Annotated in this window: 104 protein-coding genes, 1 tRNA gene and 1 rRNA gene (1 of these 106 cut by a window edge); 39 read left to right on the forward strand and 67 right to left on the reverse strand. The window is 68.6% G+C overall.

Features of this window, described 5'->3' with window-relative positions; genetic code table 11:
* Nucleotides 1-136 precede the first annotated feature (136 nt).
* Nucleotides 137-253 (forward strand): 5S ribosomal RNA (gene rrf, locus AB0J95_RS18940).
* Between the two features lie 170 nt (nucleotides 254-423).
* On the opposite strand, the gene AB0J95_RS18945 is transcribed toward rrf, so the two are convergent.
* The 5 genes from AB0J95_RS18945 to AB0J95_RS18965 all read right to left on the reverse strand — a co-directional run bounded on the left by AB0J95_RS18945 (nucleotide 424) and on the right by AB0J95_RS18965 (nucleotide 4496).
* The gene (locus AB0J95_RS18945) at nucleotides 424-1008 is read right to left on the reverse strand and encodes an N-acetylmuramoyl-L-alanine amidase (RefSeq protein WP_364758851.1); all 585 of its coding nucleotides are present in this window, start codon (nucleotides 1006-1008) and stop codon (nucleotides 424-426) included.
* Between the two features lie 83 nt (nucleotides 1009-1091).
* Nucleotides 1092-1922: an alpha/beta hydrolase gene (locus tag AB0J95_RS18950; protein ID WP_364758854.1), complete on the reverse strand. Its 831-nt coding sequence runs from the start codon at nucleotides 1920-1922 to the stop codon at nucleotides 1092-1094.
* 200 nt (nucleotides 1923-2122) lie between these two features.
* Nucleotides 2123-2470 (reverse strand): Lsr2 family protein, encoded by a 348-nt coding sequence (locus AB0J95_RS18955; protein WP_364758857.1) that lies wholly within the window; start codon nucleotides 2468-2470, stop codon nucleotides 2123-2125.
* Between the two features lie 293 nt (nucleotides 2471-2763).
* Nucleotides 2764-3219, reverse strand: a complete 456-nt coding sequence (locus AB0J95_RS18960; RefSeq protein ID WP_364758860.1) for a MarR family transcriptional regulator — start codon at nucleotides 3217-3219, stop codon at nucleotides 2764-2766.
* Nucleotides 3216-4496, reverse strand: a complete 1281-nt coding sequence (locus AB0J95_RS18965; RefSeq protein ID WP_364759947.1) for a hypothetical protein — start codon at nucleotides 4494-4496, stop codon at nucleotides 3216-3218. Before AB0J95_RS18965 ends, AB0J95_RS18960 begins: the two co-directional genes overlap by 4 nt.
* Before the next feature lie 332 nt (nucleotides 4497-4828).
* On the opposite strand from AB0J95_RS18965, the gene AB0J95_RS18970 reads away from it, so the two are divergent.
* A complete protein-coding gene (locus tag AB0J95_RS18970; RefSeq protein ID WP_364758862.1) occupies nucleotides 4829-5332 on the forward strand; it encodes a DUF3145 domain-containing protein in 504 nt (167 codons plus the stop codon).
* 102 nt (nucleotides 5333-5434) lie between these two features.
* On the forward strand, nucleotides 5435-6025 hold the full coding sequence (locus AB0J95_RS18975) for a hypothetical protein (protein WP_364758865.1): 591 nt from the start codon (nucleotides 5435-5437) through the stop codon (nucleotides 6023-6025).
* On the opposite strand, the gene AB0J95_RS18980 is transcribed toward AB0J95_RS18975, so the two are convergent.
* The 12 genes from AB0J95_RS18980 to AB0J95_RS19035 all read right to left on the reverse strand — a co-directional run bounded on the left by AB0J95_RS18980 (nucleotide 6013) and on the right by AB0J95_RS19035 (nucleotide 17571).
* Nucleotides 6013-6747, reverse strand: coding sequence for a hypothetical protein (locus AB0J95_RS18980; protein ID WP_364758867.1), 735 nt, complete (start codon nucleotides 6745-6747; stop codon nucleotides 6013-6015). The genes AB0J95_RS18975 and AB0J95_RS18980 overlap by 13 nt on opposite strands.
* On the reverse strand, nucleotides 6740-7609 hold the full coding sequence (locus AB0J95_RS18985; protein ID WP_364758870.1) for a carbohydrate kinase family protein: 870 nt from the start codon (nucleotides 7607-7609) through the stop codon (nucleotides 6740-6742). Before AB0J95_RS18985 ends, AB0J95_RS18980 begins: the two co-directional genes overlap by 8 nt.
* Nucleotides 7606-8178: an isochorismatase family cysteine hydrolase gene (locus tag AB0J95_RS18990; protein ID WP_364758873.1), complete on the reverse strand. Its 573-nt coding sequence runs from the start codon at nucleotides 8176-8178 to the stop codon at nucleotides 7606-7608. The genes AB0J95_RS18985 and AB0J95_RS18990 overlap by 4 nt, the downstream gene beginning before the upstream one ends.
* Before the next feature lie 6 nt (nucleotides 8179-8184).
* Nucleotides 8185-9033: an ABC transporter permease gene (locus AB0J95_RS18995; protein ID WP_364758876.1), complete on the reverse strand. Its 849-nt coding sequence runs from the start codon at nucleotides 9031-9033 to the stop codon at nucleotides 8185-8187.
* Nucleotides 9030-10037, reverse strand: coding sequence for an ABC transporter permease (locus tag AB0J95_RS19000; RefSeq protein ID WP_364758879.1), 1008 nt, complete (start codon nucleotides 10035-10037; stop codon nucleotides 9030-9032). The genes AB0J95_RS18995 and AB0J95_RS19000 overlap by 4 nt, the downstream gene beginning before the upstream one ends.
* Nucleotides 10034-11500, reverse strand: a complete 1467-nt coding sequence (locus AB0J95_RS19005; protein ID WP_364758882.1) for an ABC transporter ATP-binding protein — start codon at nucleotides 11498-11500, stop codon at nucleotides 10034-10036. The genes AB0J95_RS19000 and AB0J95_RS19005 overlap by 4 nt, the downstream gene beginning before the upstream one ends.
* Nucleotides 11497-12558, reverse strand: coding sequence for a BMP family ABC transporter substrate-binding protein (locus AB0J95_RS19010; RefSeq protein ID WP_364758885.1), 1062 nt, complete (start codon nucleotides 12556-12558; stop codon nucleotides 11497-11499). The genes AB0J95_RS19005 and AB0J95_RS19010 overlap by 4 nt, the downstream gene beginning before the upstream one ends.
* 128 nt (nucleotides 12559-12686) lie before the next feature.
* Complete coding sequence (locus tag AB0J95_RS19015) at nucleotides 12687-13916, reverse strand: beta-ketoacyl-[acyl-carrier-protein] synthase family protein (RefSeq protein ID WP_364758888.1); 1230 nt, start codon at nucleotides 13914-13916, stop codon at nucleotides 12687-12689.
* A gap of 78 nt (nucleotides 13917-13994) precedes the next feature.
* Nucleotides 13995-14237 carry an acyl carrier protein gene (locus AB0J95_RS19020; RefSeq protein ID WP_364758891.1) on the reverse strand — a complete coding sequence of 81 codons (243 nt, stop codon included), beginning with the start codon at nucleotides 14235-14237 and terminating at the stop codon, nucleotides 13995-13997.
* A 56-nt stretch (nucleotides 14238-14293) separates the two neighbouring features.
* Entirely contained in the window at nucleotides 14294-15271 is a 978-nt protein-coding gene (locus tag AB0J95_RS19025; protein ID WP_364758894.1) for a beta-ketoacyl-ACP synthase III, read from the reverse strand.
* Nucleotides 15272-16189 (reverse strand): ACP S-malonyltransferase, encoded by a 918-nt coding sequence (locus AB0J95_RS19030; protein WP_364758897.1) that lies wholly within the window; start codon nucleotides 16187-16189, stop codon nucleotides 15272-15274.
* Nucleotides 16190-16359: 170 nt separating this feature from the next.
* Nucleotides 16360-17571 (reverse strand): helix-turn-helix domain-containing protein, encoded by a 1212-nt coding sequence (locus AB0J95_RS19035; protein WP_364758900.1) that lies wholly within the window; start codon nucleotides 17569-17571, stop codon nucleotides 16360-16362.
* Between the two features lie 778 nt (nucleotides 17572-18349).
* Here AB0J95_RS19035 and AB0J95_RS19040 point away from each other — a divergent pair.
* The 4 genes from AB0J95_RS19040 to AB0J95_RS19055 are packed head-to-tail and all read left to right on the forward strand — an operon-like array spanning nucleotide 18350 to nucleotide 22748.
* The gene (locus tag AB0J95_RS19040; RefSeq protein ID WP_364758903.1) at nucleotides 18350-19669 is read left to right on the forward strand and encodes an NAD(P)/FAD-dependent oxidoreductase; all 1320 of its coding nucleotides are present in this window, start codon (nucleotides 18350-18352) and stop codon (nucleotides 19667-19669) included.
* Nucleotides 19670-19705: 36 nt separating this feature from the next.
* Nucleotides 19706-20335, forward strand: a complete 630-nt coding sequence (locus AB0J95_RS19045; RefSeq protein WP_364758906.1) for a nicotinamide mononucleotide transporter family protein — start codon at nucleotides 19706-19708, stop codon at nucleotides 20333-20335.
* Nucleotides 20336-20337: 2 nt separating this feature from the next.
* Complete coding sequence (locus AB0J95_RS19050) at nucleotides 20338-21489, forward strand: M14 family metallocarboxypeptidase (protein ID WP_364758909.1); 1152 nt, start codon at nucleotides 20338-20340, stop codon at nucleotides 21487-21489.
* Entirely contained in the window at nucleotides 21486-22748 is a 1263-nt protein-coding gene (locus tag AB0J95_RS19055) for an MFS transporter (protein ID WP_364758912.1), read from the forward strand. The genes AB0J95_RS19050 and AB0J95_RS19055 overlap by 4 nt, the downstream gene beginning before the upstream one ends.
* On the opposite strand, the gene aceE is transcribed toward AB0J95_RS19055, so the two are convergent.
* Entirely contained in the window at nucleotides 22691-25465 is a 2775-nt protein-coding gene (gene aceE, locus AB0J95_RS19060; RefSeq protein ID WP_364758915.1) for a pyruvate dehydrogenase (acetyl-transferring), homodimeric type, read from the reverse strand. The two genes, AB0J95_RS19055 and aceE, sit on opposite strands and share 58 nt — an antisense overlap.
* A 346-nt stretch (nucleotides 25466-25811) precedes the next feature.
* Here aceE and AB0J95_RS19065 point away from each other — a divergent pair, with 346 nt between their 5' ends.
* From AB0J95_RS19065 to AB0J95_RS19075, 3 genes are all read left to right on the forward strand, one after another.
* A complete protein-coding gene (locus AB0J95_RS19065) occupies nucleotides 25812-26243 on the forward strand; it encodes a DUF3052 domain-containing protein (RefSeq protein WP_364758918.1) in 432 nt (143 codons plus the stop codon).
* A gap of 90 nt (nucleotides 26244-26333) precedes the next feature.
* Nucleotides 26334-26795 carry a peroxiredoxin gene (locus AB0J95_RS19070; RefSeq protein ID WP_364758921.1) on the forward strand — a complete coding sequence of 154 codons (462 nt, stop codon included), beginning with the start codon at nucleotides 26334-26336 and terminating at the stop codon, nucleotides 26793-26795.
* A 46-nt stretch (nucleotides 26796-26841) separates the two neighbouring features.
* A tRNA-Val gene (locus tag AB0J95_RS19075) sits at nucleotides 26842-26913 on the forward strand.
* Between the two features lie 948 nt (nucleotides 26914-27861).
* Here AB0J95_RS19075 and AB0J95_RS19080 read toward each other — a convergent pair.
* Together AB0J95_RS19080 and AB0J95_RS19085 are read right to left on the reverse strand one after the other, a co-directional pair.
* Complete coding sequence (locus tag AB0J95_RS19080) at nucleotides 27862-28425, reverse strand: hypothetical protein (protein WP_364758924.1); 564 nt, start codon at nucleotides 28423-28425, stop codon at nucleotides 27862-27864.
* A 59-nt stretch (nucleotides 28426-28484) separates the two neighbouring features.
* A complete protein-coding gene (locus AB0J95_RS19085) occupies nucleotides 28485-29465 on the reverse strand; it encodes a hypothetical protein (protein ID WP_364758927.1) in 981 nt (326 codons plus the stop codon).
* A gap of 496 nt (nucleotides 29466-29961) precedes the next feature.
* Here AB0J95_RS19085 and AB0J95_RS19090 point away from each other — a divergent pair, with 496 nt between their 5' ends.
* Both AB0J95_RS19090 and AB0J95_RS19095 read left to right on the forward strand, forming a co-directional pair.
* On the forward strand, nucleotides 29962-30897 hold the full coding sequence (locus tag AB0J95_RS19090; RefSeq protein WP_364758930.1) for a hypothetical protein: 936 nt from the start codon (nucleotides 29962-29964) through the stop codon (nucleotides 30895-30897).
* Nucleotides 30885-31931 (forward strand): 3'-5' exonuclease, encoded by a 1047-nt coding sequence (locus tag AB0J95_RS19095; RefSeq protein ID WP_364758933.1) that lies wholly within the window; start codon nucleotides 30885-30887, stop codon nucleotides 31929-31931. Before AB0J95_RS19090 ends, AB0J95_RS19095 begins: the two co-directional genes overlap by 13 nt.
* A 58-nt stretch (nucleotides 31932-31989) precedes the next feature.
* Here AB0J95_RS19095 and AB0J95_RS19100 read toward each other — a convergent pair whose 3' ends face one another.
* Nucleotides 31990-33600 carry a glucosaminidase domain-containing protein gene (locus AB0J95_RS19100; RefSeq protein WP_364758936.1) on the reverse strand — a complete coding sequence of 537 codons (1611 nt, stop codon included), beginning with the start codon at nucleotides 33598-33600 and terminating at the stop codon, nucleotides 31990-31992.
* A gap of 295 nt (nucleotides 33601-33895) precedes the next feature.
* On the opposite strand from AB0J95_RS19100, the gene AB0J95_RS19105 reads away from it, so the two are divergent.
* The gene (locus tag AB0J95_RS19105; RefSeq protein ID WP_364758939.1) at nucleotides 33896-34393 is read left to right on the forward strand and encodes an adenylate kinase; all 498 of its coding nucleotides are present in this window, start codon (nucleotides 33896-33898) and stop codon (nucleotides 34391-34393) included.
* Here the strand turns inward: AB0J95_RS19105 and AB0J95_RS19110 are convergent.
* Both AB0J95_RS19110 and AB0J95_RS19115 read right to left on the reverse strand, forming a co-directional pair.
* The gene (locus AB0J95_RS19110; protein WP_364758942.1) at nucleotides 34347-36755 is read right to left on the reverse strand and encodes a helix-turn-helix transcriptional regulator; all 2409 of its coding nucleotides are present in this window, start codon (nucleotides 36753-36755) and stop codon (nucleotides 34347-34349) included. The genes AB0J95_RS19105 and AB0J95_RS19110 overlap by 47 nt on opposite strands.
* On the reverse strand, nucleotides 36752-38089 hold the full coding sequence (locus tag AB0J95_RS19115) for an Hsp70 family protein (RefSeq protein WP_364758945.1): 1338 nt from the start codon (nucleotides 38087-38089) through the stop codon (nucleotides 36752-36754). Before AB0J95_RS19115 ends, AB0J95_RS19110 begins: the two co-directional genes overlap by 4 nt.
* Before the next feature lie 269 nt (nucleotides 38090-38358).
* Between AB0J95_RS19115 and AB0J95_RS19120 the strand changes: the two genes are divergently transcribed.
* From AB0J95_RS19120 to AB0J95_RS19130, 3 genes are all read left to right on the forward strand, one after another.
* A complete protein-coding gene (locus tag AB0J95_RS19120; RefSeq protein WP_364758948.1) occupies nucleotides 38359-39951 on the forward strand; it encodes an IniB N-terminal domain-containing protein in 1593 nt (530 codons plus the stop codon).
* Nucleotides 39952-40260: 309 nt separating this feature from the next.
* A complete protein-coding gene (locus AB0J95_RS19125; protein WP_364758950.1) occupies nucleotides 40261-42063 on the forward strand; it encodes a dynamin family protein in 1803 nt (600 codons plus the stop codon).
* Nucleotides 42060-43466, forward strand: a complete 1407-nt coding sequence (locus AB0J95_RS19130) for a hypothetical protein (protein ID WP_364758952.1) — start codon at nucleotides 42060-42062, stop codon at nucleotides 43464-43466. The genes AB0J95_RS19125 and AB0J95_RS19130 overlap by 4 nt, the downstream gene beginning before the upstream one ends.
* Before the next feature lie 135 nt (nucleotides 43467-43601).
* Here AB0J95_RS19130 and AB0J95_RS19135 read toward each other — a convergent pair whose 3' ends face one another.
* Complete coding sequence (locus AB0J95_RS19135) at nucleotides 43602-47618, reverse strand: LamG-like jellyroll fold domain-containing protein (RefSeq protein WP_364758954.1); 4017 nt, start codon at nucleotides 47616-47618, stop codon at nucleotides 43602-43604.
* Nucleotides 47619-47784: 166 nt separating this feature from the next.
* Nucleotides 47785-48768 carry a LuxR C-terminal-related transcriptional regulator gene (locus AB0J95_RS19140; protein WP_364758956.1) on the reverse strand — a complete coding sequence of 328 codons (984 nt, stop codon included), beginning with the start codon at nucleotides 48766-48768 and terminating at the stop codon, nucleotides 47785-47787.
* A gap of 269 nt (nucleotides 48769-49037) precedes the next feature.
* Here AB0J95_RS19140 and AB0J95_RS19145 point away from each other — a divergent pair, with 269 nt between their 5' ends.
* Together AB0J95_RS19145 and AB0J95_RS19150 are read left to right on the forward strand one after the other, a co-directional pair.
* Nucleotides 49038-53465: a S8 family serine peptidase gene (locus AB0J95_RS19145; RefSeq protein ID WP_364758958.1), complete on the forward strand. Its 4428-nt coding sequence runs from the start codon at nucleotides 49038-49040 to the stop codon at nucleotides 53463-53465.
* Nucleotides 53466-53515: 50 nt separating this feature from the next.
* Nucleotides 53516-54544, forward strand: a complete 1029-nt coding sequence (locus tag AB0J95_RS19150) for a saccharopine dehydrogenase NADP-binding domain-containing protein (RefSeq protein ID WP_364759950.1) — start codon at nucleotides 53516-53518, stop codon at nucleotides 54542-54544.
* 751 nt (nucleotides 54545-55295) lie between these two features.
* Here the strand turns inward: AB0J95_RS19150 and AB0J95_RS19155 are convergent.
* From AB0J95_RS19155 to AB0J95_RS19165, 3 genes are read right to left on the reverse strand one after another with little or no spacing between them, the layout of a single operon-like run.
* Nucleotides 55296-55841, reverse strand: a complete 546-nt coding sequence (locus AB0J95_RS19155) for a DinB family protein (protein ID WP_364758960.1) — start codon at nucleotides 55839-55841, stop codon at nucleotides 55296-55298.
* Nucleotides 55838-58423, reverse strand: a complete 2586-nt coding sequence (locus AB0J95_RS19160) for an AAA family ATPase (protein ID WP_364758962.1) — start codon at nucleotides 58421-58423, stop codon at nucleotides 55838-55840. Before AB0J95_RS19160 ends, AB0J95_RS19155 begins: the two co-directional genes overlap by 4 nt.
* A 52-nt stretch (nucleotides 58424-58475) precedes the next feature.
* Nucleotides 58476-59264 carry an alpha/beta hydrolase gene (locus AB0J95_RS19165; protein WP_364758964.1) on the reverse strand — a complete coding sequence of 263 codons (789 nt, stop codon included), beginning with the start codon at nucleotides 59262-59264 and terminating at the stop codon, nucleotides 58476-58478.
* Between the two features lie 118 nt (nucleotides 59265-59382).
* Here AB0J95_RS19165 and AB0J95_RS19170 point away from each other — a divergent pair, with 118 nt between their 5' ends.
* Nucleotides 59383-60162: a prepilin peptidase gene (locus AB0J95_RS19170; protein ID WP_364758967.1), complete on the forward strand. Its 780-nt coding sequence runs from the start codon at nucleotides 59383-59385 to the stop codon at nucleotides 60160-60162.
* Here AB0J95_RS19170 and AB0J95_RS19175 read toward each other — a convergent pair.
* From AB0J95_RS19175 to AB0J95_RS19210, 8 genes are all read right to left on the reverse strand, one after another.
* On the reverse strand, nucleotides 60157-62202 hold the full coding sequence (locus tag AB0J95_RS19175; RefSeq protein ID WP_364758970.1) for a hypothetical protein: 2046 nt from the start codon (nucleotides 62200-62202) through the stop codon (nucleotides 60157-60159). The genes AB0J95_RS19170 and AB0J95_RS19175 overlap by 6 nt on opposite strands.
* Nucleotides 62199-62828 (reverse strand): prepilin-type N-terminal cleavage/methylation domain-containing protein, encoded by a 630-nt coding sequence (locus AB0J95_RS19180; RefSeq protein WP_364758973.1) that lies wholly within the window; start codon nucleotides 62826-62828, stop codon nucleotides 62199-62201. The genes AB0J95_RS19175 and AB0J95_RS19180 overlap by 4 nt, the downstream gene beginning before the upstream one ends.
* A complete protein-coding gene (locus AB0J95_RS19185) occupies nucleotides 62822-63265 on the reverse strand; it encodes a type II secretion system protein (protein WP_364758976.1) in 444 nt (147 codons plus the stop codon). Before AB0J95_RS19185 ends, AB0J95_RS19180 begins: the two co-directional genes overlap by 7 nt.
* Nucleotides 63262-64347 (reverse strand): type II secretion system F family protein, encoded by a 1086-nt coding sequence (locus AB0J95_RS19190; RefSeq protein WP_364758979.1) that lies wholly within the window; start codon nucleotides 64345-64347, stop codon nucleotides 63262-63264. The genes AB0J95_RS19185 and AB0J95_RS19190 overlap by 4 nt, the downstream gene beginning before the upstream one ends.
* Before the next feature lies 1 nt (nucleotide 64348).
* Nucleotides 64349-65929: a GspE/PulE family protein gene (locus AB0J95_RS19195; RefSeq protein WP_364758982.1), complete on the reverse strand. Its 1581-nt coding sequence runs from the start codon at nucleotides 65927-65929 to the stop codon at nucleotides 64349-64351.
* Nucleotides 65926-66993, reverse strand: coding sequence for a type IV pilus twitching motility protein PilT (locus tag AB0J95_RS19200; RefSeq protein ID WP_364758985.1), 1068 nt, complete (start codon nucleotides 66991-66993; stop codon nucleotides 65926-65928). Before AB0J95_RS19200 ends, AB0J95_RS19195 begins: the two co-directional genes overlap by 4 nt.
* Before the next feature lie 65 nt (nucleotides 66994-67058).
* Nucleotides 67059-67388: a prepilin-type N-terminal cleavage/methylation domain-containing protein gene (locus AB0J95_RS19205; protein ID WP_364758988.1), complete on the reverse strand. Its 330-nt coding sequence runs from the start codon at nucleotides 67386-67388 to the stop codon at nucleotides 67059-67061.
* Entirely contained in the window at nucleotides 67381-68148 is a 768-nt protein-coding gene (locus tag AB0J95_RS19210) for an AAA family ATPase (RefSeq protein ID WP_364758991.1), read from the reverse strand. Before AB0J95_RS19210 ends, AB0J95_RS19205 begins: the two co-directional genes overlap by 8 nt.
* A gap of 330 nt (nucleotides 68149-68478) precedes the next feature.
* Here AB0J95_RS19210 and AB0J95_RS19215 point away from each other — a divergent pair, with 330 nt between their 5' ends.
* Together AB0J95_RS19215 and AB0J95_RS19220 are read left to right on the forward strand one after the other, a co-directional pair.
* On the forward strand, nucleotides 68479-69126 hold the full coding sequence (locus tag AB0J95_RS19215) for a response regulator transcription factor (protein ID WP_364758994.1): 648 nt from the start codon (nucleotides 68479-68481) through the stop codon (nucleotides 69124-69126).
* Nucleotides 69127-69172: 46 nt separating this feature from the next.
* Nucleotides 69173-70660 carry a GAF domain-containing protein gene (locus AB0J95_RS19220; RefSeq protein WP_364758997.1) on the forward strand — a complete coding sequence of 496 codons (1488 nt, stop codon included), beginning with the start codon at nucleotides 69173-69175 and terminating at the stop codon, nucleotides 70658-70660.
* Nucleotides 70661-70670: 10 nt separating this feature from the next.
* Here AB0J95_RS19220 and AB0J95_RS19225 read toward each other — a convergent pair whose 3' ends face one another.
* The 4 genes from AB0J95_RS19225 to AB0J95_RS19240 form a co-directional block, all read right to left on the reverse strand.
* Complete coding sequence (locus AB0J95_RS19225; RefSeq protein WP_364759000.1) at nucleotides 70671-71327, reverse strand: response regulator transcription factor; 657 nt, start codon at nucleotides 71325-71327, stop codon at nucleotides 70671-70673.
* A gap of 61 nt (nucleotides 71328-71388) precedes the next feature.
* Nucleotides 71389-72426 (reverse strand): glycosyltransferase, encoded by a 1038-nt coding sequence (locus AB0J95_RS19230; RefSeq protein ID WP_364759003.1) that lies wholly within the window; start codon nucleotides 72424-72426, stop codon nucleotides 71389-71391.
* The gene (locus AB0J95_RS19235; RefSeq protein ID WP_364759006.1) at nucleotides 72423-72578 is read right to left on the reverse strand and encodes a hypothetical protein; all 156 of its coding nucleotides are present in this window, start codon (nucleotides 72576-72578) and stop codon (nucleotides 72423-72425) included. Before AB0J95_RS19235 ends, AB0J95_RS19230 begins: the two co-directional genes overlap by 4 nt.
* A 158-nt stretch (nucleotides 72579-72736) precedes the next feature.
* The gene (locus AB0J95_RS19240) at nucleotides 72737-74992 is read right to left on the reverse strand and encodes a hypothetical protein (protein ID WP_364759009.1); all 2256 of its coding nucleotides are present in this window, start codon (nucleotides 74990-74992) and stop codon (nucleotides 72737-72739) included.
* Between the two features lie 37 nt (nucleotides 74993-75029).
* Here AB0J95_RS19240 and AB0J95_RS19245 point away from each other — a divergent pair, with 37 nt between their 5' ends.
* Nucleotides 75030-75389: a hypothetical protein gene (locus AB0J95_RS19245; RefSeq protein ID WP_364759012.1), complete on the forward strand. Its 360-nt coding sequence runs from the start codon at nucleotides 75030-75032 to the stop codon at nucleotides 75387-75389.
* On the opposite strand, the gene AB0J95_RS19250 is transcribed toward AB0J95_RS19245, so the two are convergent.
* A complete protein-coding gene (locus AB0J95_RS19250; RefSeq protein WP_364759015.1) occupies nucleotides 75386-76039 on the reverse strand; it encodes a DedA family protein in 654 nt (217 codons plus the stop codon). The genes AB0J95_RS19245 and AB0J95_RS19250 overlap by 4 nt on opposite strands.
* Nucleotides 76040-76134: 95 nt before the next feature.
* Nucleotides 76135-77136 (reverse strand): lipoyl synthase, encoded by a 1002-nt coding sequence (lipA, locus tag AB0J95_RS19255; protein ID WP_364759018.1) that lies wholly within the window; start codon nucleotides 77134-77136, stop codon nucleotides 76135-76137.
* Between the two features lie 145 nt (nucleotides 77137-77281).
* On the opposite strand from lipA, the gene AB0J95_RS19260 reads away from it, so the two are divergent.
* Entirely contained in the window at nucleotides 77282-78778 is a 1497-nt protein-coding gene (locus AB0J95_RS19260) for an alpha/beta hydrolase (RefSeq protein WP_364759021.1), read from the forward strand.
* Between the two features lie 117 nt (nucleotides 78779-78895).
* Here the strand turns inward: AB0J95_RS19260 and AB0J95_RS19265 are convergent, their stop codons facing one another.
* Entirely contained in the window at nucleotides 78896-79813 is a 918-nt protein-coding gene (locus AB0J95_RS19265) for an oxidoreductase (RefSeq protein ID WP_364759024.1), read from the reverse strand.
* A 19-nt stretch (nucleotides 79814-79832) separates the two neighbouring features.
* Nucleotides 79833-80333 (reverse strand): hypothetical protein, encoded by a 501-nt coding sequence (locus tag AB0J95_RS19270; protein ID WP_364759027.1) that lies wholly within the window; start codon nucleotides 80331-80333, stop codon nucleotides 79833-79835.
* Between the two features lie 221 nt (nucleotides 80334-80554).
* Here AB0J95_RS19270 and AB0J95_RS19275 point away from each other — a divergent pair, with 221 nt between their 5' ends.
* Nucleotides 80555-81157, forward strand: coding sequence for a TetR/AcrR family transcriptional regulator (locus AB0J95_RS19275; protein WP_364759953.1), 603 nt, complete (start codon nucleotides 80555-80557; stop codon nucleotides 81155-81157).
* A 14-nt stretch (nucleotides 81158-81171) separates the two neighbouring features.
* Nucleotides 81172-82104: an LLM class F420-dependent oxidoreductase gene (locus AB0J95_RS19280; protein ID WP_364759030.1), complete on the forward strand. Its 933-nt coding sequence runs from the start codon at nucleotides 81172-81174 to the stop codon at nucleotides 82102-82104.
* Nucleotides 82105-82164: 60 nt separating this feature from the next.
* On the opposite strand, the gene AB0J95_RS19285 is transcribed toward AB0J95_RS19280, so the two are convergent.
* The 7 genes from AB0J95_RS19285 to lpdA form a co-directional block, all read right to left on the reverse strand.
* The gene (locus AB0J95_RS19285; RefSeq protein ID WP_364759033.1) at nucleotides 82165-83040 is read right to left on the reverse strand and encodes a hypothetical protein; all 876 of its coding nucleotides are present in this window, start codon (nucleotides 83038-83040) and stop codon (nucleotides 82165-82167) included.
* 238 nt (nucleotides 83041-83278) lie between these two features.
* Nucleotides 83279-84262 (reverse strand): hypothetical protein, encoded by a 984-nt coding sequence (locus tag AB0J95_RS19290; protein WP_364759036.1) that lies wholly within the window; start codon nucleotides 84260-84262, stop codon nucleotides 83279-83281.
* A gap of 151 nt (nucleotides 84263-84413) precedes the next feature.
* Nucleotides 84414-85160: a lipoyl(octanoyl) transferase LipB gene (gene lipB, locus AB0J95_RS19295; RefSeq protein WP_364759039.1), complete on the reverse strand. Its 747-nt coding sequence runs from the start codon at nucleotides 85158-85160 to the stop codon at nucleotides 84414-84416.
* On the reverse strand, nucleotides 85157-85771 hold the full coding sequence (locus AB0J95_RS19300; protein ID WP_364759042.1) for a phosphatase PAP2 family protein: 615 nt from the start codon (nucleotides 85769-85771) through the stop codon (nucleotides 85157-85159). The genes lipB and AB0J95_RS19300 overlap by 4 nt, the downstream gene beginning before the upstream one ends.
* Nucleotides 85768-86658 (reverse strand): TIGR01777 family oxidoreductase, encoded by an 891-nt coding sequence (locus AB0J95_RS19305; RefSeq protein WP_364759045.1) that lies wholly within the window; start codon nucleotides 86656-86658, stop codon nucleotides 85768-85770. The genes AB0J95_RS19300 and AB0J95_RS19305 overlap by 4 nt, the downstream gene beginning before the upstream one ends.
* A 93-nt stretch (nucleotides 86659-86751) precedes the next feature.
* Nucleotides 86752-88545: a 2-oxoglutarate dehydrogenase, E2 component, dihydrolipoamide succinyltransferase gene (gene sucB / locus AB0J95_RS19310; protein ID WP_364759048.1), complete on the reverse strand. Its 1794-nt coding sequence runs from the start codon at nucleotides 88543-88545 to the stop codon at nucleotides 86752-86754.
* 40 nt (nucleotides 88546-88585) lie between these two features.
* Nucleotides 88586-89956, reverse strand: a complete 1371-nt coding sequence (lpdA, locus tag AB0J95_RS19315; RefSeq protein ID WP_364759051.1) for a dihydrolipoyl dehydrogenase — start codon at nucleotides 89954-89956, stop codon at nucleotides 88586-88588.
* 184 nt (nucleotides 89957-90140) lie between these two features.
* On the opposite strand from lpdA, the gene AB0J95_RS19320 reads away from it, so the two are divergent.
* Nucleotides 90141-90476, forward strand: a complete 336-nt coding sequence (locus AB0J95_RS19320; protein ID WP_364759053.1) for an oxidoreductase — start codon at nucleotides 90141-90143, stop codon at nucleotides 90474-90476.
* 159 nt (nucleotides 90477-90635) lie between these two features.
* Here the strand turns inward: AB0J95_RS19320 and AB0J95_RS19325 are convergent, their stop codons facing one another.
* Nucleotides 90636-92108 (reverse strand): leucyl aminopeptidase, encoded by a 1473-nt coding sequence (locus tag AB0J95_RS19325; protein WP_364759056.1) that lies wholly within the window; start codon nucleotides 92106-92108, stop codon nucleotides 90636-90638.
* A gap of 213 nt (nucleotides 92109-92321) precedes the next feature.
* Between AB0J95_RS19325 and AB0J95_RS19330 the strand changes: the two genes are divergently transcribed.
* From AB0J95_RS19330 to gcvT, 3 genes are read left to right on the forward strand one after another with little or no spacing between them, the layout of a single operon-like run.
* Nucleotides 92322-93563 carry an amino acid permease gene (locus AB0J95_RS19330; protein WP_364759059.1) on the forward strand — a complete coding sequence of 414 codons (1242 nt, stop codon included), beginning with the start codon at nucleotides 92322-92324 and terminating at the stop codon, nucleotides 93561-93563.
* Between the two features lie 43 nt (nucleotides 93564-93606).
* Nucleotides 93607-94059, forward strand: a complete 453-nt coding sequence (locus AB0J95_RS19335) for a DUF2269 family protein (protein ID WP_364759062.1) — start codon at nucleotides 93607-93609, stop codon at nucleotides 94057-94059.
* A gap of 11 nt (nucleotides 94060-94070) precedes the next feature.
* The gene (gene gcvT, locus AB0J95_RS19340; protein ID WP_364759065.1) at nucleotides 94071-95156 is read left to right on the forward strand and encodes a glycine cleavage system aminomethyltransferase GcvT; all 1086 of its coding nucleotides are present in this window, start codon (nucleotides 94071-94073) and stop codon (nucleotides 95154-95156) included.
* A gap of 395 nt (nucleotides 95157-95551) precedes the next feature.
* Here gcvT and AB0J95_RS19345 read toward each other — a convergent pair whose 3' ends face one another.
* A complete protein-coding gene (locus tag AB0J95_RS19345; RefSeq protein ID WP_364759072.1) occupies nucleotides 95552-95839 on the reverse strand; it encodes a hypothetical protein in 288 nt (95 codons plus the stop codon).
* Nucleotides 95840-95913: 74 nt separating this feature from the next.
* Between AB0J95_RS19345 and AB0J95_RS19350 the strand changes: the two genes are divergently transcribed.
* Nucleotides 95914-97002: a branched-chain amino acid aminotransferase gene (locus AB0J95_RS19350; protein WP_364759075.1), complete on the forward strand. Its 1089-nt coding sequence runs from the start codon at nucleotides 95914-95916 to the stop codon at nucleotides 97000-97002.
* A 9-nt stretch (nucleotides 97003-97011) separates the two neighbouring features.
* Here the strand turns inward: AB0J95_RS19350 and AB0J95_RS19355 are convergent, their stop codons facing one another.
* From AB0J95_RS19355 to AB0J95_RS19365, 3 genes are all read right to left on the reverse strand, one after another.
* Nucleotides 97012-97716: an adenosylcobinamide-GDP ribazoletransferase gene (locus tag AB0J95_RS19355; RefSeq protein WP_364759078.1), complete on the reverse strand. Its 705-nt coding sequence runs from the start codon at nucleotides 97714-97716 to the stop codon at nucleotides 97012-97014.
* Between the two features lie 181 nt (nucleotides 97717-97897).
* Nucleotides 97898-98929, reverse strand: coding sequence for a nicotinate-nucleotide--dimethylbenzimidazole phosphoribosyltransferase (cobT, locus tag AB0J95_RS19360; RefSeq protein ID WP_364759081.1), 1032 nt, complete (start codon nucleotides 98927-98929; stop codon nucleotides 97898-97900).
* A 12-nt stretch (nucleotides 98930-98941) separates the two neighbouring features.
* A complete protein-coding gene (locus AB0J95_RS19365; protein ID WP_364759084.1) occupies nucleotides 98942-99469 on the reverse strand; it encodes a bifunctional adenosylcobinamide kinase/adenosylcobinamide-phosphate guanylyltransferase in 528 nt (175 codons plus the stop codon).
* A 62-nt stretch (nucleotides 99470-99531) separates the two neighbouring features.
* On the opposite strand from AB0J95_RS19365, the gene AB0J95_RS19370 reads away from it, so the two are divergent.
* Nucleotides 99532-99732: a hypothetical protein gene (locus AB0J95_RS19370; RefSeq protein WP_364759087.1), complete on the forward strand. Its 201-nt coding sequence runs from the start codon at nucleotides 99532-99534 to the stop codon at nucleotides 99730-99732.
* 45 nt (nucleotides 99733-99777) lie between these two features.
* On the opposite strand, the gene AB0J95_RS19375 is transcribed toward AB0J95_RS19370, so the two are convergent.
* The 5 genes from AB0J95_RS19375 to AB0J95_RS19395 form a co-directional block, all read right to left on the reverse strand.
* Nucleotides 99778-100764: an aldo/keto reductase family protein gene (locus tag AB0J95_RS19375; RefSeq protein WP_364759090.1), complete on the reverse strand. Its 987-nt coding sequence runs from the start codon at nucleotides 100762-100764 to the stop codon at nucleotides 99778-99780.
* 214 nt (nucleotides 100765-100978) lie between these two features.
* Nucleotides 100979-101743 (reverse strand): maleylpyruvate isomerase family mycothiol-dependent enzyme, encoded by a 765-nt coding sequence (locus AB0J95_RS19380; RefSeq protein WP_364759093.1) that lies wholly within the window; start codon nucleotides 101741-101743, stop codon nucleotides 100979-100981.
* On the reverse strand, nucleotides 101740-102060 hold the full coding sequence (locus AB0J95_RS19385) for a sigma-70 family RNA polymerase sigma factor (RefSeq protein WP_364759096.1): 321 nt from the start codon (nucleotides 102058-102060) through the stop codon (nucleotides 101740-101742). The genes AB0J95_RS19380 and AB0J95_RS19385 overlap by 4 nt, the downstream gene beginning before the upstream one ends.
* On the reverse strand, nucleotides 101967-102278 hold the full coding sequence (locus tag AB0J95_RS19390) for a sigma factor (protein WP_364759099.1): 312 nt from the start codon (nucleotides 102276-102278) through the stop codon (nucleotides 101967-101969). Before AB0J95_RS19390 ends, AB0J95_RS19385 begins: the two co-directional genes overlap by 94 nt.
* 52 nt (nucleotides 102279-102330) lie before the next feature.
* Entirely contained in the window at nucleotides 102331-102963 is a 633-nt protein-coding gene (locus AB0J95_RS19395; protein ID WP_364759102.1) for a DUF3043 domain-containing protein, read from the reverse strand.
* A 57-nt stretch (nucleotides 102964-103020) separates the two neighbouring features.
* On the opposite strand from AB0J95_RS19395, the gene AB0J95_RS19400 reads away from it, so the two are divergent.
* Together AB0J95_RS19400 and AB0J95_RS19405 are read left to right on the forward strand one after the other, a co-directional pair.
* A complete protein-coding gene (locus AB0J95_RS19400) occupies nucleotides 103021-104031 on the forward strand; it encodes a glycerate kinase (RefSeq protein ID WP_364759105.1) in 1011 nt (336 codons plus the stop codon).
* 90 nt (nucleotides 104032-104121) lie between these two features.
* Nucleotides 104122-104487, forward strand: coding sequence for an iron-sulfur cluster assembly accessory protein (locus AB0J95_RS19405; RefSeq protein ID WP_033390186.1), 366 nt, complete (start codon nucleotides 104122-104124; stop codon nucleotides 104485-104487).
* Nucleotides 104488-104535: 48 nt separating this feature from the next.
* Here AB0J95_RS19405 and AB0J95_RS19410 read toward each other — a convergent pair whose 3' ends face one another.
* Nucleotides 104536-104706: a hypothetical protein gene (locus AB0J95_RS19410; protein WP_364759108.1), complete on the reverse strand. Its 171-nt coding sequence runs from the start codon at nucleotides 104704-104706 to the stop codon at nucleotides 104536-104538.
* Nucleotides 104707-104886: 180 nt separating this feature from the next.
* Here AB0J95_RS19410 and AB0J95_RS19415 point away from each other — a divergent pair, with 180 nt between their 5' ends.
* Together AB0J95_RS19415 and AB0J95_RS19420 are read left to right on the forward strand one after the other, a co-directional pair.
* The gene (locus AB0J95_RS19415) at nucleotides 104887-105822 is read left to right on the forward strand and encodes a carbohydrate kinase family protein (RefSeq protein WP_364759956.1); all 936 of its coding nucleotides are present in this window, start codon (nucleotides 104887-104889) and stop codon (nucleotides 105820-105822) included.
* 10 nt (nucleotides 105823-105832) lie between these two features.
* Nucleotides 105833-106297, forward strand: coding sequence for an XdhC family protein (locus tag AB0J95_RS19420; protein ID WP_364759111.1), 465 nt, complete (start codon nucleotides 105833-105835; stop codon nucleotides 106295-106297).
* On the opposite strand, the gene AB0J95_RS19425 is transcribed toward AB0J95_RS19420, so the two are convergent.
* From AB0J95_RS19425 to asnB, 3 genes are all read right to left on the reverse strand, one after another.
* Nucleotides 106294-107379, reverse strand: coding sequence for an XRE family transcriptional regulator (locus AB0J95_RS19425; protein WP_364759114.1), 1086 nt, complete (start codon nucleotides 107377-107379; stop codon nucleotides 106294-106296). The genes AB0J95_RS19420 and AB0J95_RS19425 overlap by 4 nt on opposite strands.
* A 39-nt stretch (nucleotides 107380-107418) precedes the next feature.
* Nucleotides 107419-108099: a hypothetical protein gene (locus AB0J95_RS19430; RefSeq protein WP_364759117.1), complete on the reverse strand. Its 681-nt coding sequence runs from the start codon at nucleotides 108097-108099 to the stop codon at nucleotides 107419-107421.
* 95 nt (nucleotides 108100-108194) lie between these two features.
* Nucleotides 108195-110120 (reverse strand): asparagine synthase (glutamine-hydrolyzing), encoded by a 1926-nt coding sequence (gene asnB / locus AB0J95_RS19435; RefSeq protein WP_364759120.1) that lies wholly within the window; start codon nucleotides 110118-110120, stop codon nucleotides 108195-108197.
* Nucleotides 110121-110274: 154 nt separating this feature from the next.
* On the opposite strand from asnB, the gene AB0J95_RS19440 reads away from it, so the two are divergent.
* From AB0J95_RS19440 to AB0J95_RS19450, 3 genes are all read left to right on the forward strand, one after another.
* On the forward strand, nucleotides 110275-111213 hold the full coding sequence (locus AB0J95_RS19440; RefSeq protein WP_364759123.1) for a cytochrome c oxidase subunit II: 939 nt from the start codon (nucleotides 110275-110277) through the stop codon (nucleotides 111211-111213).
* A gap of 55 nt (nucleotides 111214-111268) precedes the next feature.
* Entirely contained in the window at nucleotides 111269-111667 is a 399-nt protein-coding gene (locus AB0J95_RS19445) for a cytochrome c oxidase subunit 4 (protein WP_364759126.1), read from the forward strand.
* 289 nt (nucleotides 111668-111956) lie between these two features.
* A complete protein-coding gene (locus AB0J95_RS19450; RefSeq protein ID WP_364759128.1) occupies nucleotides 111957-112481 on the forward strand; it encodes a hemerythrin domain-containing protein in 525 nt (174 codons plus the stop codon).
* Here the strand turns inward: AB0J95_RS19450 and trpD are convergent.
* Nucleotides 112451-113527 (reverse strand): anthranilate phosphoribosyltransferase, encoded by a 1077-nt coding sequence (gene trpD / locus AB0J95_RS19455; RefSeq protein WP_364759131.1) that lies wholly within the window; start codon nucleotides 113525-113527, stop codon nucleotides 112451-112453. The two genes, AB0J95_RS19450 and trpD, sit on opposite strands and share 31 nt — an antisense overlap.
* A complete protein-coding gene (locus AB0J95_RS19460) occupies nucleotides 113524-113934 on the reverse strand; it encodes a hypothetical protein (RefSeq protein WP_364759134.1) in 411 nt (136 codons plus the stop codon). The genes trpD and AB0J95_RS19460 overlap by 4 nt, the downstream gene beginning before the upstream one ends.
* Before the next feature lie 119 nt (nucleotides 113935-114053).
* Between AB0J95_RS19460 and AB0J95_RS19465 the strand changes: the two genes are divergently transcribed.
* Nucleotides 114054-114067, forward strand: the 5' end (the start) of a protein-coding gene (locus tag AB0J95_RS19465; RefSeq protein ID WP_364759137.1) for a heme-copper oxidase subunit III. 610 nt of this gene lie beyond the right edge of the window; the window shows 14 of its 624 coding nt (coding positions 1-14); it begins with the start codon at nucleotides 114054-114056; the stop codon falls past the right edge of the window.

Genomic DNA, 114067 nt, shown 5'->3' on the forward strand with positions numbered 1-114067 from the left:
GATGGAAGCGCAGTAATGTGTGGAGTTGACTGGTACTAATAGGCCGAGGACTTGTCTACAAAGGTGTTACGCATCCACTGTACGGTTCTGAAACACCAAACCGCTGGTCACAGCTGTTTGGAGTGTTTCATAGTGTTACGGTGGTTTTAGCGGAGAGGAAACGCCCGGTCCCATTCCGAACCCGGAAGCTAAGCTTTCCAGCGCCGATGGTACTGCACTCGGTAGGGTGTGGGAGAGTAGGACACCGCCGTAGCTTACGTTTGATGAGGGCCTCGCTGAGTTTTACGCGAGGCCCTCATTCATGTTTCCGGACCTTGTGGACAGACCACTGTGGCCGGTCCGCACTCCGTTGCGGCACAACGGCCTCACGCGCACGGTCCACTGTGTCCATCCATACAGGACTGTTCGGGCGGGACTGTCCGGCTAGTTGTTCACCAGGCGCATGTACTTCGTCCAGTCCCAGTACGGGCCCGGATCGGTGTGGGTCGAGCCGGGGACTTCGATGTGGCCGATGATGTGCGATCGGTCCTTGGGGATGCGGTAGCGGTTGCAGACCGCTTTGGTGAGAGCCGCGGAGGCGGCGTACAGCTGGTCGGTGAACCACTGGGGCTGGTCGATCCAGCCCTCGTGCTCGATTCCGATACTGCGGGTGTTGTAGTCCCAGTTGCCGGCGTGCCAGCCGATGTTCTTCTCGCGCACCAACTGGGCGATGTGGCCATCGCCCGAGCGCACCAGGTAGTGGGACGACACTTTCCGGTTCGGGTCCTGGAAGATCGCGATCGCGTCCCCGTAGAACTCCTGGGTCACGTGGATCACCACGACATTCACCGGATAACTCGAAGGCCGGTTCGACACCGTGAAGTTGGACGTGCTCGCGGGCACCCACTCGGCGCCCGGATAGTCCACCGCGGCGGCCGCGACCGTCGCTGATGCAGGGACGGCAAGCGGAACACCGGCGACCAACGCGCCGGCCCCCGCCACCATCAGATTCCGACGGGACAACCTCATACCCCGCACCTAAGCCCCCGCCCACCCCGCCGTCAACAATCCCCAACAAACCTCACCCAATGGTTGGTCATTAACGACCAGGGTCAGGGTGTGGTGGGGGAGTTGAAGCACAGTGTCTGCAGGAACCGGACCGCGGTGGCGGCCACGCAGTCGGGGCACTCCGCGTGCGGGTAGTGGCCCGCTCCGCGCACGATCAGCACTTCGGCCGGGCCGCCTATCCGTTCGGCCGCGTACCGCGCCTCGTTCTCCGGGTTCGAGAAGTCGGGGTCCGCGTCGCCCATCACCACCAGCGTCGGGCAGGTGACGTCTGGCAGGGCCTGATCGGCGGTGTGGTGCCCGCTGCGCAGCATCGCCCGCACCGCGTCGAAACGGCCCGGCTCGGCGAGGTTGGCGGCCAGCAAACGGCGTCTGCGCGCGAGGTCCGCGGGCTTCTGCGGGCCGAACAGCCGGGCCCAGTAGCCGTTCCACACCCGGCGGCCGATCCACCGGCGGGTGATCAGCCACCGGCCGAACGCGCTCACCAGGCTGGCGGGCTGGTCCCGGACGAACGGCCCAGTCAGCACCAGGCCGGCAACGAGGCTGGGTTCGTTGGCGGCCGCGATGACAGCCGCGGCGGCACTGTAGCTGTTACCGAGCAGCACTGCTGGGCCCGCGTCCAGGGTCTCGGCCAGGCCGAGCAGGTCGGACGCCACATCCGTCTCGGTGTAGGACGGCCAGTGCGCCGAGGACTCGCCGTGGCCCCTCAGATCGGTGATGGCGACGGTGAAACCGGCGGCGACGAGCGGCTCGACGAGGTCATCGAAGGTGCTGCGCAGGTCGCCCAGACCGGGGGAGCAGATGACGAGCGGCCCCTGACCTCGTACCTCGTAGGCCAGCCGGCCGCCCGGTCTTTCCAGGAACTGTGTGGCACCCACCCGGCCGCCTCCCCTCGGGACTTTTGCTCCCATAAACCAAAGGCATAGCGGTGGCCGATGTCAATAACCGAAATCACGGCACGCGACAACCCGGCCACCGCTTGCTACCGATGGCGACGAGGGTGGTGACAGAACGTTTTCAACTGATCGCCCGGCCGGTACGGCCGCCCCGTGCCGTACCGGACATGGCAGAACCATCGTCAGCCCCCGTGGGCGTCCTTGAACTCGACCACCAGCGCGTGCGGCAGCCGGCCGCGCTCGGCCACGGTCTTGCCCTGCGCCCTGGCCCACTCGCGGATCGCCTGGTTCTGCGCCTGCTCCTCGCTGGACTTCTTCGAGGTGTCCCCGCCGGGGGCGATCCGCGTCTTGCGGCCCCCGATTCGCCGGGCGTGCGCGACATAATCGGCGAGCGAGTCGCGCAGCCGGGCGGCGTTCTGCGCCGAGAGGTCGATCTGGAACTCCACGCCGTCCAGCGTGAAGGCGACGGTCTCGTCCGCGATTCCGCCATCCAGGTCGTCGACCAACTCGACGACGGTCTTCTGTGCCACGGTTCCTCCGTGTGGTGAGATTCGGTCTTGTGCCCCAGCCCTGGAGTAATGATAGCCACGAAGTACCCGGGGAAATAAACCGCATCCGAAATATTACCTGTCCGATTTCCGGGCCACCCGGCGTGACCTGCGGCATCGGTTTTCCTACGGCGGTGGTAGCACCGGGGCCGGCCCGCGCCGATTGCCCGAGCCATCTAGCACATTGGGTTACCGGATGGATCGACTGTTCGGGCGCAACCGTGACGCCGGAGGCATCTAATAGCAGGGCGAATGCGTCAACTCGTCGCGCTGAGCTACGTCGGGTTCGCTTGATGGTAGGTATGCACCCTGGCCAGCAGTTCGTGAAGTACCGACCGTTCCGCCGCGCTCAGCGGCGCCAGCAACGCCTCGTTCAATTCGCGCAGCTGCGCCAGCCGGACCTCGAGTGCTTTGCGTCCGGGCGGCCTGATCGTCACCACATACCGGCGCCGGTCGGTTTCGTCACGGACCCGGTTGATCATGCCCCGTTCCTGCAAGTCGTCCAGAACCGAGACCAGATCACTCGGGTCGATCCGGAGTCTGGAGCTGATCTCTTTCTGGGACGCGGGGCCGAACTCGGTCAGCCCGGCCAGCACGGTCAGGTGCGGTGCGCGCAATGTCGGTCCGTGCACCCCGATCCCGATCCGGCGGGCATCCCGGACCACCTGCAACAACAGAAAACTCGGCAAGTCGAGCAGTTCGGCCGGAAGCGACTCCGCTGGCGGCGTCATGACGCGGGCAGCTTCAGTGCCCGGTCGGCGGATGTGACCAAGAGCGGGTCTTGGGCCGCCGAGGGCTTGTCCATCCAGACCGCCTGCACAATCCGGACCCGCAAATCGGCTTGGCTGGTTTTGTAGGCCGCCGAGTCGAAGATTGGCTTGCGGCCATCCGGCCAAGGTGTGCCATCCGCTGACAGATCGTTGACACTGCCGACACCCGTGGTATCGGCCAGCTTCCGGAATTGCCCCGCGGTAACGGCGTCCGGGAAGGTGAGATCCGCTACCAGTACGGCAACCGGTGCTTTGGCCGCGGTCGTTTCGTATCGGGTCCGGACCAATTGGACGCACTTGTGCGCCTGCAGCCACGCCTGCATGTCGCCGACGGTCCGTTGGGCACACTCCGTGTCCTTCGCCGATCCCTTCGACATGTACTGGATGCCGTCCACGGCCGCCGAACTCTGCTGCACGACCGGCACCGGCGCGCCGCTGGGGGCAGAACTGGACGAACCGCCCGAGGCGAGCACGGCGGCCACGATCCCGGTCAGCAGCAGTGCGCCGACCAGCGCGGCGGCGCCGATCGGCAGCCAGCCGTACTTCTTGGGCGTGGTCCGTGGCGCCGCCGACGGTTCGCGGGCGGCGGGCACCCGGGGGATCAGCATCGTGCTGGCCGCCGCCAGGCCGGTGGTGGAGACGGCGTCGAAGCCCTCGGCCAGCAGTTCTTCGACGCGCAACGGCGGCAGGTCCGGCGCCAGCGCGGCGAGCACGTCGTTCGCGCGGTTGGCCGGGCACCGGCGCTCGTACACGGCGAGCTCACGGGTCGCCGTGAGCAAAGTGGACGGCTCGGGATGCAGGATGCGGATACCGCGGGCGAGGTCGTTGCTGGGCTGGCTGACGCGGGCGACATACGGCCCGACGGCGATCACCGTGCCGATCGGCATCGGCTCCACCCGCTTGGCCTGCAGCAGCCGCGCCACGGCACCAGCGGCCGCCAGGGCCTCGGTGGCCGGGTTGACCGCGCCGTCCTCACGCACCAGCGGCCAGCCGTCGATCTTCCACTGCCCGCCGACCGGGGCGTCCATCCGCATCGCCGGGTCCGGCAGGTCCACGCCGACGATCACGACCAGCCCGCGCGGCAGCACCAGGATCGCGTCCACGGCCTCCGGGCAGTCCGGCGGCGTGCAGCCGAGCAGGGCGATCCCGCCGGCCACCTGTTCGCCGCGGCCCCACGAGGCGAGCGCGGCGCGGACGTCGGCACCGACCGCGGACGTCTCGTCCCCGAGCCGCACCATGCGCACGGCCGCACCTCCCCTCGCCAGGACGCACCACGGTACTGCCGTCATAGCCGGTACTCGGCGACCGGGACGGCAGTAGTGGCCGCGAGCGCATCGTGGTAGTCCGCCCGTCGGCAAAATTGCCCGCACGGTAAGACACGCCAAGCGCGACACGCCGTGAATTCGGGCCTCGATCGAGTGACTGGTGTGTCTTCTGATCGTTCGTGTGGCGAAATTGCACGGTGAGGAGGCACAATAGGCGCCGGGTACGACTTGTACACACGGTGGACCACACGCTTTCGCGAGGTCGTAGGGGAAGACGTCTCCTCGTCGAGTAGCGGAGGTCAGCAGTGAGCACAAGTGGCAGCACCCGTGGCGTGGTGTACGTCCACTCGTCGCCGTCTGCGGTTTGTCCGCACGTCGAGTGGGCGATTTCGGGCACCCTCGGTGTCCGGGCCGAGCTGAAGTGGACCGCCCAGCCGGCGGCCACTGGTCAGCTGCGGTCCGAATGCTCGTGGACCGGTGAGGCCGGCACGGGCGGCAAGCTCGCGGCCGCGTTGCGCGCCTGGCCGATGCTCCGGTTCGAGGTCACCGAGGAACCAAGCCCGGGCGTCGACGGTGAGCGGTTCTGCTTCGCGCCCGGTCTGGGCCTCTGGCGTGCCCGCACGTCGGCCAACGGCGACATCGTGGTCTCCGAGGACCAGCTGCGCGCGGTCGCCGCGGCCAGCCGGGGCGGCGAGTCGTTCGTGCACAAGGTGGACGAGCTGCTGGGTTCGTCCTGGGACGAGGCGCTGGAGCCGTTCCGCCGGGCCGGCGACGGCGCTCCGGTGACCTGGCTGCACCGGGTGGGATGAACAACGCGCCGGCTGAGCGGGGTCGACTGAACAGCGTCGACGGATCCATGGCACTCTCGAATGGTGCAACCGATCTCCGCTTCGCGATCGCCGAGGTTATGGGTGGTCCTGCTGGGTGTCGCCGTGCTCACGGCGGCGGGCGCCTTCGCGGCCCGGGAGTTCTACCGGTCGCGCGCTGAGGCGCAGCCCAGCCAGCCGGTGATCCTCACGACCCCCACGACGACGCCGGGCGGCAGCACACCGCCCAGCACCAGCAAACCGAAACCGCCCGGGCCGCGGCAGGTCGCGGCGACCTCGGACGCGGGCAGCCACCCGCAGTACGCCGAGATCTCGCAGATGCTGCAGAACTACTTCGACGGCATCAACGACAAGAAGTACGCGGTGTGGCGCAGTGCCGTCACCCGCGCCCGGGCATCGGATCTGCCCGAGGAGAAGTGGAACTCGGACTACGCGTCCACCAAGGACGGCAACATCGTCGTGTACCGCATCACCGCGACGCAGCGGGGCCTGAGCGTGCTCGTGACCTTCACCAGCACGCAGAAGGTGACCGACGCGCCGCAGGAGCTGCCGTCCGACTGCATCGACTGGAGCATCGTGCTGCCGGTGGTCAAAGAGGACGGTAGCTGGCGGATCGACAGCGGCGCGGAGAGCCGCTCGCCCCGGCACGAGAAGTGCGGGACTCAGACCTCCTGAAGCGCGGTCAGACCCGTCTCCAGCAGCGCGAGCTCGGCCTCGGCGCGGCCTTCGCCGAGCTTCTGCTGGGTGAGACCGTCCACACTGGCCAGGCACAGCGACGCCGCCCGCGCCCCGACCGCCCGGGCCACCACGAGCACGGCGGACGTCTCCATGTCGACCGCACGCACCCCGTACCGGCCCAGTTCTTCCATCCGGGCCCGCGTCTCGTCGGCTCGCGCCGGTTCGGCGGCGAACATCTCGGTGTAGAAGCCGTCGTAGGAGGCGATCAGCCCGGCGGTCCATGATCGTGTCCCGCCGGCGAGCACCGACCGCAGCGCGGTGTTCAGCTCGTGGTCCGGGATCGCCGGGTAGGCCATTGGCAGATATGTGCCAGAGGTCGACTCGTGCCGCACACCGCCTTCCGCCAGCACGAAGTCACCCAATGGTGTGCCGCCGACGCCGAGCACCGTGCCCAGCCGCAGGAACGTCCGCACGCCGAGCATGGCCAGTTCGTGCAGGACGACCCCGGCGATCGGCGCACCCATCCCGAACGCCGCCACAGTCACCGGTTTACCGCCGTATGTGCCGGTGACCGCGGTGAGCCCACGGTCCTGGTTGAGCACGACGGGGTCTGTTAGCAGTGTGGCGGCCTTCTCGACCCGGCCACGGTCACCGACCAGCACGGCCCGGTCCGCGACCTCGTCCGCGGAACACCGCAGGAACCAGGCGCGGTCAGGCATTCGACGGCAGCCGCTCGAGCAGCAGCCCGGTCGCCGCGGCGACCCCGCGCTCCGCCGCCTGCCGGGTCTCGGTCGGGTGTTCCAGCAGGCTGGCCACCATGCCGGCGAAGAACATGTCACCCGCGCCGGTCGTGTCCACCGCGTCGATCTCCGTGCACGGCACCATGTCGTGTAGGTCGCCGCGCCAGATCCGGACCCCGGCGGGGCCGTGCGTCTCGGCCAGCAGCGCGTCCGGGCGGGTGCGTTCGAGCAGCGTGCGCGGGGCGACGATGCGGTCGAGGAACACCCGCTCGCGGGCGCTGAAGCTGACCACACTCGCTCGCGACAAAATCCGGTGCACGACGCCGGGGGAGTAGGCGTCCGGGTCGCCCTTCACCCCCCAGGCCAGCTGCTGGCCGTCGGTCAGCATGTCGAGAATCTCGACGTTGGCGGGGCGGGGGCCGACCATCAGGCAGACCCAGTCGCAGTCGGCCACGATCTCGCGCTGCAGCTCGGTGAGGTTGCCCGCGGCCCGGTCGCCCGGGTCATAGACGACCACTGTCTCGCCGTCAGGCCCGTAGAACAGAAAACACGACGGTGTGCGCACGCTGTCTGTGGAGACACCCGTGACGTCGACGCCGTACGAGCCGAGCCGTTCGATGTACTCCTTGCCTGGCTCGTCCGACCCGACCCACGTGATCGCGTGCACCTGGTGCCCGGCTGCGGCCAGGCCACGCGCGGTGTGCGCGATCCCGCCGATGCCCGGCCAGGGGTCGGACAGACGTCGTTTGATCAGTGTGGTGCCGGAGGCCGCACGGAACTCGTCACACTCCATCGAGTGATCCATGCTGGCGTATCCGACCACCGCGACCCGGCTGCTCACAGTCGCTCCCATGCCTGCTCGACCGAAACCACCGAACCGAAGTACCGGTCGATGTCCTCCAGCGAGGCCTCGGCGAGGTGCGGGCGGTTCGAGTTGGTGGCTTCCCTGGCCAAGAGGATCTCATAGCCCGCCGCGAAGGCGTCCTGGATCGTCGCCCGCACGCACACGTTCGTCTTCACCCCGGCGAAGACCAGGCTTCGCACGCCCTGTTCACGCAGCAGCAGGTCAAGGTCGGTGCCGTAGAACGCGGAGTACCGGCGCTTGGGCAGCTCGACCTCCCGCGGCGAGTCGATGGGCTCGAACCCGGCCACATACGGGGACTGGTCGTCGCCGATCTCACAGTGCACCGGGATCTTGCGGTGCTCGAAGTCGGCGAGGCCCGGCCGGTGCCGCTCGACCGCGTGCACGACCAGTCGTTCCTGGTCACGGGCCCGGGTCAGCAGCGACTTGATCGGGTCGAGGGCGTTGACCGAGTCCGGGTAGTAGGCCGGCCTGCCCGGCTCGAAGAACGCTTCGAGCACGTCGATCACGATTAACGCGGTGTCGTTGGCCGCGCTGTCATTGGCCATTGTTCGTCAGCCTGCCCTTCGAGCCTTTCCCCGAGAATCGCGAACGGCGGTAGCCGTCAAAACCACGACAACCACAACATACGGCAGCGTCTGGATGAGCTGGGCGGGCACTCCTTCGGTCTGCAGCCTGGCCTGGCCGGCGTCGAACACCGCGAACAGCAGGCAGGCCAGCGCGGTGGCCCAAGGCCGGGATCTGCCGAAATAGAACGCGGCCAGCGCGATGAATCCGCGCCCGGCCACCATGTCCTCGTTGAAAAGGCCGACCTGGCCCAGAACCAGGTGTGCCCCGGCCATTCCGGCCAGCACGCCGGCGAGAACCCCGGCGGTGTCCCGGATCCGGTTCACCGGCAGGCCGAGCGCGCCCGCCGCGTCGAACCCGTCGCCGGTCGCGCGCAGCCGCAGTCCCGCAGCGGTGTGCCGGAGTGCCCACGTGATCGCCGGGATCAGCACGATGGCCAGCCAGAACAACGGATCCATGCCGAGGATCTCCGGCAGCGGGTCCAGGCCGTTGACCCGCAGCGTTCCCGACACGTCGAAGACGCTGCGCAGCAGGTAGCCGATCAGGCCGCTGATGACGATGGTGAACCCGAGACCGGCGATGATCTCGTTGGCGCCCAGCCTCGTGATGCACAACGACATCAACAACCCCAACAGTCCGCCCGTCGCCCCGGCCGCGAGCGTGCCGAGGAACCAGCCCTGCTGCGACACGATCGCGCCGATCAGCGCGCCGCCGAGCATCTGTCCTTCCAGACCGATGTTCACCACGCCGCTGACGCGGTGCAGCAGGCCACCGAGCGCGGCCAGCACCAAGGGCGTCCACAGCAGCAACGAGGAATGCAGCAGGCCCTGGATCACCGCTGCCTCCACAACCGGATCACCGCGAAGATCATCACCGTGCCGGACAACACATCCACGATGTCCAGCGGGATGTCGCTGAACAGCTGGGCGGTGGTGCCCGCCGAGGCCAGCGCGCCGAACAGGATCGCGCCGACCACGACGCCGATCGCGCTGTTGCGCCCGATCAGCGCCACGGCGATGCCGGTAAAGCCGTAACCAGGCGAAAAGCCGTCGACGAACCGGTGCACGATGCCCAGGGCGTGGGTGGCGCCGCCGAGCCCGGCGATCGCGCCGGAAAGCAGCATCGACACGATGATCACACGACTGGTGTTGATTCCTTGTGCCGCGGCGAATCGCGCGTTGAGGCCGGTCTGGCGCAGCTCGTAGCCGAGCATCGACAACCGGATCCACGCGGCATACCCGCCGGTCAGGATCAGTCCAATGAGGACACCGGAGGTCAATGCGTAGGGCGGCAGCAGGTCGGGCAGCCAGTTCGGTTGCGGGATCAGCGGTGTCGCCGAGTTCGCGACGCCCCTGGCCTGCAGGAACGAGGTCACCAGCCAGCCGGTCAGCCCGGTGACCACGAAGTTGAACATCAACGTGGTCACCACCTCGTCGACGTTCCAGCGCGCCTTCAACCAGCCGGGAACCGCGCTGACCGCGACACCCGCGGCCGCTCCGGCCAGCATCGCCACCGGAATCGCCAGCGGGCCAGGCATTTTCGCGGCCACGGTCGCGGTGACCAGGCCGCCCATGATGAAGCCGCCCTCGACACCGACGTTGAACACGCCCGCGCGGAACGCGATCGCCGTGGCCAGGCCAGTGAACAGCAGGGGAGTCGCGGAGGACAGCGTGGATGCGATCCGGTCGGTGCCGCCGAACGCCTCCCGGACCAGCAGCTGGTAGAAGTCGAACGGGTTGTGCCCGGTCGCGAGCAGCACGAACCCGCCGAGCACCAACGCGATGACGAACGGCACCACCGCGCGCAGCACCGGCTTGACCTGCAGCCGGATCTCGGTCATGGACGCCGTCCGAGCATCAGGTCGCCGACCGCGGCGCGGCTTTCCGGGCCACCGGGCACCTCACCGGCGACCTCGCCGCGGTGCAGCACGATCACCCGGTCGCTCAACGACAACAGCTCATCGAGTTGTTCGGAGACCAGCAGGATGCCGGACCCGTGATCGCGAAGTTCCCTCAACCGGGTGTGGATGTACGACTCACCGAGGACATCCACCCCTCGGGTGGGACCGGCGGCTACCAGGAGTGGCGGCTTGCGGTCGAGTTCCCGGCCGATGATCAGGCGTTGCTGGTTGCCGCCGGACAATGTCCGCACCGGCGCCGAAGTCTTTCCGTGGCGCACCGAATAGCCGGTGAGGATCCGTTCGACCTGACTGCGAACGCGCGCCGGGGACAGCCAGCCGAAGTTCCCGAGCGTGCGATGGGTTCCGGCGATTGTGTTGTCGGTCAGCGAGGCATCGAGCGCCAGGCCTTCGGTGTGCCGGTCACCGGAAACGTAACCGAGCCCCGCGGCCCGGCGGCGAGCCACCGAGAAACCGGAGATGTCCTTGCCGGACAGGGAAATCCGGCCGGGCGCGGGGCGCAGGCCGACGATTCGCTCGACGAGTTCCTCCTGGCCGTTGCCGGCCACGCCGGCGATACCGACGATCTCCCCGGAATGAACGGTCAGCGAAATCCCGGCCAGGTCGTCGACGGCCAGCACCGGATCGCCGATCTCGGCGGAAGACGGGAACTCGCCGGACCCGACATGCTCACCGACCACCGAAGTCACCAGCTCGTCCCGGGAAAACCCGGTGGCGGGGCGGGTGTCGACGACTTCGCCGTGCCGCAGAACGGTGATGACGTCCGCCACGGCCAGAACTTCGTCGAGTTTGTGGCTGATGAAAACAACGGTCCGGCCCGCGTCCCGCAGGCCGCGCAACAACCGCAACAGCTCGGTCACCTGAGCGGGCGCGAGAGCGGCGGTCGGCTCGTCCAGAATAAGAACGTCGGCACCCCGCCGGAGCGCCCGCAAGATCTCCACCTGCTGGCGCACGCTCACCGAAACATCGGCCGCCAGACAATCCCACGGCACCTCGACACCGGCCGTGGAGGCCAGTTCGTCCGCGGATTTCCGGGCCTCGGTCCAGTCGATCCGCAGGCCCTTGCGCGGCTCCGAGCCGAGCACGAGGTTCTCCAGCAGGGAAAGCGACCGGATCATCGCCAGTTCCTGTTGCACCAGCCCGATTCCCCGGGCGATCCCGTCCGCCGGGCCGCGCAGCCGGACCGGGGTGGAATCGATCACCACGGTGCCGGAGTCGGGCTGATCCAGGCCGTAAAGAATCCGCATTAATGTGGTTTTGCCGGCGCCGTTCTCCCCGACGACGGCATGCACCGTTCCGGCCGCGACCGAAAGGGTGACGCGGGAGTTCGCCCGAACGGCACCGAATGCCCGCGAGACCTCCCGCGCCCCCAGCCGGATCGTCATCCCGTCAGCCAGGACGGATAACCCTGGTCGATCACGTTCCACACCTTCAGCTGACCCGAGATGATCTTCTGCTTCAGGTCGGCCACCTTGGCCTGGATCGCCTCGGGGATCTCCTTGCGGGTGAACTCGAAGTCGGTCAGGCCCACGCCGCCCTCGGCCAGGCCGAGCGTGATCGTCGTGCCGCCGGGGAACTTGCCGTCTGCGTACAGCTCGATCACCTTGCGCACGGCCAGATCGGTCCGCTTGAGCACGCTGGTCAGCACGAACCCGGGAGCCAGCTTGTCCTGGTTGTCGTCGACGCCGATGGCGTAGTGGTTGTTCTTCTTCGCCGACTGGATCACGCCCGCGCCGGTCCCGCCCGCCACCGAGTACACGATGTCCGCGCCCTGCTGGAACATGGTGTCGGCCAGCTGCTGGCCCTTGTTCGGGTCACCGAAGGAGTTGCTGTACGCGGTGAGCACCTCGACGCTGGGGTCGGCTTCGTGCGCGCCCTGGATGTAGCCGGACAGGAACTTGTCGATGCCGACCGACTTGGTGCCGCCGATCACGCCGATCTTCTTGTCCGCGTTGATCTTCGGGTTACCGGTCTGGGTGGTCATCAACGCCGCCAGCGCACCGGCGAGGTAGGACGAGTCGTGCTCGTTGAACAGCACCGACGCGATGTTCGAACCGTTGATCTTGTTGTTCAGGAACACCCAGCTGACCTGCGGGTAGGCCTGCGCGATGGCAGGCAGGATCTCGCCGTGCGAGAATTCCAGGTCGATCACCAGCCCGACGCCCGAGGTGCCGGCCCGGCGCAGCAGCGGTTCGCCCTGCGCGACCACGTCGGCCGACTCGATGGTCTGCCCCTCGAGCCCCTTCTCCTGGTTCGCCGCTTTGAATCCGGACATGGCGAGGTCGTTGTACGACTCGTCGCCGAGGCCGCCCTGCGCGATCACGATGGCGACCTTCTTGTTCGCCGCCGCGGCGGAGGGCGGGGCGGATGTCCCCGACGACCCACAGGCCGCCACGAGCGACAGCACCGACAGCAGGCTTAACGAGACCAGACGGGTTCGCATAGTCCCGGAACTTACACCGACGGTATTCACACCGAGACTCCCCTTGTTGGCAATGGCCAGCAAGGGGAGCGATGTTTTGTCGGAACTCTCGTGCGATTTCCGGGAAATCGCACATGCGTGCGAACTCGTCAGGCGGAGGTGAAGGCCAGTGCGACGTTGTGCCCGCCGAACCCGAACGAGTCGTTCACGGCGGCCTTCAGGTCCATCTTGCGGGGCTGCCCGGCCACGACCTCCTGGGAGACACCGGGGTCGACGGTTTCCAGGTTGAGCGTCGCGGGCACCACACTGTCCTGAATGGACAGAACGGTGACCAGCGCCTCGATCGCGCCCGCGGCGCCGAGCGTGTGACCGAGCGCGCCCTTGGGCGCGGTCAGCACCGGGTGCTCGCCGATCGCCTTGCGGATCGCGATGGTCTCGGTGACGTCACCGACCACAGTGGACGTCGCGTGGCAGTTGACGTGCCCGACGTCGGCGGGGTCGATGCCGCCGGTGCGCAGCGCGGTGCTGATCGCCCTGGCCTGGCCGGAACCCTCCGGGTCCGGCGCGGTGATGTGGTAGCCGTCGGAGCTGGTGCCCACGCCCGCGAGCCGCGCGTAGATCTTCGCGCCGCGCGCCCTGGCGTGCTCCTCCAGTTCCAGCACCAGGATCCCGGCGCCCTCGCCCAGCACGAAGCCGTCCCGGTGGATGTCGAACGGGCGGGAGGCCTTGTCCGGCTCGTCGTTGCGCGTGCTCATGGTGCGCGCCTGGCAGAACCCGGCCATGGTGATGCCGGCGATCGCGGCCTCCGCGCCACCGGCCACGACCACGTCCGCCTCGCCCGACTTGAGCATCCGGTACGCCCAGGCGATCGCCTCGGCGCCGGACGCGCAGGCGGACACCGGGGCGTGCACCCCGGCGCGGGCCTTCAGTTCGATGCCGACGTGCGCCGCCGGCCCGTTGGGCATCAGCATCGGGACGGTCAGCGGTGAGACCTTGCGCAGCCCGGGACCCTCCAGCAGGTCGTCCTGGTTGAGCAGGGTGGACGCGCCGCCGATGCCGGTGCCGATGATCACCGCGAGCCGCTCGGGGTCCACGGCGCCCTCGTCGAGCCCCGAGTCCTTCCACGCCTCCCGCGACGCGATGACCGCGACCTGCTCGCAGCGGTCCAGCCTGCGGGCCTCTACCCGGGGCAGCACCTCGGTCGGGTCGACGGCGAGGGTGGCGGCGATCCGGGTGGGCAGATCGAAGTCGGCCACCCACTGTGCGTCCAAAGTGGACACACCGCTGCGACCAGCCAGCATCGCGTCCCATGTGGACGCGACGTCGCCGCCGAGCGGTGTGGTCGCGCCCAGTCCGGTGATGACGATGTCGTTGCTCATTACTTCCTTCTCCGCCCTTGGTCCCGGTCCGACGCCGCCTCGCCTAGCTGGCTGGTCCGGCGGTCGCGTCGGCTCCTGTCACACGCTGTTCTTGCTGATGTAGTCGACCGCGTCGCCGACCGTCTTGAGGTTCGCCAGCTCGTCGTCCGGGATCTTGACCCCGAACTTGTCCTCGGCCTGCACGGCGATCTCCACCATGGACAGCGAGTCGATGTCCAGGTCGTCCACGAAGGACTTGTCGACGGTGACGTCATCCTTGGCCACGCCGGCGACCTCTTCCACGATGTCGGCCAGGCCGTCCAGGATTTCCTCGTTCGCCATCGAATTCCCTTTCTGTTGCGTCAAATCAACCATCCGGCACACTGCCGGAGGGGAGTCTACGGGCTGATCACGACCTGTCCCGCGTAGGACAGGCCCGCGCCGAACCCGACCATCAGCAGCACGTCACCGGTGCTGACCCGGCCGGCCTTGCGCATGTGGTCCAGCGCGATCGGGATGGAGGCCGACGAGGTGTTGCCGGTGTAGATGATGTCGTCGGCCACCTCCATCTTCTCCTTGGCGCCGGCCGCGCGCAGCTTCTTGGCGATCGCCTCGACGATGCGCAGGTTGGCCTGGTGCGGGATGAGAGCGTCCACATCGGACGGCTGCAACCCGGCCAGCTCCAGCGCGCGCAACGCGATCGGCGCGATCTGGGTGGTGGCCCAGCGGAAGACCGTCTGGCCCTCCTGGTAGATGTACCGGTTGTCCCGGTTGTAGATCATGTCGACCATGTCGCCCGCGCTGCCCCACGCCACCGGGCCGATGCCCGGCTCGTCGGACGGTCCCACGACCGCGGCGCCCGCGCCGTCGGCGAAGATGATCGCGTTCGCCCGGTCGGTCGCGTCGACCCAGTCGGTCAGCTTCTCCGCGCCGATCACCAGCACCCGCCCGGCCGAGCCGGAGCGGATCAGGTCGGACGCGGTGGCCAGGGCGTAGCAGAACCCGGCGCAGGCGGCGTTCAGGTCGAACGCGCCGGCGGCCTTCACCCCGATCCGGTCGGCCACCTGCGCGGCCGCGTTCGGGATCGGCGATGGCATCGTGCAGTTGGCCACGATCACGGTGTCCAGATCGGACGGCTGCAGCCCGGCGTCCTCGATCGCGCGGCCGCCCGCGGCCACCGCCATGTCCACAAGGGACAGATCGGGGCCGGCGAACCGGCGCTCGACGATGCCGACCCGGGTGCGGATCCACTCGTCGCTGGTGTCCATCCGCTGCGACAGGTCGTCGTTGGTGACGACCGTGTCCGGCCGGAAGCTGCCGACACCGAGGATCCGGCTGCCGGCCGGGCCGGTCGAGATGTTGAGCGTACTGCTCACTTACTTCGCCTCCACGAACTCCGCCAGGGAGTCCAAGTCCGCCGGGGTCTTGAGCCGCACGCGCGCGACCTCCGGGAGTTCTCGTTTGATCAGGCCGACCAGCGCACCGGCCGGGGGCAGCTCGACGACCGCCGTCACGCCACGCGCGCCCAGCGTGGCCATGCACGAGTCCCACCGCACCGGCCGGGTCACCTGGTTCACCAGGCGCTCCAGCGTCTCGGCACCGCTGCCCACCTCGCCACCGTCGGCGTTGGACAGCAGCGTCCTCACCGGGTCGGCGGTGCTGAGGTGGCTCGCGTACTCGCGGAGCTTCGCCTGCGCGGGCTCCATGTAGTGGGTGTGGAACGCGCCGGCCACCTTGAGGGTACGGAACTTCACGCCCTGCGGCAGATCGGTGACCACCTTCTCCAGCGCGGCGAGGTCGCCCGCGGCGACGATCTGGCCCGCGCCGTTCATGTTGGCCGGCTCCACCCCGTACTCGGTCAGCTTCGCGACCACCTCACCGGGGTCACCGCCGAGGATGGCCGTCATGCCGGTGGGGTGCAGCGCGCACGCCGCCGCCATCTCCCGGCCGCGGACCGCGGCCAGACCGACCGCGTCGTCGGCGGTCAGCACGCCCGCGACCGCGGCCGCGGCGAGCTCGCCGACCGAGTGACCCGCCACGATCGTCTCGGCGGGCAGCTCGAACCGCTTCTCCAGCTCGGCCTGCGCCAGCAGCGCGGCCGCGACGACCAGCGGCTGGGTGACCGAGGTGTCGACGATCTCCTCCGCCGTGGCGGTGGTGCCGAGCGTGCGCAGGTCCAGCTTCGCCTGCTCGGACCAGGCCGCGATGCGCTCCTCGGCGCCGTCGAGCTCAAGCCACGGGGACAACATGCCTGGTGTCTGGGAGCCCTGGCCGGGCGCGAGTATCGCGATCACACCACCAACTGAACACTCTGACGACCGAGCATCAGAATGCCGTGAGTTACCAAGTCCCGCCCCGAGATTTGTAGGGTGTCTACAAAGGTTAACGGCGGATGACCCGCTGAAACGCGAAAACGTTGTCGACGTGAACAGGGGTCACTTTTACCGGACAAGCGTTATCTGTGTCACCACAGGCCCCGTGCACGGGCGAGCCGGCCCACCGCGAGGGCGATCCGCAGGACCAGGGCGTCGCGCGGGTCGTTGGCGTTGCGGCCGGTGAGCTCGGCCACCCGCCGCAGCCGGTACCGGACGGTGTTCGGGTGCACGAACAGCTGCCGCGCGCACGTCTCCAGGACCCCGCCGACCTCCAGGTAGGTGGTGACGGTCTCGAGCAGGCTACCGCCCGCGTCCTCAAGCGGACGCGCGATCCGGTCGACCAGCTGCCACTCGGCCTCCGGGTCACCGGCGAGAGCCCGTTCCGGCAGCAGATCCTGCGACCGCACCGGCCTGGGCGCCGCCGGCCAGCCGACCACCGCCCGGAACCCCGACAGGGCGTCCGCCGCGCTTCGGTGTGCCTCGGCGAGGCTCGCGACCGTGGGGCCTGCGACCACCGGGCCTTCGCCGAACGCTGTCGTGATCCGGTCGAGGACGGGTTTGCTCGAGGTCCGGCCGCGGCGCTCCTCGGTGAGTTCGTCGGTCGGGCCTGCGAGGACGACGACGAGCCTGGTTCCCTGCACGCTCAACAGGACCGCTCGGCCCGCCCGTGCCGCTCGGCTGCGGACCTCGTAGACCACTGTCGGCGGGTCGTCACTGGGGCGGTTGCCGACCAGGACCGTCGCTTCGGCAGCCGGGTCCCACCCCAGCGCCGTCGCCCGCGAAAGCAGGGCCTCCTCGGTGTCGCCACGGACAATCCCGTCGACCACCAGGGCCTCGAGCCTCGCATCCCACGCACCCCGCGCCTCCGCCGCACTCGCATACGACATCGCCGACGCGAACGCGACCTCCCGGCTGTAGCGCAGCACCTTCTCGGACAACACCGAGCGCTCGTGAACGTCCGCGGCCAGATCGGGAACACTCGCCTCGAACACCTGCAACGCCACCCGCACCAGCTCGACCGTCTGCCGCAGACTGATCCACCGGCTGAGATCACGAGGAGCGGCCCGGAACGCATCGGTGGTCAGCCGCAGCGCCTCGTTCTCATCCTTGAGCCACGCGGTGAACCCGGCCACACCAGACTGCGCGATGAGCAGGACCGACGCCCGCTGATCGGCGGGCATCCGGCTGAACCACGCGAACTGCGCATCCATCGCAGCCAACGTGGCGGACGCGAGCTTCCCCGACGCCCGCTCCAACTCAGCGAGAGTCTTGGCAGAAATCCCAGCGCCCACCTTCTTCATCCCCACAGCTTCGCACGCCACCCCCAGCCCCGCGTGCAACCCCGCTGGCCTCCGGCCCCCGATTCCCACCCTACCGATCACCCCCGACACTCCGGGCTGTTCAAGATCATTCTGGTGGGAGTGGTCCACAGGGTGTGTGGTTGTCCCCAGCTTGGGCTAGGGCGGGGTTTGGTGCGGGTGAGTGGTCCTAGGCTGGATTCCGGGGGCCGGAGGCGGTGCCGTGGCCCTGCGCCGGCGAAGGCCCAAAGCGCAGCCCCACCCGAGGCGCCGTGTTGGCGCGCGGCGCGGGCCTGCCGGTGGCGGCGGGTCGGCGATGGCGCGAAGTGCGAGGTCGGTGCGGAGCGCCGGATCGGGATGTGGGGTCGGCGGTGGTGTTGCCTTAGCGCCGGCGATGGCGCGAAGCGCGAGCCCCCGCGCGAAGCGCGGCAAACCCGGCTGGGAGGCGGGGCCGCCGAAGGCGGCACGTGGGGGTCTGGAGGGCTCGGCCCCCAACATCATCCGGAGCGACCCGGCGAGGTGTGAGCCTGCGAGCACCGAGCAGGGTGCTGCCGAGCGAACTAGGCGGCCTGAGAGTCTTGGTGCGCTTGACTCTCAGGCCGCCTTCTCCCCGGTCCCCACCGGTAGATCCACTATGGACTGTTCTTGATCACACCGCCACTCCTGTCCCCCGATCGTGTTCGCGGGACTTAGGTCCTGGCCGGGAATCACGCTTGGGAGGGATGGCGGCCGGTCTGGGTGGGGAGGTGGGGGTGCCACCAGGACGGGCAGGGTTGGTGGCATGACACACATCTTGATCGTCGGTGGGGGCTACGTCGGGATGTACACGGCGCTGAGGTTGCAGCGGCGGCTTCGGGGCGCTGAGGCTGTGGTGACGGTGGTGGATCCGGAGCCGAACATGACGTATCAGCCGTTTCTGCCTGAGGCTGCTGCCGGGTCGGTGGAGCCACGGCATGTTGTTGTGCCGTTGCGGCGGGTTCTGCGTGGGTGCCGGGTGATCACGGGCAAGGTCACCGCTGTCGATCATGAGGGGAGGACGGCGACGGTCGTTCCCCGCGAGGGTGAGCCGGTGAAGATGGGGTATGACCAGCTTGTGCTCGCGGTGGGGTCGGTCACGCGTGTGCAGAACGTGCCGGGTCTGGCTGAGCACGGGATCGGGTTCTCGACCCTCGCTGAGGCCATCTACCTGCGCAATCACGTCTTGTCGCGGCTGGATGTCGCTTCCAGCGGCTGTGCTGCCAAGAAGGTGCTCACCTTTGTTGTCGTCGGGGGTGGGTATGCGGGGGTCGAGGTTTTCGGGGAACTGGAGGACATGGCGCGGTATGCGCTGAAAGTCCACACTGGACTGTCCAGGGCGGACATGAGGTGGGTGCTCGTCGAGGCGTCCGGCCGGATCCTGCCGGAGATCGGCAAGGCCATGTCCGAGTACACCATCCGCCGGCTGCGGGAGCGGGGGATGGAGGTCAAGCTCGGCACGACGGTGACCTCGATGAGGGACGGGCACGTCGTGCTGTCGACCGGTGAGGAGTTCGACGCGGACACCGTGGTCTGGACCGCGGGCGTGAAGGCCAACCCGTTGGCGATGCGCTCGGGGATGCCGATCGACTTCCGCGGCCGCCTCATCTGCACGGAGACCCTGCGGGCAAGGGGGCTGCAGGGCATCTGGAGCGCGGGCGACAGCGCGGCGGTCCCGGACCTGTCCGGAGTGGACTCGTTGTGCACGCCGAGCGCGCAGCACGCGGTCCGCCAGGCGGAAGTCCTGGCGGACAACATCATCGCCACCATCCGCGGCCAGGAACTGAAGCCGTACAAACACAAACACGTCGGTTCGGTCGCGAGTCTGGGCCTGCACAAGGGGGTCGCGCAGGTCTATGGCATCAAGCTCAAGGGTCTGCCCGCCTGGCTGATGCATCGCTTCTACCACTGGAGCCGCGTGCCGACCGCCGGGTGCAAGCTGCGCGTGCTGCTCGACTGGATGACGACCTTCCTGTCCGGCCGGGAGATCGTCTCGCTGGGCGCGATCCAGTCGCCGCGGCGGGACTGGCAGGCGCTGGTCCGAGAGAGTGGTCACACCGTGGCCGGGAATACCGCGGACCGATGACAGTGTTCACCCCGTATTGCGGGGTGAGGAGGCACTGTGGGGTTCCTGCTGGACCATGGCTTGACCGTCTTCGGCCAGTGGGCGTCGTTCGCCGAGCTGATCGGCCAAGTGTTCGCGCTCACCGTCGTGTTCCTCGCCAAGGTGCGCACGCTCTGGACGTGGCCGGTCCAAGTGGCCGCGACCGTGCTGCTGTTCAGCGTCTACATCTCGGCTCACCTCGGTGGCCTGGCCGCGCGCCAGATCATCATCCTGCTCATCTCGGTCTACGGCTGGTGGGCCTGGACCCGCCGCAAGGACGCGGTCTACGGCGTCGTCGTCCGGTACGGCTCGTGGACGGAACGCCTGGTCATCGTGGGCGTGCTCGCCGCCGGAACCGTCGGCGGTGCCCTGCTGCTCCAGGCGCTCAACGCGTCGTGGGCGCCATGGCCGGACGCCGGGATCTTCGCCGGGACCGCGGTCGCGTTCTGGCTGCAGGGCCGCGGGCTGGTCGAGTTCTGGCTCGTGTGGCTGCTGGTCGACGCGGTCGGCGTGCCGCTGCAGATCGACTCGGGCCTCTGGTTCAGCGCCGCCATCTACACCGTTTTCGCCGGTCTGGTCGTGTGGGGCTTCATCGATTGGCGCCGGTCGGCTATTGACACGCGGACGCCCGCTTTGTCACGTTCCTAGTCATGGTCCGAAAAATCCTGGCGCTGATCACAGCATTGTTGGTTGTCGGATTACCGGCGGTTGCGGAGGAGGTCCCACGCACCGGGTTCGAGCGAACCGGGCAGTGGACCACCTTCGACGAGGAACAGGCCTTCCTGACCCAGATCTCCCGCAAGGCGGCGGTCAGCCGGATCGGATCAACCGTGCAGGGCCGTCCGCTGAACCTGGTTCGGCTCGGGCACGGGCCGACGGTGCTGCTGTTCCTGTGTAGTCAGCACGGTGACGAACCAGCGGGCCGTGAAGCGTGCCTGATCAAACTGCGGGACCTGGCGTACTCCCGTGTGCCTGCCGGGGTGACGGTGTTGTTCGTGCCCACGGCGAACCCTGATGGTCGCGAGGCCGACACGCGCGGGAACGCCAACGGCGTCGACATCAACCGCGACCACATGGCCCTCGACACCCCGGAAGGCCGCGCGATCGCCGCGGTGATCCGGGACTACAAGCCGGATGTGGTGCACGACTTGCACGAGTTCGGGCCAACGCCGTTGTACTACGACAAGGACGTGCTGTGGCTGTGGCCGCGCAACCTCAACGCGACCCAACGCGTGCACGACGAGGCGGAAATCCTGTCACGGCAGTACATCAAGCCCGCGGTGGAGGTTGGCGGGCACACCTCCGGTGTCTACGGCATCTGGACCGACCCGGTGACCGGTGAGCCGATCAAGCAGATCGCGGGCGACGGTCAGGAACGCATCCTCCGCAACACGGCAGGCCTCAAGCACTCTCTGGGCCTGCTAGTGGAAACCAACATCTCCCGCACACCCCAGCAGCGCGTGCAGTCCCACCTCTCCGCTGTCGCGGCGACGTTCAAGCTCATCACCGAACGACGCGTCCAGGTCGAGACGGCGACGACTCTCAGCCGCGTAACCGTGCCGAAGCAGGTCTACTTCGACGGCGCGGACAACCAACCACCTACTCAGGTGGCCCCGGCACCACGGGCATACACGTTGACCGCGGAGCAGTACGCGCAAGTGAAGGACAAGCTGATACTGCATGGTGTGTGGTCAGTTCCATGGCACGACGGCAGGCTCGTCCCAGTGACGCAGGCCTTGGTGCCGTTGCTTCTTGATGGGCGAGCCCAGTTCCACCTGGTCGCCGGCACACCGACTTGGTGAGGGAGCGGCTGCCCCGCGAGGTCTGGATCCTGCTGGGCGCCATCTTCCTGATCGCCGTGGGCTACGGCGTCATCTCGCCCGTGCTGCCGTCCCTCGCGGCGAGCTTCAACGTCGGCGTGACCGCGGCGGCGTTCGTCGTCAGCGCGTTCTCGGTGGTACGGCTGGCTTTCGCGCCCGCGGGCGGATGGCTGGTCGCGAAACTCTCGGAACAGCCCGTGTACGTGACGGGGCTGATCCTTGCGGCTGCGGCCACTGCGGCGTGCGCGTGGGCGTCGTCGTACTGGCAGTTGCTGCTGTTCCGGTCGTTGGGCGGCATCGGCTCGGTCATGTTCACGGTGTCCGCACAGACCCTGGTGTTGCGTTTAACGCCAGTGGGACTGCGCGGACGCGTGTCGGGCATGTGGGCCACGAGCTTCCTGCTAGGCAACATCGCGGGGCCTTTGGTGGGTGGCGTGGTGGCCAACGTGTCGACGCGGTTCCCGTTCGTGGTCTACGGACTGGCCACGTTCGGCGCCGCCGTATTCTCGTGGTGGTTCCTGCGGAAGTCGCCGTTGGCCGCGCCCTCGGCGACGCGCGATCTGCCAGAGCTGACGGTTCGCGTGGCCTTGCGGAACAGGGCCTACATCGCGGCGCTGTTCTCGTCGTTCGCGTACGGGTGGTCGGTCATCGGCGTCCGCTTCGCTTTGGTGCCGTTGTTCGTAGTGCTGGAGTTACACGAGGGCGAGACCCTGGTGGGGCTGGCGTTGTCGGCGTTCGCTGTCGGGACCGCGTCGTTCCTGATGATCGCGGGACGGCTGGCCGACCGGCGAGGACGCAAACCCGTAGCCATCGCAGGACTTGCCGTCCTCACCGTGGGCTCGTTGGCCATGGGATTTGCGCCGTCAGTGCCGCTGTTCATGGTGGCTTCGTTGGTGACCGGCATAGGGTCTGGGTTGCTGAACCCCGGTCATAGCGCCGCTGTGGCCGACGTTATCGGCGTCGGTGTACGCGGAAGCGCTGTGCTGGCAGCGTTCCAGGCAACGGCGGACCTGGGGGCGATTGTGGGGCCCTTGGCAGCCGGTGCCATCGCCGACGCGTGGTCGTACCAAGGCGCGTTCGCTGTGACGGGTGTCGTCAGCTTGCTGTCACTGCTGGTGTGGCTGAAGGCCCCGGAAACGGGAAAGGCCCCCGCACGAAGCGAGGGCCAGTCCACTGCTCGGAATCAGGCCGAACCGGGGTCCGAGGTCTGCGGGCCGGCCGCGGACACGTCGTCCAGCTGATACTTCCGGGTCGCCTCGACCACGACCGACTTGTCCACCTCACCGCGCCGCGAGAGCGCCGCGAGCACGCCCACCACGGCCGATTCGGCGTCCACCAGGAAGTGGCGCCGGGCGGCCGGGCGGGTGTCGGAGAAGCCGAACCCGTCGGTGCCCAGGGTCACCATGTCGGTGGGCACCCACGGTCGGATCAGGTCCGGAACGGCGCGCATCCAGTCGGACACCGCCACGATCGGGCCGTTGACCTGCGAGAGCGCCTGCGTGACGTACGGCACGCGCGGTTCCGCCTCGGGGTGCAGCAGGTTGTGCCGGTCCACCTCGACCGCGTCCCGCCGCAGCTCCGAGTACGACGTCGCCGACCAGACGTCCGCCTGCACGCCCCACTCGTCGTTCAGCAGCTGCTGGGCCTTCAGCGCCCACGGCATGGCCACGCCAGAGCCGAGGATCTGCGCCTTGGGGCCGTCGCCCTGCGGTGCGTCCGCGTAGTGGTACAGGCCGCGCAGCAGCCCCTCCACGTCCAGGTTCTCCGGTTCCGCGGGCTGCACGTACGGCTCGTTGTAGACGGTGAGGTAGTAGAAGATGTCCTCCGCCTGGTCGCCGTACATCCGGCGCAGGCCGTCCTTCACGATGTGCGCCACCTCGAACGACCACGCCGGGTCGTACGCGACGACGGCCGGGTTCGTGGCTGCCAGCAGCAGCGAGTGGCCGTCATTGTGCTGCAGGCCCTCACCGGTCAGCGTGGTCCGCCCGGCGGTGGCGCCGAGGACGAACCCGCGGGCCATCTGGTCGGCCGCCGCCCACAGGCCGTCACCGGTCCGCTGGAACCCGAACATCGAGTAGAAGATGTAGATCGGGATCATCGGCTCGCCGTGCGTGGCGTACGAGGTGCCCACCGCGGTGAACGACGAGGTCGAGCCGGCCTCGTTGATGCCCTCGTGCAGGATCTGGCCGGTGTCGCTCTCCTTGTAGGCGAGCATCAGCTTCGCGTCCACCGACGTGTACAGCTGGCCGAGCCGGTTGTAGATCTTCTGCGTCGGGAACATCGAGTCCATGCCGAACGTGCGGGCCTCGTCCGGGATGATCGGCACGATCCGCGGCCCGATCTCGGGGTCCTTGGCCAGGTCGCGGACCAGCCGGACGAACGCCATCGTGGTGGCGACCTCCTGCTTGCCCGAGCCCTTGCGGATGACGTCGTAGACCTTGTCGCCCGGCAGCACCAGCGCCTTGGCCTTGGACCGCCGCTCCGGCACGTGCCCGCCCAGCTGGCGGCGCCGCTCCAGCATGTACTGGATGTCCGGGGACTCCAGGCCGGGGTGGTAGTACGGCGGCAGGTACGGGTCCTTCTCCAGGTCCGCGTCCGACAGCGGAATCCGCAGCGTGTCCCGGAACCCCTTCAGGTCGTCCAGGGTCATCTTCTTCATCTGGTGCGTGGCGTTGCGCGCGGCGAAGTGCGTGCCGAGGTTGTAGCCCTTGATCGTCTTGGCCAGGATCACCGTCGGCTGGCCGTGCGTCTCGGTGGCCGCCTTGTAGGCCGCGTAGACCTTGCGGTAGTCGTGGCCGCCGCGCTTGAGGTTCCAGATCTCCTGGTCGCTCATGGGCGTGACCAGTTCCTTGGTGCGCGGGTCACGGCCGAAGAAGTGCTCGCGGACGAAGGCGCCGTCGTTGGCCTTGTAGGTCTGGTAGTCGCCGTCGGGCGTGGTGTTCATCAGGTTGATCAGGGCGCCGTCGCGGTCGGCGTGCAGCAGCGAGTCCCACTCGCGGCCCCAGATCACCTTGATCACGTTCCAGCCGGCACCCCGGAAGAACGCCTCCAGCTCCTGGATGATCTTGCCGTTGCCGCGGACCGGGCCGTCCAGCCGCTGCAGGTTGCAGTTGATCACGAACGTGAGGTTGTCCAGGCCCTCGTTCGCGGCCACGTGGATCAGGCCGCGCGACTCCGGCTCGTCCATCTCGCCGTCACCCAGGAACGCCCACACCCGCTGGTCGGACGTGTCCTTGATGCCCCGGTCGTGCAGGTAGTGGTTGAACCGGGCCTGGTAGATGGCGTTCATCGGGCCAAGGCCCATGGACACCGTCGGGTACTCCCAGAAGTCCGGCATCAGCCGCGGGTGCGGGTACGACGGCAGGCCCGCGCCGGGACCGCCGTGCGAGTACTCCTGGCGGAACCCGTTGAGCTGGTCCTCCGACAGCCGGCCCTCCAGGTACGCGCGGGCGTACATGCCCGGCGACGCGTGCCCCTGGAAGAAGACCTGATCACCCCCGCCCGGGTGATCTTTTCCACGGAAGAACCAGTTGAAACCGACCTCGTAGAGGGTCGCGCTGGACGCGTACGTCGAGATGTGACCGCCGACGCCCACCCCGGGGCGCTGCGCGCGGTGCACGGTGATGGCGGCGTTCCAGCGGATCCACGCCCGGTAGCGGCGCTCCACCTCCTCGTCACCGGGGAACCACGGCTCCTGCTCGGTGGGGATGGTGTTGACGTAGTCGGTGCTGGTCAGCGACGGGATGCCCACGCGGTTCTCACGCGCGCGCTCCAGCAGCCGGAGCATCAGGTAGCGCGCTCGCTGCTGGCCGCCGTCCTTCAGCACGGCGTCGAACGACTCGAGCCACTCCGACGTCTCCTCCGGGTCGATGTCCGGCAGGTGGGCGGCGAGGCCGTCGCGGATGACGTGCACCCTGCTCGGGGTGCCCGTGCTGCTGTTGTTCGATTGCGGGGCCAAGGGATCTCCTCGCCTGGTATGTCATGGTGTTTCAAGCCGGCCGGACGAACAATTCAACCCGGTAGGCGTGCCTCAGTGCCAATGTTCGTCCCGATCCAGGCGCACGTCATCACTACTGGTGAGTAACCCGATGGCGGTGTGGACCACACTCGCCAAGGTGGTAGGGCGTCTACCCGGCACGGACACATGGCAACCGTAGTGTGCGCGCACTTGGACCCGGGCATGGACACAGTTGGGGCTTATCCCGGTGTGGACGGTTGCGCACTTGGGTACTGAAAGTGTTCGCTATCGCCTAACACGCGGAGCCTTCCGGTTCCGCATCGGGTCAGTTGGAGGAGTGGGAGCCGTGGTGGCCGCGGGAGACGCCGGCAAAGTAGGCGTCGCCGAGAAGCTTGGCATCGAGCCAGGCATAGTCGTCCAGGAGATCGGTTGGGACGAGGACGTCGACGACGAGGTCCGCGCCGCGATCGAGGATCGCAGTGGCAGTGACCTGCTGGACGAGGAAGCCCAGGAAGTAGTCGACGTCGTGCTGCTGTGGTGGCGCGAAGACGACGGCGACCTCGCCGACACACTCCTGGACGTGCGCAAACCCCTCGCTGACGCGGGTGTCATCTGGGTCCTGACGCCCAAGAACGGCCGGGACGGGCACGTCGAGCCGAGTGAGATCGCCGAGGCCGTGTCGACTGCGGGAATGGCGCAGACCTCGAACATCAGCGTGGGGGAGGACTGGATGGGCAGCCGGCTCGTATCCCCCAAGTCGGCCAGCACCCGGCGCTGACGTTCCCACAAGGCGACCGCCTGGGTTGGACGCTCAGGCGGCGTACTAGGCTGGCCTCGACCAGAAGATGCGTACGCGCTGGGAGGAAGCATGGCGGTCGAGGTCGGTTCGCAGGCCCCGGACTTCACGCTCAAGGACTACAACAAGCAGGACGTCAGCCTGTCGTCGTTCCAGGGCGAGAAGAACGTGCTGCTGGTGTTCTACCCGTTCGCCTTCAGCGGCATCTGCACGGGCGAGCTGTGCCAGGCCCGCGACGAGCTGGCCGACTACACCAATGCGGACGTGCAGGTCCTCGGCGTGTCCGTGGACAGCCCCTTCGCCCTCAAGGCCTGGGCGGACCAGGAGGGCTACACCTTCCCGCTGCTGTCCGACTTCTGGCCGCACGGTGCGACGGCCCAGGCCTACGGCGTGTTCAACGAGGGCGCCGGCATGGCCCTGCGCGGCACGTTCCTCATCGACAAGCAGGGCGTCGTGCGCTTCGCCGAGGTCAACCAGCCCGGCGAGCCCCGCGACCAGTCGGCCTGGAAAAAAGCCGTGACAGAACTGGCATGATCTAGACATCAGGCCGGCCGGTCCGCAAGCACCGGCCCGGCCACCCGGGCGCATAGCTCAGCGGAAGAGCACTTGCCTTACAAGCAAGGGGTCGCAGGTTCGAACCCTGCTGCGCCCACATCCTCAGGACGACCCTGCTCAGTGCTTCGCACTTTCGCCGGGTCGTCCGTCCAATTTTTGGGGGACGACCCCCAAGCCCCCCGATGGCGGGCTTCGCCCGACGGGCGCCGCTTTGGCGGGCCGTTACGGGCAATTGCGGATCGCTCCCACGTCACCGATCGCAGGGCTCGCTCGACGAGGGCGCTTTTGGTGGTGGGCGATGGTGCTCCAGGTTGTTTGGGGTGGAGCTAGCAGTTTGGGACTGTGGGGTCGGTGTTTGTTGGGCCCGATTCGCCTAGGGGGTCTCCGTTGGCGAAGGTGTTGGCGACTGCGTAGTACTTGTTGTTCCACGGTGGGGACGCTATTCGGTACCAATAGCCGTCTGGGTTCGCCGAGGGCATTGTGTCGTCGTAGACCTTGCAGGACACCTGAACCGTCTGGCCGTACGAGATGGTGTTCGGGCCCTGGTTCATTCCTTTGGTGTCAGTGAAGGTCTTGGAGCCGCTGTGGTTTGCTCCGACCTCGTCGTGCGTTTTGGGGTGCACGGTTGAGGTCGAGGTGGTGCTCGGCGGATCAGAGATGGTCACACCACTCCGGCCTCCACCGCCGGAGCCGGTGCCAGGGCCTGTGCCTCGGCTGGTGGGGTGGGCACCGGTTCCCGTTGGTTTCTGGGTGCCGGGGGCTGGTGTTGCCGGCAGGGTGGGAGGTTGCTGTGGTGTTTCGGGTGGCGGTGTGGGTTGTGGGCCGGTATCCGCCTGGCTGGTGGACGGGGGTGTCGCTCGTCCCGATGGTGTTTGGTCCATGCTGAGATCCTCGGGATGAGTGGCATCGTGCGGCCACATGAGAAGCGCGGCCAATATCGCGATGGCTGCGACCGCCGCGACCGTCAACAGTATCGCTCGGCGCGATCTTTTGGTCTCCGACGGCGGCTTCTTGTCGTCCATTGTGCCTCACAACTGCTTGAGCGCTAACGGCATGGCGGGACAACTGGATCTATGTCATGGGTTCCGGCCGTCCCGGGGGCGTCACCGTTCATGAAAGTGTTGGCAGGTGCGTAAAGGCTGTCCCATGTGCCGCCGGAGATCTTGTAAAAGACGTTGATACTGGCCATATCCGACAAGTTCTCGGCGTAACACTCCACCTGAACGGTCGTGTTGTAGGGAATTGAACCCCTGCCCGAGGCCGAGCCCTTGTTGTCGCGGAAAGTGAGGCTCCCTTTCCTGTTTCCCGCCGTCTCGGGAAACGTGTGACGTCCGGCGTCGGACGACGTCGTGGCCACTGTCGTTGAGGGCGGAGTACCGGTCGATACGGATGTGGTCTGGGGGACGGAGGTCGATGATGGTGCGGCGGAAGTGGAAGATGATGGTTGCGATTTGCTGATCATGGCGGCGGAGATGGCCGCTATTGCTGCGATTGCGGCGGCAACGATAACGCCGATCATGCCGTATCGGGCGGTTTTGTTCTTCTCCGCGTTTCCGTCTTCGTTCTTGGTCGGTGGTTGTTCCTTTTGTTCGGGCGAACCAGTGCTCACTCGGCCCTCGCGTTGCTGGTCGTCGTTTTGTATATTTCTGGCTTTGTGTTCGGTGGAACTCAGCAGAGCGGGAGTCCGAGGCCACGGTGCTGTGCCGCGATCCACACCTCGGAGATGAATCCTGTCTGCCCGTTGCGGTGGCCCCGGTACCATCGCGTGCTGCTCGCAAGGCTCGGGTTGCCGTCGTCCACGGGGCTGTTGTCTTGGCCGTTGGTGGTGCGAGCGCCGTTTGTCACGCAATCGACGGTCACCTGGTCACCGGTGCCCATCTCGGTTCCGGACAGGGCGCATCCGCGAGTCCGGCACATGTTCTCGGGGACCGTTGACAAGTACGCTTTGTGGCCGTCCTCGCGCATCTGCGTCGGGCAGTGCCAGTTCACCGAACCGTCGCTGTTGACCGTGTAGAACCTCTGCGGAAGCGGATATGTCGAGCCATCCGGGTAAGCGGCGCCGATCGCGTACTCACCACCTGGGGCGAAACCTGATGACTGGGCAGTGAGTGTGCCACCCGTGGTCGTGCAGGTTCCCACGATCTTGAACACCAAGCGAATCGGCGGAGCCGGATGGGAGTCGCCCATCGGGTAGGCGTCCATGATTGCTTTGGTGCAGCGCGGCGTCTCGTCGATCTGCTCCTTGACCAGATCCGCGTGGACGTAACCCGACCATCCGGTGTGCTCTCCCGTCGCAATGGTCACGTAGAACCATTTGCGTGAAATGGGCCCGGGCTTGCTGGGGTCGTCGGCTTCGACGGGCGCGTTGCCTTCCTCCCAGCACCGCATCTGAACCTGCGTCCCATTGGGGAGCGTGGTCAGCGGCGAGCAGACAGCTGTGGACGTGCCGAATGGCGGCTGGCTGGGGCTAGAGCGAAGCGCGACGGAGGGCATTGTGGTTGATTGGACGCGACTCAGGCCGGATGTTCTCTTTTCCGCGACATGGGAAGATAATTCCTCACTGAACGATGGCGTATTGCCTGTGGCTGTCCGTTGTGCGGGGAGCGCGGAACTTCCTCTCGAGGCAACAATGATGATCACCACGCCCACTGTGACCAGGGAAACTACGACACACGCGATGAGCCGGACCGACATGCGTGCTTGTCGCGAGCTTTGAAGGTGCCTGTTCTGGTCCATTCGCCCTCTTAGCTGTCTGGGATGAGAATGATCTTCGAACATCCGAGCTCGGTGGTTCGTCTGTTTACCAGGACGTTCCTTGTGCACAGGTTGTTTTTTCGGTTGTGTTTCGCAGTTTGACGATCTTCGTGAGAAGTTTCTGTGCCGGTGAACACGCTTGCTGCTTCGTCGCGTACGTCGTGAGCGCGGTCGCGGAGTTAGCGAGTTGGGCCCGGGGGATGCGTGATTGTGACAGATTGTCCACTTGACACGTTCGTCGAACGACGATTTTCCCTCGATGTGATCGCGGGTAATTACGGTGGCCCGAGGGCGCGCCGGTCAATGGGTGCCCGGTTAATTGGGGTGCCGTGAGATCGACGCTGTGGGAGGGTGGGCGGCTGAATCCGTGACTTCCTGGGGGTGGTTTGGTGTGTCTGCTGATGAGTTGGGGGTTGAGCGGGCGCGGTTGGTGTATGCGCGGGAACGGTTGCGGCGGGATCGGGAGGAGATGCTCGCGTCGGCGGATCGGTTGGTGGCCCGGGGTGATGACGAGGACATGATCGCGTGGTTGTACCGGCGGGCGTTCCAGCTGGATGACCGGGATGACGCTCCGCTGTTTTTCGGGCGGATCGACGGGCCGTTGCCGCGGCCCATCTACATCGGGCGGCGGTATGTCGGCGATGGGGACAATGAGCCCGCGGTCATCGACTGGCGGACGGAGATGGCCGCGAGGTTTTACCGGGCCACCGCTGCCGAGCCGATGGAGGTCGTCAAGCGGCGGCGATATGGGTTCGATGACGCCAATGAGCTGACCAGTTTCGACGACGAGCTGCTCGCCGAGATGACCGGCGAGGGGATCAGCGAGTTCGTTCAGCGCGAGATCGAGCTCGCGCACTACGGACCGATGCGCGACATCGTCGCCACCATCCAGCCTGACCAGGACCACATCGTCCGGTTGGGTGCCGGCAGCTCACTCGTCGTGCAGGGCGGGCCTGGCACCGGCAAGACCGCGGTCGGACTTCACCGGGCCGCGTTCCTCCTGTTCGAACACCAGAACGTGCGTCGTCAGGGTGTCCTCGTGATCGGGCCCAACGACCAGTTCATCCACTACATTTCCCGCGTCCTGCCCGCGCTCGGCGAGGTCGAGTGCAAACACGTGTCGGTGGCTGGGCTCGTCGGCGCGGAAAAGCCCGATCGGAAGATCCTGTACTGGCCAAACTCAAAGGCGACGCGCGGCTCGCGACGGTTCTCGAACGGGCATTGTGGGCTTCGGTCAGCACACCCGCCGAGGACTTCGTCGTTAAGGAGACCAGCCCGTACATCCGCGTCCACCCCGAGGAAGTCCAGGTCCTCATGCGGGACCTGATCGAGGACCGCAAACCGTTCGGCGAAGCGCGGGACGCCCTGCGCGAACGCATAGCCAACCGCGTCCGCCGGAAACTCGAGTTGCGCGGCCGGTTTCTCAGCGACACCGCGACCCGCAAAATCGCCCGCGGCAAGCAGTCCCGCCTCTTCGCGGAGGGCATCTGGCCCGCGCTCAAACCGAAAGACCTGCTGACCCGCCTCTACACCGACCCCGAGTACCTCGCCCAGTGCGCGCAAGGCGTGCTGACCGAGGAAGAGCAGCAGGCGCTGCACAGCGACTCCAGGCCGAAGTGGACCCGCGCGGATCACGTCCTGCTGGACGAGATCGCCGCCTTCCTCGACGAGCCGCCGACGTTCGGGCACGTCGTCCTCGACGAAGCCCAAGACCTCTCCGCGATGCAACTCCGCGCGGTGGCCCGGCGGTGCGCGGGAACCGCGACCATCCTCGGCGACCTCGCCCAGCAGACCACCCCGTGGGGACTGCCGTCCTTGCAGGACATCCTGAAAACCCTGGGCCACCCCGGCGAAATCGTCACCCTCAACACCAGTTACCGCGTCCCGCAACAGATCCTCGACATCGCCAACCGGCTGCTCGGCGAGATCGCCCCGGACCTGCCGACCACGACCTCCGCACGGCAGGCCACGGACGCGGTCGACGTCATCGAACTGGCCAACCTCAAGGCCGTCGCGCGAACCCTGGCCGAGACCGTCCACAAGCTACCGATCGACAAGGGCAGCGTCGGCGTCATCGCGGCCGACCCGGATGTCGAACCCCTGCGCAAGGCGTTGAAGGCCGAAGGCGTGGACCCGGTGAACGGCGACGAGATCGACCGCGAGCGCAGGCTGGCGCTGATCCCGGTGGGCACGGTCAAAGGCATGGAATTCGACTGTGTGGTGATCGTCGACCCCCATCGAGTGATCCAGATGGGCGAAACCGGCCTCCGGCTGTTGTACGTGGCACTCACCCGGGCGAATTCCCAGCTCACGATCGTGCACACCGAGGCACTGCCGGACGCTCTCGGCCTCACCGCCTAGCGACCAAAAAGGACGTGCGGGTCTCGATGAGACCCGCACGTCCTTGAGGGAATGGATATCAGCCGATTGTGCCGCCGTGGGGGGCCCAGCCGGTCCAGCCGGAGCCGGGGGTGAAGGCTCGCTGGTAGAGGCCGTAGGACGGGGTTCCGATCGCGAACACCTGCAGCTGCGCGAAGTACTGCGTCACCGCGGGGCTGCCGGCGATGCTGCCGCCGTGGTCGACCCAGTCGGTCCAGCCCATCGTCGGGTTGAACGACTTCTGGTACATCTTCTGGGTCGGCACACCCGCGACGAAGATGTGCACAGTGTCCTGGTAGGTCACGACCGTCGGGCTGGTGCCGACCGTCCCACCCAGGCTCTGCCAGGGATCCCAGGTACTGGTCACCAGGTCGAGGACCCGCTCGGTCGCGCTCTGCGTCGCTGAGTCCCGTGCGACGACATGCAGCTTGTAACCCAGTAGCCCCAGACCTGGCGTGCCGTCGAGAGTTCCGGCCAGGTCGGCCCAGTCACCCCATCCGGTGTCCGTCTTGAACACGCGCTGCAGCAGGTGGCCGCTCGGCGACTGGACGGCGTACACGTGCACCTCGTTCGCGGGCGTCAGGATCGCCGACGGTGCCGCACCGAGGGTCTGGCCGAGGTCCTCCCAATCGGCCCAGGTGCCGGTCGTCCCGTCGAGCACCCGGTGCACCAGGTGCAGGTTCGACGAGTCACGCAGGAACAGGTGCAGCTTGTCGCCCGCGGGCACAGCGACAGGGGTGCCGTCGACGGTGGCGCCCAGGTCGGTCCAGAACCCCCAACCGAGCGACGGGTTATACACCTTCACGTAGAGGTGGCGGTCCGGCGACCCGACCGCGAACACGTAGAGGTTGTTCTGGAACTCGACGGCCTTGGGAGTACCCCCTATTACGCCCCCGAGGTCCACCCAATCGAGCCAGCCCTGCGACGGCGAGTAAGGCCGCTGATAGGCGTGCGCACTCGGCATGCCCCGGCCGTAGACCTGCAGGAACTGCGTCCACGCGACCACAGTCGACACCGAGACGCTGTTGTACCCGTACAGGTTGTAGGTCGTCATCACGTTGATGACCTTGGTGGCGTAGTCCGGGTCGGTCGCGTACTTCTTGGCGACCTCCTGGATGAACCGGTTCGGGTCGTTGCGGTACGGCAGCGCCGGGGCGTAGGCCGCGACGGTCGTGAGCAGTCGCGCGTAGTCCCGCAACGAGTCCGTCATCGAGGAGTACACCCGGAAGTACGCGGTCGTGTCATGGCATTCCGTGGGCGTGCACTCCTGGGTGGTGTACGCGTGACAGCCGCTCGCGATCGGACCCGGGGTGTTCGCATCAACGCACTTGAAGCCGAAGTAGTTCTTGTCGTTCACCGACAGCGTGCTGCGGCCCCAGTTGGACTCCAGGATCGCCTGGCCGATGGTCACCGACGCGGGCAGGTTGTACTGGGTCTGCACCTGCTGGGCGGCGGGAGCGGCGAGCGCGATGAACTCGTCCTGGTAGGCGGCGAGCTGCCGGGCGGCCGTCACGGCGGCGTCGGCGTTGGCCCGCTGCCGGCCGGCGTCCACCTTGGTGTCGGCCCCCTTGTTCTCGACCGTCGGCGGCTGAGCCGGTGCGGCTGCCACGACAGCGGGTTGCGCCAGGCTGATCAGGCTGAGCGCAGCCACCGCACCGACTAACAGTCTTCGGTAAGACCGGTTCACTGAGTTTCTCCGTGTTTCTTGACGCCATGGCCGGCGGGCGACCGACATCGGCGACAGCGAGACCCCCATGAGATCCCCCTCCTGGCCGAGCCCCCCGCGCCCGCACGCCCGGACCCTACCCGCGAACGCCCCGGCGAGCGCGGGATTTGCCTTGTGAGCCGCCTCATCGTGCGGGTCCGCGGCGCGACCATGATCCGAACGGGCGCGCGGAATGGATCATCCGGCGGAAAGCCGTTGCCGCTGTTCCTAGGCTCGAACCATGGACAGGGTGCTGGTCGCCGGCAGTACGGGGGCGGGCAAGACGACGATGGCCCGCAGGATCTCGGCGCGGTTCGGCATGCCGCACTACGAGATGGACGCCCTGCACCACGGTCCCGGATGGGTGAAACGTCCGGAGTTCGAGGCGGATGTGGCGAAGTTCGCGGCACAGGACCGGTGGGTCGCCGAGGACCAGTACCACCGGTATCTCGGGGATCTGTTGTGGACACGGGCGGACACCGTTGTCTGGCTTGACCTTCCGCGCAGCCTGGTGATGGCCAGGGTGGTGCGGCGGACGATCTGGCGGCTGGTCTCGCGGACCGAGCTGTACAACGGCAATCGCGAAGAGTTCCGTGGGCTGTTCGAACCGGATCACCCGATTTGGTGGGCTTGGTCCCAGTTCGAGCGAAAAAGGATGACGGTCCGCGAGTATGCGGACCGCCATCCGGGGGTCAGGCTGATCCGGGTGACCGAGCGGTCAGCGTCCGTAGTTGGTTGAGCAGCTCGCTGCGGCTGGTGGCGCCGAGGCGTTGGCGCATGCGGGCCATGTGGTGCTCGACCGTCTTCGCCGAGATGAACAGCTGGTCGCCGACCTGCTTGTAGGTCATGCCCTGCAGGACGAGCGCGGCGACTTCCTGCTCCCGTTCGCTCAACGGGCTTTCCGCGCTGGTCGGCGGGGCCGGATCGGCTGCGGCTTGGCGTCCTTGGAGTTCCCGCGCGCAGTCCAACAACGTCACCATGGCCTTGCGGTCGGACGTGCGGATCGCGGCCTGACCGGCCAGCCGGGCGCCGTCCCACCACATGCCCGCGTCGTGCAGGCCGCGAGCGGCCGACTCGGCGCGCACCGGATCCACCTTGCCCGCCATCAGATCCAGCCAGCACTGGGCGGCCTCGGCGAGCCGCTGCCCGAACCCGCTGGGGTTCCCGGAAAGCGCCTTGACGTGCTCCTGCGCCGGCTTCTCCGCGACGATCGCCGCGTGCAGGTTGCTCCAGTGCAAGCAGGCCAGCCACAACGACGGGTCACCCAGCCGGGCCGCCAACGCCTTTGCTTCCAGCAGGTGCGGGCCGAGCCGGGCCTCGTCGCCGAGCTTCGCCGCCGCGACCACGAACTCGCCCAACGTCAGGAGCGTGAACAGGTCGACCGGGTGGCGGACAACGGCATCACACGCCTGCGACCAGATCCGCCGCAACGTCTGGACGTCGCTGTTCCGCCGTGCCAGGCCGACCTCCAGGGCCACCGCGAACAGCCAGTCCCGGGGTTCACGCGGCCTGGTGGAGGCCAAAATGGACGCTGAGGTGGTGAGCCGGCCGCGGATCATGCAGATCCAGGCCTGCAGCAACCGGTGCCGGGTGGCCAGCAGCGGGCCGCCCATGTTCGCGGCCACCGCACGGTCCAGAACGGACTCCGCGACACCCAGTTCACCGCACTGCAAAGCCACCAAAGCGGCCAAAGCCGCCGGGCTGTCCGGGAGCAGAACACCGCGGCCCGCGGGTTCGAGCAGGCCGGCTGCGCGTACGAGCGCGGACAACGCCTCCACCGGGCTGCCCGTCACCGACTCACGAACCCCTTGGGCCATCAGCGAAGCAGCACCGTCCAGGAGCGTCGGCGGCTTGTCGCTGGGCGGTGCGGGCACCTGGTCCAGACACCCGGTGCCGATCATCCCGATCATGGCGAACGAGCTGTCCCCGGACCACCGGTACAACTCCGCGGACCGGCCGAGCTGGCCGCGATGGGCCAGTGCGGTCGCCGCGACCCGGGCGCCGTCGGCCCGGCCCGCCGGGTCTTCGCCGGAAATGGCCTGGTCGGCCAGGCGCAGCGCGGAATCGAGGTCGCCGGCCAACGCCGAAGCGCGCGCCCACCCGGACGCCGACTTCACCAACGGACGACCGGCGGCCACCGCGGCGGCGAACAACTTCGCTGACAGCGCGGGGTCCTCCGTCAGGGCCTCGGTGGCTGCGGCGTGGAATGCCGCTGCCACACCGGCTCCGCCGACCCCGCTGCCCAGCAACGACCGCGCCAGCGGCAGCACCGACTCGCCGCGTTCCAGCAGCAACTCGGCAAGTCGTTGCCGCACAGCGAGTCCGCGCTCGGCCGGGATCACCGCGTTGATCGCCCGGTGGCAGATCGGCAGCAGCGCACCGTCGTGGCCGAGCAGTCCGGTCGCGCGCGCCGCCTCCATGACGGTCACGACTTCGTTGGCATCGCTGCCAAGCAGCGACGCCAGCAAGTCCGTGCGCAGACCGGCGCCGGCCTGGGCGGCCAGCACGTACTGCAGGACGTCCGCGTCCAGCAGGTCGAAGTCGTAGCGGAACGCGGCCAGCGCGGCCTCGGGGAGCTCGGTCGCCGGGCGGGTGCCCATCGCCTTGACCACCCGGTCCACGAACGCGGGCACACCACCCGTTTGGGTATGCAGGAATTCCACCAGTTCGGGGGCTGGCGCCGCGCCGAACACGCCCGCTGCGAGCGTGCGCACCTGAGAACGATCCAAAGGTGTGAGCATCACCGTGGAACCCACCGATCGGGTGAGTTCGGTGAGCGCCGGCGACCGCGGCCATGGGCGCAGCGTGATCACCAGCCGGGACGCCGTGGCCAGCGCCGCCAGTTTGTCCTCGGGCAGCGTGTGCGCGTCGTCGACGAGGACCGCGCAGTCCTGGCCGGGCTGGTCGGCGACGCGGACGCCCGCGCTCTCGTAGATCCGCCGCAGCGCGCGGAGGAACGTGGTCTTGCCATAGCCACCGGGAGCGACGATGGCAACGGCGACCGGTGCGCTGGGGTCGGCCTCGACGGCGGCCAGCACTCTGCCGGCCTGCTCGTCCAGGACGTGCCCGGTACGTGCTCGAGTCGCTGTTCGTTGGCTCAACGGCCGCCCTCGCCTGTCTGTTGTGCTGACGTGGAGTTCACTACGGTCGAGGTTCCTGCGGCTGGCGCAGGGGGAGCTGGTGGGTCGGGGCGCAGGTACAAGGTCAGCGCCACGCCCGCGGCCAGCACCGCGGCCCCGGCGGCGCCGAGCACGGCGGGTTTCATCCCGGTGATCAGCCGCAGGAACGACCGCGGCCGCGGCAGGTCCAGCGGGGCGACGTCGACCTCGGGGCGGTCCGGCGGCGGCGCGTCCTCGAACGGGTCGTCCGGGATGACCACCGGCTTGGACGCCGGGACCAGGCGCTGGGCGGCGATCGCGGCGCCCAGCGCGCAGGCCTGGTCGGGTTCCGGGAACAGCACCACCTGGTTGCGCAGCTGACCCACGATCAGCTCGGTGACCAGGGGGATCCGTGAGGACCCGCCGGTGAGCACGACCGAGGCCAGGTCCTCGGCGCGGACCGGGGCGGACTGGATGGTGCGCAGCAGTTCCTCGATGCCGGCCTCGACCGCGGTGCGGATCTTGTCCTCGAACTCCGCGCGGGTCACCTCGATCTCACGCACCGCGGTCTGCGTGCCGGTGGTGAGGAACTCCTTGGCCGCCGTGCACAGCTCGCGCAGCCGGGCCAGGGTCGCCCAGGCGTCCGGGTCGGCCATGTCGATGTCCACCCCGGCGCGGACGTGGTCGAAGATCACGTCGTCGAAGCTGTCGCCGCCGTTGGGTTCCACACTTTCGGATGACGTGAGCAGCTCGAAGGTGCCCAAGGGTGATCGCCGGACCACCGCGCACGACAGCGCTCCGGCGCCCAGGTCGTACACCGCGATGGCTTGCCCGTTCACCACATCGTGCGAAGCCGCGTGACTCTCGCCGACCGCGATCGGCTCGGGCAGCAAGGTGACCTTGTCGAGGTTCGCCTGGCGCAGCGCCCGGTGCAGCATGCGCTTGCGGTAGGAGCCCCAGTCGGCGGGATGGGTGAGCACGATGTGTTCCGGGGCCATGTTCTCGGCCTTGGTGACCTCGTCGGCCACCCACCGGACCAGGACGGCGGTCAGCGCCTCGGCGGTGCAGGACTCGCCCGCCACCATCAGGGGAACCTCGTCACCTATGCGCCGCGCGAATCCCCTAGCGGCGTTGGCGGGGTCCGAGGTGGCATGCCGGTGGGCCGCGTCACCGACCAGGACGGTCCCGTCCGCGGCGAAGTACACCACCGTCGGGATGCTGGCAGCGCGTTCACCCAGCTGGGCGATTTCGGCGTCGCCCCAGGTGGAGCCCGCCTGCCGGGACACGGCCGCCGCGGTTCGACTGGTGCCTACGTCGATGCCAAGGACGTATGGCATGCAGGGAGGTCTCCTCGCTCGTTCGGGTTTCACCCACTTGGGTCACATCTTCGTACCAAACCCGCAACCGCCGTGGGGAACGGGGACGCGACAAATAGGGGGATGCCCTAGTCCCCCTAATGGGGGAGGGGTCAGTAAACCCGATGGGGGCGCCAGATGACTAGGAGTGATCACCGATGTCCGGGGGCGCCCCCCGGACATAGCTTTTCGGCACTGCCGGACCGCGCTCCGGTCGTCCCTGTAGACGTCCCTTCGAGGAGTAGATCCCCTTGGTTCACGACGACCCCCAGCCCGCGGCCCCCGCCGCCCCGGCGCCGGCGCCCGCCGCCGAGCCCGCCGCCCCCAGCGGGGAGCTCAACCTGCACGACTTCGTGCTCAACCTGCTGCGGGACCCGTCGGCCCAGCAGGCGTTCGACCTCGACCCGACCGGCTGCCTCAAGGCCGCCGGCCTGCACGACATCACCCCGGGCGACGTGCACGACGTCATCCCGCTGGTCACCGACCTGGTGCGCAGCGGCGACCTGAGCGACATGACCAGCAGCCTCACCCTGGACGGTGCGGCCGGCCTGGCCGACAGCTGGGTCAAGGCCGAGGGCACCACCCCGCTGGCCGGGTTCGACGGTGCCGGCGAGGTCGCCGTTGACGACCGTGGCGTCGGCGTGGCCGGTTACGCCCACGTGGTGGACACCGCGGTCGGCGACTTCGGCGTCGGCGGCGAGTTCCAGAACGGCGAGTTCGAGGCCCGCGTCTTCCCGGGTGTCGGCGCGGTCGAGGCCGGGTTCGCCGACGGCAAGCTGTACGTCGACGACGCCACCCTGCGCGTCCCGGGCGCCCCGGACATCGACCTGGCCGACCAGCTCAACGGCCTCGCGGGGATGGCCCCGTCGCTGCCCGGCCTGCCGGACCTCGGCAACGTGACCGGCATGGTGCCCGGCCTCGCCGGTGCGGGCCTGCCCGACCTGGACGACGTGACCGGCATCGCCGGCCACCTCCCGGTGAGCGACCTGACCGGTGCCGTTTCCGGCGCCGGGCTGCCCATGGACGACGTGACCGGCGTGGTGTCCGGCGCGGGCCTGCCGAACCTCGACGGTGTGACCGGCCTGGCCCATGGCCTGCCGGGTGTCGGTGACCTGACCGGTGCCGCGTCGGGTGTCGGCCTGCCGCAGCTCGACGACGTCACGGGCCTGACCGGTGGTCTTGCCGGTGTGGGTGACCTGACTGGGCTGGCTGGTGGGCTGCCGGGTGTCGGCGATGTCACCAACCTCGTGCCGCAGCTCGACGATGTCACCGGGTTGGTGGGTCACCTGCCACTCGGTGAGGTGACCGGTGCGCTGCCGGAGACGGGCGAGCTGGCCAAGGGCCTCGCCGACCCGACCGCCGCCGCGAGCGCCCTCGCCGGTGCCGTTCCCGCCCTGCCGGTGCTGCCGCAGGTTCCGGGTCTGCCCGGGCTGCCCTCGCTGCCGGACGTGACCTCGCACCTGCCGGTCGAGGTTCCGCAGCTGCCCGCGCTTCCCGCGCTGCCGACCGACCACGTCAACCACGCCGTGGACGCCGGCCAGGAGGTCGCCAACCAGACCGTCGACGGTGCCCAGGCGGGCCAGCTGCCGGACCTCGGCAGCCACCTGCCCCAGCTGCCGATCCACCTGCCGCAGCTGCCCGTCGAACTGCCGCACCTGCCGGTGCACCTGCCGCAGCTGCCGGTCGACGTGCCCCAGCTGCCGAACCTGCCGATCGGTGACGCCTCCGGGCACAGCGTGGTCGGCGACGTGGTGGACCAGACCGGTCTCGGCCACGTGATCAACAACAACCCGGTGACGGACGCGGTCCACGACCTCGCACCAGATCTCCACCTGGGTCTGTAGGACCCTCTCTGTCTGGACGCCGGGCAACCCTCGGGGGGCGGCCCGGCGCCCGGAGACCTGGCTGCGCGCGTGAGGAGTGCACGCGGCGCGGCCGGGCGGGTTGGCCTCCGGCCCCCGACTGCCAGCTTGCTCAGCGGCGCCGACAAAAACGGGCGGACGAGATCAAATCTCAGCCGGCTCTCGTCCGTAAGTCCCGAACTGTCTAGCAGCGCCGATGCTGGTTGCCGGGGGCCGGAATCACGTCCACTCCCAGTGGTCTTTCGACCACAAGGGGTTCACCCGAACGGTCGAGCAAGGCACACTATTCGGGTGACTGTGGCGACCTGGCTCGAGGTGCTCGATGAGACCATCGGCGCTTCCGTTCGGCACCACCGGCCTGACCTGGCCGAACGGCTGCGCGCCAAGCGGGCTCAGCTGCTCGACCCGCAGCTGCGGGTGCTGGTGATCGGCGAAGCGAACCAGGGCAAGAGCCAGCTGGTGAACGCGTTGGTGGCCGCGCCGGTGTGCGCGGTCGGCGACGACGTCACCACGCTGGCTCCGACGATCGTGAGATACGCGGAAAAGCCTTCCGCGGCAAGGCTGTTGCACGACGGCACGGAGGCCGCGCCGCAGCGGCAGGCCATCCCGGTGGACCAGGCGACCGGCCGCGGCGGGGACCCGGTGACCACTGAGGTCCGGCTGCCGCGCAAGCTGCTCGCCGCGGGCCTTGTGTTGATCGACACACCCGCGATCGGCAATCTGCACCAGCTGCGCGCGCAGAACACGTTCGCCGCGCTCAGCGGCGCCGACGCCGTGCTGCTGGCTTCCGATGCCACCCAGGAGCTTTCGCCGACCGAGCTGGAGCTGCTGGCCCAGGTGCGGCGGTTGTGCCCGACCATCGTGCTCGTGCTCACCAAGATCGACCTGGCGCCGCGGTGGCGCAACGTGGCCGAACGCAACCGCGAACACCTTGCCAGGGCCGGGGTTCAGGTCGCCGTCGTACCGGTGTCGTCCGCGTTGCGGTTGCGTGCCGCGCAAAGCGACGACACCGCGCTGAACGCGGAGTCCGGGTTCCCGGAGCTGATCGAACGGCTGCGCACCGACGTGCTGGCCACCGCGTCGGCTCCGGTGGCGCGGCACAACTTCGCCACCATGACCGGGACCGCGATCGCGGAACTGGTGGGACAGCTGAACAAAGAGCTCGCCGTGCGGTCCGACGGCACCGACTCGCCCGCGGTGGCCGAGCTGCGCGACATCCAGCAGCGGATGGCCGACCTGCGGCGGCGGTCGGCCCGGTGGCAGACCCTGCTGGCCGACGAGATGGCCGACATGATGGCCGACCTCGACTACGACCTGCGCGACCGGACCCGCAAGATCCTGCGCGAGGTGGACAAGGCGTTCGACGAGGCCGACCCGGCCAGGACCTGGGAGCAGTTCGAGGGCTGGCTGGCCGACAGCCTCACCGAGGCGGCCGAGACGAACTTCTCCTGGCTGGTCGAGCGGGCCTGGTGGATCGCGGACAAGGTGTCGGAGATCTTCCCGGAACGCCAGGAGGTCGTGCCGCCGTCGCTGATCCCGGCGGACGCCGACATGGAGCCCAACGATCCGGAGATGCCCAAGCTGGACAAGTTCAGCCCGGGGCAACGGATCTTCACCGGCCTGCGCGGATCCTACGGCGGTGTCCTGATGTTCGGCCTGATCACGAGTCTCGCGGGGTTGCCGCTGATCAACCCGATCTCGCTGGGCGCGGGCGCGGTGCTGGGCGGCAAGAGCATCGGCGAGGAGGGCGAGTCACGGCTCAAGCGCCGCCAGGCCGCGGCGAAATCCGCGGCGCAGCGCCATGTCGACGACTTCTTCCTGCGGTTCTCCAAGGACTGCAAGGACGCCTCGCGGCGGATCCAGCGCGGCCTGCGCGACCACTTCACCGCGGTCGCCGAGGAGATCCAGCAGGAGCTGGCCGACGAGGCCGCCGCGGCGCAACGAGCCGCGCAGGTCGAGGCCACCCGGCGGGAACGGCGTAACCAAGAGCTGCGTCAGGCGTTGGCCAAGCTGACCGCGCTGCACGGCCAGATCCAGGGTGTGGCCGGTGCGCTGCCCGCCGCTTCGAAGAACCCGTTGGGGATCACCGCGTGACGCTCGACTCCGCTGTCTGGTCTTTGCTGCACGAGGCTTTGCGGTTGTACCAGGACAGTCCGCGTGCCTCGAACTGGCTGCGGCACCACATCAGCCGGTTCGACTCGCCGTTGCGGATCGCGGTCGCCGGGCGGCCGGGCGTGGGGAAGTCCACCGTTGTCAACGCTGTCATCGGTGACGAGGTCGCGCCGATCGTGGTCGACGGCGGGCAGGTCTTCACGTGGTACCAGGACGGACCGCAGCCGCACGCGACCGTGTACATGCCGAACGGCCCGGCCGGTGACCCGCCGGTCGCGCGCGTCGGACACCGGATGGACATCGACCTCAGCTCGTACGCCTCCTCGCAGATCAGCCGGATCGTGGTGGACTGGCCGGCGCGGGTGCTGCGGGACACGACCCTGATCGACACCCCGCCGATCGCCGGCGAGATCTCCGAGCAGATCGCCGCTGAAGCGGATGCGTTGCTGTACCTGACACCTCAGGTGCACGTGATGGACGTCCGGTTCCTCCAGTCCATTCAGGACCATCCGGTGGCGCGGGCGGCCCCGGTGAACGCGCTGCTGGTGTTGTCGCGTGCGGACGAGACCGGCGGCGGCCGCATCGACGCCTTGCCCACCGCCAAACAGATCGCGCGCCGGCATCGGCAGGACGCCCGGGTGCGGGGGTTGTGCCAGAACGTTGTTGCCGTGTCTGGGTTGCTGGGTCAGGTCGGACGGACTTTGACGGATTCCGAGTACCAGGATCTGACGGCCCTGGCAGTGGCGCCGGAGACTCAGGAATTGTTGTTGTCCGCGGACCGGTTCACGCGGTCCCCGCATTCGGTTTCCGCTGGGGTTCGGCGGGAGCTGGCGGATCGGCTGGGGTTGTCGGGGATCCGGCTGGCCACCGCGTTGATCCGGCAGGGCGCTGGTACGCCGGCCGAATTGGGCAAGGAGCTGGTGCAGCGCAGCGGGTTGAACGAGTTGCGGGACTCGATCCGGCGGTTGTTCGTGGACCGGCGGGAGGTTTTGAAGGCGCGGTCGGCCTTGCTGGGGTTGGATGTGGTGTTGCGGATGGAACCCCGGCCGGGTGCGGGCCAGCTGGTCACCGACGTCGAGCGGGTTCTCGCTGGGGCGCATGAGTTTCACGAGCTGCGGCTGCTGGCCGGGTTGCTGTCCGGGCGGACGCGGTTGCCGGACGAGCTCGACGGTGAGGCTCAACGGTTGATCGGCGGCTACGGCACGGACCTCGAAGCGCGCCTGGGCTTCGACCGAACCCCCACCGAACCGGAAATCCGGACGGCCATCTACGACGCACTGGGCAGATGGCGTGAACAGTCCGAAAGCCCATTGCTGGGCAGCGCCGAACGAGACGCCGCCCGAGTCGTCATCCGCAGCTGCGAAGCCATGCTCACCCCCTCCTGACCCACCCGCGTGTCCCCCTTTGCTCCGCCGTGTGTCCCCCGTTCGTCCGGGGTGTGTTCCACCTTGGACTCGTCCGCGGGGATTTCATGGCGGAGGAAAGGGGGACACACGGCGGAGGAACGGGGGACACGCGGGTTATTGGACTGGGGTGGTGCGGTCGGTCTGGATTTCGGTGGCGGTCAGGGCTCGGTTGTAGATGCGGATGTCGTCGATGGCTCCGGTGAAGAACTCGCCCCAGATGTTGTTGCCGCCGATGCGCAGGGCGCCGGTTGAGGCGGCCATGCTGCCGGTGACCGCGGCGTTGGCGACTTCGGTTCCGTTGACGTACAAGCGGTAGGTGCCGCTGCCGTAAGTCACCGCGACGTGGGTCCACGTGTTGGCGGGCAGGGCGGTGGGGCCGGTGACGGAGCGGTCCGCGCTGCTGATGGTGAGGTAGCTGGTGGGGCGGGAGGCGGCGTTGTCGGCGTAGAGGGCATAGGTCAGGCCGCCGGTCCGCTCCTTCAACATGATCGTGCGCCAGTTGGAGGTTGTCGCGGTTGGCCGGACCCAAGCTTCCAGGGTCATCGCGGAGGTCAGGTCGAGGTCGTTGGCGTCCGCGACGGTGACCATGTCGCTGGTTCCGTTGAACGACAAGGCTCCACCGGTGTTGCCGGTCGTCCAAGTCGCGCCCGCGATGGTGCCCGTGTGGTTGCGGCCGGTGCGGTCGGTCAACGAGTTCCCGACGCCCTCGTCGAAGTTGTACGCGGCGATGAGCGAAGGCGCCACGGTGTTGTTGACGGTGACCGTGACTCCCGCGGACGTTGTGGTGTTGCCCGCGGAGTCACGGGCCACGGCGGTCAAGGTGTGCGAACCGTTGGCGACCGTGGTTGTGTTCCAAGAGATGGAGTACGGGGACGTCGTGTCCTCTGTGCCGATCGTGGTCCCGTCGACCTTGAACGTCACACCACCGATCCCGCCCGCGTCGGCCGCGTTGGCGGACACCGTGATCGGACCGGACACAGTGGACCCACCAGCAGGTGCGGTGATCGACACCGTCGGCGGGGTGGTGTCCCCGGTGACGGCGGCGATGGCCTGGTTGGAGGCTTCCGAGGTGTTGCCGGACGCGTCACGGGCGATGACACGGTAGTAGTACGTGCCCGCGGCGAGGCCGGTGTCCGTGAAAGTGGTGCCAGTGACGGTGTTGATGCGGGTAGCAGCGCTCGGGGTGAAACCGTTGGTAGTAGAGCGATGGATGTCGTAGCCGGTGACGCCCACGTTGTCGGTGGCGGCGGTCCACGACAGGGCCGTGGTGCCGACGCCGCCGTTCGCGGCCAGGTTCGTCGGTGCGGTGGGGGAGATGCCGTCGCCTGCGACCGGGACGTCCTTGTCGGCGGAGACCTCGGTGGCCGACAGCGCGCGGTTGTAGATGCGCACGTCGTCCATCTCGCCGGCGAAGTACTCGCCCCAGATCAGGTTGCCGCCCAACCGCAATGGCGCCGTGGACGAGGCGATGTTGCCGGTCACGGGCGCGTTGGCGACCTCGGAACCGTTGACGTACAAGCGCATTGTGCTGCCGTTGTACGTGACCGTGAGGTGCGACCACGTGTTCAGCGGCAGTGGCGAGGTGCCGTTGACGAACTTCTCGTTGCCGCTGATGAAGTAGCTCGACGGAATACCCGGGCCGGACGCGTACAAGGCGTAGGACAGGTTGCCGGGGCTCTCCTTCAGGATCGCGGTCCGCCAGGCGGTATTGGCCGTGGGCTTGACCCAGGCGGACAACGTCATCGCGGTCGACAGCCGGAGATCGGCGGCGTCGGCGATGGTGACGAGGTTGTCAACACCGTTGAACGACAAGCCGCCGGAGGTGTGGCCAGCGCTCCAAGTCGCGCCGGACAAGGTCCCGGTGTGGCCACGGCCGGTGCGGTCGATGGCTGTGGACCCGGCACCGTCATCGAAGCTGTAGGCCGCGACGAGCGAAGGATCACCGCCCGAGACACGTGCGAAGTTGGCTCTGTACGTGCGATCCACGCTGTCGGCGAAGATGTCGTGCACGCGGGCGCCACCGTCGGACCAGTTCTGGAACTCGTACGTGTTCACCCCGACCTGCTGGGTCTGTGCGGTGGACAAGGTCAGGTGCGAGCCGACGATGGCCTGGACGGTGAACGGCGCCGGACCGGCCTTGCCGCTCAACGTCGTGGTCAGGCCGGGCGGGCTGGTCTCGATGGTCAGCGTGGACACGCGCGGGTTGAGGCGACGGCTGGCCGTGGTCGTCGCGCCCGTGCTGTCGGTGGCGGTGAGCCGGAGTTCAAGGTAGGCAGGGTATTCGTGGTCCGGACCGTCGAAACTGCCGCTGGACACGCCATTGAACGTCGTCAGCTGATGCTCATGGCAGTTGTCGATGGTGGGGCAGTGGTGCAGGATCACCTGCCAGTTCAGCGCGGACGCGGGTAATGGCCCGTCTTCGGCGTCGGTGGCCGACCCGCTGAAGTTGATCGTGTCACCGACGGCCCACGTGAACGACGTCGCGGGGTTGGCGATCGTGACTGCCGGCGGAGTCGTGCCTGCGAAAATCCGTTTGCTGGCAACGTCTGTCAGCCCGCCGGGATCAGTGACCCGGACGGAGGCGTTGTACACCTTGGCTGTCGTGTACGTCTTGTTGATCGTGGCCCCGGTGCCGTCGTTGTAGTTGCCGTCGCCATCGAGGTCCCAGGCGTACGTCAGGGCCGAGCCCTCGGGGTCACTGGAGGAAGCCGCGCTGAAGGACACGTTGAGCGGCAACGAACCCTGGGTGGGTGTGGCCGTGATCGCAGCGGTCGGCGGCTGGTTGCCGGAGTTGTAGCGGATCCGGTGCACCTCGCCCAGCGCGATGTCCACATAGAACACGTCACCGTTCGGGCCGGTCTTCAGGTCGACCGGGAAGATGTTGTTGCGGAACCCGATCCGGGTCGCCGGGTCCGGAACGCCGTTGCTGCCCGGGAACATCGTCCAGATGCACCGGCGGCTGTAGTCGGCGAAGAACAGGGCACCCTTGTACTGCGCGGGATACGAGTCACCGGTGTAGAACGACGTGCCGGAGATGGACGAACCCACATCACCGTTGCAGCCATCGCCCGCGACGACCGGATCGCCGTGGTTGTATGTGTAGTGCGGCGTCACCGTCGGCACGGCACCGCTGTAGATGCGGTTGCACAGGTTCAGCCCGAAGTTGTAGCCGCCGTTGACCTGGTTGCCTTCCATGCACGGCCAGCCGAAGTTGTCGATGCTGCCGTCGGTCGGGCTGGCGACCCGGTCGATCTCCTCCCAGGTGCCCCAGCCGACGTCACCGGCCCAGATCTCGCTGGTACCGGGGCGGAACGCGAACCGGAACGGGTTGCGCAGGCCGGTGGCGATGATCCGGCGGGCGTTGGCGTCGGTGCTGTTGATCATCGGGTTGCCTGGGGCGCCCTGACCGGTGACCGGGTCGATCCGGATGATGCTGCCGTCCAGGCCGGTCGGGTCGGTCAGCGTCTGGATATCCTGGGACCGCAGGGATCCGCCCTCGGCGGTGGGCACGGTCTGCGTCCCGCCGACGCCGACCGGCGGGTCGCCGCAGGGGTTGAGCGGGTTGCCGTCCTGGCCGTAGTCGGCGAACACGTAGCTGGCGCCGTCACCGCCGCTGGCATACAGATAACCGTCCGGGCCGAACTGCAGGTCGCCGACCGAGTGGCTCGGGTACTGCTGGCACCAGTCCTCGATCAGCACCTGCTCGGTACCGTTGAGGTCCAGTTTGGACAGACGGCCGGAGATGACACAGCCGTCGCCGGTCTCACCGGGCGGGTTGGGGCAGGAGTCGCCGGTGGCGCCGGGTGTTCCCCAGCGGGGCGCGGTACCGCCGATCGCGGCGTCGTGCGCGTACAGCACGTACACCGACGGATCGTTGGGGAACCCCGGCGCGAGGGCGAGGCTCATCATGCCCCGGTCGTGTTCGTTGAAGACTTTCGTTCGCAGGTCCGCGAACACGGTCGGGGTCGGGTCGCCGAGGCCGTCGAAAACCTTGATGAGACCGCTTTTCTCGGCCACGAACACCCGGCCGTCATCGGCGAAGTCGACCGCCATCGGCTGTTCGAGGTTGGCGAAGATGGTCTGGTCGGTGAACCCGGCCGGTAACGCCTGTGCCGTGGGGGGAATCACCACCAGCGGGACCAAGCTGAAAACTGCCGCGATGGCAACGGTTTTCCGCGATCTCCGCAGCTGTGTCCACATCTGACACGCCCCTCTCCGAGCGCGACGCGTGCCGGCCCTACGCCGTACTCGCGCCCTTCGGGGCTTTTGTTACTCGGTCAGAGCGAAAACACCGGTTTCAGATCCAACCGCGCTTGGTGGCCTGCCAGATCAGCTGAACGCGCGTGCGGACACCGGTGATTTTGATCAGGTCGTGTAACCGGCGCTGCACCGTGCGTGTGCTCAGCCCGAGCTGCGCGGCGATCGACTGGTCGGTGAGACCGGCCAGCAGCAACGACAACAGCCGCATGTCGCCGGGGGTCGGCTCGTCGCTGGTGCGGTCCTCGTCGAGCTCCCCGTTGGCGCCGATCAACAGTGGTGTGGAAGATGCCCACAGGGTCTCGAAAAGCGCGGCCAGCGCGTCCAGGAGTCCGCTTGGGTGAACGAGTACCGCCGAAGGTTCGCCGTCCGACTGGGCTTGCGCCACTGGGACCAACGCGAGGTCGTCGTCGGCGATCGCGAGCTTCAACGGCAGGTCCACCGCGATCCGGGCCTCCTCGCCCTGTTGCGCCGCATGCGTGACCATGTACGGGTCGCCGTTGAGCATCAACAGTTGCCGGTCATAGATGACCCGGTAGCGCACGCCGACCGCGAGCGCCTGGAACTCAACCTCGTTGTCCTCAGCGGAAACTGCGACAACTGGCGGCTTGACGAGCCCGCGGACCTCCTTGCGGGCGCTGCGCTGCAACTGGTCCACGCGCTGGGCGATCGCCTTGGCGCCGTGCACCAGCTCGATGAACTCGCCCGCCCCACGCAGGGCGGTGCGGCTGCGGTACTCGTCGGTCAGCTGCGCGATGCGCGCGCGGATCTCCTGCAACTCCTGCTCGCGGCTCTGCACCAGCGGCCCGAGCGCGAGATCCGGTGGGGTGGCCCGGTATCGCGGCGGTGGCCCGCTCACCGGGGAGGCCATGCCCTGGGATTCCAGTGCCAGCAACAGGGTCGTCGCCTCGGCGACCGAGGTGCCCAGCTGCTCGGCCAGTTCGGCGCCGGTGGCCGTCGGCATCCGCAGCAACATCCGGTAGGCGTGTTCCGCGACCCCGTCGAGACCGGCCACCTCGAGCATCGGCACCCCCGTGGTTGGTTCTTTTCCTGCTACTTCGTTTTCCGGCCAGAAAACGTGACGGAATCACGTCATGTCATCAGTCCGCCACCGAGAGCCATGGAGCGGAGCGTATCGGACTGCACACAATCCGAAAGATCCTCCGTGTCGGAGCCGTATCGGATTTGGGGGTGTCAGCGCAGGTCGGAGGGTCTGTTCACGTTTTCCGCCGGGCTACGGCGAATGGCGTAACCCCGGCCTTTTCACGGGTGAAACCGTGAGTCAGGAGAACTATGTCCACGCGTAGACGGAGCGGCGGGACACTCCGGGCGGCATTGACCGTCGTCCTCGCCTTCGTCCTTGCGACCGTGTATTCGAGCAATGCTTTCGGTGCCGCTGCTCCGAACAGCGGCACTCCGGTCACCGACCCGGCCACCAAGATCGACAAGGTGGTGCAGGGCAGTCTGACCCAGTCCGGCTCGGCCACCTTCTTCGTGGTGCTCAACTCCGAGGCCAACCTCACCACCGTGACCGCCACCGGGCGGGCCGGAACCCAGCGGACCAAGGACGTCTTCGCCGCGAAGACCGCGTTCGCCGACCGCACCCAGGCCGGCCTGCGCGACCTGCTCACCGCGCGGGGCGCGCAGTTCACGCCGTTCTGGATCGTCAACACCATCAAGGTGACCGGCGGCGACGCGGCACTGGCCGACGAGATCGCGGCACGTCCTGAGGTGAAGCAGATCGTGCCGGAACGGTTCCACGAGATCCCGCAGCCGAGCCCCGGCCAGACCGAGGCCCAGATCGACGCGGTCGAGTGGAACATCAGCCAGATCAACGCTCCCAAGGTGTGGTCGGACTTCAGTGACCGCGGTGAGGGCGTTGTCGTCGCGAACATCGACACCGGCGTCAGCTACCAGCATCCCGCCCTGGTCGGGAAGTACCGTGGCAACAAGGGCGACGGCACCTTCGACCACAACTACAACTGGTTCGACCCGTCGAAGGCCTGTGGCAACCCGTCGCTGGCCCCGTGTGACAACAACAACCACGGCTCCCACACCATGGGAACGATGGTCGGCGACGACGGCACCGCCAACCAGATCGGTGTCGCGCCGGGCGCGAAGTGGATCGCGGCCAAGGGCTGCGAGTCCAGCTCCTGCTCGGACACCTCGCTGCTGGCCTCGGGCCAGTGGGTGGTCGCGCCGACCGACCTCAACAACCAGAACCCGCGCCCGGACCTGGCGCCGGACGTGGTGAACAACTCCTGGGGCGGTGGCGGCAACGACACCTGGTACCAGGAGACCGTGCAGACCTGGATCGCGGCGGGCATCTTCCCGGCGTTCTCCAACGGCAACAGCGGTGCCCTGGGCTGCAACAGCTCCGGCTCCCCGGGCGACTACGCGATCTCGTACTCGGCGGGCGCGTACGACATCAACGGCACGATCGCCAGCTTCTCGTCGCGTGGACCTGGCATCGGCGGGATCGTCAAGCCGAACATCGCCGCGCCCGGCGTGAACGTCCGGTCGTCGCTCGGGTCGGGTGGCTACGGGACGATGAGCGGCACGTCGATGGCCTCCCCGCATGTCGCCGGGACGGTCGCGTTGCTGTGGTCGGCCGCGCCCTCGTTGGCCGGGGACATCAACGCCACCAAGGCCTTGCTGAACCAGACCGCGGTGGACACGCCGAACTCGCAGTGTGGCGGCGCGCCGGAGAACAACAACGTCTTCGGTGAGGGCAAGCTCGACGCCTTCGCGCTCGTCACCGCGGCGCCGAAGGGCCCGACAGGTGCCGTGTCCGGCACGGTCACCAGCGCGGGCAAGCCCGCCGCCGACGTCAAGCTCACGTTCGCCGGCCCGTCGTCGGTGGTCAAGACCACTGGTGCGGACGGCAAGTACCTCGCCGACAAGCTCCCGGTCGGCGAGTACACCGTGACGGCGACGAAGTTCGGCCTGGCCACCAAGCAGGCCAAGGTCACGGTGATCGAGGGCAAGCCGCAGATCGCCGACTTCGACCTGCCGCCCGCGCCGAGCTTCACCGTCAAGGGCGTCGTCAAGGCGGCCGACGGGACGACGCTGCCCGGTGCGGACGTCTCGGTGACCGGTGTGCCGATCGCCGCGGTGAAGACCGACGCCACCGGCACGTACACGCTGGCGAACGTGCCCGCGGGCAGCTACGAGATCACCGCGGACTACGGCCGCTGGCTGCAGCCGTCGCGCAAGACGGTTGTCGTCAACGGGAACGTGACCGCGGACTTCGTGTTGCAGCCCAAGGTCGACGCCTACGGCTACACGCCACGGCATGTCGCACCGTCCTGGGTGGACACTCCGACCGCGTTGGCACTGACCGGTGACAACGCTTCCACGAACGTCACCCTGCCGTTCCCGGTGACGTTCTACGGCAAGACCTACAAGAGCGCGGCCGTGCACACCGACGGCTACCTCGCGTTCGCCGGAACCGGTCTGCCCGGCGGGACCATCCCGTCGCCGACCGCCCCGAACGGCGCGATCTACGCGTTCTGGGACGACCTCGTGGTGGACGCGTCCGCGAGCGTGCGCACCGCGACCGACGGCGCCGCGCCGAACCGCCGGTTCGTCGTGGAATGGCGCAACGTCACGGTGAAGTCGGCGCCGGGCAGCCGGTTGTCGATCGAGCTGATCGTCACCGAGGGCGGCCGCGTGCAGATCCAGTACAACGGGATCGACCAGGCCAACCCGGCCGAGGCCGGTGCGGGCGCGACCGTCGGCCTGGAGAACGAGGCCGGCACCGTCGCACTGGCGTACTCGGTGAAGAAGCCGCACCTGACCGACTCCGTGGCGATCTCGGCGCGCGTGCCGAACACGGGCCTGGTCCGCGGCACGATCACCGACGCCAACGACAAGCAGCCCATCGCGGGCAGCACGGTGAGCCTGCAGCGTGCGGGCAGCACCGTCACCGCGGCGACCGACACGTCCGGCTTCTACCAGGCCGAGGTCGCGCTGGGCAGCTTCACCGTGGTGGCCGCGCGGGCGAGCTACGAGACCGCACGGGCGAACCTCACGATCGGCTCGGAAGGCGTTGTCCTGACCCAGGACTTCGCTTTGAAGACGCCGAACTTCGAGGCCAACCCGGCGTCGCTGGAGGTCATCGTGCCGGCCGGGGAGACCCGCAAGCGCACCCTGACCGTCCGCAACTCCGGCAGTGCCACCGGAACCTGGGAGTTCAAGGAGGTGTCCGGCGGTGCGCTCGGTGAGCCCGCCGCGGAGGCCGCCCGCAAGACCGTGCTGCCCAAGGGTTTCAACCCGAACGCCAGCACCTCGCAGGGCCTTCCGGTGAGCACCAAGGCAACCGTCAAGGCGAACAACGAGCCGATGGCCCCGGGCAACGTCCTGAAGCAGTTCCCGCTCAACGAACTGACCACGGGCTGGGGCGCCGGGTACAACGCCGGCAACCTCTACGCCACCGACGCGACCGCGCTGGCCATCGCCCAGTACGGCGTCGACGGCACCTTCGGGCGGCAGTTCCCGACGGCCTTCGGTGGCTGGCCGGGCGACCTGACCTTCGTGCCGTCCCGCGGCCTGCTCTGCGCGGTGACCGTGGGCGGCGACAACGGGATCCGATGCCTCAACCCCGGCACCGGGCAGGTCGTCAGCACGATCACGGGTGCCCCGTGGTCGACGATCTCGCAGCGTGGCCTGGCCTACCGGGCCGACGATGACACGTTCTACATCGGCGGCTGGAACCAGGGCATCATCTACAAGGTCAAGGGTCTGTCCTATCCGGACCCGGGCACGCTGGTGAGCCAGTGCTCGCCGGGCGGCAACCTGGCCGGCATCGCCGGTCTGGCGTACTCGCCGCGGGGCGCGCTGTGGATCGCGCCGAACGCCACGACCGAGGTGCTGACCGCGGTCAACCCGGACACCTGTGCCCAGATCGCCACCGTGGCCGACCCGAACCCGGCGGCGTTCACCGGGGCGGGCCTTGAGCTCGACGACACCGGCAACCTGTGGGTCATCTCGCAGACCACCGGTGGCAAGAGCACCGCGTACCTGGTCGAGTCGCCGATCCCGTCGTTCTCCGACGTGCCGTGGCTGTCCGAGAGCGTGACCTCGGGCCGCCTGGGCGCCGGTGGCGGGCAACAGGTCGACATCTCCATCGACGCGACCAACCTGCAACCGGGTGTGTACGGGGCGACGATCTTCCTCGTCACCAACGCGGCCAAGCGGTCGACGATCTCCATCCCGGTCAAGGTGATCGTGCCGAAGACCAGGATCGGGCTCGACGCCGGCGGCAGCGGCGGGGTCGACTCGCTCGGCGACACCTGGAAACCCGACCAGGCCTACTCCACCGGAGGCCAGGGCTGGCTCGGGCAGTCGTCCAGGGTGGTGTCCACCACGGAGGCCATCTCCGGCACCAACGAGCAGTCGCTGTACCAGACCCAACGGGAAGGCGCCTACGAGTACCGGTTCGACGGGCTCACCAAGGGCGTCTACCAGGTCGAGCTCAACTTCGCCGAGCTCGGCTGGACGGACCCGAACTCACGCCTGTTCGACATCATCATCGAGGGCAGGCTGGTGACACCCGCCCTGGATGTCGCCGGTGAGGTCGGCGGCTTCGCGGCGCTGTCGCAGTCGACGTTCGTCCAGGTCGACGACGGGACTCTGAACGTCCGGTTCGTCTCGCGGTCGGGTGCCCCGATCGTGAACGGGATCAGGGTCACCGAACGTCCCGACCGCACTGCTCCTTAGTGGGGTCGCCGTAGAAGCTACTCGTGGGTAGCATGCCGTGCATGACGTGGATGGTGTACGGCGCTAACGGATACACCGGGGAGCTCGTCGCGCGCCTGGCTGTGGCGCGCGGCGAGCGTCCCGTTCTCGCGGGACGCTCACCCAAGGTCGCCTCGCTGGCGAACTCGTTGGGTTTGCCGCACCGGATCTTCGACCTCGGCTCGGCTGTGGCCGGGTTGGAGGGGATGACCGCCGTCGCTCACTGTGCCGGGCCTTTTTCCGCCACCTCGCGGCCGATGGTCGATGCTTGTTTGGCCACTGGGACGCACTACTTGGACGTCACAGGCGAGATCGATGTGTATGAGGCGATCTTCGCTCGGTCTGCTGAGGCCTCGGCCGCGGGTGTGGTTTTGCTGCCTGGGTCGGGGTTCGATGTTGTGCCCAGTGACTGTCTGGCTGGGATGCTTGCCGCTGCCTTGCCTTCGGCTACTCACCTTCGGCTTGCTTTCTCTGCTGGGGGCGGGTTGAGTGGTGGGACTTTGCGGACGACCGTTGAGGGGATGGGCACTGGCGGTCAGGCTCGTGTGGACGGTCAGATCGTGTCCGTTCCCATGGCGCACAGTACTCTCACGGCGCATTTCCCTTCTGGGCCGCGTTCGGTCATCTCGTTGCCTTGGGGTGACGTGTCTACTGCGTACCACTCGACCGGGATTCCCAACATCACTACGCACATGGCTGTTGGTCTGCCGGGCGGACTGGTCAGCAGCGGTCAGCGCATTTTTGGTCCGGTTATGAAGACTTCGCTGGGGCAGCGGGTCGGGAAGGCGTTGGTGGGGTTGGTTAGCGGGCCGGGGGAGCGGCGGCGGGCTAGTACCCGTTCGGAGTTTTGGGGCGAGGCCAAGGATTCTTCTGGTCGTACCGCGACTGGCACTCTGGTCACGCCCAATGCTTACGCCATCACTGCTGACGCTGTTGTCCGGATCGCTACCGAGATTCAGGGGGTCAAGCCTGGCGCTCAGACTCCTGCTACCGCTTTTGGCCCGGACTTTGTGCGGACCCTTGACGGCGTCACTGTAGGGGCCGTTACCGTCACGTCTTAGCTTCTGGGTGGGTTTGTCCTCGCCGGACGGGCAGCACCACCCAGAGGGATGAGGACACGAAGGTGGGATCTGTTGCGCTTCGCGTTGGTGGGCCACCCACATCGGTGATGGCCTTGTGCGGCACTGAAATCACAGGTTGCGCCGGTGGCTCGGGCGGCCATCCGCACGGTTTCCACGAACGCATCGGCCGTGCGTTCGGCCTGGCACCGGTCATCGGCACGGTCGGCGGGACGCTGCTCGCCCATCTTGATGACGGGCTGCAGGAGGTGCTGTGTCCCTCCAAGCCTACGAAGAACGGGCTGCGCAGGCCGGTCGCCATCACTATCTCCTATGACGATCTGCTGCGGGATCTCGATGACCGTATCCTCGTCGGGCCTGACAGATACATGACCGCCCGGGAGGCTCGCGGATCGCCTGCGACTGCCACGTGTTCCCTGCTGTGCTGGGCAGCAAGTCCGAACCTCCGGACATCGGGGTCGGCTCCTATGTCGTACTTGCCCACATCCGCCGGGGCACCCCGCAGTTCATCCAGCCTGCCTACATCGATCCGCACCGCCGCCCCAGAACCAACTCGGCCCGAAGATCCCTCCCCGCCGCATAACCCCAGGGATACCGCATCCCTGGGGCCGCAAGGGTGTGTGTTGAGCACCAGGCGGAGCCCAATTTTGGACTTGCCCGCTACTCCTGCCGAGGCCGCCGACGGGACCGATGTCAAACCGAACCGCGCCCCAGCCCATGGAGCCCCCGGGGATCAGAGGCCGATGGCGCCGTCGATGCGTTCGCGGAGGAGGTCTGCGTGGCCGTTGTGGCGGGCGTACTCCTCGACCATGTGGATCAGGACCCAGCGCAGGGAGACCTCGCCGCGCCAGGTGTCGAAGCCGGTGATGTCGAGGGTGGGGGCGCGGGAGACGAACTCCTCGGCGAAGTCGACCTCCTCGCGCCAGGCGGCCCACGCTTCGGCCAGGAGGGTGGGGTCTGGGGTGGCGTCGTCGAAGTCGCCGTCCGGGTTGGCGGGGGATGTGAAGCGGGGCTTGGCGTCCTGGTTTCCGGCTAGGACTTGGCGGAACCAACGGCGTTCGACGTCGGCGAGGTGGCGGACGAGTCCCAACAAGGACAAGGTGGAGGGTTCCGCGGATCGGCGGGCCAGTGCGGTGGCGTCGAGGCCCGCGCATTTCAACCGCAGTGTGGTGCGTTGGGAGTCCACGAAGTCGATCAGCAGGGTCCACTCGCCCGCTGTCGCGGGTACTGCGAACCGGGTGTCCGATCCTGGTGCCTTGAACAGGTCCGCCCGTCTCAATCGTCACCGTCCACAATGTCACGGAGTTGCGCCCGGGTGGTCACGCCGAGCTCAGGGAAAGCCTTGTACAGGTGGAAAGCCACGGTGCGGTGGGAAAGGAACAGGCGCTCGCCGATCTCGCGGTTGGTCAGCCCCTCGGCGGCCAGCCGGACGATCTGGCGGCGTTGTGGGGAAAGACCGGCGAGCGGGTGCTCCTTCGTGGGGGTGACGGCGATTCCGGCGGCGCGCAGTTCGGCGCGGGCGCGTTCGGCCCACGGTTCGGCGCCCAGACGCTCGAAGATCTCGCGGGCGGCGGTGAGGTTCGTGCGGGAGTCGGCGATCCGGCGTTGACGGCGCAGCCACTCGCCATAGTCGAGGCGGAGCTGAGCGCGTTCGAACGGCCACCGCGCGCCGAGCGGATCCTCAAGAGCGGCAAGGAAATACTGTTCGGCGTCGACCGGGTCGGCGAGCAACGCCTTGGCCCGTCGGAGGATCTGGGCCAGCCGAGGTGAGCCGGGGGTGGGGATGTTCTTCACGATCATCCGCGCGTCCTCGAGATGGGCAGGCCGGGCGGCGGCCGCGAGGTCCGCGATCCCGTAGTATGACAGGTGGTAGTGCACGGGCGCGCCCACGGCGTCGAACATGTCCCGGAAATGTTGGTACGCCTCATGATCACTCGCCGCCATCCCAGCCGCCCATCGAGCGCGGACGACGATGGCGGTGACTCCCGCAGGTTCGGCGGCGGCGAGCAGGTCCGTGATCGACGGCGTACCACCGGAAAGCGCGTCGATGCAGGTGTGTACCGCGAACGACAGGGTGTTGGCGAGGGTGGGGTCCGTGCGGAACTCGGCGGCCAGTTTCTCGGTCGTCAGCCTCGCATCCTGCCAGTGCCCGGCCTCGAACAGTGCCATCCCAAGGTGAGCTGCCGCTGTTCCACCTTGGACAGTCGACGCGTCCTCCCGTGCGGGGTTGGCGAGCCGGTCGAGGACGGCGATCGCGGTGGTGGTGTCGTCGACCACCAACGCGGTGCTGCCCAACGTGGTCAGCTCACCAGGGTCGCCCTGCGCGACGGCGGTGGGGAGCTGGTTGCGCACGGTGGCGCCGTTGCTGAGCGGGTCGAGGGCGCCGAGCAGCCACAGCCGCACGAACTCCGGCGGCGCGTCGAGCCCGGTGAACACCTCGTCGAGCTGGTTCCGGTACTCGGCCTTGCCCGTGTAGTAGGCGTTGATCCCGGCGAGAACCGCTGCGGTGTAAGCGATCCGGCCGTGCTCGGCGGACCTCCGCGCGGGTGGGAGCAGGAGGGTGAACGCCTCGTCGGGACGCATCCGGAAGGTCGCCGCTGTCCCGGCCATCTGGCTGAGCCACACCGCGGTCGCCGGCTCGTTGGTGAGCTGCTTGGCCTCGTTGGTCAGCTCCTCGGCGCGGGGCATGTCCCCGGCGATGATCGCGATCACCGCCGCTTTGGCCAGCCGCCGCCCGTGCTCATCGGGATCGGGGCTCAGCTGCCCCGCTCGTTCCAGCGCGTGCATCGCGGACGTCATGGCGCCACGAGTGAACGCGCGGTCCGCGGCCGCTTCCAATAACGCCGCGACCGTCTCGTCTGGCGTGACCGTGGCCGCCGACAGGTGCCACGCCTTGCGGTCGTCGTCAAGCACCGCGGCCAACGCGAGGTGGGCCTGGCGGCGCGCACCGAACGGAGCCGCGCCATAGATCGCGGACCGCACGAGCGTGTGCCGGAACTGGATGGTGCCGTGGTCCAGCCGAACCAGCCCGGCGCGCTCGGCGGCCCACCACACGTCCACATCGGCGCCGGTCGCCGCCTGCACGACCGCGAGGTCCGTCGTGTCCGCGGCTGCCGCGATCAGCAGCGCCCGCTGGGTCGCCTCGGGCAGGTCCGTGACGTGGGCCGCGAACGTTTGCTCCAGGCGTTCCGTCAACGGCCCGTCGTCGCCGGACGGGCCCAGTTCGACGAGCGCCAGCGGGTTCCCGGCGGCGGTGGCCAGGATCTGGCGGCGGGCGTCACCGGCCGGCGGCTGGGGCTGGGCGTCCAGGAGTTGCTCGGCGGAGGCGGGGTCGAGAGCGGACAGGATCAGGGTCGGCAGCGGCTGGGGTTCGCGGGACGCGGCGAGCAGGCCGATCGGTTCCCCGTCCAGCCGCCGGGCCAGGAACGCCACTACGTCCGCGCTGCCCGGGTCGAGCAGGTGCATGTCGTCGACGACCAGCAGCAGCGGACCCGCGTCGGCGACATGCGACAGCAGGGTCAGCACGGCGAGGCTGATCAGCATCTTGTCCAGGGGTGCGGGCTCGGTCTGCGTGCCGAACGCGGTGACCAGCGCGGTCCGTTGCCGCTCGGGCAGCGCGTCCACCTGGTCGAGCACGGGCCGCAGCAGCTGGTGCAACCCGGCGAACGGCAGCTCCCGCTCGGCCTCGCTGCCGCGCGCGGTGAGCACCCGGATGCCCTGCTCACGGGCCTGGCGGACGGCTTCGTCGAGCAGGACGGTCTTGCCGATCCCAGGCTCACCCCGCACGACCAGCGCCCGCGACCCGGTCAGCACCTCGCCGATCCGTGCCAGGTCCCGCTCGCGCCCGATGATGTCGTCCATGCCATGGGCAGCCTATCGCGGGTGCGCGCCCGCGACAGGCGTCCACAGTGGATCAGCGGGCCGCCGCGCGGATCAGCGCCTCGACGTCGTCGGGGTGCGAGATCATCGCCACGTGCGAGGCCTTGACCTCGACGGTGTGCGCGTTGGCGCGCTTGGCCATGAACCGCTCGGCCTCGGCCGGGATGGCCTTGTCGTCGCTGGCGACCATGTACCAGGACGGCACGGTCTTCCAGGCGGGTTCACCGGACTTGCCGTCGCCCGCGGCGAGCGTGATCGGCCGCTGGGTGGCGGCCATCAGCCGGCTGGTCTTGTCCGGCAGGTCGGCGGCGAACACCTGGTGGAACTTGGCCGGGTTGATGTACGCGTCGGTGCCGCCACCGGGGATCTGCCGGGGCAGGATGTTCGCCGGCAGCAGGCTGCCCGGGAACTTGCCGGTCAGCTCGAAGATCGACTCGCCCTGCTCCGGGGCGAACCCGGCGATGTACACCAGCGACTTGACGTTCGGGTGACCGACCGCCGCGTTGCTGATCACCGCGCCGCCATAGGAGTGACCGACCAGCACCACCGGACCCGGGATCGACGCAACCACACTGCCGATGTACTCGGCGTCGGTGTGCAGGTCCCGCAGCGGGTTCGCCGGCGCGATCACCTCGTAGCCGTGCCGCTCCAGCCGCTCGATCACCCCGTTCCAGCCCGCCGCGTCCGCGAACGCACCGTGCACCAGCACGATCGTCGGTTTCGGGCCGTGGCCGCCGGTCCCGTCCGGGGCCGCCGCGGCGGGGCTGACCATCGCGGCCAGCACGGCCAGCGCCGCGAGCACGGCCAAGGGCCTCAGTCTCATGTCACACTCCACTGCTCGGGTTGTCGCTACCCGGGCAGTGTTGTGGCTCGTGACCAGCGGGCCCATCCGTCACGTGACCGGTCGCGGTACGTGTTGCGCGCAAGTACGATCTCCGCCGATGGCCGTTCTGCTCGTGTTCAGCGCGTTGCTGGGGCTGGCGGTCGGCTCGTTCCTGAACGTCGTGGCCCACCGCGTCCCGGCGGGCATCTCCCTGTCGTCGCCACCCTCCCGCTGCCCGGCCTGTTCGACGCCCATCCGCGCCCGCCACAACATCCCGGTGTTCGGCTGGTTCGTTCTGCGCGGCCGATGCGCCTCCTGCGGCGAGCCGATCAGCGTGCGGTACCCGGTCGTCGAGGCGCTGACCGGGGTGCTCTTCGTGCTGGTCGCATGGCGCCTTTCGACGGACATCTGGGCGCTGCCCGCGTACCTGTACTTCACCGCCGCCGGGATCGCGCTGGCTTTGATCGACCTGGACCACCGGCGGTTGCCCAACTCGATCGTGCTGCCCTCGTACCCCGTCTCGGCGGCGTTGTTGACGCTCGCCGCCGCTGGGTCGGGGGACTGGTCCGCGCTGTTGCGGGCCGGGATCGGGGCGGTGGCTTTGTTCGCGTTCTACCTGCTGCTCGTGCTGGCCTACCCGGCCGGGATGGGGTGGGGAGATGTGAAGCTGGCCGGGGTGATCGGCATGGTGCTCGGGTACCTGTCGTGGTCCGCGCTGCTGATCGGCGCTTTCGGCGGGTTCGCCCTGGGCGCTGTCGCCGGGGTCGCCGTCATCGCGATCCGCGAGGGCTCCCGCAAGACCGCCCTCCCCTTCGGCCCCTTCATGATCGCCGGAGTGTTCGTGGCTTTGTTCTTCGCGGACCCACTGGCGGACTTCTACGTGAACACCTTCCTATGACGGCGTCGACCAGCTGAGCACCACGACCTGGCGGTGGCCGGGGGAGGGGGTGACGGGGTCGGCGTCCACGTAGGCGACTTTGGACCGCAGAGCGGGAGTGCCGGTGGGGGCGCAGGTGCCTGAACCCTGGCAGAGGAAGACGTTGAGGTAGACGCTGAAGACGAAGCCGGGGGAGTCGTCGGGGACCTCGATGACGGGCCCGGCGAAGGAGAAGCTGCCGGTGAGCTTGACCCACAGGGACCGGGCGATGACACCGAAGCGGAACACCTGCTCGGCCACGTTGTTCAGGGTGAGGTCCACCGCTGCCCGGGGGGCGTAGGTGGTGCCTTGGACGTAGAACTGGTTGCCGTTGTTGTTGACGGTGGTGACGAGGGCGCACCTCGATGCGTTGCCGTTGCCGGTGTAGGGGGTCGCGGTGACGCAGCCGGTGTTGGCGCGGAACGCCGGGGCGATGTAGGACAGGTCGAGCTGGATGCCGTCGAGGTCGGTGGTGCCCTTCTTCAGCACGGACTTGAAGGCCAGGTCGAGACCGGTCAACCCGGAGTCGTGCGTGAACGTCCGCAGCGAGGACGTGACGTCAAGGCTGTCGACCTGTCCAGCGGCGGTGCCAGTGGGAACGGTGACGGTGAACGGGGTCCCGTTCTTGGGAGTGACCACAGTGGACAGCGACTCGCTGGGGCTGCCGCCCGAACCCGGCGTGAACCGGTGACCGATGCGGAGCTTGGCGGACAAGAGGTTGCTGCCCGCTGGGATCGACACCGGGTAGCCGGTCAGGTTGATCTGGCCGTTGGCGGAGCTGTTGCCGGCGTTGGCAAAGCTGCTGAAAGACCCGGCCGCATAGGTGGTCTCGATGTTCGCGACCGCAGCGGCAGTGGCCGGGGTGAAGTTGGTCGCACTCACCGTGGGGGCGGTCAGTCCATTGGTGACGGTCGTCGAGTCTGAGCCGGTCTTCAGGCCGTACACCGCGAGCGGGGGTTTGTTCGCGCTGTAGGTCCCGCAGATCTCCGCTTGGCCCGACTTCACGGCGAACTGGCTGTCACCGCCGAAGATGAACTGCACGCCGGTCGCGGTGGGATCTTTGATCGGGTTCTGGCAGGAGCCGGGGATCGTGGGGTTGGCAGGCGGACTCGCCAGCACGGCGCCCGTGCTGTTCACCGGCGTCCCGGCGACCAGCTTGCCACTGTCCACAGTCCACACATTGGTGCCGGACGGCAGCGCCGGATTGGAGTTGGCGCCGGAGTTGTGGAAATCGAAGTAGTACGCGCCCGGCTTGAACCACCACACCTTGTCCTTGCAGCTCCCGCCGCCGGACATCAAGTCGGTCAACCCGACGGCGTCGTCGTAGTAACCCGGCTCGAACGTGATCACCGTGCCGGTGCAACTGGGCACCGGACGATAAGCCGGCGGCGACGAGATCGAAGGCGAGTAGCTGGGGTCGTCACCGAGGGGGTTCGCGACGGCGCCGTAGTTGCACGAGGGCGCGGGGTTGCTGACGATCGTGCCGCTGCACGCGCCACGGGCGTAGACGCGGGTGTTCGTGGTCAAGGCGCCGCTGGTGACGTTGATGTTCGAGTTGGAGAACACGATGCCGTGCACGTTGAACGACGAGCCGGAGTTCGGTTGGTCGATGTGCAGACCGTCCTCACCGGACACCTTGCCCAGGGTGAGGATCGCGTTGCCGGGCCGGTTGCACTGGGACAGCGATGGACACTGGATCAGCACGCGGGCCGGATCGGGCGAGCACGTCACCGAGGCCGAACCGGAGCTGGAGAAGTTGTTCAGCGTCAACGTGTTCGAACCGCCGAAACAGTTCTGGCCGGTGCCGTTGTGGTAGTCGCTGTTGCGGATGGAGTTCACCGCGGTCTGCATGGCCCCGTCGGCGTCGTAGATCGCGGCGGCCTGGTCCCGAAGCTCGACCGTGGTCCGGACACTCGTGTCGGCCAACGACAACACCGCGGTCACCCCGAGGGCGATGACGGTCACCAGGACCAGCACCATCACCAGGGAGGCCCCGGACTCGTCGCGCAGCGCGCGTTTCATGTCTGCCTCCGTTGGCCGTTCACACTCACCGGGTACGGGTCGACCCCGGTTTTCCTGAGGGTGAACGCGATCGTCACGTGCTGGGGGACGGCGACCGCGTCACAGGTGCTGGAGCAGGTCACGGAAAGCGTGGTGCCGTCGACGTTGTGTGCGACGACCACATCGGACGTCGCCGCGGCCGTGCACTTGATTCGGTGCAGCTCGGCCCCGCTCAGGTAGTAGCCGACGATGTCCGTACTCACAGTCGCGGGCGACGCGGAGTTGTCCCAGTTGTCAGAAAGGAAGCGCACCGTCGAATTAGGCGTAGCCGCTGTGCCGCAGGTGTTCCCGTTGGCGTTGTAAGCGGCGTTGAGCTGGATCGACGACTTGTACGGCAGGTTCCCGGACGCGTCCGGCGTCCCGGTGTAGTCCCGGACACCAATGGAGGACACGTCTTTCGCGAAGTACGCGGCGGTCAGCTGGGCGTCGTGGGAGAGTTCGAGCCGGTTGGACGTCTCACCGGTGTTGCGCAACGAACCCATCAGCGCGTTGGCCAGCGGCACGGTGATGACGCCGATGATCACGATGGCGATCAGCAGCTCGACGAGGGTGAACCCGGCCTCGCGCTCGGGTGCCGGCCTCAACACAGCGAGTCCGAAAGACGGCATGGCTTGCGCAGGACGACCACGACGCTCTCGGCGGCGCGCCCGTCGTCCGAGGCCACGCGGACGGTCAGCTGCTGCACCCCGGTGTCCGTGCCGCAGCTGGTCTGCCAGCCGGAGTTCCAGTACCGCAACGAACCCGCGACCACGGACTTCGAAAAGCCCGCGGGCACGGTGAACCCGGCGGGGGAGCTGTAGGAAGCCGCGGAGGCGCAAGCGACATAGCCACCCGAGGCGACCGCACGCTCGATCGCCTCGGAGTAGTCGCGGGCGTAGGCCCCGGCGGTGGACTGCTTGCGGTGCACGTCGGAGACCAGCACCGACGTGGTCAGCCCGCCGATGATGGCGACCAGCGCGATGCCCATGATCACCACCGCGATCACCAGCTCCAGCAGGGTCTCCCCGCTCTCGTCCGATCTCATTGCACGCCGACCTGGTTGAAGATCCCGTACATCGCCGACACCAACGCGATCGCCACGAACCCGACGACCAGGCCCATCACGATGATCACGGTCGGTTCGAACAGGCTGATCAGCTTCTTGAGCTTGTAGTCCAGCTCGCCCTCGTAGTACCGCGCGGTGACCTCCAGCTGCGCGTCCAGCGTGCCGGTGTCCTCGCCGACCCGCATCATCCGCGCGGCGGTCGGCGGGAACAGCCCGGTCGCGGCCAGCGGCCCGGCCAGCCCCTCTCCCTCCATCACGGCCTCGGAAACCCGCCCGAGCGCCCGCATGAACACCCTGTTGCGCAACGATCCCGTGGCTACCCGCAGCGCTTCCGGCAGCGTCACACCCGCGCTCACCATCGACGACAGGATCCGGCAGAACCGTTCCACCAAAGCGAACCGGACCGTGTGACCGACCACCGGCACCCGCAAGAACACCCGATCCCGCGCGAACCGCCCGCCCTCACTCCGCAAAGCCAGGAACACAGCCAGAACCAGCACCGCGAGACCGGACAGCAACAACCACCAGTACTCGGTCAGGAAGTCCGTGACCGCCAGCAACATCCGGGTCGCCAACGGCAGTTCCGCGCCCAGACCCGAGAAGAACACCTTGAACCGCGGCAGGACGAACCCGGCCAGCACGACTACGGTCACCACGGACATCGCGGCGATCATCGCCGGGTAGATCGCGGCGGACCGGACCTTCCGGCGCGCCTCCAGGTCGCGTTCCAGGTACTTGGCCAGCTGCTCCAGCACCGAGTCCAGCCGCCCGGTCAGCTCGGCCGACCGCAGGATCCCCCGGTAGAACTCGGGAAAGATCTTCGGGTGCCGGTCGAAGCAGTCGGACAGCTTCTCGCCGGCCCGCAGGCCCTCCTCGACCTGCGCCATCATCTTGCGCACGGACGAGTTGCGCGCCTCGGCGCCCAGCGTGTGCACCGCGTCCACCAGCGGCAGCCCGGCCCGGATGAACGCGCCGAGCTGGCGGGACAGGTGCATGATCTCCTCGCGCTTGACCTTCGGCGCGGAGAGCTCCTTGTTCAGCAGTTCTTTCAGACCGCTCATGTCAGGCCCCTACGACATAGATGGAACGCAGCACCTCGGACACGGTGGTCACACCGGCCTCCACCAGCCGGGCGCCTTCCTCGCGCAACGTGCTCATGCCCTCGTACCGGGCCAGCTTGCGGATCTCGTCGTGCGAGCCGCGGGCCAGGACCAGCTCCCGGATCCCTTCGCTGACCGGCATCATCTCGTACACCCCGATCCGCTCGAGGTATCCGGTGCGCGCGCAGAACGTGCAGCCGACGCCCCGGACGAACCCGTCTGCCGGCGGCCGTCCGCCGATCTCGTTGAGGAAGGCCAGTTCCTCGGCGGTGGGCCGGTAGTACTCGCGGCAGTGCGTGCAGACCCGGCGCACGAGCCGCTGGGAAAGCACTGTGGTCACTGAGGAAGCGACCAGGAAGCCCTCGATGCCCATGTCCAGCAACCGGTGCAGCGCCGAGGCCGCGTCCGTCGCGTGCAGCGACGACAGGACGAAGTGTCCGGTCAAAGCGGACTGAACGGCGATCCGCGCGGTCTCCGCGTCCCGGACCTCGCCCACCAGGATGATGTCCGGGTCCTGGCGCAGGATCGACCGGAGGCCGGTGGCGAACGTGATCCCGGACTGCTCGTTGATCTGGATCTGGTTGACCGACGGGAAGGTGTACTCGACCGGGTCCTCGATGGTCATGATGTTGCGGTCCGGGCTGTTCAGCTCACCGAGCGACCCGTACAGCGTGGTCGTCTTGCCACTTCCCGTCGGTCCCGCGCAGATCACCATGCCATAGGGAGAACGCAACTGGTCCGAGTACTTCGCGGCCATCGCGGCGGGCATGCCCAGCTGCTCCAGCCGGAACAGCGGGCGGCTCTTGTCCAGCAGCCGCAACACGACCTTCTCGCCACCCACGACAGCCGTTGTGGAGACCCGGATGTCGACCGCGCGGTCCTCGACCGACGTGCTGATCTGGCCGTCCTGCGGGCGGCGGCGTTCGACGATGTTCAGGTTCGCCATGATCTTGATCCGGCTGACCAGGGCCGGGCCCATGCCCGACGGCAGCTCGGCCACGTCGTGCAGGGCGCCGTCGATCCGGTACCGCACACGGACATGCTCGTCGCCGGGTTCGATGTGGACGTCGGATGCCCGGTCCCGCAAGGCCTGCGTGATGATCAGGTCGACGACCTTCACCACCGGAGCGTCGTCGGTCACGGCCGCCGGTTCGGCGGTGGTCTTGCGGGACGCGGTCTTCGCCTGGAACGCCTCGACCTGCGAGCCGACCTGGGCCAGCGCACGGTAGCTGAGCCCGATGACACGCTTGATGTCCACCGGGTCGGCCACTTTGAGGACCAGCTTGCGGCCGATCGCCTGCCGCAGCCGGGCTTGCGTCGCCGCGGACGCCTCGGCCATCACCACGACGGCCTTGTCTCCGTGCAGGGCAACCGGAATGGCCACCAGCTCGCGGGCCAGCTCCTCGGTGATCAGCCGGGTGGCGGCCGGATCGGGGGTGACCGCGCGCAGGTCGATCGGTTCGGCCGGCTCGAACGCGGGCCACTCGGGTGCCGCCGGTGCCGTGACCGGCCGCGGCTGTTCTTCGCGCTGCCGTCGCCTCATGACGCCATCACGTCCTTCGGGTAGAGGCTGCGCGCGACCGCCTCGGCGTGCGAGACCTGGCCGGTGCGGACGAGGTCGGTCAGCGACTGCTCGAACGTGACCATGCCCTCCCGCCGCCCGGTGACCAGCGAGTTGCGCAGCTGGTGGGTCTTGCCTTCCTTGATCAGGTTGCGCACCGCCGAGGTGGCGACCAGGACTTCATAGGCGGCCACCAGACCGCCGGACAGGCGCGGGATGAGCCGCTGGTAGACGATCCCGGTGAGGGCGGCGGCGAGCTGCACGCGCACCTGCGCCTGTTGCTCGGCCGGGAAGACGTCGATGATGCGGGCCAGCGACTGGGCGGTGTCGTTGGTGTGCAGGGTGGCGAACACCAGGTGCCCGGTCTCGGCGATGGTCAGCGCGAACCGGATCGACTCCAGGTCGCGCATCTCGCCCACCAGCAGGACATCCGGGTCCTCGCGCAGCGCACTGCGCAGGGCGTCCGGGAAAGAAGCCGTGTCCGAACCGACCTCGCGCTGGTTGACCGCGGAACGCTTGTGCTGGTGGACGTACTCGATCGGGTCCTCGATGGTGATGATGTGGCAGGCGCGCTCGGTGTTGATCCGGTCGATCACCGAGGCCAGCGTGGTGGACTTGCCCGACCCGGTCGGGCCGGTGACCAGCACCAGACCCTGGTGGCGCAGCGCGAAGTCCCGGACCACCGGCGGCAGCCCGAGCTGCTCCATCGACGGGATCTCGCTGGGGATCATCCGCAGCGCGATCGTGGTCAGGCCGCGCTGGCTGAACGCGTTGCCGCGGACGCGGGCGTTGTCCCGCCAGGTGAAGGAGAAGTCGTACTCGTTGCGCGCCTTCCACTGGCGCGCCTGGTCTTCGGTGAGCAGCTCGGCCAGCAGCACGTCGGTGTCCTCGGCGGTGAGCTTGTCCGTGTCGTACACCGGGTGCAGCGAGCCGTGCACGCGGATCTGCGGCGGCATTCCGGCGGTCAGCAGGAGATCGGTGCCGCCGGCCTGCCACAGCTCGTCGAGCAGCACGTCGATCGCGCTGCCCTGGGCGGGACCGTCCATTGTGGAAACCTCCGGTCGTTGGCAGCAGAGAGGGCCCGGGGGCGGCCCTCCCCGCTCGGGTCAGGTCAGCTGCACTTGGCGCCCTTGTTGACGACGCCGCCGGGGCTGAGGGTCACGCCGGACTTCAACGCCGTGTCATCCCGGATGAAACCGCCGGTCTTGAGGAGGGTGAGGGTGTCGGCGTAGGAACCGTTCTTGGCGTAGTAGGCCTCCTCAGCCACGGACAGGGTTTTGTAGTCCGCGTCGCAGGCGGCGGCCTCACCGCGGTTGTTGATGCCGTTGACCGCGAAGACGACGATCCCGGCCAGCACGCCCAGGATGACGATGACGATGAGCAGTTCGATCAGGGTGAAGCCGCTCTCCGTCCGGCGCGCCTCACGAATGCGCTCAAGCATGGGTGGTCCCTTTCTCGTTCACGGATGTGATGTGCTCCTGGACGAACCGGAAAACCGCCCGGCTGTACTCGTGAGCAGGTTGCGCGGTGACCAGCGGGGTCCCGCTGTTGACCGCCGCGACGACGTCCACTGTGGACGGTAAGCTCGCCGCGACGGAGCACTTGACGGTCTGCTCGATCTCGTCGGGGCCCAGGCCCGCGAACGGATCGAACCGGTTGGCCACCACCGACTTCGGGATGGCCGAACCCTCGAGCAGATCCAGCATGTCCAGCATCAGCCGCAGATCACGCAGCGCGGGCCGGTCCGGCGTCACGGCCACCACGTGGTGGTGCGCGACATCGAGCGCGGCCAGGACGTGCCCGCTGAACCGCGCGGGCGTGTCCACCACGACGTAGTCGTACAGCCGGGCCAGGCCGGCCAGCAGTTCGACCGTGACCAGCTCGGACAGCGTCCGCCCGGGCACCGCCCTGGTCAGCACCGCGTCCAGCCGCGGCCGGACCGGGGTGACCAGCGTCGTCACCGCGCCGGAGACCAGTTCGCCGGACATGGCGGTGGCCTCGGTGACGCAGTGCAGCGGCCGGACGCCCAGTAGCGGGGCGGCGTCCCCGGCGGTCAGGTCCAGGTCGACCACGCACACCCGCCGGTCGCGGGTGGCGATGGCCGCGGCCATGTTCGTGACCAGCGTCGTCTTTCCGCAGCCCGCGCGGGCAGCGGTGACGGTCACGATCCGGCCGTGCGGACCTGGTTGCCGCGCTGCCATCGAGCACCTCCTCGCTGGGGACGTGATCAAGCCTGCGTGACGTTCACCACGCTCTGTAGCGGGCGAACGGTCAGGGTTCGGTGACCCGGTGGCGGACGGCTGTCCGCCGATCGCCCGACAGCCGTGGGGACAGTTACCCGGGACCTTCGGCCTTCGCGCCGGAGGCAACGCGTTCGAAAGGTCCGAAAAGGACTCGCCATGACTCGGCCACCGCCCGCGGGGGCGTGAGGACTTTGGACCCTAAAGGTCCCAAACCCCTTGGCGATCGGTAACCGGTGACGTCTCGTAGTCGACCTACCAGGTGAACCCGTACGGCCGGAAGGACGAGAGATGCCGATCAGAATCATCGTCGTCGATGGGCAGACCCTCACCCGCTACGGCCTGTCCGGCCTGGTCGCGGAGCAGCAGGACATCGAGGTCGTCGGCGAGTCCGCGACCGCCGCACAGGCCCGCGAGGTCATCTCCGTGACCCGCCCGGACGTCGTCACCATCGACGTCGCCCTGCCCGACGGTGACGGGCTGCAACTTGCCCGTGAGCTGCGCGACCGTTATCCGGGCCTGGGCATCGTCATGCTGACCTCGGTCGGCGAGGACGACGTGCTGTTCCGGGCGCTGGACACCGGGACCTCGGCGTTCGTGCTGAAGACCGCACCGGTCGGCGAGGTCCTCGGCGCGATCCGGCACGCCGCCGTCGCGGCGACCTCGTTCACCGCCACCGGCCTGCTCGGCGCGTTGGCGCGGCGGCGGGACCACGAGGGCCAGTTCGCCCTGTCCCCGCGCGAACGTGAGGTGCTGGAACTGCTCCGGGACGGCATGTCGGTCCCGGCGATCGCGCTGGCCATGTACGTGAGCAGGTCGACCGCCAAGACCTACGTGGCGCGGCTGTACGACAAGCTCGGCGCGGCCAGCCGGGCCCAGGCGCTGATGATCGCGCTGCGGCACGGCCTGATCACCTATGAGCTGCCCGTCCCCTCGTGAGCGCGTGTTACCCCTCATGACGGGGTGAGTGGTGGATGATGGGGCGATGGAGCCGGATCTGGACCGCGGCCACCGTTTCCTGGAGGTGATGGCCGGGATCGCGGCCGGCAAGGCCCTGCCGGACGTGCTGCGGGAGATCGTGCGGGGCGCGGTCGACCTCGCGCATGCCTCCTATGGAGTCCTGACTGTGGGGGACGTCTTCGTGTACGCGGGGCTGGACCCGGAAGCGGCCGCGCGGCTGCGGGCGGATCCCTCGTGGCCCGCGTCCGGCGTTTTCAGCGTGCCGATCCCGGTCCAGGCCGGGTTCCTGCACGTCTCCGGTGGGCCGTTCAGCGACCTGGAGAAACAGGCCGTGCACGCGATGTCGATCGCGGCCGCCATGGCCGTCCGGGACGCGCGGGTGCTCGACGCGTCCCGCCGCCGCGAGGCCTGGCTGCAGGCGTCCAACGAGATCACCGAGGCCCTCCTGTCCGGCACCGACCCGGGCCGTGAACTGACGTTGGTCGCCTCCCACGCCCGCACGGTCGCGGGCGCCCCGATCGCGGCCATCGCGTTGCCGGACGACGAACAGCCCGGCGTGCTCATCTTCGAGGTGGTGGAGGGCGCGGACCGGCTGACGGGGGCGTCCATCAAGGTGGAGGGCACCGCCTCCGGGCGGGTCTTCGACAGCGGGGAGCCGTTGCTGATCGACAACTACGGCGCCGCGGCGGCCGCGTGGCAGGCGGGATCCGGTGCCTCGCCGCCGTCCGGCCTGCGGGAGCTGGGTTCGGCCGCGATCGTGCCGTTGACCGCCGGGTCCGAGGTGCTCGGCGTGCTTCTGCTGTGCCGCATGGCCAACGAGCCGTTGTTCGAGCAGGCCGACCTCGACCTGCTGCGCAACTTCGCCGCGCACGCCGCCCTGGCCTTGCAGTACGCCGCCGCCAGACGGGACCAACAGCGGGTCGTGGTGTTCGAGGACCGCGAGCGGATCGCGCGTGACTTGCACGACCTGGTCATCCAGCGGGTTTTCGCCACCGGCATGGCGTTGGAGGCGGCCGCCGCGGTGATCCCCGTGAACCCCACCGACGCGGCGAGCCGGGTCCGCCAGGCGGTGGACGACCTCGACAAGACCATCCAGGAGATCCGCACAACCGTCTTCGCGTTGCAGCAGTCGGACATCGACAGTCTCCGGTCCCTGGTTCTGGCCACTGTGGACGATGCCACCCCCGCACTGGGCTTCTCGCCTTCCGTGCGGTTCCGGGGGCCGGTCGACACCGCGGTGGCCGCGGAGATCACCGAGCAGATGCTTCCCGTACTGCGCGAGTCACTGTCCAATGTGGCCAAACATGCGCGCGCATCCGAGGTCTCCGTGGAGATCTCGGTGTCGGACACCCTGTTGATCCGCGTTGTCGACGACGGTGTCGGGGTTCCTGAGACGGGGCGGCGGAGTGGGCTGGCGAACATGGCGACGCGGGCTGAGCAGCTGGGTGGGACGTTTGGTCTGGCGGACGCCGATCCCGGGACGGAGCTGACCTGGCAGGTGCCGCTGCGGTGACCCTTGGGGGTTATGGGCGGCGTTTGTGGCGGAGTTCGGTGGCGAGGACGGCTGCTTGGGTTCGGCGGCGCATGCCGAGTTTGGCGAGCAGATTGGAGACGTAGTTCTTCACGGTCTTCTCGGCCAGGAAGAGGCGTTCGGCGATCTGGCGGTTGGTCAGGCCCTCGCCGATGAGGTCCAGGACCTTGCGTTCCTGCTCGGTGAGTTCGTTGAGGCGGTCGTTGGCGGCGGTGCCGCCGGAGCGCAGCCGGGCCAGGACCTGGCTCGTCGCGGTGGGGTCCAGCAGGGAGCCGCCCTGGGCGACCACGCGGATCGCGCGCACGAGGTCGCCGCCGCGGACCTCCTTGAGCACGTAACCGGCCGCGCCCGCCATCACGGACTCGAACAGCGCCTCGTCGTCCGCGTGGGAGGTCAGCATCAGGCAGGGGAGGTCCGGCATCTCCGCCCGGAGGTCCCGGCACACCTGCACGCCGTCGCCGTCGGGTAGCCGCACGTCCAGCACAGCCACGTCTGGCCGGAGCTGGGGAACCAGGGCAAGGGCCTCGGCGGCGGTGCCCGCCTCACCGACCACGGCGATATCCGGGTTCGTGGACAGCAGCGCGGCGACCCCTTTCCGCACGACCTCGTGGTCGTCCAGGAGGAACACCCGGATGGTCCCGTTAGCCATCCCCCTACCGTAGTAGCCGGGTGTGCCCATTGGAACAAACGTTTGTCACACGTCCGGGTGATCAGACGGCGACGGCGATCTCCCGCTGTGGCATGGTCTTCTGCCGAAGTGCGCGGGTGGCCGCGACGGTCGTGGCGACCAGGAGAAGCGGGTAGAGCAGGCCCGCGGCCAGGGTTCGGCGCAGCGGCTCGTCACCGAACCGCATCCGGTGGAGCACACCCCAGGCCAGACCCGGCCCGGACACAACGGCCAGCAACACAATGGCGTTCGGTCCGGTGACCCCGCCGTACGCGATGAGCCCCAGCACGGCGAGCGCCACGGGCAACGCCGACCACGGCGCGAGCAACGTGTAGAGGTGATCCAGCAACGCCAACGTTCGGATCCGCGGCGACCGCACGAGCGGACGCACGTAGTGCAAGCGCCGCAAGCCAAGCGGACTCCGGACCAGGCCCATGGCGGCGGGGTGACTGACGATCGCCTTGTCCGCGTACCGGATGCCGACACCGGCGAGGTGCAGGCGCAACCCGAGATCCGCCGACCACGGCTCGTCACCCAACCGGGTCAGGGTTGTCAACCGTACGAAGTGGCCGTGCCCGGTGAGCTCGACGCTGCCCAGCGCATCCGCCAGCCGCTGCGAGGCGTTCCCCGCGACCGCCGACTCCAGGTCCTGCAGGACCCCGGCGATCTTTCGCCGGTCGCGGACTCGCAGCCGGCACTGCACCGCGCCGACCGCGCGGCTGCTGAACAGGGCGGCGACGTGCGCCAGCATCCCGGGCGTGCCGTGACCGTCCGCGTTCAGTACGCCGATGATCGTCTGTCCCTCGATGCCGTCCCAGGACGCACGCTGCCGGATCATCCGGTACGCGGCGTTGATCGCGTCCGCTTTCCCTTGCCGCGCTTCGGGAAGGTCGCGCCGCAGCACGTGCAGCCGGGCGTCGTGGATGGCCGCCAGCAGGTCCGGCGTCTCATCGGCCGAACCGTCGTCCACCACCAGCACGTCCACCGGGTGCTGCGCGGAGTCGAGCGCAAGTGCCCGCGTGACCGTCTCGGTGAGCTCCGGGGCCCGGTCCATGGCGGGGACGACGATCCAGAACCTCATCGGACCGACCGCCGCAACGCGGTCGCCCGCACCGTCAGCAACACGGCCAGGACGCCGAGGACAACGAGCGCCACAATGACGGTATTTTTACCGGCGAATAGCAGTCCCGCGGCGATCAGAACCCCTATCGGCGAGTGTCGGACCAAGGACATCGACCGCCTCCGGAAGGGAAGGAATGGATAGGCAGACCATACTGGCCCGGTCCACTCCCGATATGATCTTGCAGGGCTTTGACCTGCGGTGACGCACTTTCGTGGGACTTTCGGCCCCGTCATATTCAGGGCGTACGGCCTCGGTGTGCGGGTATTTCTCAGTCGGCCGGTCCGGTGTTCTGGCGGAATTTCACCAGGAGCCGCCACGCGATCTGCGAATCGACCGCCATCTGTTGCCGCGCGATGGCCAGCGCGTCGATGCCGATCAGGTCCTGTTCGCCGAGAGCGTCGGTGAACAGCTCCAGGATGGTCGCGCAGAACAGGACGAAGCACCCGCTCTGCCGCCGAAGTGCCCCGATCGGGTGAGCCGCGTCCCCGTCCGGTACCTGGACGAGCCGGTTGGCCAGCCGGACCAGGCCGGCCACGTCCGCGGTCTGCCGGATGGTGACCAGGTCGGCCATCAGATCCGACAGGGCCGGGCTGTCGTCGAGGGTCCTCGCCGTGCCCGCGAACGCATGCGCCTTGCGGTCCAGCTCGCGGCGGACCAGCAGGCGTGCGATCGCCGCGAGCCGGGGTTCGGCGAGGTCGGCGGCGAGGTCGAACATCTCGATCACGTGCCGGCGCAGGTCCCGGGGCAGGCCGCCGGACAGCACATGGCACAACGACGAGAACTGCTCCGGCACGTCCAGCGCCCGCCGGGCGATCCAGCCGCGACTCTCCGTGATGTCGAAGTAGCCCACCTGGACCATCTCGGAGAACGCGCTGTCGAACGCGTCCCGCACGGCGATCCCGCGCCGCTCGAACGTGGTCAGCGCGTCGTCGGACACCGACACCAGGAACAGGCACCCAGGGACGCCGAAGATTCCCTTGACGTCGTTGACGAACTCGTGTGCCCTCTCCGGTTCGCCGATCTTGTCCAGCTCGTCGATGGAGATCACCAGCCGGTCGTGCGACCCCAGCGTGCGCAACCGTTGCGCGGCGTGGGCGGCGAACCTCCGGAACTCCTCGACCACCTCGGGATAGGTCGGCCGCTGCTCCGCACGCTGGGCGGACCAGGTGCGCGCCGCCTCACCGCTCAACGGCGTGCTGAACTTGCCGGACCAGCCGGTGGTGTACGTCTGCAGGAACCGGATCCGCTCGAGCTGCCGTTGCGCGAGATCGACCAGCAACAGCACGTCCCGGGGCGCCCGGCGCGGCGCGAGCCGCCGGACGATCGCGTTGAGCCCAGCGAAGACCAGCCCGCCGGCCACCCACACCCCATAAAGAGCCGCGACCGCGCTGACCGCGAGCACTGTGATGTCCTCGCCGGGCAGGTCCTGGGGCAGCTGCTGGACAGTCCGCCAGAGCCGCTCGAACGGCCAGGCGCCCCAGGCGAAGCGGCCCGTGGTCACCGCCGCGGCCAGCAGCACGACGAGAACGACGCCTCGCCGGAACCACCGCAGGCGCTTGCCGCGGCGTTCCATCGCGCGGCGTTCCCGGCCGTCGGGCGTGCTGTCGGCGAACCTCGGGCTGAGCCTGGCCAGGATCGCGTTGCACAGCAAGGCGTGCAGGTGCAGGACGAAGTCGCGGGCGTCGTACCTGGCCGGTGCGGACGACTGGATGGCAAGGGGCGGCTTGTCTTTGACGGGATCGTTGAGCAGTCCCCGTGACACCGCAAGGATCGCGGTCGTCTTGCCCGACCCGCGTGGCCCGGCCAGCGCCACCGCGCCCGACTCGGCCCGCGCCAGGATCCGCTGCAGCTGTCGCGCCGCACCCGTGACGATGATCTCCGCGTCGTCCTCCACGTACAGCGCGGGCTCCGCCTTGGCGGTCAACACCGTGTCGTACAACGGTTTGCGCTGCCCGTTGATGAACTCCCACAACTCCGGCAACACAACCACGGTGAGCATGTACTGGCGCCGTGTCACCGGTGCCGCCTGCTCGGGCGCCAGCCCGAAGAACTCGCGCATCGAGGGCACCGCGGCGATCCACCACCGCAACGACGATGCCAGCATCCCCACGAACCCGGCCACCGCGAACACCTGCGTCGCCACCGGCATCGCCGCCCACGCCGCCCGGATCAGCGACAGGTACCCGACCCCCACCATGAAGATCACCGCCACCTGCGCGATCTGCTGCGGTGTCAACGGTTCCCGGTAGTCATCGAAGTCGGTGTAGACGTAGTCGTCGTCCGGGGCGAGGCTGAACGCCCCCCGCCGCGCGTGCTCCTCGCGGAACCGCGCCTGCACCGCCTTGTTGTCCCGCACCGCCCGCCGCGCGACCGTGACATCAATCCGCTTGTCCGCCAACGCCTGCTGTACATCCGCCCGCGCCACAGCCTCGTCCAGCACCGACTCCAGCGCCTGGAACGCACCCCGCCAGGCATCATCCCCCGGCACGAACCCCTCGGTCATCCCGCCCCTCCGGAAGTCCACCGGCGGACATCGTACGGGCAGCGGATATCGTGGCCCGGTGACCTCCATTTCGGTGACTGTGCACGACGAGGACCCCGCGATCGCCGACCGGCTGACCCGTCAGCTGCGGGCCGAGCTGCTCGCCCTGGACATCGACGACGCCACCTTCGACACCGAGGGGCACGAGGAGGTCTCCGGGGCCAAGGGACTCGACCCGCAGGCCGTCACGACCATCATCGTGGCCCTCGCCGGTTCGCCCGTGCTCAAGCAGCTCGGCCGCGTGCTGCAGGACTTCGTCAACCGCGACCGCCACCGCGAGATCACCGTCAAGCGCGGCAAGGACACCATCACGATCAAGGGCACACCCGACGAGGGCACCCGGGACCTCGTCGAGAAGTTCTTCGACGCCGAGGACTAGTCCACGAGCTCCTTCTCGGGCTCGACCGGGGCGGCCTTTGCCTTGCGGCGCTTGCGGACCAGCACGAACGCGGCGATCCCCACGACGAGCGCGCCGACGACGATCAGGCCGCCGGTGCTGAGGTAACCCTCGAGCCGCTTGGCCGCCTCGCCCAGCGCCGCGCCGACCGAGATGTGCACGAGCGACCAGCAGGCCGCGCCGGCGGCGGCCGCGGGCAGGAACTTGCGGTACGGCAGGCCCGCGGTGCCGGACGCGGCGGGCATCAACGTCCGCACCACGGGCAGGAAGCGCGCGAAGAACACCGCCCACGCCCCGCGTTTGCGCAGGATGCCGGTGGTCTTGTCCCAGCCTTCGGCGCCGTACTTCCTGATGAGCTTGGTCTCCCGCAGCGACGGCCCGAACCGGCGGCCGATGGCGAACCCGATCGAGTCGCCGATCGCCGCGGCGACGGTCACGACTGCCCAGAGGATCAGGAACCGGGTCAGCGAGCCGGAGACGGTCGTGGCGGCGATCAGCAGGCCGGCCTCGCCGGGGGCGATGAACCCCACGCCGATGGTGCACTCGGCCAGGATCAACCCGCCGGTGGCACCGACCAGAGCCGGCTGCGGCAGCGCCTGCAACCACTCCAGGACATCACTCACTATCGCCACTGAACCCTCCCCAATTCAGGCATTCGTCCCATATGGACGCGCACCCGGGCGCGTTGGTTCCACATCCGGGTGAAATCCCCCATATGGGACGAATCCTACCGGGAAAGCAGCGAGCCGATCTCCTGGCTGGCCGGTCCCTGCTGGGCGAGGTGCGCCAGGTGCTCCGGGACGGCCTCACCGCGGTGCGCCATGGCCTGCGCGTACAGCCGTCCGGCGCGGTAGGAGGACCGCACCAGCGGACCGGCCATCACCCCGGCGAACCCGAGCTGCTCGGCGGTCTCCTTGTGCTGGACGAACTCCTCCGGCTTGACCCACCGGTCGATCGGGTGGTGCCGCGGCGAAGGGCGCAGGTACTGGGTGATCGTGATGATGTCGGTGCCGGCCTCGTACAGGTCGCGCAGCGCCTCGGCGACCTCTTCGGGCGTCTCGCCCATGCCCAGGATCAGGTTGGACTTGGTGACCAGGCCGAACTCGCGGGCCTTGGTGATCACCGACAGCGACCGCTCGTAGCGGAAGCCGGGCCGGATCCGCTTGAAGATCCGCGGCACCGTCTCCAGGTTGTGCGCGAGCACCTCCGGCCGCGCGCCGAACACCTCGGCGAGCTGGGCGTCGTCGGAGTTGAAGTCGGGGATCAGCAGCTCGACGCCGGTGCCGGGGTTGAGCGCGTGGATCTGGCGGACCGTCTCGGCGTACAGCCAGGCGCCGCCGTCCTCGAGGTCGTCACGGGCCACACCGGTGACCGTCGAGTACCGCAGGCCCATCGCCTGGACGGACTCGGCGACCTTCCGGGGCTCCTCGCGGTCGAGGTCGGCGGGCCTGCCGGTGTCGATCTGGCAGAAGTCGCAGCGCCGGGTGCACTGGTCGCCGCCGATCAGGAACGTGGCCTCCCGGTCCTCCCAGCACTCGTAGATGTTGGGACAGCCGGCCTCCTCGCAGACCGTGTGCAGGCCCTCGCGCCGCACCAAGCCCTTCAGCTCGGTGTACTCGGGACCCATCCGCGCCTTGGTCTTGATCCACGGCGGCTTCTTCTCGATCGGCGTCTGGCTGTTGCGAACCTCGACACGCAGCAGCTTTCGTCCCTCCGGGGCCACAGTCACAGCCGCAAGGGTACGCCGTGTCCAGACGTGTCCGGTGTCACGCGGACCCCTAGGGGGCGATCCCAGCCGCGCGGACGATGTGCGGGTGCGTCGCAGGTCAATAGCCTCCGGCAGGCAGTCGACGATTTTCCTGGGGAGGAGAAAAATGCGGCCACTCGTCATGGCACTCGGCGCCCTGATCGTGGGAACGCTCGTCACACCACCAACCGCCACCGCCGCTCCCGCGGGTCTCACTTGGCAGCCGTGCGCCGGCCTGCCGCTGGAGTGCGCGACCGTCAGCGTGCCGTTGGACTACCGCGGTCCTGGCGGCACCAAGATCGACATCGCGATCTCGAGGAAGAAGGCCACCAACCCGGCGACGCGCCGCGGGGTGCTGTTGCTCAACCCGGGCGGGCCCGGCGGCGCCGGGCTGGACCTGCCGGTGGTCATCGGCCAGCTCGCGCCGCGCAGCGTGACCGACACGTACGACCTGATCGGGTTCGACCCGCGCGGAACGGGCCACAGCGCGCCCAACTCCTGCGCGTTGACACCCGAACAGCAGGATCCGACCAAGATCCTGCCGTACCCGGCGCCCAACGGGGACATCTCCGGATCGGTGGCGTACTCGCGGCAGATCGCCAAGCAGTGCAACGAGAACGCGGGCGACCGGCTGCCGTACGTCACGACGGCCAACACAGCGCGGGATATGGACCGGATCCGGGAAGCGCTGGGGGAACGCAAGATCTCCTACTTCGGCGTCTCCTACGGCTCGTACCTCGGCGCGGTGTACACGACGTTGTTCCCGCAGCGCTCCGACCGGATCGTGCTGGACAGCGTGGTCGACCCGCGAGACGTCTGGCGCAGCGTGTGGGAGGCATGGGGCCCGGCGACCGAGGAACGGTTCGAGGACTTCGCCAAGTGGGCCGCAGCACGGGATGCGAGCTACGAGCTGGGCGCTTCGCCACGGGCGGTTCGCGAGACCTATCTGGCGCTGGCCGCGAAGCTGGACAAGGCGCCGCTCAATGGCTGGACCGGCAACCTGGTCCGGGCGCAGACACGCGGTCTGCTGTACGCGGACGCGAACTTCCCTGTGCTGGCACAGGGTTTGCAGGGGATCAAGCGCGGCAACCCGGATCCCGCGGTGGTGGCGCCGGTCGATCAGTCGTTCCCGGCGACGCTGTGGGGCATCGTGTGCGACGACGCGACCTGGCCGGGAAGTATCGCCGACCACCAGCGGCAGGTGCTGGTCGACCGGAAGCGGTACCCGATCACCAACGGCCTTCCCGCGAACATCTGGCCGTGTGCGTTCTGGCCGACGAAGCCTATTGAGCCCCGGGTGCGGATTTCGGATCGTGGTCCGAGCAATGTGTTGCTGACACAGAATTTGCGGGATCCGGCGACGCCTTATCCGGGGGCAGTGGCCATGCGGGCGGCGATGGGGGACCGGGCGCGGTTGGTGAGTGCGGATCAGGGTGGGCATGGTGCGTATCTGTTCACCCAGAACGCTTGCGTCACCAATGTGGCTACGGCGTTCCTGGTGAATGGGACGTTGCCCGCTAAGGATGTGTTCTGCGGTAAGGAGAGTGCGCTGGCTGCGCAGGCGGATCAGCAGCAGCGTGATGCGCTCGTGAGGCAGTTGCACCAGCGGCAGCTGCCTTTCTGAGATCCGGGCGCCTCCCAGCCGCTGGCTGGGAGGCGTTTCCATACGCGGCCACAAGGGAGTGTCCTCGCCGGACGGGCAGCGCCACCCAGACGGCACGAACGCGGGGTCTGGTGTCGGTTATGAGGGGTCGGGGGTGGTGCCGGTGAGGGTGGCGGTGAGGTGCCAGAGGTGGGTGGCGGTGGTGGGGTTGAGGACGGCGGGGCTGGGTTGGATGCGGGTGGGTGGGCCCCAGAGGTTCATCAGGTGGGTGGGGGCGAAGTAGTCGCCGCCACGGACGTCCGGGGCGGTGGCGGCGTAAAGCTGGGGGAGGGCGGCGTTCTCTACGCTCTGCAGAAGGGCGTGCATGCCCCAGTTGAGGACCGCGCTGATGACGGGGATGGGTTGGCGTAAGGAGGTTGAGTTCGCCACGAGGTCCGTTGCGGCGGTGCCTGGGTGGGCCGCGGTGCTGATCAGGCCGATGCCTGCCTTGCGGGCACGGCGGTCCAGCTCGAACGCGAACAGGAGGTTGGCCAGCTTGGACTGGCGGTAGGCGGCGCTCATCGAGTAGGGACGGCGCTCGAAGTTGGGGTCGCTCAGGTCGATGTGCGTGCTGCGGGCCATGGGGCTCGCGACGGTGACGACGCGGCCGCCGTCGCGGAGCGCGGGCATGAGCAGCCACGTCAACGCCGCGTGGCCCAGGTGGTTGGTGCCGAACTGCAGCTCGAACCCGTCCGCGGTCCGTTTGTGTGGCGTCGCGAAGACGCCCGCGTTGTTCACCAGCACGTCGATCTTGTCGCCGGTCCGGTCCCGGGCCTCGGCCGCGGCTTTGCGGACCGAGGCGAGATCGGCGAGGTCGAGCTCCAGCACCTCGGCGTTGCGGCCCACCCGCTCGGCCGCGGCCTGACCGCGGTCCAGCGACCGGCACGCCATCACCACCCGGGCGCCCATCCCGGCGAGCACCTGGGCGGTCCGCAGTCCAAGACCCGAGTTGGCCCCCGTCACCAGGGCGGTTTTCCCGGTCTGGTCAGGGATCTCGGCCTCGGACCATCCACGCATGGGGCGAGAATATGCCCCATCAAGCGCTTGCTACGAGCCGCCGAATGAGTTGCTCGACCGGGCTGCGCCGTTTGGCGGGCTCGGGCTTCGCGGTCTGCAGCAACGCGAGGAAAGCCGCGCCGACGCGGGTGATCTCCTCGCTGGGTTCGTGCGGCTCGGCCAGGCCCGCGGCCAGCGCCAAGGTCCGCTGCTCGGCTTCGAGCATCGGCCGCAGCGCCTCGTAACGCGGGGCATGGGCGTCGAGAACCGCGTGCAGTGTCTCGTTGTCCCGGACCGTGCGCCGCCAAGCCGCGGACACCGCGTCGACGTGGTCGACCGACGGGTCCCGCTCGGCCTCGGCGAGCACCGCGCCCAGCGCGCCGGTGAGCTTCAACGTCCACCGGTAGTGCAACGCGAGCAGCAGTTCCTCGTGGTCGGCGAAAACTTCGGAGTGCGGCAAGGGCCCTTCAGGGTTACGGCGAGCCCGTACCAGGACCGAGTCGAGCGCGTCCCTGCGCTCGTAGTAGTCCTTCCAGCTCATGATCAGCTCCCAGCTTGGTTCATCGTCGCTGCATGAGCTGAAAGCACTGCGTCGATGGTTCGTTCGCAAGCTCACTCACGCGCTTCCTCCTAGCCGTGACCCGGGTCATACCGCTGGTTTGCGGCATACCGTCGGTATGTACCCGACATGGTCAACATACCACGGGTACGTACCGTCGGTATGTCGTAATCTTGTGAGGGAGGTGACAGGTGGCCGCGATGATGCGTTCGAGACGCACCGACTACTCGGAGTCGACCAAACAGGCACTGGTCGACTCCGCGGTCGAGTTGTTCACCAAGCACGGCTATGCCGCCACCTCGCTGGACGCGATCGTGAAGCGCTCCCGGGTCACCAAAGGCGCGCTGTACCACCACTTCAGCGGCAAGCAGGCGCTGTTCGAGGCCGCGTTCAACCAGGTCGAGACCCGCGCGATGGAACGGCTGAACAAGGTCATCGTCAGCGAGGGATCGCCGTGGGAACGCGCGATGGACGGCGTGCAGGAGTACATCCGCGTCTGCCTCGACCCGTCCTACCAGCGGCTGGTGGTGCGCGAGGGACCGGTCGTGATGGGCCTGGAGCGCTGGCGCGAGGCCGAGGAGCACTTCAGTTACGGGATCGTGCGGCACGTGCTGGAGCAGCTGATGGAGGCGGGGGAGATCAACGAGGTGCCGGTCGAGGTCACCGCCCGGATGATGTTCGCCGCGCTGTCCGCGGGCGCGAACATCATCGCCGAGGCGTCCGACCCGAAGAAGGCCAGCGCCGAGGTGTTCACCGCGCTGATCAACATGATCGAAGGAGTCCGCTGCACCAAGCGCGACGGCTAGTTAGTTTGGACGGCGTGGAACTAAGGATCTTCACCGAACCCCAGCAGGGCGCGTCGTACCTGGATCTGCTCAAGGTCGCGCGTGCCGCGGAGGACGCGGGCTATGACGCCTTCTTCCGCTCGGACCACTACCTGGCCATGGGCGCCCGCTCCGGCCTGCCCGGTCCCACCGACGCGTGGGTGACGCTGGCCGGCCTGGCCGTGCAGACCAGCCGGATCCGGCTGGGCACGCTGATGTCCCCGGCGACGTTCCGGCTGCCCGGGCCGCTGGCGATCAGCGTCGCGCAGGTCGACCAGATGTCCGGCGGGCGGGTGGAGTTCGGCTTCGGCAGCGGCTGGTTCGCCGACGAGCACAAGGCGTACGGCATCCCGTTCCCCGAGCTGAGCGAGCGGTTCGACATCTACACCGAGCAGCTGGAGATCATCACCGGTCTCTGGTCGACGCCGATGGGCGAGCGGTTCTCGTTCTCCGGCAAGCACTTCGAGCTGACCGACTCCCCGGCGCTGCCCAAACCGGCCCAGCGCCCCCGCCCACCCGTGCTGGTCGGTGGCGTTGGCGCCAAACGAACCCCCGCGCTGGCGGCCAGGTTCGCCGACGAGTTCAACATCCCCTTCTACGGCATGGACATCGCGGCACCCCAGTTCGAACGCGTCGACGCCGCCTGCCGCGCGATCGGCCGCGACCCGGCGGGCATCATCCGCTCGACCGCCCAGACCGTCTGCGTCGGCTGGGACGACGCCCAGGTGGCCCGCCGGGCCGAGAACATCGGCCGCAGCGTGGCGGACCTCAAGGCCGGCGGCCTGGCCGGCACCCCGGCGGAGGTCGTGGACAAGATCGGCCAGTGGGTCGAGAAGACCGGCGTCACCCGTGTCTACCTCCAGGTCCTCGACCTCGCCGACCTGGACCACCTGGACCTGATCGCCGCCGAGATCGCCCCCCAGCTCTGACCCGCTCGTGAGTGTTTTCGGTCGTTAGAACGACTGAGAACACTCACGAGCGAGGTGGGGTCAGCAGTGGCGGGTGAAGGTGGATGCGCGGGTGGTGGCACCGGTGCGTTGGGTGAAGGCGAGGGTGCCGTCGTCGGTGAGGCCTGCGGCCTGCAGCGGGTCGCCCCAGCCGTCGGCGGTGGCCAGCACCTGCTTGACGCGCGCGTGCTCCCAGACCGTGAGGTTCTGCCGGGAGTTGGCGTAGTCGTTGACGACCCCGGCGGTGGTGTAGCCGGAGTCGATGACCATCGACGTGCCGGTGGTGTCGTAGGGGAGCGCCTCGCCGGTGTCGAGGTGGAACTCCGTCCAGGTGTCACCGTGGCCGGTGCGCGCGAGCACACGGTTGTTGCGCAGCCGCTCCGGCAGCACGGTGGGGTTGTTCTTGTCGGCGGGCTCGACCTTGGTGACCGTGCCGGACGGCGACCACACGTACGCGTCGTAGCCCCACGCGTTCCGGTAGGCGCCGTAGACGAGGGCGCGGCCCTGCTCGTCGATGTCGGCCGCGTAGGTCCACGCGTAGTCGCCCGGCAGGGTGATCACCCGCGGGGCGCCGCCGGATCCGGGCCACACGACGATGTCACGGGACTTGCCCGTGGGCTCGACCATGCCGACGGCGTCACCGGCGTTGTTGACCGCCAACGCGTACGAGTTGCCCTTGTCACCGGGGAACGGCAGGTACGCGTACTGGCCGTTGCGGTACACGATGGCCTGGCGGTCGTCGCTGAACCCGGCCCAGCCGACCGCCACGCCCGCCGAGTTCACGTCCTTGAGCGTGGTGGCGCGGTCGAAGGCCAGACCGATCTCCTCCGCCTGCCCCGCGTGCCAGCGCACGGTCGTCCGGGGGCGGTCGCCCCACATCTCGCCGACCGCCCAGCCGTTCTCCGCCGCGGCGGACACCGTGGAAAAACCGGTTCCGGGAAGTAATGGCAGATCCGTCCGGCTCCAGGTGCAATCCGCGGCCGGTGCCGCATTTGCCGGTATCGCGCACGCTAAAGCGGCCGCGAGCGTGACTGTCAAGAGCCGGAATGGCCTAATGATCATCGGTGTCCCCGGTCTGATAAGGGCAGAACGCGGGGAGCGTAGCGCACAGCGGATGGCCGGTCCATGCGAACCGGTCACCCGCGGGCGAAACTATTTACTTGCAGGTCCACTTGTAGGTGGCGGCCCGCATGCCGCCGCCGGAATAAATCTGCGCCGTGATCACGCCGTCGTCGGTGATGGCGGTGGGAACGGCACCGTCGAATTCACCGCCCAGAATCGTCTGGGTGAAGTCGCCGTACACGCCGATCTGGTATTTGCCGTTCAGCTTGACGCGGTTGGTCATCTGGCGGGACGAGTTGATGTACACGTTCCCGGCCTCGGTGCTGTTGTCCACGGCGAAAAGGAAGGCGCCGTCCAGGTTCCACTGGGTGGTCCGCCAGGTGACGTTCCCGTCGGCCGAGCTGGTGCCGACGATCTTCCCGCCGCCGATCCGGTGGGGGTTGATGGTCCCGCCGCCGTTCGGGTCCACGACCTGCCGGACCTGGCCGTTCGCCTGGCGCACCAGGGACACGAACCCGGCGCCGCCGGCGGCCTGGGCCTGGAACAGGATGTTGCCCTGGTCGTCGATGTCGAGCGGCACCAGGTAGGAGTACCCGGCCGGCATGGGGATCCGCTGGGCGGTGCCGGGGTCGGCCGCGGACCACCGCGCCGCATCGGTCTGCCCGTTCTTGGTGTGGCCGAACCCGACGACGTCACCATTGTTGTTGATGGCCGTCAGCTGCATATCGCCGAGCCAGTCCGGCAGGGCCGGCTTTTTCACCGAGCGGTCCGCGTACACGATGGTGCCCTCGGAGCTGATCGCGACACCGGACGAGTTCACCCGGTAGAGCCGGCCCTTGCCGAGCGCCTCGAAAGTGCCGTCCGGACGCCACCGGATCTGCCGGACGACGGACTGGGAAGGATCCGTCGAACCGACGATCCAGCCGCCTTCGGCGGCATCGGTCACGTACTTGAAAGCGGGCGAGGCCAATTCTTTCAACTGCCACGAGCACGACTCGGCATTGGCCGGCAAGGCGGCGGGCAAAACCATCGAAGTGACCAGTGTGCTGAGCGCGGCAAGGCGCAGCGTGTTGCGCATGTTCTTGTTCCCCCCCGGAAACGGTCCCGGCTACTTTCTTCTGACATGAAGGAAGACGGGCCGGTCAGCGGGAGGTTCGTCGAGGCCGTGAACTCTTTTTCAAGATGGTCCCTTTGGTGCAACCACGTGCACCAAAGGGGCTCCGGACACATCAGGAACGGGGCTGCAGGGCGAAAGTGACGCCGGGGGTCTCGGGCTGCTCGGCGCGCGGCAGCCAGCGGTCGGTGACCGGCAGCGTGCCTTCCAGCGCGTCCAGCACCAGGTCGCGGGCCAGCGGCAGGACCTCGCTCACCGGGATGTCGCGGCCCAGCTCCCAGCTCAGCGAGGTGACACCGGCGTCGCGGATCCCGCAGGGCACGATCCGGTCGAACGCCGACAGGTCGGCGTTGCAGTTGATCTCGAAGCCGTGCATGGTGACGCCCCGCTGCACGCGGATGCCGATCGCGGCGATCTTGCGCTCCGGGCCGCGGTCGTCGGCGGGCAGCCACACGCCGCTGCGGCCCTCGACGCGACCGGTGGTCAGGCCGAGCCGCGCGCACACCGCGATCAGGGCCTCCTCGATCCGGCGCACGTACTGCACGACGTCGATCGGGTCGGCCAGCTTGATGATCGGGTACCCGACCAGCTGGCCGGGGCCGTGCCAGGTGATCTTGCCGCCGCGGTCGACGTCGATCACCGGCGTGCCGTCGGCCGGGCGCTCGTCCGGGAGGGTGCGTTTGCCCGCGGTGTAGACCGAGGGGTGTTCGAGCAGCAGCAGCGTGTCCGGGCCGGCGTCCTCGGCGCGGGCCTCGGCCAGTTCGCGCTGCAGCTCCCAGGCAGCCAGGTAGTCGATGGTGCCGATCTCGCGCGTCGTCACGGGTTGCGTGGCGGCGCGGCAGGAGTTCTCCGCAACGATCACCCTCGAACTCTACGCTCCCGCGCGGGCAGCAAACCGAGCAGCACGCACACCACCAGGCCAAAACCCGTCACACCAATGGCCGCGCCGAGCACGTCCGTGAGCCAGTGCACACCCAGCATGATCCGCAGCGCCCCAGCAGTGGCCACAAGCAACACGGCCAACCCGATCACCCATGGCAACGCCTGTCGCGCGAACCACGCGCACAACACAACCGTCGTGAACGCGACGCACGCGACGGACACCGTATGACCGCTGGGGTACGCGTAGTCGGCGTAGACACGTGGGCGTGAACGGTTGAACACGTCCTTGAACAACGACACCGCACGGCACGCGAGCAGAACCACCAGGCACCGCAACAACACGCTCGCGGAGTGGTTCTGGTCACGCACCCACGCCAGGATCGTGAACCCCGCCAACGCGACGGCGACGACGATGGGCATCGTCGGGCCGAGGATGTTGGTGAACACGCCGACCGTCGGGTCGTTCACCCACTGGTTGCCGACCGCGTCCGCCAGATCGGCGTCAAAGAACGGCACCGTGTCCTTCACCCAGTACCCAAGCAGCAGGAAGACCGCGACCAACGCGAGACCCCACGCACCGGTCTTCTTCAACGCCTCGCCACCGACCCCAGCGCGGCATCGACCGCGTCGAACGTGAAGGTGAACCCGTTGTCCTGCAACACTTTCGGGATCACGCGCTGGCTCACGAGGGCGCCTTCGTCGGCCAGTTCGCCCAACACCGCGCGCAGCGCGAACTTCGGCACCACCCACGGCGCCGGCCGGCCCATCGCGGCCGAGAAGGCCTTGGTGAACTCGGTGTTCGTCACCGGGTTGGGCGCGGACACGTTGACGGGCCCGGAAATCGACGCCGTCGACAGCACATGCGTGATCGCGCGGATCTCGTCCTCGTGGTGGATCCACGGCATCCACTGGCGTCCATCGCCGAGCCGCGCGCCGAGCATGGCCGAGAACAGCAACCGCAACGGCCCCAGCAACCCACCCTGCTTCGACAACACCAAACCGGTGCGCAGGATGACCACGCGCGCACCCGCGTCCTGCGCGGGTTTGGTGGCGTTCTGCCATTCCACGCACATGCTCGACAGGAACCCGGTCCCGGGCGGCGCCGACTCCTCGACGATCTGGTCGCCCTTCTCGCCGTAGTAACCGACCGCGGATGCGTTGACCAGCAGGGGAACCCCGTGTTCGGCGACCGCGGCGGCGATCACCTCGGTCGGCTCGATCCGGCTGTCCGCGATCACCTGCTTGCGGGCCGCGCTGAGCCGGTTCAAGGTGATCGGCGCGCCGCACAGGTTCACCACCGCGTCGGCGCCGTCGAACGTGCCGTCCTCGATGCGGCCCGCCGGCGGGTCCCAGGTGCGCTCGTCGGGCGCCGCCGTGGCCCGGCGGACCATTCGCACGACGTCGTGACCATCACGGCGCAGCGCCGCGACGAGCTCGGTCCCGATCATGCCGGTGGAGCCGGCCACAACGACACGCATGCGCCCGATCGTAACGGCGCGAACGCCCGGAAACGGGATGGGGCTCCAGGACCGTGTCCCGGAGCCCCATCCACAGTGGACTCTTCGCTTGGTTTACCTCTCCAGACCCAGCTCCGACTCGAAGTTGCCCTCTTCCAGGCGGCGCTTGATGGTCGACAGGAAGCGGCCGGCGTCGGCGCCGTCGACCAGGCGGTGGTCGTAGGTCAGCGACAGGTAGACCATCGAGCGGATGGCGATGGTGTCGTCGCCGCTCGAGTCGGTGATCACCACCGGGCGCTTGACCACGATGCCCACGCCGAGGATGCCGACCTGCGGCTGCAGGATGATCGGCGTGTCCGACAGGGCGCCCGCGGTGCCCAGGTTGGTCAGCGAGAACGTGCCGCCGGCCAGCTCCTCGGGCTTGATCTTGTTCGACCGGGCCCGCGCGGCCAGGTCGGCGATCTTGTGCGCCAGACCGGCCAGGTTGAGGTCACCGGCGTCGTGGATCACCGCGTTGAGCAGGCCGCGCTCGGTGTCGATCGCGATACCCAGGTGCTCGGCACCGTGGTACGTGACCTCCTTGGCCTCCTCGTTGATCGACGCGTTCAGCTTCGGGTGCTGCTTGAGCGCCTCGACGGTCGCCTTGGCGAAGAACGGCAGGAAGGTCAGCTTGATGCCCTCGCGCTGCTCGAACGAGGACTTCGCCCGCTGGCGCAGCCGCGCGATCTTGGTGACGTCCACCTCGAACAGCTGGGTGAGCTGGGCCGAGACCTGCAGCGACTCGCGGGTCCGCTGCGCCACGATCTGCCGCAGCCGGGAGAGCTTCTCGGTCTTACCGCGCAGCGCCGACGCCTCGATCGGGGCGGCGGTGGGGGCCTGCGACGCGGCCGGGGCAGCGGCGGCGGGCGCCGGGGCGGGCTTCTTGGCCGCCTCGACCGCGGCGAGCACGTCCTGCTTGCGGATCCGGCCGCCCACACCGGTGCCGGAGACCTTCGACAGGTCGATCCCGTTCTCCGAGGCCAGCTTGCGCACCAGCGGCGTCACGTACGGCGCGTCGCCGCCACGGTCGTTGGTGGCCTGCTGCTGCGGCGCGGCCGCGGCGGGTGCGGGGGCAGGCGCGGGAGCCGGGGCGGGCGCGGCGGCCTGCTGCGGGGCGGGCTCGGGCTTCGGTTCCGGCTTGGGCTCGGGCTTCGGCTCCGGCTTGGGTTCGGGCTTGGGTTCGGGCTTGGGCTCCGGAGCCGGCGCGGCCTGCTGCTTGGGCGCGGCGTCCGCGGAGCCGATCACGGCCAGCTGGCCGCCGACGTCCACAGTGGAGTCCTCGGCCGCGGTGATCTCCAGCAGCGTGCCGGCGACCGGCGACGGGATCTCGGTGTCGACCTTGTCGGTGGACACCTCCAGCAGCGGCTCGTCCACCTCGACCGAGTCGCCGACCTGCTTGAGCCACCGGGTCACGGTGCCCTCGGTGACGCTCTCGCCGAGCTCCGGCATGGTCACCGGGGTGCCTTCGGCGGGACCGGACGACTGCGCGGGCGCGGCCTGCTGCTGCTCGGCGGCCGGCTGGGGCTCCGGCTCGCGGGCGGGCTCGGGCGCGGACTGCTCGGGAGCCGCCTGCTCGGCGGGCTGCTGCTCGGGCTGCTCGGGCGCCGGGGCGGACGCGCCGTTCGCGCCGCTGCCGTCACCGATCACCGCGAGCTCGGCGCCGATCTCGACGGTCTCGTCCTCCTGGGCGACGATCCGCTCGAGCACACCGGCGGCCGGGGACGGGATCTCGGTGTCGACCTTGTCGGTCGAGACCTCCAGCAATGGCTCGTCGACCTCGACGGTGTCGCCGACCTGCTTGAGCCACCGGGTGACAGTGCCTTCGGTGACGCTCTCACCGAGCGCCGGCATCTGGACGGAGAAGGCCATTGTTCTGCTTACTCCTCGTGCTGTTCAACCTGTGCCGGGATCAGCCGTGCACGTGCAGTGGCTTGCCGGCAAGGGCGAGGAAGGCCTCGCCGATGGCTTCGGTCTGGGTTGGGTGGGCGTGGATCAGCGGGGCGACGTCCTCGGGGTACGCCTCCCAGCCGTAGATCAGCTGGGCCTCGCCGATGAGCTCCCCGACGCGCTCGCCGACCAGGGTCATGCCGACCACCGGGCCGTCCGGGGCCTTGATCACCTTCACGCCCCCGGAGGTCTTCAGGATCTTGCTCTTGCCGTTGCCGGCCAAGTCGTAGACGAGGGTCTGCACGGTGCCGTACTTGTCCTTGGCCGCCGCCTCGGTCAGCCCGACCGACGCCACCTCGGGCTTGCAGTACGTCACCCGCGGGATGCCCGCCTCGTCGATCACCTTCGGGTTGAGGCCCTGGATCTGCTCGGCCACGAAGATGCCCTGCTGGAAGCCGCGGTGCGCGAGCTGCAGGCCCGGCACGATGTCGCCGACCGCGTACACGTTCGGCAGGTTCGTGCGCAGCCGCTCGTCGGTGAGCACGAAGCCGCGGTCCATCTTCAGGCCGGCCTCCTCGTAGCCCATCGCGGCGGTGTTCGGCCCGCGTCCAACCGCGACCAGCAGCAGGTCGGCCTCGAACTGCTCACCGGACTCGAGGTTCACGGTGACGGCGTCGGCGGTCTGCGTGGCGCCGGTGAACCGCACCCCGGTCTTGAACTTGATGCCGCGCTTGCGGAACGCGCGCTCCAGCTGCTTGGAGGCGTACTCGTCCTCCAGCGGGACCAGCCGCGGCAGCGCCTCGACGATGGTCACGTCGGCGCCGAACGACTTCCACACGCTGGCGAACTCGACCCCGATCACGCCGCCGCCCAGCACGACCACCCGCTCGGGCACGTAGTCGAGGTTCAGCGCCTGGTCGGAGGTGATGATCCGGCCGCCGATCTCCAGGCCGGGCAGGGTCTTGGCGTAGGAACCACTCGCCAGCACCACGTTGGTGCCGATGTAGCGGTCGCCGCCGACCTCCACGATGTTCGGCGCGACGAACTTGCCGGTGCCCTCGACCATCTGGACCTTGTTGAGCTTGGCCAGCCCCTGCAGCCCCTTGTAGAGCTGGGCGACCACGCCGTCCTTGTACGAGTTCACGCCATTGATATCGATGCCTTCGAGCGAGCTCTTGACCCCGAACTGGTCGCCCTCGCGCACGTTGTCGGCGATCTCGGCGGCATGCAGCAGCGCCTTGGTCGGGATGCAACCCCGGTGCAGGCACGTTCCGCCGAACTTGTCCTTCTCCACCACGATCACGGACAGGCCGAGCTCCGCCGCGCGAAACGCGCAGGCATAACCGCCCGACCCGCCACCCAAGATCACCAGGTCAGCGGAGGTGTCACTCACAGGGTCTCCTCGACAGCGACGTCTGCTTCGTCTGAAAGGGTGGTCCGCGCCGGTGGACACGGCCCGACCACACGCCATCTTGTCACTTCATCGGGCAGGCTTGCGAACTGGCCAGGTGTGGCGCGACCGCACTGGGTTGGACGGCGGAGAATGATCGGTGAAAGGTTGTCAGGGAGGTACCAAGGTGGGGATATTCGACCGGCTGCGCCGCAAGCCCAGACCCGGCCTGACCAGGACCGCGACGTCGAAGGACAGCGACCACCTGGCCGAATGGGCGCGTGCCCGCAGAGGTGTCGAGGCCTATGTGGAGCCCAGGACCAATGTGACCCACACGACTGTGGTTCTGGTCGCACACGACGGGGAATGGACCAGGAGGCGGATCGACAACGAGGACGCCGCTCGGTCCTTGGGCAAGAAACTGGGCATCCCCGTGTACGACGCCGCCATCGTCGGTTACCCGCAGCGCATGCGTGAATACACCAGCCGCAAAGCCGCCGAAGAGAAGCGCCGCCAGAACTGAGCCCGTTTCGCATTCCCCCGCATGTCCCCCGTTCACCGCCCCCGTGTCCCCCATTCACGGCCCCCGAGTTCGACGTTCGCGTTTCCGGCGCCGGGGATTTCGGGGGCGGCGAATGTGGGACACGGGCCCCGTGAACGGGGGACACGCGCCGGGTGAGGGTCAGCCGTTCTCGGCGATGTCGGCGAGCACGGCGGCGATGGTCCGGACGGGAACGCCGGTGCCGCCGCGAGTCGTGTAACCCCAGGCACTACCGGAGTTGTACGCGGGCCCGGCGATGTCGATGTGCGCCCACTGCAGGCCGTCGGCCACGAACTCACGCAGGAACACGCCCGCGGCGAGCATCCCGCCCCACCGCTGGCCCGTCACGTTGGCGAGGTCGGCCACGCGGCTGTCCAGTTCGGACCGGAGCTCCTCGGGCAACGGCATCGGCCAGCCGCCCTCGCCGACCCTCTGCGCGATGCCCGCCACGCGGTCGCGGAAGTCGTCCGAGCCCATCACGCCCGCGGTCCGCTTGCCCAGCGCGACAACCTGCGCACCGGTCAAAGTGGCCGTCTCAATGAGATAGTCCGGGTTGTCCTCGCCCGCGCGCACGATGGCGTCGGCGAGGATCAGCCGGCCCTCGGCGTCGGTGTTGAGCACCTCGACGGTCTTGCCGCCGTACATCGTCAGCACGTCGCCCGGGCGGTACGAGGTGCCCGACGGCATGTTCTCGGCCAACGGCACGGTCGCGATGATCTCCAGCGGGTACTTCAGCTTCGCCGCCAGGATCACCGAGGCGATCACCGCCGCCGCGCCGGACATGTCGGAGGTCATCTCCTCCATGCTGGCCGCGGGCTTGATCGAGATGCCGCCGGTGTCGAAGGTGATGCCCTTGCCCACCAGGGCGACCTTCTTGGCCGCCTTCGGGCCCTTGTACGACAGGCGGACCAGGCGCGGCAGCCGGGACGAGCCCGTGCCGACGCCCAGGATGCCGCCGTAGCCGCCCTTGCGCAGCGCCTTGTCGTCCAGCACCTCGACGGTCACGCCGGCGGCCTCGGCCAGCTCGACCGCCCGCGCCGCGAACGACGCCGGGAACAGGTCGTTCGGCGGGGTGTTGATGAAGTCGCGGGTGACGGCGACGGCCTCGGCGATCGCGGTGGCCGCCTTCAGGGTCGCCTTGTTCTCCTTGGAGTTCTCCGCGGCGAAGTCGACCCGGGCGACCGGGGCGGTGCCGTTCTCCGACTTGTACCGGGTGAACGTGTACGCGCCCAGCGCCGTGCCCTCGATGGCGGCCTGCAGGTCCAACGTGGACAGCAGGGTGTGCGCGCGCTTGACGTTGGTCAGCGCGCGGGCGGCGGCACCGGAGGCGCGGCGGACCTGCTCGGGGGTGATCTCCTTGCCCAGCCCGACGGCCAGCACGACATCCGCGCGCAGCCGGCCGAGTGTGGGCAGTTTCACGACCTCTTCGGCCTTGCCGGTGGCGCCGAGCGCGGCCAGCACCTCGGTCAGGGTGCCGTCGAACTGACTGTCGATGGCTTCGCTGCCCGGCGCCAGCTCGAAGCCGTCTGCCTGCTGCACGGTGCCGACGACGATGGCATTCGCCGTTGACTCGGTGACAGCGGAGTCGGACAGGGCGAGTTTGGGGGCGGTCACGGGCTACTCCTCATCGAACGGTTGATAGTGACGCATGCTAACGACCCTTGGGCTTGCCGGGGCAACGGCCGGGTGCCGGGATCTTCGCGGTTTTACCGGACACTGTGAACGGCGACCGCGACCATCGCTCACCCGCGGTAGCGGTTGGATAAAAAGAGTGAACCAACTGGCGATGTGTTGGTCGCGCGCCGGTCGGTCTGAAAGGGTTGCGTGGTGATCCGAGCCGCTGCCGGACGGCTGCGCGTTGCCGCCGGGGTTTTCCCTGGTCTGGCCGCGATGCTGGGTGCGGGGCTGCTCGCCGGGATCGCGCCCGCGGCCGGTGCGGCCGGCACGTGGTTGCTCGCCGGCTTGGGCTTGGCCTTCCTGACCGCGCTGTGCAGCGCGTTGTCCACTTCCGACCAGTCCAGGCGGTTCGCCGGGATCGGCGGTGGCTATCTGTACACCCGCCACCAGCTGGGCGTGCTGCCCGGGCGGATGGCCGGCGCGGCCGCGCTGACCGGCCGGATCTGCGCCGGAGCCGCGGTCGCCGGCACTTTCGGGGTCTACGTCGTCCCCGAACAGCCCGTCATCGCCGCCGTCGTGGTCACCGTCGCGGCGACCGTGCTGGACGCGTTCGGGTTCCGGCCGCCGCGCGGGCTGATAGTCGCCATTGTGATCGCCGTCCTAGTGGCGTTCGCGCTCGTCGTCGCGGTCTGCTTCGCGATCGCCCCGCCGCCCGCGCTGCCGTTGCCCCCGGACGTCGCGGGCGTGGACGACCCGACCGGCCTGCTCGTGGCGGCCGGCCTGATGTTCTTCGCGTTCCTCGGGTTCGAGAACGTCACCTCGGCAACCGAACCGCAGTACTCGGTGCGCCAGTCGCTGGTGGCGATCCCGGTGATCCTGCTGGTCACCCTGGTCGCCGGGCTCGCGCTCGGCGGGGCCGCGCTGCACCAGCTCGGCGGCGCACGGCTGGCGCTGTCGCCCCGTCCCCTCTACGACGCGATGGTGGCCGCGGACGCGGCCTCGCTGGCGCCGGTGATCGCCGCGGCCGCGGGCTTCGCCACCCTGCTGGGCCTGCTGCTGGCGGTCGGTTCGATCCGCCGGACCCTGGGCGCGATGGCCGAGTTCTCCGACGTCCCGCCGTCGCTGGCCAACGTCGGCCCGCGGGGCGTGTCGGCGCCGTCCGCGGTGCTCGGCGGAATCGGGATCGCGGTGGCCGCGGCCCTGCTCAACCCGCCCGAGGCGATTGGCGTGGGCGCCTGCCTGTTGTTGTTCTACTACGCGTTCACCAACGCCTCGGCGCGGTTGCTGATGGGCACCGAACGCGTGTGGCCGCGCCGGTCGGCGTGCTTCGGCCTGGGCCTTTCGGTACTGCTCGGAATGAACATGTCGGTGAAATACCTGGTCGTGGTGCTCGTCGTGATGGCGGTCGGCTGCGTTTCCGGCGCCATTTCGTCGCGCTATGCCAGGAGGTAGCGAAAAACCGGGATCTCAACGGACACGAGCCAGTGGGGTGGGCATGCGTGACTTACTGCTGTGGGGACACATCAGCTTCGCGATGATCTGGATCGGCAGCCAGATAGGGGTGCATTTCCTGTCGGCCAGGATTCGGAAAGCATCGCCGGATCTGCTGCTGGAACACATCAAAGGGGTGGAATGGCTCGGTAACCGGGTCCAGGGCCCGGCCGCTTTGCTGGTGCTGCTTTGCGGAATAGGACTGGTCATCGTCGACGAATACGGGTTCACCCGGTTGTGGATTCTGCTGGGGATCGTCGGGTTCGTCGTGGTGATGGGCATCGCGGGCGGTTACCTGGTCCCGCAGACCCGGCAGATCCTGCGACTGGCCGGTGAGCATGGGCTCGACGCGCCCGACGTGCAGGCCAAGATCGCGAGCGTGCTGCGCGTGTCGACGATCGATTCAGTGCTGATGATCTTGATCGTGCTCGACATGGTAGCCAAACCGACGTTGTAACGTCTGCGCACGTGACTGACCTTCAGCGTGGGCCGTTGCACGACCTGCAAGCGGGCCTTGATGCCACCTTCGCCCCGTTCGGCGGGTGGGAGATGCCGATCCAGTACAAGACCGGCGTCGTCGCCGAGCACACCGCGGTCCGCGAGGCGGTCGGCGTGTTCGACGTCTCCCACCTCGGCAAGGTCCGGGTCGCCGGGCCGGGCGCGGCCGAGTTCCTCAACCGCTGCCTGACCAACGACCTCGGCCGGATCAAGCCCGGCAAGGCGCAGTACACGCTGTGCTGCACCGACACGGGCGGCACCGTCGACGACATCATCGCCTACCTGGTGAGCCCCGAGGACGTGTTCCTGATGCCTAACGCGGCCAACACCGCCGCGGTCGCCCAACTGCTCACCTCAGCCGCACCGTCGGGTGTTTCCGTGAGCCCGGAGCACCGCCAGCACGCGGTGCTGGCCGTGCAGGGGCCGCGCTCGGCGGCGTTGCTGGAGTCGCTAGGGCTGCCTACGGAACTGGAGTACATGGCGTACGTGGACGCTTCGTGGCGCGGCGTCTACGTCCGGGTCTGCCGCACGGGATACACCGGTGAGCACGGGTACGAGCTGATCCCTGCATGGGACGACGCCCCCGCCCTGTGGGAGGCGCTGACCGCGGGCGGCGCGGTTCCGTGCGGCCTCGGCGCCCGCGACACCCTCCGCACCGAGATGGGATACCCGTTGCACGGCAACGAGTTGTCCCTGGAGATCAGCCCCGTGCAGGCCGGGTCGACCTGGGCGGTCGGCTGGAAGAAGCCCGAGTTCTGGGGCCGCTCAGCGCTGCTGGCCGAGCGCGAGGCGCCCCGCCGGCGCCTGGTGGGCCTCAAGGCGATCGAACGTGGCGTGCCACGGGCACACATGCCCGTGCTGAACGACGCGGGGGAGCGGATCGGCGAGACCACCTCCGGCACGTTCTCCCCGACGCTCAAGACCGGCATCGCCCTCGCCCTCGTCGACACCACCGCTGGGATCGAGCCCGGCGCCCACGTCGTCCTGGACGTCCGCGGCCGCCAGCTCACCTGCGAAGTCGTCAAACCCCCATTCGTGGACACCCACGTCCGCTGACATCACCCATCGGTGTGAAAGCCGTGCGAACGGCCCGTTCGCACGGCAAAACCCCAGGTGTGATGGTCAAACGGGATCGGGATTGGGCTGCGGAAGGGACGGCGCCTGCCTGGCGTGGCAAGCGCCGGGTGGAGGCGCGTGCCGCCTGCTTTGCCTTGGTGACTGAGGTGTGGGGTATCGGGAAGCGGCCAGCAGCAGTGTCGCAACGACCGCTAGAAACCGCCAAGCAACACCGCTGGGGCCATACGGATGCCCCGTGACACCTGTAGTTACCTCCGGCCGGTCATACCGGAGGGAGAGAAGCACGCACCCCAATCACCCACAAACCCGGCGCCTCTGGGTGGTCTGCCGCGCGGCGAGCGCTTCTCTTCTCAGCGCCGCTTCTTGTAGTGCCGCTAGAGGCTGGCCAGCGCGGCGATGAACAGGATTCCGGCGAGCACGATGGTCAGGATGAAGGGGCCGCCCTCGACGTCGCGGGGGAAGAACCGGCCGTGCTTGCGGCGCCACCACACGGCCCACCAGATGGCGCCGCCCAGGCCGAGGAACACGCCGAACACGTCCAGCCAGAGGTAGCCGACCAGCACCAGCAGGCCCGCACCGAACGGCATCAGCGCGCCCACCGCGGCCGCCCGGATGTCCGAGCCCCAGCCTGCGGTGACGGCGTTATTGCTGCTATCTGTCACGACTACACATAGTAGGACGTCCGATCCTCGGGAAGGCGATTTTCTGCGAGCGAAACGACGACTACCGTGCACCCATGACGTCTCTGCCGTTCACCCAGACCTCCAGCCCGGACCCGGCGACCCCGGAGCGGCTCGCGGAGGTATTGGCCGATCCCGGCTTCGGGCGGTATTTCACCGATCACATGGTGACCATCCGCTGGAGCGCCGACCAGGGCTGGCACTCGGCCCAGGTCGAGCCGTACCACCCCCTCACCCTTGATCCCGCGGCCACCGTGCTGCACTACGGCCAGTCGATCTTCGAGGGGCTCAAGGCCTACCGTCACCCAGACGGGTCCATCGCGTCCTTCCGGCCGGACGCGAACGCCGAGCGGTTCCAGAACTCCGCCCGCCGCATGGCCATGCCGGAACTGCCCACCGAACTGTTCCTCAGGTCCCTCGAGGAGCTCGTCCGCGTCGACGCCCGATGGGTGCCCGACCAGGAGGAGTTCTCGCTGTACCTGCGGCCGTTCATGATCTCGGACGAGTCCACGCTCGGCGTGAACCGTCCGGCCAACCACTACCTGTACTCCGTGATCGCCTCACCCGCGGGCGTGTACTTCTCCGGAGAGATCAAGCCGGTCAAGGTCTGGCTGTGCCGCGACTACGTGCGCGCGGCTCCGGGCGGGACCGGTGCGGCCAAGTGCGCCGGCAACTACGCGGCCTCCTTCGTCGCCCAGGCACAAGCTGTGGCCGAGGGCTGCGACCAGGTTGTCTGGCTCGACGCGATCGAGCGGCGCTGGGTCGAGGAGGTCGGCGCGATGAACCTGTTCTTCGTGTTCGGCGACCGGCTCGTCACCCCCGAGCTGTCCGGCTCGCTGCTGCCCGGCATCACCCGGGACAGCCTGCTCACCCTGGCCCGTGACCTCGGGTACACAGTGGAGGAGCGCCGGATCTCCACCGACGAGTGGGAGAAGAAGGCCGAGTCCGGTGAACTCACCGAGGTCTTCGGCTGCGGAACCGCCGCGGTCATCACCGCTGTGGGTTCGGTGAAGCACACCGACGGCGAGTTCACCATCGCGGGCGGACAGCCCGGCGAGGTGACCATGCGCCTGCGCAAGGCTTTGAGCGACATCCAGCGCGGCCTTGCCCCCGACCCGCACAACTGGCTGCACCGGCTTGCCTGAGGACCACCTCTAAAGGCAGGCGACGAGCAGCACCACAGTCGTTGTGAGCTCACAGGCGGCGCCAAGAACGTCGCCTGTGATGCCGCCCAACCGTTTACGCGTATGCGCTGAGAACACCACCAGGACCGCCGCGGCGACCAGCACCGCGAGCGGCCCCTGCCAGAACCGCCCCGGCACGGCGGGAACCGCCGCGCCGGTGAGCAGGACCAGCCAGCCGATCGGGACGAGCACTGGTTGCGTTCCCGCGACCAGTGCTCCCAACCCCTCCGGCCGGGCCGCGGGCACGCCTTCCCGGCAGCACCAGGAGAAAGCCGCGCGCCCGGCGGCGTACGCGACGATGACCAGTCCCCAGTGGACGGTCGCGAGCGCGGTCGCCTGGAGTCCGGACGCGACGATCAGGGCGACGACCGCGAACGCCCCGACCCCGCCCTCCTTCATCACCTGCAGGGCCCGTTCCGGTGGCCCGTAGCAGCCCAGCCCGTCGGCGGTGTCCGCGAGCCCGTCGAGGTGCATCCCCCGCGTCGCCAACGCGACCAGGCCAACGCACAGGAACCCGCCCAGCAACCCGTGCACGCCCTGCAGAACGGCAGCCACCAACGCCCCCAGCAGCCACCCCACCACGGGCGCCACCGCGATCGCGTTGCGAGCAGCCCGCCGGTCAACGACCCCCGCCCCAACCGGCAACACCGTCAACCAAGACAGCGCCAACCGCACCAGAACTCACCCCCAAACCCTCGCGTGTCCCCCGTTCCTCCCAGGTGTGTCCCCCGTTCCTCCGGCGCGTGTCCCCCGTTCGTCCACCCCGAGTTCTCCCTTCCTCCCGGCAACGGAGATTTCATGGCGGAGGAAAGGGGGACACGCGGGGGAGGAAAGGGGGACACGCGGGTGGGTGGGGTTAGGACTCGGCTACGCCGGCGGACTCGAAGGTCGCCATGTCGGCCAGGATCCGGGTCGCCGCGGCCACGATGGGCAGGGCGGTCACCGCGCCGGAGCCTTCGCCCAGGCGCATCTGCATGTTCAGGATCGGCTCCAGGCCGAGCTGCTCCAGGGTCAGCTTGTGCGCGGGTTCGGTCGACTGGTGACCCGCGACCCACCACAACCGGGCGCCGGGCGCCAGCTCCTCGGCCACCAGAGCGGCCGCACCGGACACGACCCCGTCCAGGATCACCGGCGTCTTGCGGATCGCCGCCTGAGCCAGGAACGCCGCCATGGCAGCGATATCCGCACCCGCGGTGGTCTGCAGCAACGCCACCGGGTCCGCGCTCACCTTGCGGGCACGGCGGAGGGCGTCCCGGATCGCGGCGGTCTTGCGCATCCACGTCTGGTCGTCGATCCCGGTGCCCCGGCCCACGACCGCGACTGGCTCCGCCCCCGTCAACGCGGCGACGAGGACCGCGGCCGGGGTCGTGTTGCCGATCCCCATGTCGCCCGCGATCAGCAGGTCCGCGCCCTCGTCCACCTCCTGGTCGGCGATCGCCCTGCCGGCCTCGACCGCGGCCCTGACCTCCTCGGCGGTCAACGCGTCCTCGCGGTCGATCGACCCGGAACCCTGACGCACCTTGAACTTCGACACGTCGTCGGCGGTGTCCGCACCCACCGACATGTCGACCACGCGCACGGTCGCCCCGGCCGTCGCGGCGAGCACGTTCACCGCCGCGCCGCCGTTCAGGAAGTTCGCGACCATCTGCGCGGTGACCTCGGCCGGGTACGCGGACACGCCGTGCGCCGCGACTCCGTGGTCACCGGCGAACACCACGACCCGCGGCCGTTCGAACGGCTTGGGCGGGCACTGGCCCTGGCACGACGCCACCCACACGCCCAGTTCCTCGAGCCGGCCCAGCGATCCGGCGGGCTTGGTCAGCCGGTCCTGCCGGGCGAGGGCGTCTCGCTTGGCGGACTCGTCAGGTGGCGACACGTACGGGAACACCCACAACCTCCGTTAACGCAACCGCATCGGGATACCGGCCACGAGCAGGAGGACCTCGTCACAGCGTTGCGCCAACGCGGCGTTGAGAGCGCCGAGCTCGTCGCGGAAGAGCCTGCCAGAGCGCGTCGCGGGCACAACCCCCAGGCCGACTTCCGAGCTCACCAGCACCACCCGGGCCTCGGTGGCGGCGACCGCCTCGACGAGCTTGGCGCCCTCCCGGCGGACCAGGTCGAGGCCCGCGCCCTCCCACGCCCCGGCGGCGTCCATCACGCCGGTGAGCCAGGTGGCGATGTCGTCGACGATGGCCGGGCCCTTGGCCACCCGGACCAGGTCGGCCAGCTCGCGGCTGGCCTCCACGGTCCGCCAGCAGTACGGGCGGCGGGCGATGTGGGCGTCGATCCGGGCCGTCCACTCCGGATCGCCCGGGTCGCGCCGGCCGGTGGCCAGGTACGTGACCTCCTCGTCGGCCGGCAACAACCCCTCGGCGTGCGCCGACTTGCCCGAGCGTGCCCCGCCCAGCACCAGTGTCCTGCGGCTCACATGTCCCTCACGTCGTCGGTGACATAGCCTCGGGCCAAAGTTACCCGGCTAGTGGAGTCACCGTGGACTATCGATGGCGCTGTCAGGACGCGCGCGGACGCGACGTCCCCGGTGACGAGACCCATTTCGCCACGCAGACCGACGCGGAGAGCTGGCTCAGGGACGTCTGGCAGGACCTGCTCGGCTCGGGTGTCGACCGGGTGACCCTGCTGCACGGCGAGGCCGAGGTCTACGGCCCCATGTCACTGCACCCCGCCTCTTGAGTGGTTGTACCGGTCAGCACAAGTACAACCACTCACGAGCCCTGATCAGGGGGTTTGGGTGAGGCGGGGGTCGGTGGTGATGACGTCGGCCAGGACGGCGTCGATCTTGTCCATCAGGTCCTGCTCGAGGACGTGACCGCCGGCCTGCACGTTCTCGGTGACCTGTTCGGGCCGGGACGCGCCGATGATCGCCGAGGCCACGTTCGGGTTCTGCAGCACCCACGCCACCGCCAGCTGGGCCATCGTCAGCCCGGCCTCCTCGGCCAGCGGTTTGAGCTGCTGCACGCGCTCCAGGACGTCGTCCCGCATCCACCGCGAGATCATGTTCTTCCCGGACGCGTCGGTGGCCCGCGAGCCCTCCGGCACCGGCTGGCCGGGCAGGTACTTCCCGCTCAGCACGCCCTGGGCGACGGGGGAGAAGACCAGCTGGCTCAGCCCCTCCCGCTCGGACGCCGGGATCACCTGCGGCTCGATCACCCGCCACAGCATCGAGTACTGCGGCTGGTTGGACACGAACGGCACGTTCAACTCACGCGCCAGCGCCGCACCCCGGGTGATCTGCTCGCCGGTCCACTCGGACACACCGATGTAGAGCGCCTTGCCCTGCCGCACCAGGTCCGCGAACGCCAGCATGGTCTCCTCCAGCGGGACCGTGCGGTCGAACCGGTGCGCCTGGTAGAGGTCCACGTAGTCGGTGCCCAGCCGCTTGAGCGAGGCGTTGGCCGACTCCAGGATGTGCTTGCGGCTCAGGCCCTGGTCGTTGGGACCCTTCGGCCCGGTCGGCCAGAACACCTTGGTGAAGATCTCCAGGCTCTCCCGGCGCTCGCCCTTCAGCGCCCGGCCGAGCACCGACTCCGCCGCGGTGTTGGCGTACACATCCGCGGTGTCGAACGTCGTGATCCCCGCGTCCAGCGCGGCCCGCACACACGCGTGCGCCTGCTCCTCCTCGACCTGCGACCCGTGAGTCAGCCAGTTGCCGTAGGAGATCTCACTGACCGACAGCCCGCTACGCCCTAAGCGCCGAAACTTCATACCCACAACTTAGTGGCACGATCCTTCGCAATGCTAAACAGATTGCCGGCGGCAAGCGGCAGGCGATATTGCTTGCCGCTACTTGCCCGAGGGGCCGGCTGGATCCTCGACAGCCATCTGCAGGATCTAGCGTTGAATGACGATGGCTGCACCCGCCGGGCCATCGCGCTGATCGAGGCAGTGCTCTGGCCGCCGGCCGCCGGCGCGTTGAGCCTCACCGGCCGGCGAGGCTCGCGGCGGCGGCGAGGACCTGGTGGCCCAGGGCCTCGTCGCCCCGGATGGTGACCTCGGCGTCAGCCGCCGAAAGGCGGTCGCCCATCAGCCGGCAGAACGCGAGCACGTCGAGTTCCAGCTCGGCGGCCGGGTCCGATGACCCCGGAACGAGCCAGGAACCGCCGCCCTCCCCGGTGAGCACGAGCCGCAGCGACCGTCCATTGAGGACGACCCCGCCCCGGACCGCCGCCGAGGGCAGGATTCGCGCGCCGAGGTCGGCGATGCGGTGGACGTGCTCGCCGGGCGGCGCGGGCAGGTCCCGGCCAACGGCGGCGGCGATGTCCCCGGCGTGCACCCAGGTCTCGAACGCCCGCGACGCCATGATGTCCGCCAACGGCATGGTGACCGGCCGCAGCGAGATGGGGTGGTCTCCGGGCAGGTCGGCCAGTTGGAGGCACAGCAGGGCCGCCTGGGTGCGCCAGAGGTCCCAGGTGTCGGCGGGCTGGCGGGTTCGTTCGCGGGCGACGGTCGCGTCCGTGCGGGTGTCGATGGTGTCCAGGGAGGGTGTTAGCCGCAGTTGGTCGGCCAGCAGGCTGTCGGTGGCGGCGAGGTGCGCGACCAGGTCGTGCACGCTCCAGTCGCCGTAGGCCGCGATGGTCGCCCAGTCCGCGGCCGCCAGCTCGCCGAGCAACGCGTCGAGCGCGGCCGCCATCGCCGCGTAGACCCGTCCGTACGACACCGTCGTACCGACCCCGATGCGCCTCATGGCCTGGCTCCCAGTTTGACCGCCAGCTGCCGCAGCCCCTGCCGCACGCGCGACTTCGCGGTGCCCTCGGGGATACCCAGCCGCACGGCCACCTCACGGTAGGTGTGGCCCTGCAGGTAGGCCAGCTCCAGCGGCTCACGGGTGAGGTCCGGCAACGCCGCCAGCGCGGAGCGGACCTGCTCGTGCGCCGCCGCCTCCAGCACGGCGTCGGCCGGGTCGTCGGTCAGCTCGGGGGTGGCCAGCCGCGGCTCGTTCGTGAGGTTGCGGTGCCGCTGCTCGGACCGGACTCTGTCAACCGCCCGCCGGTGCGCCAGCATGCCCAGCCACCCGCGCAGGTTCCCCGGCCGGGGTCGAACGACAGCGGCCGGTCCCAGAGGTACGCGAACACGTCCTGGGTGACGTCCTCGGCCGCGCCCGGATCCCGGATCACGCGCAGCGCGACCGTGAACACCATCCGCGAGTAGCTGGTGTAGACCTCGGCGAGCGCGTCCTCGTCCCCGTAGACGATGCGCCGGTGGACCTCCGCGTCCAGCATGGGCTCCCTCCCCACTGGGAAGAGCCGCCGCGCAGGCGCCAGATACGTCTGTCTAGTTCGGGATCGGGTCGCCCGGGCGGATGCGCGGCTTGGGGACGCGCAGCTTGCGGATCTGGCTGCTGCGCACGAACGCGTACCAGCCGATCGAGCCGCCGCGGACGGTCTCCTTGGGGAACTTCTGCCGCACCAGCTTGGCGATCCGCCGCCCGTTGACGATGCCCTCGAAGATCATCGCCACCAGCATGATCAGGCACAGCAGGGTGGCGTACTGCTGGACCACGAAGTTCGGCACGAGCAGGGCCACGAACACGAGGATCGCCAGCGGCATGAACAGGCCCAGCAGGTTGCGGCGGCTGTCCACGACGTCCCGGATGTAGGCCTTGACCGGGCCGCGGTCGCGGGGCATCAGGTAGCGGTCGTCGCCGGCCATCATCCGCTCGCGGCGTTCTTTCGCGGCCTCACGGCGCTCGTCCTTGCTGCCGCGGTTGCGGCGCATGGCCTCACGCGTGGTCTTGGGCGCGGGCGCGACCGGGCCGCGCTTGCGGGCCTCGGCGTCCCGGCGCTTGGGGGTCGCCCGGCCCTTGGCCGGGGTGAAGCCCTTGCGCGTGGACTCCTCGGCGCCCGGCTCGGCCTCCTCGACGGCGGCGTCCGTGTTCTCGGCTGAGTTGCGGCGTAGGAACCTCACAGTTACGTAGATTAGGACAAGGGCGTGGGCGTGTGTCCGGCGGATACGCTGCGACTTGTGCGCGTACTGATTGCTCCCGACTGTTTCGGCGGCACGCTGACCGCCCTGGAGGCGGCGCAGGCCATGGCCGAGGGCTGGCACACCGCCAAGCCCGCGGACGAGCTGGTCCTGCGTCCGCTCACGGACGGTGGTCCCGGCTTCGTGGACGTGCTGCACACAGTGCTCGGCGGCAGCCTGCACACCCTCGAGGTGACCGGCCCTCTCGGCGGCAGGGTCACCGCGAGCTGGCTCGAGCACGACGGAACCGGATACATCGAAAGCGCTCAGGCGAACGGGCTCCACCTGGTCCCCAAGCAGGACCGGCGCCCGTTGGACGCCACCACGCGAGGCGTGGGCGAGCTGATGGTCGACGCGCGTGCCGCGGGTATGAACAGGATCGTCATCGGCCTGGGTGGCTCCGCCACCACGGACGGTGGCCGAGGCATGTTGGAGGTTGCTACAGGAGCGTGGCCGGAGCTGATCGCCGCGACCGACGTCGAGAACCCGCTGCTGGGTCCGCACGGCGCCGCGCACACCTTCGGCCCGCAGAAGGGCGCGACCCCGGCGGATGTCGAGGAGCTGGAGAAGCGTCTTGACGCGTTCTCCGCCGAGGCCGGGCCGCGGTTCCGGGACGAGCCGGGGGCCGGCGCCGCCGGCGGGCTCGGGTTCGGCCTGTTCCTGCTGGGCGCCAAGCGGGTGTCCGGGGCCGGTCTGGTCCGCGAGCTGACCGGGCTGGACAAGGCGATGGCGGACGCCCAGCTGGTGCTCACCGGCGAGGGCAGCTTCGACTGGCAGTCGCTGCGCGGCAAGCTGGTCACCTCGGTGGCCGCGGGCGCGGCCGAACGAGGCCTGCCGACACTCGTTCTCGCAGGTCAGGTCAGCGTTGGGCGGCGTGAGGCGGCGGCCGCCGGGATCGAGGCGTCCTACGCCGTCGCGGACCACGCGGGCTCGGTCGAGGCCGCTTTCGCCGACCCGGCGGGCACCCTGTCGGCGTTGGCCAGGGACGTGGCGTCTCAGTGGTCGGCATGACAACTCCGCCCCAAGCGGAGTGTGTCACCATGGAATAAGACACGACGGCGGTGTGTTCGCACAGCCGTAGTCGGACTTCAAGGGAGTGCCATGACGACCGCGCAGGAGAACACGACCGAGGCGGCGACGACGCACGGCGTGACGTTGACCGATACCGCTGCGAGCAAGGCCAAAGCCCTGCTTGAGCAGGAAGGTCGCGACGACATGCACCTGCGTATCGCCGTGCAGCCGGGCGGCTGTGCCGGTCTGCGCTACCAGCTGTTCTTCGACGAGCGCGCACTCGACGGCGACCTGTACCGCGACTTCGGCGGCCTGAAGGTGGCCGTGGACCGGATGAGCGCGCCGTACGTCGAGGGTGCCGTGATCGACTTCGTCGACACGATCGAGAAGCAGGGCTTCACGATCGACAACCCGAACGCCACGGGTTCGTGCGCCTGTGGAGACTCGTTCCACTAAGGCTCGAAAACGCGAAGGGGGCCCGGTGCGGGCCCCCTTTCCGCGTGTTCAGACGTATTCGTCGAGGTCTTCCACCTGGGCCCGGCAGCCGTCGGTGACCTCCCAGGCGGGCGCCAGCCTTGGCACGAGTGCCAGCTGGCCGGCCGGGCGGAGCGATGACGGGATCTCGGCGCAGTCGGCGATCAGTTCGTCGAGCGTGTCTGCCTCGGTAGTACGCACGGTGCGTACCGTATTGAGCGAGGCTGCGGGTTGCCTAGAGGTACCGCCGGGTAGTGTGCCAAGGCAGCCGGTGAACCACCCGTCCGGGTGGGCGGCCCGGCTGCCTGACTTGCCAGTACCCAGACAAGGAGGGCCCCGGTGCCCGTTGCCGTATCGGGAAGCATCGCCACCGATCACCTCATGCACTTCCCCGGCCGTTTCGCCGAGCAGATCGTCGCCGAGCAGATCCACCGGCTCTCGCTGTCCTTCCTGGTCGACGACCTGCAGGTGCGCCGGGGCGGGATCGGGGCCAACATCGCGTTCGGGATGGGAGTGCTGGGCTGCTCCCCGGTGCTGGTCGGCGCGGCCGGCTCGGACTTCGCCGACTACCGGTCCTGGCTGGAGCGCCACGGCGTGAACTGCTCGGGCGTGCACATCTCGGAGACCGCGCACACCGCCCGGTTCGTCTGCACCACCGACGAGGACATGTGCCAGATCGCCTCGTTCTACGCGGGCGCGATGGCCGAGTCCCGGATGATCGAGCTCAAGCCGATCGAGGACAAGGTCGGCTCGCTCGACCTGGTGCTGATCAGCCCGGACGACCCCGAGGCGATGCTGCGGCACGCCGAGGAGTGCCGTCAGCGCGGGTACCGGTTCGCGGTCGACCCCTCGCAGCAGCTGGCCCGGATGAACGGCGAGCAGGTGCGCGAGTTCTTGGTGGGCGCGGAGTACCTGTTCAGCAACGACTACGAGTGGGAGCTGCTGCTCAAGAAGACCGGCTGGACCGAGGCCGAGGTGCTGGCCAAGGTCGGCATGCGGATCACCACGCTGGGCGAGAAGGGCGTGGAGATCGTCGACAGCAAGGGCCCGGTCGTGCACGTCGCCGCCGTTCCCGAGCTGGCCAAGGCCGACCCGACCGGCGTCGGCGACGCGTTCCGCGCGGGCTTCCTGGCCGGCCTGAGCCACGGCCTCGACCTGGAGCGGGCCGCCCAGCTGGGCTCGTACGTCGCCGTCCTGGTGCTGGAGACGGTCGGTACCCAGGAGTGGGTGTTCGACACGGCCGAGGCGGTCAGCCGGATCAGCGGCGCCTTCGGTCCCGAGGTCGCGCAGGACATCGCGGCGGTCCTGCCCAACTAGTCTCTACCGCATGAGTGACGCTTGTGCCGTCGCACATGGCACGGCCACCGCGGAGGTGGGCGAGCACCGCGTTCTGGTCGCGGTGTTCGCCTCGCCCGTGGCCGAGTTCCTTGTGCGGTACGGAAAAGACCTCGGCTACGAGACCGTGGTGTACGACCCGCCCGGCGAGCTGCCCGCGATGTGCGAGCACACCGACGTCGTGGCCACCGACCACCACCGCCCCGACCTCGGGACGGCGTTGCGGGACGTGCTGGCCCACGACGTCCGCTGGATCGGCGTGCTGGGCAACCCCCGTCACGAAGGCCCGCACGTGCGGCTGTTGACCGAATTGGGGGTACCGGCCTCGGAGATCGCGCGCGTGCACCGGCCGGTCGGTCTCAACATCGGGTCGCGCACCCCGGCGGAGATCGCCATCGCGACCCTCGCGGGTCTCGTCGCCGACCGCAACAACCGCCCTGGTGGCTTCGAGTTCTAGCGGATCACGCGCAGCCGCGGCCGTTCCTCGGGCATACCCAGCAGCTTTCGCAGCCTTGGGAGCCCGAGGTGCAGGCGTTCGGCCAAGGCCTTCAGCGGAAGTCCATGTGCGGCAGCGAGTTCGGCGGCGCGGGGGAGGAGTTCCGGTTCCTCGCCGGGATATCCGGACCGGACGGGTTCGTCGGTGCGCCAGCCGAGGCGGGTGATCGTGCTCATCGCCCGCCGCAGCGTTGACTCGCTGTACACGCCCAGATCGTTGCCACGATAGGCAAGCGCAGACACCGAGACGCCATACGTGTCGGCGAGGTCTTTGAGCGCGGCGATGTCCGCGCGCCGGGGGAGCAGCTCGCGGATTTCCGTCGCGGGCATGAGGAACTCGGCCGCGAACGCGTTGGCTTCCTTTTCGTGCTGGGAACTTCCGGGGGCGGGTTCGGGGTGCAGCAGCAGGTGGCCGAGCTCGTGCGCCACCGAGAACCGCCGCCGTAGCGGATTTCCCTTGTGGGTCAACGCGATCACCGGCCGCCCGGACAACGCCGACGAGAACGCGTCGATGCTGTCGACCTCGTGGATGCGGGCCACGATGATGCCGCGCGCTTCGAGGTTGCGCACCAGGTGCACCGCCGGTCCGTCGGCCGCGCCCCACGCCTTGCGGATCCGCCTGCTCGTTCCGGACGGATCCCCGTGCGGCACACCCAAAGGCAGCCCCAGGTCCACTGTGGGCAGTTCGATGACCTGGTCGAGCTGGTCGGTGATCTCCCACAACAGTTCCACGTACGCGAGCGCCTGCTGCCGTTGCGCGGATGTGGTGGCGCGCAATGACCGGAAGTGGGCGTGCGCGGTGTCCAACGTGAGCTGGGGGCGTCCGGTCGTGAAGAACGTCACCGGCACGTCCAGCGCCCGCGCACAGCGTTCGAGGGTGTCCGCGCTGGGTTTCGACTGGCCCAGCTCGTACTGCGACACCGCCGCCGCGGTCCGGTCGATCAGCTCGGCCAGCTCACGTTTGCGCAGCCCCGCCAGCTCGCGGGCCATGGTGAGCCGGGCGGGGGCGAATGCCTGCGCGGCCGCGAAGGCATCCGTGCTCACGTCGGGGGTCCTCTCGGGGTGTTCGGGACGGGGTGATCATTATCCGGCTCGTTCGGCGGGATCGCGCCTCGGGCGGAGCGGAACGTCGGGCTGCGGCTGCTCGAACACATCCGCGTTGAACAGCGTCGGCAGCTCCGTGTACCCGGGATGCCCGTACCCACCAGCCGCGATGTCCTGCAACCGCACCTTCCACTCCCACACGATGTACCCGTCCTCGAGCACACCCTGGCCCGCCCACGTGTCGGTGAGCCCGCGCCGCTCATCACCCGACCAGGGCAACAGCAGCAGCTCACGGTGGCCCAGCCACGCCTCCCGCCGGCCGAACAGCGACTGCTCGTCCCGCAGGGTCATCAGCTCGCGCCGCAGGTCGCTGGTCTCGCCGACCGCGCCGTCCGGCCCGCTGGGCATGTGGAACTGGTAGATCCCCGCGTGCGGCAGCTTGAGCAGCACCGACTGGAACGCGGGCGCCACCTCCAGCCGCTCGATCTCCCCCTCCAGCGACTCCGCCGTGTTCAGCAGGTACTGGTGCCGATCCGTCCCAAAACTCGTGTTGTTCGCCCACCCACCCCGATGACCACCCACCCGCGCCTTCTGCAGCGCCCCAGCCTCATCATGCGCATCCTGCAACCACTGACACACCTGACTGACGAAGTCCACCAACACCACCGGCCGCACCAACCTCGCCAGCCGGTCGACATGCCCCGGATCATTCTCAGCCACAACAAACCCCACTTTCCCCAGCCGAGCGGTCCATGCGCGTCCACTTGATTTTCGCGCATGAACCACTCGGATGTGGTCAGCGGGTCCCCGCGTGTCTAGAGGCGGACGGGGTACTGGGGCTCGGGGATGTGGGGACGGATGCGGCCTTCGATGAAGATGCCGTGCCAGAGCATGAACACGATGAGGGCCCAGATCCGGCGGCTGTGGTCGAGCTCACCGGCGCGGTGCTCCTCGAGCAGGGCCATGACGGCCTGCTTGTCCAGCAGCTCGTCGGTGTAGGACTCGCGGATGATGGCCGCGGCCCACTCGTACATCTCCTCGCGCAGCCAGTGCCGGATCGGCACCGGGAAGCCCAGCTTGCGGCGGTTGAGCACGTGCGCCGGGACGATGTCACGCAGGGCCGCGCGCAGCGCGAACTTGGTGGTCTCGCGGGTGATCTTCTGCTCGAGCGGGATCTTCGAGGCGATCTTGAACACCTCGGGGTCCAGGAACGGCACCCGCAGCTCCAGCGAGTTGGCCATGGTCATCTTGTCGGCCTTCACCAGGATGTCGCCGCGCAGCCAGGTGAACAGGTCGACGTGCTGCATCCGGGTCACCGGGTCCCAGTCGGCGGACTGGCGGTACCAGGGCGCGGTCACGTCCTCGTGCCCGACCTGCGGGTTGAACGTGCGCAGCACGCGACGGATCTGGTCGTCGCGGAAGATCCGGGCGTTGCCGTAGTACCGCTGCTCCAGCGACAGCGCGCCGCGGCGGAGCAGGTCCTTGCCGCGCTTGCCCTCCGGCAGTTTGGTGGACAGGTTGCCCATGGCCTTGCGCAGCGCGCCGGGCACCTTCTCGAACGCCGCCAACGAGATCGGCTCGCGGTAGATCGTGTACCCACCGAACAGTTCGTCCGCGCCCTCACCGGACAGCACGACCTTCACATACTGCCGCGCCTCGCGTGCGATGAACCACAACGGCACCAGCGCCGGGTCGGCCACCGGGTCGTCGAGGTACCAGACGATCAACGGCAGGACATCCATCATCTCCTGCGGCGACACCGTGCGGACCACGTGCTTCACGCCGATCGCCGCGGCCGACTCGGCGGCCACGTCCACCTCGGAGTAGCCCTGCCGCTCGAACCCGGTGGTGAACGTGATCAGGTCCGGGTTGTGCTCCTTGGCCAGCGCGGCGATCGCGGTCGAGTCGATGCCGCCGGACAGGAACGAGCCGACCGTCACGTCCGCGCGCATGTGCTTGGCCACCGAGTCACGCATGGCGGCGGCGATGTCGGAGTGCAGCCGGCCGGACTCGTACTGGCTGACCGGCATGGTGCGGAAGATCGGGTTGAAGTACCGCTCGGTGGTCAGCCGCCCGTCCGGGGTGACCGTGAACGACGTGCCCGACTCGATCCGCCGGACCGTGTTGTGCAGCGTCTCCGGCTCCGGCACGTACTGCAGGACCAGGTAGTGCTGCAGGGCCGTGCGGTCCAGCTGCGGCGAGAGGCCCAGCGTGCGCTGCAGCTGCAGCAGGCTCTTCTTCTCGCTGGCGAACGCCACCCCGTTCGGGCCCTGCGCGTAGAACAGCGGCTTGATGCCGAACGGGTCGCGCGCGCCGAACAGCACCTGCCGGTGCGAGTCCCAGATCAGGAACGCGAACATGCCCCGGAACTTGGCCACCACACCCGGGCCGTAGTGGTGGTACGCGGCCACCATCGCCTCGGCCTCGCCGTCGGTGGCGAACTTCAGGTTGAACTCGCGCTTCAGCTCGGCCCGCAGCTCCAGGTAGTTGTAGACCTCGCCGTTGAACAGGATGGTGTACCGGTCCGGCGCGTCCACCGGGCCCCAGTGCAGGGGCTGGTGGGAGTGCGCGATGTCGACGATCGACAGCCGGTTGAAGCCGAAGATGACCCCGTCACCGATCCAGGTTCCGCTCTCGTCCGGCCCGCGGTGCCGCTGGCAGCGCAGCGCCGCCTCGACCCCGTTGCGGGCGGAGCCGGCGTCGAGTTCCGAAGGACAGACCATGCCAAGCAGACCGCACACGCTCTCGGCAACCTTCCAGTCGAGGAGTGGGTGAGTGGCCAGTATGCCCGTCCGCCGGGACGCGGCATCGCGTGCCCGGCCCCCGATCCGCGTCACATATGTCGCTGAGCTACGCTCCCGCAGGAGCGGATCGCTGCGAGGAGGAGAGCGAACGGTGAGCCACAAGGAGCGCTCGCGAGGGCGGCGACTGGCCAAGGTCATCGGCCTGGTCGGCCTGGTCGCGTTCGCGGCCACTGGCTGCTCGGGCGACGAGGTGCTGCGGTTCGGCTGGCCGGAGGGCATCACCGAGCAGGCGCAGGACATGCGGAACCTGTGGACCGGCGCGGTCATCGCGTCGCTGGTCGTGGGTGTGTTCGTCTGGGGCCTGATGCTGTGGCCGGTCGCCTTCCACCGCAAGAAGAAGGGCGATGACACCCTGCCGCGGCAGACCCAGTACAACCACGTGCTGGAGGCCATCTACACGGGCCTGCCGGTGATCATCGTGGTGGTGCTGTTCGTGTTCACCGCGAGCACCGAGAACAAGGTGCTGGCCAAGACGGCGAACCCGGACACCGTGGTCAACGTGGTGGGTTTCCAGTGGAACTGGGACTTCAGCTACGAGCAGAACAAGGGCGACAAGCCCCGCCTGCAGGACGGCTCGCTGATCCACACGGTCGGCAGCACCCGGGAGATCCCGCTGCTGGTCGTGCCGACCCAGCGGGTGGTCGAGTACCGGCTGTCGTCCAACGACGTCATCCACTCGTTCTACGTGCCGGAGATGCACTTCAAGCGGGACGTGTTCCCGTACCCGGACAAGAACAACCAGGACTTCAGCTTCCAGAACAAGATCGACAAGCCGGGCTCCTTCGTGGGCCGCTGCGCCGAGCTGTGCGGCTCGTACCACGCGTACATGAACTTCGAGGTGCGCGCGCTCACACCGGACCTGTTCGACCAGTACCTGCAGCTGCGGACCCAGACCAACCCGCAGACAAATCAGCCGTACACCGCGGCCGAGGCGTTGAGCAAGATGGCCTGCGGCGACCTGTGCAAGCCGTACGCAGTGACCACATCCCCGTTCAACCCCGACCGCACCGCACGCACAGCCTCCGGCTGACGGCTGAGCAAGAGGACGACAGGGACATGAACGGGAACAGGGACAGGAACGATCCATGAAGGTCGAAGGCAGGATTTTCCACATCTGCACGGCGTTCTTCTTCGCCGCTGCCATCCTGTACGGGTTCTGGGCGAAGGAGCCGGTGGGCATCGTCGGCCTGACGTTGACCGGTGGCCTGTCACTGATCATCGGGAGCTACTTCAGCTTCGTCGCCCGCCGCGTCGAGGAGCGCCCTGAGGACAACCCCGACGCCGAGGTCAGCGACGGCGCCGGTGAGCTGGGCTTCTTCAGCCCCGGCAGCTACTGGCCGATCGCCTGCGCCGCCTCCGCCGCCCTGGCAGGCTTCGCGCTCGCGTTCTTCCACATCTGGCTGATCGTGATCGCCGTGGTCCTGGTCCTGCTCAGCGTCGGCGGCCTGGTCTTCGAATACCACACAGCCCCCGACAAAGACTGAGACACAAGCAACACCAGCAAAAAGCGGCTTCCCCCACATCAGGGGGAAGCCGCTTTTTCGCTTCCCCAACAAACGCGCGTGCCCGCGCCACACACCTGACCTTCGTGCCCAACCCAAAGGATCCGAAGGATCCTGATCCTTGTCCCTCTTGACGGCCTGCCTAGCGGCGAGCGCATCTTTTCCAGCCCCTAGCGGCAGCGCTTCCAGCCGCCCAGACCCCAACGCCTATCCTCGCCCACCAGCTCATTCAGAAGTGACTTCGAAGACCGAAGCGACTAATCTCTGGTAAGTGCAAGACCCCCTGAACGAGGCAGCCCGCCCCAAAGTCACACCCAGCAGACCAGACCGGGCGGCAGGAGAAGGCCAGACCCTCCTCCTGGTTCACCGCCACCTCCGCCAAGAACTGACCCAAATCAAGAGCGCCATCGAAGAAGTAGCCGCAGGCCGCCTCACCCCCGAGCAAGCCCGCGACCACATAAACCACACAACGATGCGCCAGAACTACTGGACCCTGGGCAGCTTCTGCGCCGCCTACTGCCGCGTCCTCACCATGCACCACACGCTCGAGGACGAAACCTTCCCCACCCTCGCCCGCCGAAAGCCCGAACTAAAACCGGTCGTCGACAAACTCAGCCAAGAGCACGAGGTGATAGCCACAGTCCTGACCCAACTCGACCACACCCTCACCGCGATGATGAGCGACGAGAGCAAGATCGACGACGTCCGAGCGGACGTAGCCCTCCTGGACCGCCTGCTGACCTCCCACCTCACCTACGAGGAAGATCAGCTGGTGGCCCCATTGAGCGTTTTCTGAGCGGCCAGAGCCGTCGACAAGTCAGCCCACCGAGAAAGCAGCGAAGCAGCCGCACCGGAGTCGATGGCCTGAGCGGCCTGCTGCAAACCGGCCCCCAGATCGCTCGTGAGATCCCCGGAGAACCCACGGTAGGCAGCGATAGCCCCAGCGGCGTTCAAAAGCACAGCGTCGCGAACAGGCCCCAGTTCACCACCAACCAGTCGCCGCACGACCTCACCGTTGTGCGCAGCGTCCCCACCCCGCAGGTCCTCCTGAGTCGCCGGAGGCAGCCCCAGCGCGGAAGGATCGACCTGCTCCTGCCGAACCTCCCCGTTGGACACCACCCAAGCGGAGGAGGTCGTCGAGGTGGTCAGCTCGTCAAGACCATCATCCCCACGCACAACCAGCACAGAGGCGTCGCGACCAGCGAAAACCTCCGCCACGGTCGGCGCCAGCCGGGAGAAAGCACACCCGACCAGCCCCGCTTCGGGCTGAGCCGGATTCGTCAACGGTCCGAGCACGTTGAACGCCGTGGGAATCCCCAGCTCACTCCGCGTCGGCCCCGCATGCCGCAGAGCGGGGTGGTACAGCGACGCGAAGCAGAAGCCGATCCCCAGCTCACGCACGCATTCCTCGACCGCCGCCGAGTCCAAGGCGATAGCGACGCCCAGCACCTCGAGCACATCCGCCGCACCGGCCTTCGAGGACGCCGACCGGTTGCCGTGCTTGACCACGGGCACGCCGGAAGCCGCCGTCACGATGGCGGTCATCGTCGAGATGTTCACGCTGCCGGACCGGTCGCCGCCGGTGCCCACGATGTCGACGGCCCGGCGCGGAATCGTGACCCGATTGGCATGTGCCAGCATCCCGGTAGCCAGACCGGTCAGCTCGGCGGCCGTCTCGCCCTTGGCGTGCAGGCCCACCGCGAACCCGGCGATCTGCGCGGACGTGGCGTTGCCGGACATGATCTGCCCCATCGCCCACTCGGTGTCGTCGGCGGTCAGGTCGCCGCCGTCGACTAAGTGGTGCAGCAGCGCGGGCCAGTTGTCGCGCTTCATGCCGGTCATCCCCGCACGACGGGCAGCTGGCGGGACCGCAGCACGTCGGCGACGGTCTCGGCGGCGGTCAGCGGGTCGAGCGGGTGCACCAGCACCGCGTCCGCCTGCGACCAGGTCGCCAGCCAGCGGTCGTCCCGGCGGCGCACGGCCACCACGATCGGCGGGCAGTCGTCCAGCTCGTTCTTCAGCTGCCGGCACACGCCCATGCCGCCGGTCGGCTGCGCCTCGCCGTCCAGGATGGCCAGGTCGATCTCGCCGTCGTCCATGTAGTAGATGACGTCCGCGACGCCGGCGGCCTCGACGAAGGTGACCCGGCCGATGTCCGCGGCCGGACGGCGGCCCACCGCTGTGATGATGCTCTCTCGCACTTCGGGCCGGTGGCTGAACACCAGGATCTTCAACGGCTGTGTGCTCATCTTCGGCGCCCCTCCAGCGGTTATCACGGGCCTGGTCACGACCAGTCAGATGCTATCGCCACCGGCCCGGGCGCCCGCCCGCGGACCCGACCGGGCGAGCGGAATTTCCGCAAGCCATAATGCGTCGCGTGAC

Source organism: Actinocrispum sp. NPDC049592 (assembly GCF_040675465.1).
Lineage (GTDB): Bacteria > Actinomycetota > Actinomycetes > Mycobacteriales > Pseudonocardiaceae > Kibdelosporangium.

What these genes read in the sequence shown, in the direction of transcription:
- AB0J95_RS19160 (WP_364758962.1), bottom strand. Translation starts at nt 58,423, where the DNA reads ATGGACGACATCATCGGGCGCGAGCGGGACCTGGCACGGATCGGCGAG.
- AB0J95_RS19040 (WP_364758903.1), top strand. Translation starts at nt 18,350, where the DNA reads ATGACACACATCTTGATCGTCGGTGGGGGCTACGTCGGGATGTACACG.
- AB0J95_RS19270 (WP_364759027.1), bottom strand. Translation starts at nt 80,333, where the DNA reads ATGAGCTGGAAGGACTACTACGAGCGCAGGGACGCGCTCGACTCGGTC.
- AB0J95_RS19070 (WP_364758921.1), top strand. Translation starts at nt 26,334, where the DNA reads ATGGCGGTCGAGGTCGGTTCGCAGGCCCCGGACTTCACGCTCAAGGAC.
- AB0J95_RS19225 (WP_364759000.1), bottom strand. Translation starts at nt 71,327, where the DNA reads ATGGCTAACGGGACCATCCGGGTGTTCCTCCTGGACGACCACGAGGTC.
- AB0J95_RS19215 (WP_364758994.1), top strand. Translation starts at nt 68,479, where the DNA reads ATGCCGATCAGAATCATCGTCGTCGATGGGCAGACCCTCACCCGCTAC.
- AB0J95_RS19290 (WP_364759036.1), bottom strand. Translation starts at nt 84,262, where the DNA reads ATGCGCAACACGCTGCGCCTTGCCGCGCTCAGCACACTGGTCACTTCG.
- AB0J95_RS19195 (WP_364758982.1), bottom strand. Translation starts at nt 65,929, where the DNA reads ATGAGGCGACGGCAGCGCGAAGAACAGCCGCGGCCGGTCACGGCACCG.
- AB0J95_RS19050 (WP_364758909.1), top strand. Translation starts at nt 20,338, where the DNA reads ATGGTCCGAAAAATCCTGGCGCTGATCACAGCATTGTTGGTTGTCGGA.
- AB0J95_RS19115 (WP_364758945.1), bottom strand. Translation starts at nt 38,089, where the DNA reads ATGCCATACGTCCTTGGCATCGACGTAGGCACCAGTCGAACCGCGGCG.
- AB0J95_RS19165 (WP_364758964.1), bottom strand. Translation starts at nt 59,264, where the DNA reads ATGAGACTGAGGCCCTTGGCCGTGCTCGCGGCGCTGGCCGTGCTGGCC.
- sucB (WP_364759048.1), bottom strand. Translation starts at nt 88,545, where the DNA reads ATGGCCTTCTCCGTCCAGATGCCGGCGCTCGGTGAGAGCGTCACCGAA.
- AB0J95_RS19145 (WP_364758958.1), top strand. Translation starts at nt 49,038, where the DNA reads ATGTCCACGCGTAGACGGAGCGGCGGGACACTCCGGGCGGCATTGACC.
- AB0J95_RS19000 (WP_364758879.1), bottom strand. Translation starts at nt 10,037, where the DNA reads ATGACCGAGATCCGGCTGCAGGTCAAGCCGGTGCTGCGCGCGGTGGTG.
- AB0J95_RS19385 (WP_364759096.1), bottom strand. Translation starts at nt 102,060, where the DNA reads ATGCTGGCGCACCGGCGGGCGGTTGACAGAGTCCGGTCCGAGCAGCGG.
- AB0J95_RS19445 (WP_364759126.1), top strand. Translation starts at nt 111,269, where the DNA reads ATGAAGGTCGAAGGCAGGATTTTCCACATCTGCACGGCGTTCTTCTTC.
- AB0J95_RS19010 (WP_364758885.1), bottom strand. Translation starts at nt 12,558, where the DNA reads ATGCGAACCCGTCTGGTCTCGTTAAGCCTGCTGTCGGTGCTGTCGCTC.
- AB0J95_RS19350 (WP_364759075.1), top strand. Translation starts at nt 95,914, where the DNA reads ATGACGTCTCTGCCGTTCACCCAGACCTCCAGCCCGGACCCGGCGACC.
- AB0J95_RS19150 (WP_364759950.1), top strand. Translation starts at nt 53,516, where the DNA reads ATGGTGTACGGCGCTAACGGATACACCGGGGAGCTCGTCGCGCGCCTG.
- AB0J95_RS19105 (WP_364758939.1), top strand. Translation starts at nt 33,896, where the DNA reads ATGGACAGGGTGCTGGTCGCCGGCAGTACGGGGGCGGGCAAGACGACG.
- AB0J95_RS19335 (WP_364759062.1), top strand. Translation starts at nt 93,607, where the DNA reads ATGCGTGACTTACTGCTGTGGGGACACATCAGCTTCGCGATGATCTGG.
- AB0J95_RS19305 (WP_364759045.1), bottom strand. Translation starts at nt 86,658, where the DNA reads ATGCGTGTCGTTGTGGCCGGCTCCACCGGCATGATCGGGACCGAGCTC.
- AB0J95_RS19230 (WP_364759003.1), bottom strand. Translation starts at nt 72,426, where the DNA reads ATGAGGTTCTGGATCGTCGTCCCCGCCATGGACCGGGCCCCGGAGCTC.
- AB0J95_RS19220 (WP_364758997.1), top strand. Translation starts at nt 69,173, where the DNA reads ATGGAGCCGGATCTGGACCGCGGCCACCGTTTCCTGGAGGTGATGGCC.
- AB0J95_RS19460 (WP_364759134.1), bottom strand. Translation starts at nt 113,934, where the DNA reads ATGAGCACACAGCCGTTGAAGATCCTGGTGTTCAGCCACCGGCCCGAA.
- AB0J95_RS19390 (WP_364759099.1), bottom strand. Translation starts at nt 102,278, where the DNA reads ATGCTGGACGCGGAGGTCCACCGGCGCATCGTCTACGGGGACGAGGAC.
- trpD (WP_364759131.1), bottom strand. Translation starts at nt 113,527, where the DNA reads ATGACCGGCATGAAGCGCGACAACTGGCCCGCGCTGCTGCACCACTTA.
- AB0J95_RS19035 (WP_364758900.1), bottom strand. Translation starts at nt 17,571, where the DNA reads ATGAAGAAGGTGGGCGCTGGGATTTCTGCCAAGACTCTCGCTGAGTTG.
- AB0J95_RS19185 (WP_364758976.1), bottom strand. Translation starts at nt 63,265, where the DNA reads ATGAGATCGGACGAGAGCGGGGAGACCCTGCTGGAGCTGGTGATCGCG.
- AB0J95_RS19005 (WP_364758882.1), bottom strand. Translation starts at nt 11,500, where the DNA reads ATGACGATCCGGCTGGGGGCGCGGGAGGTCTCGCGGGCATTCGGTGCC.
- AB0J95_RS19210 (WP_364758991.1), bottom strand. Translation starts at nt 68,148, where the DNA reads ATGGCAGCGCGGCAACCAGGTCCGCACGGCCGGATCGTGACCGTCACC.
- AB0J95_RS19235 (WP_364759006.1), bottom strand. Translation starts at nt 72,578, where the DNA reads ATGTCCTTGGTCCGACACTCGCCGATAGGGGTTCTGATCGCCGCGGGA.
- AB0J95_RS19015 (WP_364758888.1), bottom strand. Translation starts at nt 13,916, where the DNA reads ATGAGCAACGACATCGTCATCACCGGACTGGGCGCGACCACACCGCTC.
- AB0J95_RS19140 (WP_364758956.1), bottom strand. Translation starts at nt 48,768, where the DNA reads ATGCTCGAGGTGGCCGGTCTCGACGGGGTCGCGGAACACGCCTACCGG.
- AB0J95_RS19205 (WP_364758988.1), bottom strand. Translation starts at nt 67,388, where the DNA reads ATGCTTGAGCGCATTCGTGAGGCGCGCCGGACGGAGAGCGGCTTCACC.
- AB0J95_RS19415 (WP_364759956.1), top strand. Translation starts at nt 104,887, where the DNA reads ATGCACTTCCCCGGCCGTTTCGCCGAGCAGATCGTCGCCGAGCAGATC.
- AB0J95_RS18980 (WP_364758867.1), bottom strand. Translation starts at nt 6,747, where the DNA reads ATGCCTGACCGCGCCTGGTTCCTGCGGTGTTCCGCGGACGAGGTCGCG.
- AB0J95_RS19420 (WP_364759111.1), top strand. Translation starts at nt 105,833, where the DNA reads ATGAGTGACGCTTGTGCCGTCGCACATGGCACGGCCACCGCGGAGGTG.
- AB0J95_RS18965 (WP_364759947.1), bottom strand. Translation starts at nt 4,496, where the DNA reads ATGGTGCGGCTCGGGGACGAGACGTCCGCGGTCGGTGCCGACGTCCGC.
- AB0J95_RS19020 (WP_364758891.1), bottom strand. Translation starts at nt 14,237, where the DNA reads ATGGCGAACGAGGAAATCCTGGACGGCCTGGCCGACATCGTGGAAGAG.
- AB0J95_RS19190 (WP_364758979.1), bottom strand. Translation starts at nt 64,347, where the DNA reads ATGAGCGGTCTGAAAGAACTGCTGAACAAGGAGCTCTCCGCGCCGAAG.
- AB0J95_RS19175 (WP_364758970.1), bottom strand. Translation starts at nt 62,202, where the DNA reads ATGAAACGCGCGCTGCGCGACGAGTCCGGGGCCTCCCTGGTGATGGTG.
- AB0J95_RS19200 (WP_364758985.1), bottom strand. Translation starts at nt 66,993, where the DNA reads ATGGACGGTCCCGCCCAGGGCAGCGCGATCGACGTGCTGCTCGACGAG.
- AB0J95_RS19170 (WP_364758967.1), top strand. Translation starts at nt 59,383, where the DNA reads ATGGCCGTTCTGCTCGTGTTCAGCGCGTTGCTGGGGCTGGCGGTCGGC.
- AB0J95_RS19260 (WP_364759021.1), top strand. Translation starts at nt 77,282, where the DNA reads ATGCGGCCACTCGTCATGGCACTCGGCGCCCTGATCGTGGGAACGCTC.
- AB0J95_RS19375 (WP_364759090.1), bottom strand. Translation starts at nt 100,764, where the DNA reads ATGAAGTTTCGGCGCTTAGGGCGTAGCGGGCTGTCGGTCAGTGAGATC.
- AB0J95_RS19380 (WP_364759093.1), bottom strand. Translation starts at nt 101,743, where the DNA reads ATGAGGCGCATCGGGGTCGGTACGACGGTGTCGTACGGACGGGTCTAC.
- AB0J95_RS19095 (WP_364758933.1), top strand. Translation starts at nt 30,885, where the DNA reads ATGCGGGACCTGATCGAGGACCGCAAACCGTTCGGCGAAGCGCGGGAC.
- AB0J95_RS18990 (WP_364758873.1), bottom strand. Translation starts at nt 8,178, where the DNA reads ATGGCCAATGACAGCGCGGCCAACGACACCGCGTTAATCGTGATCGAC.
- AB0J95_RS19265 (WP_364759024.1), bottom strand. Translation starts at nt 79,813, where the DNA reads ATGCGTGGATGGTCCGAGGCCGAGATCCCTGACCAGACCGGGAAAACC.
- AB0J95_RS19405 (WP_033390186.1), top strand. Translation starts at nt 104,122, where the DNA reads ATGACGACCGCGCAGGAGAACACGACCGAGGCGGCGACGACGCACGGC.
- AB0J95_RS19275 (WP_364759953.1), top strand. Translation starts at nt 80,555, where the DNA reads ATGCGTTCGAGACGCACCGACTACTCGGAGTCGACCAAACAGGCACTG.
- AB0J95_RS18945 (WP_364758851.1), bottom strand. Translation starts at nt 1,008, where the DNA reads ATGAGGTTGTCCCGTCGGAATCTGATGGTGGCGGGGGCCGGCGCGTTG.
- AB0J95_RS18960 (WP_364758860.1), bottom strand. Translation starts at nt 3,219, where the DNA reads ATGACGCCGCCAGCGGAGTCGCTTCCGGCCGAACTGCTCGACTTGCCG.